Genomic DNA, 111,216 nt, shown 5'->3' with positions numbered 1-111,216 from the left:
CTGTCGCTTTGCTAGCTCCCGTTCCAGAGGAGCATCTTCTGAGCGGACTGAAGGTGTGTGCGTCGGTGGGCAAGGTCGCCTATGGCTCACGAGCTTGGCAAGTTTTTCGCGATCTTGATATCGCCAGGGAGAGCCAGTCCGTTGACGCCTTTATTTATGCCTCGGACAGCACAAAGCTTGGCCCGCCCAAGGTGAGATGGCAGGCACGATACATTGGCCATGTCGAGGCAAAAGGGGCGCTCATCCCCAAGGCATGAAATATCGTCCGAGTTCAACGGAGAAATACCACGCTGACAATACAGGTCATTGGGCCGTGTTTTGGGAAATCTCCGACTTGACACAGCTGGGCAAGGACGATGCCATCTCAATGAATCATTTCCGCGGCTGGAGGTCGCAGAAATATTACGTGTCGTCCTTTTCGCCGGAAGGACCAATGTTGGTCGATGCGTTGTGACGAGCCTGATCGCTACTAGCTTCTCTCTCAGCGCGCGTTCCTGGCCATGAGTATGGCGAGCACATCTCATAAGTCCGACGATAAGCAAACCGGGCGGCCCTCGCGCAGCCGATCGCCGGGCAAGCGAGTGGTTGCAGGCGCAGAAGGTAAATTCCAAAAGGAATCAGCCTCAGTAAGCCGTTCTGTCCCGGATCAGCGAATCTGCTGCGCGAGCAGCTATGCAGCGAAAGCTCTGTCCGGTTCGAAGACCGTAGGCGTCCAGCTTGCGGTCGTCATGTCGTCTGCGCTGCGGCCGAGTTCGACAGTAATGAGCCGATCGCCGTTGAATGTCGGGCTCAGCTCCAACGCTAGGTAGTCGAAGAGCTGGCGGTCGTGGACGGCTAGTATGATTTGCCGTCCTTCGCGCTTGAGCGTCCTCAAAAGCGCAGCGAACTGGGCGATGTGGACGTCGTCCATGCTTTGCACGGGATCATCGATGATAATCCAGGGTAAGAGCGGCTTAGCTGAGAGGTTGAGTGCCAGGAAAAGCGTTAAAGCCGCGGTGTTCAGGTTACCCGCGCTGAGCATGGCACGCGGGTTCCCTCCCTTGCCGCCGGATCGATAGATGGTCTCGAGAACTGCCTCAACCGACCCACTGGAGGTCGTGGGCAGCGCGAACGCCGGCACGAAAGCCTCTTCTGGCGCAAGTCGGATGAATAGCTCTCGCCAAACGCTGTTCAGCTCATCATTGAAAACCTGTTTGACCTTGGTCGTGCGGAGGGCTTGCGCCCGCGTCGCCAACTCCTTGCCCCCGGCGATGCGACGTTCGGCCTCTTCACGGCGAATCCCATTCAACGTGAGTTCATCCGTCGCCGCCCTTAGCGCTGCGGTTGCATCGGTCTCGTTGCCGCGGGCAAGCGTTAGCTGGCCAAGAGTGGTTTCGATGTCGGCAAGACGCATTTTGATTTGCTGAGCCGTGGCTTCTTCACTTTCTACAAAGGCGGTCAAATCGGCGAGAGCAGCCTCGAGGGGGACATCTTCTAGAGCGGTGGGTCGGCCCAAGGCCTCGGCATGCTGTGAGAGCTCGGCTCTAAGCCCGCTCACACCGGCTTGTCTCGTATTGATAACAGAGAGTTGGCGGGCCGCCGCCGACGATTGTCTTTGCAAGACGGCGCCCTGCACGGCCGCGTCGCGCTGAGCCGCAAGGCTATTCTTCCATTCGCTGAGCTGGGCAACATCAAGTTTATTGGTGTCACGCTGGTCAGCTGAAAGAAGCTGCGCAGTCAACTCGCTCTCGCGGCGTTGAGCGAGGGTCACCGCCGCAATTGTTGCTGATCGATCTCTCACCAAGCTTTGAACTCGACCGGCGGCGAATATCAGTCGTTGCACCTCTTGGGACACATGGGCAGCCAACGGGGTGTCGGACACTTCACTAAAGTCCCGACCGCAGACCGGACAGGTTTCGTCCTCAATATGGGACGAGATGGCGGTAAGCGCCTGCGCAAGCTCCTGGTTTGCGCCTTTGTCGCGCTCTAGTTCCTCATCGATGTTTGCCAATCGCGCTCGTCCTTGCCGTAGTGACTCCTGCACATCGGCAAGCGCCTCCCCAGCGGCTTCGTCATCCTCCAACAGCTCTCTCAAGCGCTCCAACTCGGTCGTGACGAGGGTCGTGGCCAAGTCGCTCGTCGCCTCTGAGTCACCGGTGGACACTGGCAACTGAGCAAATCGCCAGCGTATCACATCGAACAGATCACGCAGTTGCTTCCCAGGTCCGCTGGTCCATGATTCCAACGCTTTGCGAGCATTCGACGCCGCTGCCTCGACAATCTGGCGCTGGTTTGTCCCGTCGCCGACAGCATCTGCCAACTGGCTCGCAGCGGCGTTCAAGTCGCGACGCCGACGCGCCAATTCGGTAAGCCGCTCCTCCACCTGTTCTTGCAATTTTTCAAGGTGAGGAGCCAAAGACGTCGCATCCAAAGACGTCCCAGGTGGGGCAAGACCATCAAGCAAGGCTCTCAACTTCTGTTCGGCTGCTGCTAGCACCTCGATGGCAGTCTTGCTGGCGCTTTCAGCGTTTGCTTTCCGCAAGGCGGGAGAGGTGCCCGACCGTGCCAACCAGTAGCGCGGCGCGGGTTCTCGAAATCTCCGCACATCGCCACTCGCGTGAAGGCCGTCAATCAGCGCATCTAGCGCTTCAAGTCCGAGTAACTCCTTCACGAACCGGGTGAGCGGGGAGTCGGTTCGCCGGCTGTCCTGATGCTCATAGATTTCGAGCAAACGTCCGAGCGCAGCTTGCGGAAGGTAGCAACGCTCAGTGAAAAATCGGCTTAGATCGTCGTTTAGCAGCGCCTTGCCCCAAATGCGCGAACCATCGCCATCCACTTCAGCGGACGTTGTGACGAGGCCAGTCGCCTCTATCCGGATGCGGCATTTTCCTGTCGCACTTTTCTTGTGCGGCAGGTATTGAGTATAGCTTGGGTCGAACCGCCCAAGGGAGGCGACAGCGCCAGTTGCTGCGAACTCTATAGCCGATAGCAGGCTCGTTTTGCCAGTTCCGTTTGGCCCATGTATTAACACGGCCGGGGCATCCAATGAGATCCTTTGCAAACCACGGATGCTCCGGAAATCTTCGACTACCAATGAGGTGAGTCGGGCATTCATCCTTCGCCCCCTTTAGCCGTCGGTTTTTCGTCGAACGGCTGCTCGACCATCCCAATAAATCGGTCGGCGACTGACCCCGCTCCGCTGGTGGCGAGGTTAATCAACTCTCGCTGCTCTGCGTTCGAAGAGGCGCGCAGTTCCTCGAGACAGTCCATGCCCCTTGCTTCAACAGGTTTGGGAAGCTTGAGTGGTAGGAGAACCGCGAGCCAATTTTTGAGGCTCGCGTCGTCCGCAGTCTCGCCAACGGGGAGGACCCGGGCATAGCGGGATAGCTGTGCTAGCGCGCCCGACTCCAGCCGGGGACCTACAAGCACCAGAGTCAGCGGTCTACGCGACCGGACGACGTCAAGCGCGCGGCCAACCCCTTCGACAATATTCTGTAGGTCTCTCGCCGTCTGAGTGGCGGAATCTCCCACAACTACCAGGTCAGGGGATGGTGATTGGCCCACGAATGCAGCTGGAGTATCGAACTTCAAGCCACCGATCTGCAGTGGAGCTGGTATACGTTGAAAACTCGCGCTCTCTAGCATGCGCGCTACGCGCTCGACGGGTGTGGTTTCGGTCATAGCGCTGCCTCTGCCTTAAATCGCTGCAGAAGAGCGTCGAGACTCACTGCGCCGTTCTTGATCGAGGATACACTCAATTCACGGAGTTGAACCTTACCCGTTCGCCCTGGCGCTCGCGTTGGATGTCGTGCAGCCCGCTCCGGTGGCTCGAAGCTGTGCACCACGACAGCGTCGTCGTCGTCGTTCAAGTGGCCGTTGACGAACATCTGCGCCGCAGCATGAGCGCTGCTCGCAAAGAAAATTTGGGAGCTAGCGGCGACGCCATTTAGGGTGATAGCGCCAGATTTAGTATCGGCTGGATTAGAGACCGCACAGGTCCAATGGCCTTGGCGTTCGCCGTGCCCGATGATCGCAAGCCCCAACGCGAGCTCAACCAGTCCCGACGAGTCGAGGTGCGGCATAGTGAGAGTCCGGGTTACGCCGACATCTGTCCATGGAACGTAGATCCCTTCATCTGCCGCTCGATCGCGACCGCGATTGAACAAGCGAATACCTCGGCCGAGCAGCGAGAGCGCAGCCTGCATAAACACCTCGTGATTGTCCACAGTCGCCGCGCCGGCGGCCAAGTCCCGCAACCGCTGCAGCCCCCGCCGCAAGTCGCCACGGTCGCCTGAGGGCAGGTGAGCAGCCCCGACGTCAATCATTGCCAGCAGTTTCGCACATATCACGTGCAGCCAAAGGGCTGGCAGTAGGGTGCTAGCGTAGGCCCTAACCAAGGACGAGATGTGGATCGCTGCCGACTGCCTCGGATAGTCGTCTCGGTAAAAGTTCTGCAGCAAAGTTCGCTGACGAACACCTATCTGATCTTCCGATACCATCACCGCGGGTGGGTGAGTTGGGAAGCTCGCAGGAAGCTGCGCCGCTGCGCGGACAAACACATCTTGGATGTTGGTGTCCTGCGCTGAAAGTCCGAGCATCAGCGTGCCTTTTGATATAGCCAGGTCCAACAGTTTTGCAGCCATGACGAAATTTTCTGCCTTGGCAGCCCACCCGTCGATTTGAGACTGTCGACCGACAATCCGCGAGCGATAGACGAGCTCGTTTTGACCCGCTAGCGCGGCGCAGCCGTGGAATTTGTAGAGTCGCGCTCTCCGAAGATTTTGTTGGACGTCAGTTGGGACCACCCTGACCTGTAGCACTACTGAGTTCAGGCCATCGACGACGCGCATCGCCTTCTCGATCAGATCGTCCCAATTGGCACTTGCACAATCCGACGCCACGCCTTCCATGATCAAAGCCGCGAGTCCGAGATGTTCAGGGCCAGGCGTCGTCGCGGGGTCGGAATACCGCTCGACGACCTTAACTCCGTTCCATACCAGGTAATCAACTTTCTGTGTGGCCGGGAACTGATCTAGCATCACAGCATAACGATCGACGAGCTGCTGCTTTATTTGTTCGATAGGCACCCAGGTCGCAACAGGGGTCGAAAAGTCGATCGCCGCTCGCTGCGCAGCGTCTAATGTCACTAGCGCGAGGATATCATTCAAACTAGCGCGAAAAGCGCAGACCGCGTTGCCCACTTCCACCTTGGAGCGGACATGCTCCAAGACAGCCTCCGCGATCCCTTTCAAGCCAAGCAATTTGCCGAGCGACACTCCAGCGCCGAGCCAGACAGCATAGCGATCGTCCGCAACGCCGTCCGAGAACTCGCGAAGGGGGCCGTCGAGCAATTGGATGGTTTCCGAGATTGAGATTTCCCAAGCCGTAGGCATGCAATTCCAGTTTTGCTAAGCCGTGCGGCACATTTGGGCATCACAGACTTTACTTTAAGTGATAGAGTTCAAGGCAACACTTTGCTATACAAGGTCGTAATATTCAAGCTCAGAGATCGCCAATCGACTTGGCGCTATCCGCGCCTACCAATGCCAGGGCATCTGGTTGCCGGTCGCGTTTAGCAACCTTATGGGGTTTGACGCCGCGTGGCCCTTGTAGCCTTGGCGAACGACTTGGCGGGAGCGGCGGCATCGCAACATTGCTCCAGCAAGGGCAGCATGCGCCGGCTAAGTGCGGTCAGGTGCGAATGCTGGCGCTCGCACCGGAGGAGCTCGCCCCCCAACTAAGCGTCTTGATGCTCGCGTCAGCGCAGGCTGAGTTGCACTCTTCGGTCGCCCTGGTGAAGTTCAGCGTGCTGGACAGAGTCAGAAAATAGCGGACCTGCTGCATTTCCATGAACTTTCGCCCCTCCGCGAAATCCGATTCGTCAGGCATAGCTAATTTGCGGCTATGCTAACGCAGGCAGAGGCCAAGGCATAGGAGGGGCTCGCGCCGGCGAAACGGTGCAGTGCGTCCGATATCGCGGCGCGCATAGCGACCAGGACGGATGTCATTTTGTTGAGCGTCACAATGTTACAAAATGACTACTAAGTCATTGATGTTATTAGAGATAACCAGAGTTCAATCCTCTCTGGAACTTGCCTGAGAGAGCGAGGGCGCCGCCACACGAAGCCTTACGGGCCGGGTTACAATTCGTGAAGCGGGACGGTTGCCCGACCGCTATATCGAAAACGTGTCGACATTACTCACACCCGCTCAGGCCGCTGCCATCCTCGCCGTCACCCCCAAGCATCTGCTTGAGCTGACGAACGAGGGCGCCTTGCGTTGGGTGAACATAGGCCTCGAAGGCAAGAGGCCGACGCGGCGTTATCGGCACTGCGATCTCACCGACTTCATTGAAAAACGGAGCCAAAAGGCATGCCGCTATACCGAAAACACGGCAAACCAGAATATACCTATGACTTCAAGCTTCGCGGTCGTCGATTTTTCGGTCCCACGGGCACGAGCAACAAACGCCAGGCGGAGCGGATCCTAGAGCAGAAGCGACAGGAGGCCTCAAGCAATCTCAAGAAGGCTGCCAGCTTCACCGCGGAAGGGCCGATGACGCTCGAGATCGCCGCTTCCCGCTATTGGCTGGAGGTGGGCCAGCACCTGGCCAACTCGGCCAATTGCTACCGCTTTATCGGCTGGATCCTCGACCATTTTGGGAAGCACGTCACGCTCGACAAGATCACGGATTCAATGATCGCCGCAATGGTGTCTCGGCGTCGTGGCGATGGCGTCAGCAACGCCACCGTGAACCGCACGGCGGCGGTGCCCCTGCGGGGGATCATGACGCGCGCGAAGAAGACTTGGAAGGTGCCCGTCAGCGATATCGACTGGGGCAGGCATATGCTCAAAGAACCGAAGGAACGGATCCGCGAAGCGAGCCAGGATGAAGAGCGACGTCTGCTCGATGCAATGCGAGGTGACTACGCGCCGGCCGTTCGCTTTGCACTGCTGACGGGGTGTCGCCGTATGGAGATCGTCGATCTGATGTGGTCGAGCGTCGACTTCATCGGCAGGACAATCACCGTCAGGGGGAAGGGGGACAAGACCAGAATCCTCCCAATGACCGACTCCGTGCACACGCTCCTTTGGTCGCTGAAGGGCAACCATGCGGTTTCAGTGTTCACGTATGTTGCTCGAAGGACCAACAAGCGCCTTAAGCTCGAGAGAGGCCTGCGATATCCGATCACGATGGAAGGTTTCAAGACGGCCTGGCGACGCTATCGAGACAAATCGGGCGTTGAGAACTTCCGGTTTCATGATACGCGCCACACCGCGGCGACAAGGACCTTGCGCACCGGCAACATGAAGATCGTCCAGCGGATGCTCGGCCATGAAGACATTGCCACCACGGCCAAATATGCGCATGTGATGATCGAAGATATGCGTGTGGCCATGGAAGCAGCCAATCACACCGGAAATCACACCGGACGAGAAGAGAAGGCTGCTAAAACCTTGAAAATTCGGAAGAAATCGGCCTGAGCAACCTTGACCCCCAGTCAAGTGCGCTACCGGGCTGCGCTACACTCCGGACCGGGTCGCGATGTATCGTGATAACCCTGTGCGGGTCAACCGAATTCGGCGACTATCCCGCCGCTGAAATTGCCGGCGCGGCCATGGGCCTTGCCAGCCGCAATTCCCGCTGATGCCGGTACTCCAGCGCGATCGCGCCCCAGATCAGTCCGAGCAGCAGATAGAGGTGGCGCCAGTGGTCGATGTCGATGAAGGTGCCCAGCCCGATATTGCCGAGATAGGCGACATAGGCGCAGAGCAGATAGGGCTGCCAAGGCCGGTCGCGCAGGAGGATGCGGAAGCCGGCAACGATCGTCCATAGCGTCAGCGTCAGGAACGAGACGAAGCCCAGCCAGCCATAATCCATCAGCGCCTTCAACCAGATGTCGTGCGTGTCCTCGCCATAGATGGTGCCGAAGACCAGCGGGCCGATGCCGAACGGATGCTCCATCGCCAGTTGGAAGCCGATCGAGTAGCGGGCGAAGCGGCCGAGCCGCGCGGTGTCGTAGCTCTGTTCGAGATGCGCGCGCTGGGTGAACATATCCGACACGCCGGGCAGTTGCAGGATGACGAGGATGGCGATGATCAGCAGTGCGGCTGCGGCGATCGTCATCACCACGACCCGCAAGCGGAACATGCCGCTGGCGCTCTGCAGGAAGAGGCAAGCGGTGAGCAGCACCGCTGACACCGCGAACATGCCCCAGGCGCCGCGCGAGAAGGAAAAGAAGATGCCGGCGGTGATGATGAGCAGCGGCACCGCCAGCAACGGCATGCGCAACACCGGACCGGTGAGCAGCAGATAGAGCAGATAGGTGCCGGGCAGCACCAGGAACGGCCCGAACACGTTCGGGTCCTGGAAGGCGCCGGCGGCGCGGTCGTATTTGGTGAACATTTCCGCGCCCGGGAAGGCATGGAAATAACCGGCGATACCGAGCAGCGACGTCGCCACCGCCGACACCACATAGGCGACGAAGATCAAGCGGTAGAGATTGGGCTGGACCGAGGTCACCGAGGCGAAGAACACCGCGCTGAAGGCAAGGAACAGCGAGACCGAGAGATAGAGCGGCGTGTTGGCGAGATCGGCCATCTGCGTCATCGCGATCATGCCGCCGATGTTCATCGCCACCAGAAGCAGAAGCATCGGCACGATCGCGCGGGAGATACGCAAGCCAAACAGCGCCCAGACGGCGATCAGCCCGGCCATGTAGATTTCGTATGGCGCCGGCTCACTGATGACGAAGCCCGAAAGCAGGATGCCGATGCCGATCGCCGCCGACGCAATCAGCGCGATCGCTTTGGCGTTTATCGCCGAAGCCGGCAGCTCATGGGCGACGGCGCTCAATAGGCGTTTTCCGTATTGAGCAGGCGGATCGGCGTCAGGAACAGGATGCGCAGGTCGAACAGCATCGACCAGTTCTCGATGTAATAGAGGTCGTACTCCGTGCGCATGCGGATCTTTTCGTTGGTGTCCATCTCGCCGCGCCAACCGTTGATCTGCGCCCAGCCGGTGACGCCGGGCTTGACCTTGTGGCGGGCGAAATAGCCGTCGACCACTTCGTTGTAGAGAAGGTTATGCGACTGCGCGGCGATCGCATGCGGGCGCGGCCCGACCAGCGACAGCGAGCCGAGCAGCGAGTTGAAGAACTGCGGCAGTTCGTCGATCGAGGTCTTGCGGATGAAGCGGCCGACGCGGGTCACGCGCGGGTCGTTCTTGGTCACCGTCTGCTTGGCGGTCGGGTCCGACCGGTCGGTATACATCGAGCGGAATTTGTAGACCTCGACGATCTCGTTGTTGAAGCCGTGCCGCTTCTGCTTGAACAGCACCGGACCCTTGCTGTCCAATTTGATGGCGATCGCGGTCGCCAGCATCACCGGTGAAAACAGGATGATGCCGATCAGGGAGAAGACGATGTCGAAGGCGCGTTTGGCGACGGAATCCCAGTCGTTGATCGGCTTGTCGAAGATGTCGAGCATCGGCACCGAGCCGATGTAGGAATAAGCACGCGGGCGAAACTGCAGCGCGTTCGAATGCGCCGACAGCCGGATATCGACGGGCAACACCCAGAGTTTCTTGAGAAGCTGCAGGACGCGCGATTCGGCGGTCAGCGGCAGCGACACGATCAGCATGTCGATGCGCGCGATACGGGCGAATTCGATCAGCTCGGAGATCGTGCCGAGCTTCGGATAGCCGGCGACGATCGGCGGCGAGCGCTTGTCGTTGCGATCATCGAAGATGCCGCAGATGCGGATGTCGTTGTAAGGCTGCTTCTCGACCGTGCGGATCAGCTGCTCGGCGGCCTTGCCGCCGCCGACGATGACGGCGCGGCGCTCCATGCGGCCGTCGCGCGCCCAGCGCCGGATCAGCCTGGACATCACCAGCCTGAGGGCGAAGATCATGACGAAGCCGACGACGAACCAAGTGCCGAACAGAAGGCGCGAATAATCTTCCGATGCTTTCATGGCGAAGGCGGTCAGCGCCATCAGCGCAAAGGCGCCGGCCCAGACGGCCAGTATGCGGCCGAAATTGGCGAACGGTCGCATCAGCCTCGAGATCTGATAGCAGTCGGAGACGTCGAGCAGCACAACCGCCAGGAACGAAGCCGCAGCCATCGTCAGCGGATATTGCCAGGCCAGATAGTTGAAGAAGCCGACAAAGTAGAAGTAGACGCAAAGCCCGGACAGCAACAGCAGCGCGAACTCGACCATGCGCAGCACACCGCTGACCATGATCGGCGACATCGTATCGCGCCGGTATTGCGAGGCGACCTGGCGCGCAACGTCGTTCATGCCGCCGGGTTTTTCACCTTCGGCAGGGGCATCGAAATTGCGCACCGCATCCAAGGAAAAGCGGCGTGCGGGGTCGATCTCATTCATGCGATTGTCCGCGAGCTACACGGACCTGCATAGCAAAAGAGAGCTAATAAAGGCTTGAAACAACCTGTGGTTTTGGAAAGGTCTGTGCGGTTGCGAAGCGAGTTGCCTGGCGCCTTGTTTCTCCACGAAAGGTTTGACGACGATGCGAACAGGTTTTGATCGGAGATGAAATGACGGCAACGCGTCCTGTTTCGATCGCTGTGGCGCCGAACGGCGGCAGGAAAACCCATGCGGATCATCCGGCTTTGCCGATGACGGCGGCCGAGCTCGCCCACGTCGCCGGTCTTTGTCTCGAGGCCGGCGCCAGCATGATCCATGTCCATGTGCGTGATGGTGAGGGCAGGCATCTGCTCGACGCGGATGCCTATCGCGCCGCCATCGATGCGATACGCAAAACGGTCGGCGACGGGCTCGTCATCCAGATCACCAGCGAGATCGCTCGGCGTCTACACGCCGGCGCAGCAGATGCAGGTGGTGCGCGAGGTCCGGCCCGGATCGGTCTCGCTCGCCTTGCGCGAGCTGCTGCCGGACGCGCGCGGCGAGGCCGGGTTCAGCACCTTCCTGCATTGGCTGCGCCAGGAAAACGTCGCGCCGCAGTTCATTCTCTATTCGCCGGACGAAGCCGTGCGACTCGCTCAACTGCAGGCGCGCGGCGTGGTTCCGTTCGAGCGGCTTTCGGTCCTCTATGTGCTGGGGCGGTATACCGCCGGCCAGACATCCGCCCCCGCGGATCTTTTGCCTTTTCTCGGTGAATCTGTGCCGCGCTTCGCGCACTGGTCGACATGCGCCTTCGGCGGCAGCGAGGCGGCCTGCGTTCTCGCCGGTGCGCTGCTTGGCGGCAACATCCGTGTCGGCTTCGAGAACAATCTGCTCATGCCCGACGGGCGGATCGCGCGCGGTAATCAGGAATTGGTTGGCGTGGCCAGGGAAAGCATTGAGCGCCTTGGCTTCAATGTAGCCACAGCGGCTCAACTGCGCGCGGACTGGCAATTGAAGTAGGCAATTCACCGCCAGGGCGAATGCCCTATTTTTTTAACGCCTCGAAATAGGCCCTTTCGATCTCGGCCGCCATGACATCGGCGCCGAATCGAGCCTTGAGCTCATCGACTTGCGGCATCACCTGCCGATAGGCGTCGAGGTCCTTGAGCGCCATGACGATCTTGTCGGCAAGCTGGCTCGGATCCGGCTTGATCAGGGCAGGGGAGCTTTCGCCGAAAATCTCCGGAATGCCGCCGACCGCGGTCGCGATCATCGGCATGCCGGCGGCCAGCGCCTCCAGCACGATATAAGGCATCGCCTCGGCGCGAGAGGGCACGACGACCAGTTCCGCCAGCGCAAAAGCCTCTCTCGCCGGCATTGGCGGCAGGAAGCGGATGCTGTTCTTCAATCCCAATCGCTCGACCCGCGCGTGATAGCGGGGCAGGTCGTCACCATCGCCGACCATGACGGCGCTCAACGGGCGGCCCATCGCGACGCTGGCCAGCGCCAGCGCATCGATGAAGATGTCAGGGCCTTTGAGATCACGCATCATGCCGATGTATAAGAGATCGGCGGCATCCGCCGCCGTCGTTACCGGTTCGAACTCGGTGGCGCGCAGGCCGTTATAGACCAAGCTGTTTGGGATTGGCGGCTCGCCGACCTTCCGGCGATAGGTCCGCCGTTCGTATTCGGAAACGAACAGCAGGCAGTCCGTGAAGCGCGCCATGGAGTACTCCAGGCCGAAGAACAGCTTTCCCGTTGCTGTCGTCTCGTCATAGTGGAGCGAGCCGCCATGCGGCGAATAAAGGCGGGCAACGCGAGACCTAGATACCCGCAACAATGAGCCGAACAGACGAGCATAAGCGCCACCCTTGGCGCCGTGCCCGTGCAGCACGTCCGGCCGCAATTCCTTGATGATTCGATAGGTGCGCCAGGCCGAGGCGAGATCGCCGGGGCCGACATGGCGCTGCATCGGCGTGCGATGGATGCCGAGCGCCAGGCTGCCCCTCATCGCCTCGAACAGCCATTCCTCGTAACCGCCGCCGGTCGTCGAATCGCAGACGATACCCACCGAATGGCCGGCGGCGACTTGCGCCTCGGTCAGGTCGCGCACATGCCGGAAGATGCCTCCGACAGGTGAGCGAAAACAGTGGACGATCCTGAGATTCGCCGCCACTTGGATGATTTTCAGAACAGGCGTTCGCGGACGTAGATCGTGTCGCCGGGCAGCAGCGGATCGGATGTCAGCACGCGTCCGGTTATCACCTTGCCGTTGATGTCGCGGGTGATGTCGACGCTTCCCTGATTGGCGCGTGGCGAGAAACCGCCGGCGATCGCCACCGCTTTCTGCACGGTGAGGCCCGGCACATAGGAGTACTGGCCCGCGGCGCCAACTTCGCCCATGACGAAGATCGGCCGGTAGCGGTCGATCTCGACCGAAACATCGGGATCGCGCAGATAGCCCTGGCGCAGTTTGTCGGCAAGCTCCTTTTCCAGCTGCTGGGCGGTATGGCCGCGCGCCGGGATTGCGCCGACAAGCGGGAAGGAGATGTAGCCGGACTGGTCGACGCTGTAAGTGTTGGTCAATCCGTCCTGTTCGAACACGGTGACGCGGATGCGGTCGCCGGCGCCTAACCTGTAAGGCTGGTCGAGCACTTCGTGAAAGGCAGCCGGCGTCGGCCGGTAACTCGAGCAGCCGGTGAGCAGCGACAAGGCGATGAAAGCGCGAAAGAGGGAAGCTGTGCTTTTCATGACCGGTCAGGAACCTTCATCGCTCTTGCCGCGAATTGCTGCGGCCAACCCAAGGACGTAGGATCGTTATCATCCTGTTAGGGTTAATGGGCGGTAAAGGACGGCGACATGAAGAGGCGGCCACGGGCAAAAAACTGAGTCTTTATATTGCCTTCGCTCAACATCGTGAAGACATCGCGCAGCAACCGTCCGCCCAAATCTTAACGGCTGGGTTACCATAGTTGTTTACGGTCCATCCTCGACTCATAGTTCGGAGCAGGATGCATGTCCGTTCAATCCGCGGCCGCAGATGTCGATGTCGACCTGAGACAGCTCTTCGCCAGTCTCGGGCGCAACTGGTTGCGCATTGTTGTCGTCACGCTGTTGGTCACCGGCCTTGCCTTTGCCTTCGCCTGGCTCGCCACACCTTATTATAAAGCAACGGCCAAGCTGGAGATCGGGCCGCGCGAATCGGTCTACACCCGGCCGACCACCACCACCAATGACGACAAGTCGGCGACCGACGAGGGCGCCGTGGCCACCGAGGTGCAGATCATCGGCTCGCCCGACATCCTCAAGAAGGTCGCCACGGATCTCGATCTGGAAAAACGGCCCGAATTCGACGAGACGCTGAAAATGTCGGCGCTGAGCCGCATGCTCGTCCTTGTCGGCCTGAAGAGCGACCCCTTCGACATCCCGGCGGAAGAGCGCGTGCTGAATGCCATGCACGAGAAGCTCAACGTCTATGCCGTCGAGAAGACGCGTATCATCGCGGTCGAGTTCTCCTCCAAGGATCCGCAGCTTGCCAAGCAGGTTTCCGATGCGATTGCCCAGGCCTATCTCGAGGCCAAGCAGGATACAAAGAAGGATACCAATACCGCCGCCACCGGCTTTCTTGGCCCGGAAATCACCGATCTGCAGAATCGGGTGAAGGACGCGGAAGCCAAGGTTGCCGCGTTTCGCTCGCAATCCGACCTCCTGATGGGCGGCAACAATGCGGTGCTCGCAACCCAGCAACTTTCCGAACAGTCGAGCGAGCTGTCACGGGTGCGCGCCAGTCGCGCCGCCGCCGAGGCGACCGCCGACAGCGTGCGCAGGGCGCTCCAGAACGGCGGCACGCTCGACAGCGTGCCGGAAGTTCTGTCGTCCGATCTGATCCAGCGCCTGCTAGAGCGGCAGGTAGAACTGCGGGCCAACATTGCCGACCTGTCGACCACGCTTCTCGACAACCATCCGCGCATCCGGTCGCTGAGGTCGCAGCTTGCAGACCTCAATGGCCAGATCCGCAACGAGGGACAGAAGATCCTGAAGGGATTGGCGACGCAGGCGCAGACGGCCAGGGCCCGCGAGGACCAATTGGTCAAGGAGGTCGACCAATTGAAGGAGGCCTCGGCCCGCGCCGGTCAACAGCAGGTGCAACTCGACGCGCTGCAGCGCGACGCCAATGCCCAGCGCCAGCAGCTTGAGTCCTACATGGCGAACTACCGCGAGGCATCTTCGCGCGTTGACCGCAAATATCTGCCGGTGGATGCCAGCCTGCTGTCGAAAGCGCAGGTGCCGACCGAACCTTATTTTCCGAAGGTCGGACCGATCACCGGCGCGGCGGCGGCCGCCTCGCTGCTGCTGATGGCGATTGCCACGCTGCTTGGGGAACTGTTCTCCGGCCGCGCCATGCGCCCGGCGCCGGGCGCGCGGATAGACCATATCGAGCAGGTGCCGATGCCCGCCGCCAGGATCGAGCCGACAGTCGCCGAAACACCTGGTGAATATCGCGTCTTTGCGCCCTATGAGGAACCTGCCGCGGGCCAATCGATTGCGGAAGCGGAGCTTCCGAAGCCCGCCGAGAGCGACCCGGCCGAGGTTCATGCCGTCGCCGAGGTGCCGGCCGAACCGATCGAGCAGGCACCGGAGCTGGAGCCAGCGCCAGCGCCGGAACCCAGGCAATCCCTGCTGGGCGAGATCGATGTCGACAAGGCTGCGGAAAAGCTGATTTCTTCCGGCACGGCACGGGCGATCTTCGTCTCGCCTGAGGGTGACGAAGCGGCCGCGTCGGCTGTGCTGGTTGCGCGCGAAGTCTCCGATGCCGGCCTGCGCGTGTTGCTGCTCGATCTCACCGCGTCCGGCGCTGCTTCGCGGCCGATGCTCGACTCAAGCCTGTTCCCCGGCATCACCAATCTGCTCGCCTCCGAGGCGCAGTTCAGCGACGTCATCCATCCCGACCTTTATTCCGACGCGCATGTCATTCCGGTCGGCACCGCCGATCCGGTCCGCGCCATGCGCGCTGCCGATCGGCTGCCGATCATCATGCAGTCGCTGACGACGGCTTACGATCTTGTCGTGGTCGAATGCGGCCCGGCCGACGCGCAAGGCATCGGCCGCCTGGTCGGCGACGGCACCGAGGTCTTGCTGTCGATGCTCGAAGCCGACGACCAGGTGACGCAGGCCGCGGTCAAGCTGATCGAAAATGGCTATCCGAATCTGACTTTGGTCACGCCGATCGGCCATGAACCGCCTGGCAGCCCAGGTCGCCGCTCGGCCGCTTGAAATGGCGGCTGCGTGTAGCGGCGCGTGATTTTATGCGGCCGCCCAGTCGATCAGAACACTCAGTTCCTGCAGCGACAGTGTGCGGAGGGTCGGTTTCATGGCTCTCACTCCGCAGCGATCATCCCTGGCGAGAAGGATTTCAGCATGCCGCGATAAGGCTTGGCGAGAGGGCTGGCATAGGCGCCACGCTTGGAGGTTGACAATCCGAGCGCAATGAGCGCTTCGGCCTGTTTCACGGCCGCGCTTACGCCGTCGATTACCGGCAAGCTGAATTCCTCTTGCAGACGGTGGGCAAGATCGGCCATTCCGGCGCAGCCAAGCACGATGGCCTCGGCTCGATCCTCCTCCACGGCCCGGGCGATCTCGTCGCACAGCTTGCCAACCGCTCCTGATGCCGGATCGCCGAGTGCCAGCACCGGAATGTCGGCGGCCCGCACGCGCACCCGGCCCGACATACCGTAGCGTTGCACCAACCCCTCCACCGGCACGCGAGAGCGTTGGGTGGTGGTTACGACCGTGAAGCGCTGGGCGATGAAGGAGGCCATGCTGAGTGCGGCCTCGCAGATACCGATGACGGGAATGGCGGCCATGGCGCGGGCAGCGTCCAGCCCTGTGTCGTCGAAACAGGCGATGATCGCGGCTTGAGCGCCCTGTCGTTCGCCGGCAGCGATTTCCATCAAGAGGCCCGGCACAGCCAGTGCCTCGTCATAATAGCCCTCGATCGAGGCCGGTCCCATGGATGAGGTGACGGCGACGATCTCGGTCCAGGCGCCGGCGACGCCGCGCGCGGCCGCCGCGATCGTCTCGGTCATGCTCGCCGTCGTGTTGGGATTCACCACCAGTATCTGCACGGTCACGCTCTCGCCCTGCGGCGGCCGACATAGAGGATGGCGCCTAGCGTCGTCAGGATCACCAGGAAGGAGAACACGGTTGTCACCGTGCCCAACGCGTAGAGCACGGGCGTGGTGACGTTGGTGGTCATGCCGTAGATCTCGAGTGGCAGCGTGTTGAAGGTGCCGGACGTCATCAGCGTACGGGCGAACTCGTCGTAGGACAGCGTGAAGCCAAACAGGCCGACGCCGATCAGGCTCGGCGCGATCATCGGCAGCACGACATGGGCGAAGGTTTGCCAGGAACTGGCGCCGAGGTCACGCGCGGCCTCCTCATAGGCCGGCGAGAACCGGTTGAAGACGGCGAACATAATGAGCACGCCGAACGGCAAGGTCCAGGTCAGATGCGCGCCGAAGGCCGATGTGTACCAGGCCGGACGGAAACCGATCTGCTGGAAGACGACGCCGATCCCCAGCGAGATGATGATCGACGGCACCACGAGGCTGGCGACCGCCAGGTAGAACAGCGCGGTCGCGCCGCGGAATTTCTGGCGGAAGGCAAGGCCTGCGAGCAGCGACACCACGACGGTGACGACCATCACCATCAGGCCGAGCACCAGCGAGCGCTTGAAGCTGCCGCCGAAATCGCCGACGGCCTGGCGCTCGAACAGATTGGCGAACCAGTGCAGCGACACGCCGTTGAGCGGAAAGGTGAGGCCGCCGGTCTCACCTTGGAAGGACAGGATCAGGATCGCCGACAGCGGCCCGTAGAGGAACAGCACGAACAAGGCGAAGAATGCCGCGAGCACATAGAATTCGAGGGTGCGTTTTTCGTGGCTCACGTCACAGCTCCCTGCGGATGTCGACGATGCGCAGGATGCCGGCGACCATCAGCAGGACCAGCACCAGAAGCACCACGGCGTTGGCGGCGGCTGCCGGATATTGCAGCAGCGACATCTGGTTCTTCATCATCAGCGCCACCGAAGCGCTCTGGCCGCCCGACATCACCTGCACGGTGGAGAAATCGGCCATGACCAGCGTGACGACGAAGATGGTGCCGATCGCCATGCCGGGCTTGGCCAGCGGGATGATGACGTTCCACAGCACCTGCCAGCCGGACGCCCCGGCATCGCGCGCGGCCTCGACCAGCGAGCGGTCGATGCGCATCAGCGTGTTGAAGATCGGCGTCACCATGAACAGCGTGTAGAGATGCACCATGGCGAGCACGGCGGCGAATTCGGAATAGAGCAGCCATTCGATGGGTTTGGGCACCAGGCCCATATGCACCAGCGTCGAGTTGATCAGCCCGTTGCGGCCGAGCACCGGGATCCACGAGATCATGCGGATGATGTTGGAGGTCAGGAACGGCACGGTGCAGACCAGGAACAGCACCATCTGCATGGCCGTGGTGCGGATGTGGAAGGCGAGGAAATAGGCGACCCAGAAGCCGATGAACAAGGTCAGCGCCCAGACGATGGCGGCGAATTTGATGGTGTTGAGATAGGTCTTCCAGGTGACCCAGGAGCCGAGAACATCGGAATAGTTGGTGGTCAGGAAGTCCGGATACATGGCGGCGAAGTCGTAGTCCCAGAAGGACACGACGACGATCATGATGATGGGCAGAAGCAGGAACGCGCCAAGGATCAACGCCAGCGGTGCCGACTGCAGATAGGGCGTGACGACACTTAGCGAGAAGCGGCGTCGTCGGACTGGTTTTGCGGCGGCGATGGCGGGGCGTTCGAGCGCGACTGTCATCAATGCTCTCGGGTTTGGCGATACGGCTTGAGCCGCGTTCCCTTCTCCCACAAGGGGAGAAGGGGCAGAGGAGAGGCGCTTGTTATTCGCTTACGCCGCGATGAACTCGTTCCAGCGCTTCACCATGTAGCGGTCCTCGTCCATCACCGAGTTCCAGCAGGCGACCTTGCCCATGCGCTCCTCGAACGAGCCGCCATCGCGCAGGGCGCCGGCCTTTTCCATGACGGTGCCGTCGGGCGCCTTGATCTCGCCCTTGGCGGGCTTGCCCTCGATCCAGTAGCCCCACTCGTCCTCGGACATGAACTTCTTGGCCGAGACCATGTTGGCCGAATAGTAGCCCTGGCGGTTGAGGTAGCCGCCGACCCAGCCGGATGTGTACCAGTTGATGTATTCGTAGGCCGCGTCGAGTTCGGCGCCCTTGAGATGGGCGGCAAGGCCGAGACCGCCGCCCCATGAGCGGTAGCCTTCCTTGAGCGGCTGGAAGCGGCAAGCGATGCCCTTGGAACGCACGGCGGCGACGGCTGGCGACCACATGGACTGGATGACCACTTCGCCCGACGCCATCAGATTGACGCTCTCGTCGAACGACTTCCAGAAAGCGCGGAACTGGCCGCCCTGCTTGGCCTTGATCAGGAAGTCGATCGTCTTGTCGATCTCGTCCTTGGTCATGTTGCCCTTGTCGACATATTTGATGTTGCCCATCGCTTCCATGATCATCGCCGCGTCCATAATGCCGATGGAGGGGATGTTGAGGATGGCGGTCTTGCCCTTGAAGGCCGGGTCCATGATGTCGGCCCAGGTCGTGATGTCGCGGCCGACGAGGTCGGGGCGGATACCCAGCGTGTCGGCGTTGTAGATGGTCGGCACCATGGTGAACCAGTTGGTCGGCGCCTTGGCGAAGGTCTTTGAATCCTGCGCCTCGACATACCCGACCGTATGCGGGGCGGTACCCTGGGCAATGACGCTGTCGGGTGTCAGCTTGCCGGTTTTGAACAGTGGCACCAGCTCGTCGTAATATTTCAGCTTGCTGACATCCATCGGCTGCAGCACGCCGGTGGGGAACACCTTCTTGCAAATCCAGTATTCTATGTCGGCGATGTCGTAGCTGTCGGGCTGGGTCACGGCGCGCTGGGCGGCGGCGTCGGAATCGGTCGCCGTCATCTCCAGCGTGATGCCGAGATCAGCCTTGCACTTGTCGGCGATGGCGTTGAGGTTCGACACGCCGGTGCCGAACTGGCGCAGCGTGATGTTGGATTGCGCCCAGATGGTCGGGAAGCCGGTGATGACACCGGAGCCGGCGGCAAAGCCGACGGCGGCGGCACCCGTCTTGAGGAGCGAGCGGCGCGAAATGCCAGTCTTCGTTTCGGTGGTTTTTGTCATGCCTATTCCCCTGTCTTGTTTTGCTTCGTTGAATTCATGAATGAAGGCGCCCGAGGACGATCGCGTCCTCGGAATCCCAGGCGAGCGGTACGGCGTCGCCAATGGCGACGGGTTTGGCGAAGAAGTCGGAATCGTCGATGATGACGGTGAAGTCGTCGATGCCGGCGCCGGTGACCGACAGCTTCACCGTGGCGCCGCGATATTCGATGTTGGAAACGATGCCGGTGAAGCCGAGACCGGGCGAGGAGCCTCGCCGACGCGCACATGGTCGGTGCGGATGGCAATGTCGATCGGCGCGCCCGGCTCCTGGCCCTGGCCGCAGGCGGCAAGCGAGCCGCCGCCATTGACATCGAAGACGACCATGCCGTCACGCTCGCCGGTGACCCGGCCGGAGATGACATTGTGGTCGCCCATGAAGCGCGCGACGAAGGCGGTGGCCGGCCGTTCGAACACGTGGCGCGGCGGCGCCGCCTGTTCGATGCGGCCGTCATTCATCACCACGATCAGGTCCGCCAAGGCCATGGCCTCCTCCTGGCTGTGGGTGACGTGGACGAAGGTGATGCCGAGCGAGGTCTGCAGCTTCTTCAACTCGGCGCGCATGCGTATCTTCAGGAACGGGTCGAGCGCCGACAGCGGCTCGTCGAGCAGCAGCGCTTCCGGATCGGTGATCAGCGCGCGAGCAAGCGCCACGCGCTGCTGCTGGCCGCCGGAAAGCTGTGCGGGGCGTCGCGTCGCATAGGCCTCCATCTGCATCAGCTTGAGCATGTCGAGCGCCTTGGCGCGGCGCTGCTCCTTGTCGACGCCCTTCATCTTCAGGCTGAAGGCGACATTGTCGATAAGGTCGAGATGCGGGAACAGCGCATAGGACTGGAACATCATGGCCGTGCCGCGCTTGGCCGGCGGCAGGTCGGTGACGACGATGTTGCCGAGGCGAACATCGCCCGACGAGATGCTTTCGTGGCCGGCGATCATACGCAGCGTCGAGGTCTTGCCGCAGCCCGAGGGGCCGAGCAGACAGCAATAGGTGCCCGCCGGTATCTTCAGGCTGATGTCCTCGACGGCGGTCGTCGTTCCATAGACTTTCGAAACGGACACGATGTCGATCTCGGCGGCTTTGGACATTCAGGCTTCCCCGTTGGTCGCATTAACCAATGCATCATGCGTGCCAATCCGGGGATGATTGGCCAAGCGGTTGAATTGTCTGAAAAATCAGGATTCCGGACGCTTGCCCATCTGATGGGCTGCCTTGTGCATTGCACAAATTATGGGCGATTGTGCGCTATCTGCACAAAAATCGTATGCAATCTTTTTTGACTTCGTGTTCACTTTGCCTCTCGTGCGCGGATGACGAGTCGCGTTAGAAGAGAGCGGGAACATCATCGCCATGAACATTGCCGATCAGATCTATTCCGCCGACAGCGCCAACCAGGATCGCGCTCAAGCGATCCGCGACAATCTGCGCGACGCCATCGTCGATCGGCGGCTCGCGCCGGGCACCAAGCTGTCGGAAGGCGAGGTCGGCACGCTGTTCGACGTGTCGCGCACCGTGGCGCGCGCGGCGCTGCAGATGTTGTCCTTCGAGGGGCTGGTGCGCACCGAACGCAACCGTGGCGCCTTCGTCGCCAATCCATCACCCGAGGAAGCGCGCCAGGTGTTCGCCTCGCGCCGGCTGATCGAGCCGGGCATCGCCATTGCCGCCTGCGGGCGGGTCACATCAGCCGATCTCGTGGCATTCCGCGCGCAGCTCGACGAGGAAGGCCGCTTCATCACCGAGCGCGGTCCGACTGCGCGGCGTTCCGAAATCAAGGCATCCGGCGATTTCCACCTGTTGCTCGCTGCGGTCGCCGGCAACGCCATCCTGCAGCGCTTCATGGAGGAGCTGGTGGCGCGCTCGTCGCTGGTCATCGCGCTCTATGGGCGATCCGGCGTGTCAGCCTGCGGACACAGCGAGCACATGGAAATTGTCGGCGCGCTGGAGAGCAGCGATTGCGAGCGGGCGAGCCGGCTGATGCTGCACCACATCGACCATATCGAGGCCGATCTCGATCTGCGCGTCAGGGCCGGCCCGGCGCTCAGGGAAGCCCTCAATTTCTGAAGGTCAGCTGTCGTCCTCGCCAGCCGCGGGCACTGTCTGTCCAGCCGTCTTGCGGCGCAGCATCTTGGTCAGATTCCAGGCTGTCGGGTTGTTCTTGATGAATGCCTTGGCGCGCGTGCTTTGCCGCAATCCCGCTGCCAGCGCGCGGCCCTTCAGCGTCAGCGGCGCCAGCACGTCGAAATGCTGGATTTCGATGTCGCACCAGAGCCGTTTGTAGGGTTCATCGCCAACGGAAAAATCATAGACGGCAAATCCGAGTTCGCAGGCTTCCTGGATGTTGTCGAAGAACAGGAAATCGCCTGGGCTGGTGAAGGCGAGGTCGTCTTCGGCAATGGCGCCGAACTCGCAGATCAGGCGCTTGCCCGAGCGGCTGGAACCGGTAACGGCGCGTAATTTGCCAGCTACGTCCAACCCGTGCAGCAAGAAGGACGGCCTTTCCTCGGTAAGGGCATCCGCGAACACGGCCCGGAAGAAGGCGCGCACTGGCTTGTCGCTGAACACATCGGCGATGCCCATCTTGGCAAAGCGCGCTTCCTTCATCGCGAAGAAGGCGTCGAGCAACCTGTCGACGTCGTCACGCGTGCGCGCCTCGATGCGGCGGAAAGGTCCGACGGCTTCGAATTTGCGGGTCTGCGAACGGTGCTTCTTGCGCTTGCGCTTGCCGCTGGCGCGCGACAGCAACGCATCGAACCCGCCATCGAGATCAACCGCGAGCGCGAGATTCGGGCTGGTGAAATTGTGCATGGCGGCGAGCGGATTGGCGGCGCCGTCGAGATCGGGCATCAGCCTTTCCAGCGAAATGAGGTCGATGTCTGGCCGCGCTTTGTGGATCGCGGCAAACAGCGAGCCGATCGCCGCGCTGTCGAGTGCGGGCAGAAACCGAGGATCGGCGGCGGCGAAATTGCCGTTGGCGTGACGACCGCTGGCGAAGCGCGCAACCTTGAATGGTCCGCGGCGCACGATTTCCAAGGCCAGCGAAAGCGCTGGGCGACCTCCGATGCCGAGCGTTCCGACGACGAGATCCGCGTCAGTTGCAGCGACCCAGTTGCTAACCCAGGATGCGCTTTGCGCCGGGGCAAACAGCGCCGAAGCGCAGAATTGCGCATAGTCCGCAAGACCTGCACTGGCCGTCACTGTAACGGTCAGGTCGTCATGACGCGCCAGAACCGGCCGGGCAGGGGCTTCATTGGCGGCGACCCGATTGCCGTCAAATGACGCGGCGGCGTCAACCATACCTCAATCCTTAAGACGTAATGGTTCCGATCTGGGGGTTCGCATAGGCGCACTTCGTGCTTGGATAAGCCTAGGCGCAAAAGGTGAAGGAATGATCCACGGGGGCGAGGCAATCCGAAAGCTGGCATTGAACCTTGCCCGCTACACCGGCCTTGCCCCGTTGGCAAAGCCGTTTGTCGGCGGCATCGGCGCCATTTTGATGCTGCATCGTGTCACCGCGACGCCGGAGAAGCCGAACAGCGTCAATCGCCACTTGAACATCGCCCCGGCCTTCCTCGACGCGCTGATCGCCGACATGAAGGCTAGGGGCTATGCCTTTGTTTCCCTTGATGAAGCGATCGAGCGCATCGGGCTTGGCGGGAAGGGCGGCCAGTTCGCCACCATCACCGCCGACGACGCTTATCGTGACAACATGACCGAAGCGCTGCCGGTGCTGGAAAAACACGGCGCGCCGATCACTATCTATGCCGCGCCAGGCCTGATCGATGGCGCCGCCGACCTGTGGTGGGACGTGGTCGAAGATATCGTCGATACCAGCGCACGCCTGACGCTGAAGACTCCGAGCGGAATGACGATGATCGATTGCGCGACGCCTGGCCGAAAGATCCAGGCCGTTGCTCGGCTGAACGCCTGGCTGACCCTCGAAGTGCCGGAGGCAGAGCAGGGGGCGGCGCTGCGCGAGCTGGCGCGCGCCAATGGCTACAATTTCGGCTCTGGCCGCTCATGCACCTTGATGAATTGGGACGAGCTCCGCACGATGGCCGCGCACCCGCTGGTGACGATCGGCGCGCATACCGTCAACCATCGCAATTTGAAGCGGCTGGCGGAAGCCGACGCGCGCCACGAAATCGGCGACGTCCGCCGCATCCTCCAGGAAAAGCTCAGCCAGGAGCCGCGCCATTTCGCCTACCCTTACGGCTATGCCAGCGCCGTCGGCTGCCGCGAGGTGGGCTTTGCCCGCGACGCCGGCTATGCCTCGGCGGTGACCACACGGCACGGCGTGCTCAGGGCCGAGCATGCCGGCTTCCTGCATGCGCTGCCGCGCATCTCCGTCAACGGCCGCTACCAGAGCGTGGCGCATATCCGCACGATGCTGTCGGGCGTGACGACGCCGCTCGCCAATGCCGGCAAGATGGTTGTGACGATCTGACCGGATCGGCCGCCGCGGCGTCCGTGTCTTTGCCGAGGCTTGTGCTATTCACCCTTTCGGGCGCGGCTCCACCATCAGCCATTTGATGATCCCCATGGCCGGCAGCACCCAGAGCAGGCCGCTGAACAGGAAAAACAGGAAATGCACCATCGGGCCATATTCGACCAGCCTGGTGACCGCGATGGCCGAGGCGATCAGCGCATAGATGATGACGAGCGCCACCAGCAGAATGGTTCCGATCAGCTTTTTCAGGCGAAGGGGCATGTCGCGGTCCCGTTGACGCGCATCGCTTAGGCCGAATGGCGCACGCGCGCAACCGTCGCGGGCCGGCGCGACGGCGTGCCGCGCTGTCCGGCCTTGCCAGGCGGGCGGCCATGGTCCACCAATCCGGCGTTTTCAACCGCCGGGACACGCCCATGGCTGCCATCACCGCCACGGCTCCTTACGCCGCCCGCGACCGCGACCTCACCAACCGCGCTTTGGTGCGTGGCTGGCTCTATGTCGTGCTGCTCGTGCTGTTCGCGCTCGTGCTGGTCGGCGGCGCCACCCGGTTGACCGAGTCCGGCCTGTCGATCACCGAGTGGCAGCCGATCCATGGCGTGATCCCGCCGCTCAATGCCGCCGAGTGGCAGGAAGAGTTCCAGCGCTACCAGCAGATCCCGCAATATACCGAGCTCAACAAGGGCATGACCATCGAGGCGTTCAAGTCGATCTTCTGGTGGGAATGGGCGCACCGCATCCTTGCCCGCAGCGTCGGCGTCGTCTTTGCCTTGCCGCTGTTGTTCTTCTGGGCGACGCGTCGCGTCGAACGCGGCCTCGGGCCAAAGCTCGTCGGCATCCTCCTGCTTGAGGCCTGCAAGGCGCCATCGGCTGGTGGATGGTGGCTTCGGGCTTGGTCGACCGTGTCTCGGTCAGCCAATACCGGCTGGCCACGCATCTGACGATGGCCGCGCTGATCTTCACGGCCACAATGGTGGTCGCGCGCGGCCTGGCCCCGCATTCCGAACCCGCCGCCGATCGCTCGACGCAACGGCTTGCCGGTTTCATCGTGCTCCTGGCGCTGATCCAGATCTATCTTGGTGGCTTGGTCGCCGGGCTCGACGCCGGGCTTTCCTACAACACCTGGCCGCTGATGGACGGCAAGATCATCCCGTCCGACCTGCTGTTGCTGGAACCGGCCTGGCGCAACTTCTTCGAGAGCCCGAAGACGGTGCAGTTCGTGCACCGCATCGGCGCTTACACGATCTTTCTCGTGGCGCTCTGGCAGATGATCGCAACCTGGCGACGTCTGCCCGGCACCACGCATGCCCGCCGCGCCACGCTTTTATTCCTGCTGGTCGTCGTGCAGGCCTCGATCGGCATCGGCACGCTGCTGATGCAGGTGCCGCTGCACATGGCGCTTACCCACCAGGGTTTCGCGCTGATCCTTCTCGGTTTCGCCGCCGCGCATTGGCGCGGCACCAAGGGCGCTTATCTGCTGCCGACAGAAGTCTCGGTCAGAGGCTAAGGTTTACATTGAAAACAGGTGTGACTGCGTCGTCGGTTCGTTGTCGAACTCCGCCTGGCGCGCAACGGCAGTTGGCGATGTCGACTGGTTCTGCTCGACCTGCTTCGCATTGTCGGCAGCCGTGAGCGCGTCGAGCTTGGCTTGCAGCGCCGCGGCCTGCTGCCGCAGCCTGGCCGCGTCGGCCTCATCCTGAGCCGCCTTTGCCTGATCTTCCAGGGCCTGGATCTGCTTTTCGAGGTCAGCCTCCTGGGCCGCGCTGTCGGCCGAGGTGGATGAGGAATTTTGCACCGACTGGACGGAGCTTGAAATCGCGCTGACCATGGAGAATCCTTTATAAAGGGCCGCCTTCATCAGTAGCCGATCATGGTGAATCCGCGGTTACCGCCGGTGCTTTGGCGATCAGAATTGCGCCCGCACCTTGCGTATCGCTTCAGCGACGGCCAGTTCACGGTTCTCGTCGACCGCGTTTCTGTCCTCGCGGTGCCAGGCGGCGGACAGGCAGCCATAGGCGATCGCATGATCGAGGATGGCGCGCGGCGACTGTCCAAGCGTCGTGCCGAAGACCTCAGCCATGTGCGCGATCCGACGCGGATCGAGGCAGAGGTCGTCGCGGTCGAGTGGATTGTAGAACATGTTGGCTGCATCGAAGCCGGGATCACCGATGACGCCCTTGGGGTCGATCGCCAGCCAGCCGCGCGGCCCGAGCAGGATGTTGTCGTGGTGGAGGTCGCCGTGCAGCGGGTGGACGACATGCGGATCGGCAAGCAGGCGTTCCGCAATCGCCGCAGCTTCAACATAGAGCGTGTCGCGGCCGCCATCACGGTCTTTCCGTGCCGCCCGGAACAGGCTGACGAACCGTTCGCGCAACGGCTGCAGGTCAGGTGGAGGCGTATGACTAGAAGGCGAGAACAGCCTCGTCATCACCTCGGCCGCGATCGCTGTCGCGGCATCGTCGCCGTGCTCGGCAAGATGCTGCGAGAGCAGCCTGTCGCCGGCATATTCGAGGAGCATGCGGTGGCCGTCACGGCCGAGCAGCCGCACCGCGCCTTCGCCGCGCCGCCAGGCCAGGAAATGCTCGCCGCGTAATTCGTCAGCCACATCGTCGAACGGCTTCAGGTCCTTGACGATCGCAACCGAGCCGTCGTCGCGCACGACCTTCCAGATGCGGCTGGAGAAGGTTTCGGCAATAAGCTCGAGCGCGCTGACCTTCCAGCGCTCGGGAAAGGCCTGCATGGACCGCTCAGGGCTTGATGCCGAGCATCAGGTCGAGGTTCTGCACCGCGGCGCCCGACGCGCCCTTGCCGAGATTGTCGTAGACGGCAAGCAGCAGCGCCTGCGCCCGGTCGTCATTGGCAAACACATAGACCTTCATCCGATTGGTGCCGTTGAACACCTCGGGGTCGATCTCGGTCATGCGCTCCATATGCGTATAGGGCGCGACCTCGACGACACCGCCGTCGATCGCGGCGAAATGGTCGGCGATCGCCGCATGGAGCTCGGCGCCGGTCGGCACACGATCGAGGCCGCCGAGCTGCAGCGGCACCACCGTGATCATGCCTTGCGCGAAATTGCCGACCGCCGGCTGCATGATCGGATCATGCGACAGCTTCGCATAGGTCCTGAGCTCCGGCACATGCTTGTGCTGCAGCGTCAGGCCGTAGGGCAGGAACTCGGGCGCATCTTCGCCCTTGCCGACATAGTCCTCGATCATCGGCCGGCCGCCGCCGGAATAGCCGGAGATGCCGTTGACGGTGACCGGGAAATCCGCCGGCAAAAGCCCGGCAGCAACCAGCGGCCGCAGCGTCGCGATCGGACCTTGCGGCCAGCAGCCCGGATTGGCGACGCGCATCGCGTTGGCGATCTTCTTCGCCTGGTCCTTGTCCAGCTCGGCAAAGCCGTATTCCCAGCCCTCGGCAACGCGATGCGCGGTCGAGGCGTCGATGACCTTGGTCGTATCGTTCTCGATCAGCGATACGCTTTCCTTGGCGGCGGCATCCGGCAGGCACAGAATCGCGACATCGGCGGCATTGAGGAACTCCGCGCGCGCGGCGGCTTCCTTGCGGCGCTCCGTCGGGATCGAGATGATCTCCAGGTCGCCGCGATCGGCCAGCAGCGCCCTGATCTGCAATCCAGTCGTGCCGTGCTCGCCGTCAATGAAGATCTTCGGTTTCATCTCTTATTAAATTCCCTGCAATTCCAAGCCTATATGCCCTGCGCGTGATTTATCGCGGCATGATTTCCGTTGTTCAAGTCCTCGGCCCGTGCTTTTCGCTCCGCCAGCAGGCCGAGATAGTGCATGGCGATGATCGATCCGGCGATCGCCGTAATATCGGCATGATCGTAGGCCGGCGCAACCTCGACGATGTCGGCGCCGACGATGTCGACCTGGCCGAGCTGTCGAAGCGTCGACAGCATCTTTGCCGACGACGGGCCGCCGGCGACCGGCGTGCCGGTGCCGGGCGCGAAGGCCGGGTCGAGGCAATCGATGTCGAAGGTGAGATAGGTCTTCTTGCCGCCGGTGCGGTCGACGATGGCGTAGGCGATGTCGGAGGCGCGCATCTCCTCGACCTCATGGCCGTAGAGGATCTTGATGCCGAAACTGTCCGGAGCATGCGTGCGGATGCCGATCTGGATCGAACGGTCAGGGTCGATGATGCCCTCGTTGACCGCCCGCGCGACGAAGGAGCCGTGGTCGATGCGCTTGCCGTCATCCGGCCAGGTGTCCTGATGCGCGTCGAACTGCACCAGCGCCAAGGGCCCGTGGATGGCAGCATGCGCCTTCAGGATCGGCCAGGTGATGAAATGGTCGCCGCCCAGCGTCAGCAGGAAAGCGCCTGATTTCAGGATCTTGGCCGCCTCGCGTTCGATCGTGCCGGGCGTCTTCTGGTGGTTGCCGCTGTCGAGCAGGCAATCGCCATAGTCGACCACCGAGAGATGTTCGAACAGGTCGCGCGAGAACGGGTATTGCGGGTCGTTGTCCAGGATCGCCGAGGCGCGGCGGATCGCCTGCGGCCCGAAGCGCGCGCCGGGACGGTTGGTGACGGCGGCATCGAAAGGAACGCCCCACACGACCGCGTCCGCGCCCTTCACGTCCTTGGAATATTTGCGCCGCATGAACGACAGCGCGCCAGCATAGGTCGGCTCGAACGACGCGCCTGTTTTGGAGCGGGCTGTGAAGGCGTGGTCGATCTCGTTATTCGCCATTACGGGTCCTCGTTTTCATCGGGCAGCCACAACTACAGAACCGGCATGCAACATGCCAGTCACAGCTTGTGGAGAGGGAATGGCGCGCGGCGAGTGCCATGGCAACACAGGATTCGTACCATCATGACGCAGGCTGCTTTGCTGAACCTTGCACCAACCCCGGCAGCGACCCGTGTCGGCACGCGGGCCGGCGAGCGCTTCCTGGTGCTCGATTCCTGGCGCGGCATCTGCGCGTTGCTGGTGGCGCTGTACCATTTCCCGACCAGTTCCATGATTTCGCAAAGCACCTTTGTCGGCGGCTCCTATCTGTTCGTCGATTTCTTCTTCGTCCTGTCCGGTTTCGTCATCGCCAGCTCTTATGGCGGCCGGCTCAATGAGCCGGATGAGCTCGGTCGCTTCGCGCTGGTGCGTTTTGGCCGCATCTATCCGTTGCATGTGCTGATGCTTGCCGCCTTCGCCGGCTTCGAGGTGCTCCGGCTGGCGCTGCCGGCCGTGCACGGGACAGGGCCGGCGCCCTTCACCGGCGGCTTCGACTTGAAAAGCCTGGTCGCCAACCTGCTTTTGCTGCAGGGCATGGGCGTTCAGGACCATCTGACCTGGAATGCGCCCAGCTGGAGCATTTCGGCGGAGTTCTTTGCCTATCTTCTGTTTGCCGGTGTCGTCTTTGCTACCGGCAGGCGCGCCTGGATCTGGTTCGTCGCCGCGGCGGTCACAGCGCCCTTGTTCCTGCTTGCTGTCTCGACCCACCATATGGACGTGTCTTTCGATTTCGGCTTCATCCGCTGCCTGTACGGCTTTTCGCTTGGCGCGCTTCTGGCCTGGTTTCAGCACGATTCCATTGCAGCGGCACGACAGTCGCTGGCCGGCGGGGCAGGGCGTATCGTCTGGACGCTGGCCGAGCTCGCGATGATCGCGGTGATCGGCATGTTCGTATCGGTTGCCGGAACCAACGATGCCGGCATCGCGGCGCCCTTCGTCTTCGCGCTCGCGCTCTATCTATTTGCCCATGAAGGCGGCTGGGTCAGCGCCTTGCTGCGCAGCCGGCCGATGCTGATGCTGGGCGCGCTCTCCTATTCGATCTATATGGTCCACCTCTTCATCCAGGCCCGCATGGTCAACGTCGGCGGCATCCTCGAGCGCAAGCTCGAGCTCGGCATCGTTGGCGATCTTGTGCTGCGCGGCGATCCGGCAACCGGCTTCGGCGTCGGTTCGCCATGGCTCGGTTTCATCGCCCTCGTGACCATGCTGGTCACCGTGGTCGTTGCGTCGTGGTTCACCTGGCGCTTCGTCGAAATGCCGGCGCTGGCCTGGTTCCGGCGCGTTGCCAAGCGGATCTGAGGCCACTTCCGGCTGAACATCTAGCCGGCTTCGTTCACCGGCCTGTCATGGGCATCGCCTAACCGGGTTGCGACCCGGAACGGAGCGATTCCCGATGCGAACACTCTGGCTGAGCCTGCTGTTTTCCGCTGCCCTTGCCACCGCCGCCGGCCAAAGCTTAGCCGGCGGGACCCGCGCCAGCCAGATCCTCGACCGCTTCGAGCACGCCAACCAGTGGCGCGACCATGTCATGATCGCCGCGCACCGCGCCGGCAGCATGCAGGCCGGTAAGACGCTTTATGCCGAGAATTCGCTGGCCGCGGTCGAGGGTGCGATCGCCATCGGCGCCGAGATCGTCGAGGTCGACATCCGGCGCTCGAAGGACGGCGTGTTCGTCGTCATGCATGACAGCTGGCTCGACCGCACGACCACCTGCAAGGGCGAGGTGGTGGACTACACGCTGGCCGAGCTGAAGACGTGCCGGCTGGTAGTCGAAGGCACGGGCGCCGTCACCAACGAACCGGTCTCGACGTTGCGCGAGATGCTGCTGGCGACGAGGGACCGGATACTCATCAACCTCGACAACAAGCTCGAGGTGACGGACCTGCCCGGCATGATCGCGGTGGCGCGTGATCTCGGCATGGCCGATCAGGTGATCGTCAAGGAGAACCTGTGGAACGGCCAGCGCATCGACGCCGCCAGGGCAGCGCTTGCCAAGGCCGGCGGCGGCTTCCAGTTTATGCCGATCCTTGCCGACGATGCCGTACACGACGCCGCTTTCGCCGGTGATGTCGACAAGGCCTTCGCGCCGCGCGCCATTGAGCTCATCAATTGGCGCAACGGCGCCGAGACGTTGACCGCGACCGGCGGGCCATTGTTCAGCAGCCGCATGCGGGCAGAGGCCGCTCGCGGCGACTGGCATCTCTGGGCCGACACCTACGCCATCGTCAACAAGCCGGGCGGCTTCCTCGCCGGCGGCCGCGGCGACGAACTGGCCGTCGCCGCCAGCCTGCCGCGCGAAGCATGGGGCTTCTGGGTCGACCGCGGCGCCACCATCATCCAGACCGACGAGCCGAAGGCTGCGATCGACTGGCTGACGGCGAATGGGCTTCGCGTGCCTTATGCGGTCGATGGGCATGAGCCGGCACATACGGCGAGCATTAATTAGTAGGCGTCGGCGCTTCACCCCGCCCGGCGCTTCGCGCCGACCTCCCCATCGAGGGGAGGTAGGAGGTTGCGGCAGTTTCGCCACTGGCTCCTGCCTGGGGTAGGCCATCGTGTAAAAAGCGCGGCGCCCTACCTCCCCTTGATGGGGAGGTCGCGCCGCAGGCGCGGGCGGGGTGATGGCGCCGGCCTATGCCGCCTTCGCCACGCCATCCAGCTCCTGCAACACTTCAGCCGGCAGCTTCAACTCCGCAACCGCCAGGTTCTCCCGCAGATGCCCCACGGACGATGTGCCCGGGATCAGCAGCACATTGGGCGAACGCTGCAGCAGCCAGGCCAGCGCCACCTGCATCGGCGTTGCGCCAAGACGTTCGGCCACGTCCGACAGAGTCGAGGATTGCAGCGGACTGAAGCCGCCGAGCGGGAAGAACGGCGTGTAGGCGATGCCGGCGCGCGCCAGTTCGTCGATCAATCCGTCATCATTCCGGTGTGCCAGATTATACTGGTTCTGCACGCAGACGATCTCGGCGATTCCGCGGCCTTCCTCGATCTGCGCATGCGTGACGTTGCTCAGGCCGATATGGCGCACCAGGCCCTTGCGCTGCAGTTCGGCAAGCGCCGTCAGTTGCGCTTCGATCGATCCCTCGGTCGGGCCCATGCCGAACATGATACGCAGATTGACGACGTCGAGCACCTCAAGTCCAAGATTTCGCAGATTGTCGTGCACCGCCTGCTCCAGTTCCTTGGGCGAGTTGGCGGGAAGCCAGGAGGCATCGCTGCCGCGGCGAGCCCCGATCTTGGTGACGATGACGAGATCGTTGGGATAGGGCGACAGCGCTTCGCGGATCAGTTGGTTGGTGACATAAGGACCGTAGTAGTCGCTGGTGTCGATGTGGTTGACCCCATTCGCAACCGCTTCGCGTAACACCGCAATGGCCGCGTCATGATCCTTAGGCGGACCGAAAACGTGAGGGCCTGCAAGCTGCATGGCGCCATAGCCAAGGCGATGGACCGAGCGGTCGCCGAGTTTGTAGGTGCCGGACTTATCGATACTGGACATGCTGCTTCTCCTGATCTCTTGGCGAAGGAGATAGGGCATAGTCGCTGTCTCGATAACCGGGTATAATCCAAACGGCTTGTGCGGGTTTGCGAACAATGGCTTCAACCGACCTCAACGATCTCCAGGCATTCCTGGCGGTGGCGCGTGCCGGCGGTTTTCGCGAGGGCGCCCGCGCGACGGCAGGTAGCGCTTCCGCACTCAGCGAGGCCATCCGGCGTCTCGAGACCCAACTGGGCGTCAGGCTGTTCAACCGCACCACACGCAGCGTTGCCCTGACCGAGGCCGGCGCGAGCCTGCTGGCGCGGCTCGGTCCGGCGCTGGGCGAGGTCGAAGCAGCGCTCGACGTAGTCAACGGTTTTCGCGATCGGCCGGCTGGCACGCTGCGGCTCAACGTGCCGATCAGCGCCTCCCGATTGGTGCTGCCCAAAATCGTTCCGGGATTTCTCGCCGCCTACCCTGCGATCCGGCTGGAGGTGATTGCCGAGGAGAACTTTATCGATCTGCTGGTGGCCGGCTGCGATGCCGGCATCCGCTATGACGAGCGGCTGGAGCAGGACATGATCGCGGTGCCGATCGGACCGCGCGTCCAGCGCTTCACCACTTCCGCCGCCCCGGCCTACCTTGACCGGCACGGTCGGCCGCAGCATCCCCGTGATCTGCTTGGTCATGCCTGCGTGCGCGGCCGCTTCCCAAGCGGGGTCATGACGCCTTGGGAGTTCGAGCGGGATGGCGAGGTGGTGCGGGTCGATCCCACGGGGCCATTGGTCGTCAGCATCGGTGGAGGCGTCGACCTCGCCGTCGACGCGGCAATTGCAGGCGTCGGCATCCTTTGGCTTTTCGAGGACTGGGTGCGCCCGCACTTTAAAAGCGGCGCGCTCGAGCCCGTCCTCGAGCCGTGGTGGCAGGAGTTTTCCGGGCCGTTCCTCTACTATCCCGGGAGGCGCCTGGTGCCGGCGCCGCTGCGCGCCTTCATCGACTACATCAAGACGCCGGCCGGGCGTGGTTACTAGCTGCGCGAAAACAAAGGCCGCCCGGAGGCGGCCTTTCGAGAAATCTGTAAGCCGTAAGCTTAGCGCTTCGAGAACTGGAAGCTGCGGCGGGCCTTGGCCTTGCCGTACTTCTTGCGCTCGACGACGCGGCTGTCGCGGGTCAGGAAGCCACCCTTCTTGAGCACGGAGCGCAGCGCCGGCTCATAGTAGGTCAGCGCCTTGGAGATGCCGTGACGCACAGCACCGGCCTGACCGGAGAGACCGCCGCCGACGACGGTGGCGATGATGTCGTATTGACCGGCGCGGTTGGCCGCCACGATCGGCTGGTTGAGGATCATCTGCAGCACCGGACGCGCGAAATAGCTCGCGAATTCCTTCTCGTTGACGACGATCTTGCCGGAACCCGGCTTCACCCAGACGCGCGCGATGGCGTTCTTGCGCTTGCCGGTGGCATAGGCGCGGCCCGACTTGTCGAGCTTCTGGACATGGACGGGCGCGGCAGCCTGGGTGTTGGTGTTGCCGGTGGCGGCGCCCAGTTCTGCGAGCGAGGAAAGCTCAGCCATCTTATGCGACCTTCTTGTTCTTGGAATTCAGCTTGGCCACGTCGAGGACTTCTGGCTGCTGGGCGACATGCGGATGCTCGGCGCCTGCATAGACGCGCAAATTCTTCATCTGGCGACGACCGAGCGGGCCACGCGGGACCATGCGCTCAACGGCCTTCTCGACGACACGCTCGGGGAAACGACCCTCGAGCAGCTGGCGCGCGGTGCGCTCCTTGATGCCGCCGGGGTGGCCGGTGTGCCAGTAATAGACCTTGTCGGTGAACTTCTTGCCGGTGAACACCACCTTGTCGGCATTGATGACGATGACATTGTCGCCGTCGTCGACATGCGGGGTGAAGGTCGGCTTGTGCTTGCCGCGAAGATGGTTGGCGATGACAGTGGCCAGACGACCGACGACGAGACCTTCGGCGTCGATCAGGATCCACTTCTTCACCACATCCGCAGGCTTCTGCGAAAAGGTTGTCATGTTTTCTGCTTTCGGTTCGGACCTTCACAAGGGAAGGCGTTTCTTGTTGCTTGGATTGACGAAAAGCGCTTGCCCGCCGCCAATAACAAAACGGCGGCCTTTGCGGGCCGCTGCTTCGCGACGACTTATAGGCGAGGGGGTTATGTGCGTCAAGCCGCGGGAAAAGTGCTATAGCTGGAAAAAGTAAATAAAAACAATGGTTTGACAAGAAGGTATTATTTTACCACATAAAATTGCATGATTGCTTCAGTCTTATTGCAGCACAGATACCAGATAGCTCCCTTCGGCGAGGGACTTGCGTATGTCAGGGAGTACGACAAGGGTTTCGTAGCCGGACGGTTCGGGAACCGGCATGCTCTCCGCCCAAAACTGTAGTGCTTCGGTAGCGTTCCGCACGACGTCTTTCACGTCGTCCGCAGCTGAAAAGCAGCCAGGTACATCGGGAAAGCGAATACCGAACGCGCTGCCGGAGTCTTTGTCGACCAAGGCAAAATAGGTCTTCATTTCGAGTTCCAGCACGCTTCTGGTTGCCGTTATCACTATAACACCCGTTTCGGCGGGATCGAATAGGTGCCGGTGGCATGCGCCACGGTGTGCTTGTCGGGCCCGGCAACGATGTCGATGTCGAACACCATCAGACTCCGGCCGAGCTTGAGGATCCGGCAATGGCCGTCGATCGGACCGGCCTCGGCCTTGCGCATGAAGTTGATGTTGAGGTTGGTGGTCACCGAAAGCGCGTCCGGCCCCGCGTGCGAAAGCACGCAGACATAGCCGCCAATGTCGGCCAGCGTGAACAGCGACGGGCCCGAAACCGTGCCGCCCGGCCGCAAATGCCGCTCGCCGGCATTGAGCCGCACCGTGCAACCGCCTGGAAACACATCCAGCGCCTCGTAGAAGGTGAACTGGTCGTTGAGCTGCGGATAGACGCTTGCCATCAGCGTGTTGGCCTCGGCGGCGGTCAGCACCGGCTTCAGATTGCTTTGGGCTGGCATGCTCGATTTCCTATATGGACAAGAGGCTCCAGGCATCATGTGCCTGGACCAAACGGTGTGACGGAGAAAACACGTCTCGCGGCTGTTCTTCAACCGGCAGCGTGCTAGTTCTGTTGCTCCATGCGAACGCTGAACCCCGGAGGTTTGAAAATGGCTGAAGTCGTTGCCATGAAACCGGCCGTCGCCGAAGGTCCCGTTTTTGCCAGTCAGGACAAAGGCGTCCTGCGCCTCACGCTCGCCAGCCCGCCGGCCAATGCGCTCTCGCTGGCAACGATGGCGGCACTTCAGGCCGAGTTCGATCGCGCGAAAGACGACAAATCCGTGCGCGTCATTATCCTCGCCGCGTCCGGAAAAGTGTTTTGCGCCGGCCACGATCTCAAGGAGATGACCGCGCATCGCGCCGAGCCCGACCGGGGCAAGGCCTTCTTCGAGAAGACCTTCGCGGCCTGCACGACCTTGATGCAGACGATCGTGCGCCATCTCAAGCCAGTGATCGCTGAGGTCGATGGCCTCGCCACCGCCGCCGGCCTGCAGCTGGTTGCGAGCTGCGATCTTGCCATTGCCTCGCATGAGGCGAGTTTCTGCACGCCGGGCGTCAACATCGGCCTGTTCTGTTCGACGCCGATGGTTGCGCTGTCGCGCAACGTCTCGCGCAAGCAGGCGATGGAAATGCTGCTGACCGGTGAGACGATAGACGCCGCGACCGCCAAGGATTTCGGCCTGATCAACCGCATCGTGCCGCGTGAATATCTGAATCAGGTTGTCAACAAATACGCGCAAACCATTGCTTCGAAATCCTCTTTGGTCGTCAGGACCGGTAAGGAAGCCTTTTATGCTCAGGCCGAAATGGGGCTCGCCGACGCCTACGCCTATACCGGCCGCGTGATGGTGGAAAACATGCTGGCGCGCGACGCTGAGGAAGGCATCGGCGCCTTCATCGGCAAGCGCAAGCCGGAATGGGCCGACGAGTAGCCGACCCGTAATGGAGCCATGCTTTTCCATCGCTGAGAGCTCGACGTGGCTGCCCGCAAGCAACTGACGCGGCTGAAAGCGCCTTATCTCAAGCGCATCCTGCTCGAGCCGTCGCGGGTCGTCGACTGGGACCAGTATCCCTGGAACCTGCCGATCTTTCGGGAACGTGAGTTCGAGCTCGAATTCACGACCGCGATCACCATCATCGTCGGCGAGAACGGCACCGGCAAATCGACGCTGCTCGAAGCCGTCGGCGCGCTGGCCGGTTATGACGAGGCTGGCGGCGGCAAGGGCTACCGTCCAGTCGACCATTCCATTGCCATCGACAAGAGCGGCGCGTCACTCGCCGGCACATTCCGGGCCCATTGGCTGCCGAAGGTCACCGCCGGCTGGTTCTTCCGGGCCGAATCTTTTTATTCGGTCGCCCGCTATCTCGATAAGGCGGCGCTTGAAGATCCGTTCAAACCACCGCCGCCCGATTTCCTCTCCTGGTCGCACGGCGAGGGTTTCATCCGCTTCTTCGAGGAACGCTGCCGCCGGCAAGGCATCTATATCCTCGACGAACCCGAAAGCGCGCTGTCGCCGACGCGCCAGATCGAACTCTTGAAACTGCTCCGGCGGATGGACCAGTCCGGCACCGCTCAGGTGATCATGGCCACGCACTCGCCGCTGCTGATGGCCTGCCCGAACGCGCGGCTCTTCCGCATCAGCCGCTTCGGCCTCGACCCAACCGATTTTCGCGACACCGATCATTTTCGCATGATGCGCGACTTCTGCAGCGATCCTGACATGTTTATGGAGGAAGCGCTGCGGGAGGACAACGAATGACTGCCGGCGACGATGATCTCAATTGGCGGATCGAGCAGGCTTGCCGCGAAGGCTGGCCAGCCGCAACCGAGACGATCGTCGACGGGTGGCTCTTCAGGCAATCGGGCGGGCGGATCCGTCGTACCAACTCGGCCAATCCTTTGCGCGGAGACCGCGGAGCACCTGACGGGGTGATCGACGCCGCCGAGACCTTCTATGCGAGCCACGGCCAGACGCCGCTGTTTCGCGTGCCCGACATCGCCAACGAGCTCGAAACCGCGCTCGAGCAGCGCGGCTACCAACGGGAAGGGGAACGATCCACCTCCTTGCCGGGATTGACGACCTTGCGGAGGTCCTGGACGACCAGGTCACGGTTTCGCCCGCGCCGGGCGTGGACTGGTTCGCGGCGCGGTTTCGCATGGGCGCCTATGACGACACCGATCGCCGTGTCTTTCGCGAGATGACCGGGCTGATCTTCGGCGACCGGGCATTCGTGTCCTGCCGGCGCGACAGCGAAATTGCCGCTCTGGCCTATGGTGTCATCCGCAACGGGTTGCTTGTGGTGGAATCGGTTGAAACCGATGGCCGTTTCAGGCAGCAAGGCTTGGGCCAAAAGACGGTAGGCGGCCTCATCGACTGGGCGCGACGGGCCGGTGCATCGGCGGCGTGCCTGCAGGTGGTGGCCGACAATGTGGCTGGCCGTGCACTCTATGCCTCGCTCGGGTTCAATCGTGAACTCTATCGCTATCACTACCGCAGGAAGCCGCATGAACCACGATAGCTACGACAATTCATACATCGGCGGCATCCTCAATTCGGTGAAGACGATTGCCATGGTCGGCGCCTCGCCCAATGACGTGCGGCCGAGCTTTTTCGTGCTGAAATATCTGCAGGCCAAGGGCTTTTCGGTGTTCCCGATCAATCCCGGCCATGCCGGCAAGGAGATCCTGGGCCGCACGGTTTACGCCAGCCTGGCCGATCTGCCGCAGCCGGTCGACATGGTCGATATTTTCCGCGCCTCCTCGGCGGTGCCGGGCATTGTCGACCAGGTGCTGAAGCTCGATCCGCTGCCGAAAGTTCTCTGGATGCAGCTCGGCGTGCGCGATGACGAGGCCGCCGCCCGCGCCGAGGCGGCCGGCATCAAGGTGGTGATGAACCGCTGCCCGAAGATCGAATACGGCAAGCTGTCCGGCGAGATCGGCTGGACCGGCGTGAATTCCGGCGTGTTGTCGTCGAAGAAGCCGCTGATGCGCCAGGGCTTTCAAAGCTTCGGTGTGCGGCAGAAATAGGCTGCCCGCCAGGCGCGCAAAATTATTCCGGGAAGAACTGGATTTCCCCCGGCGTTCGTTCCAGATCGTCTGCCGAAAGGTATTTTCTTCTTTGCATTCACAGCCGCGCTTCGCCAAGAATGCCCGGCGATTTTCGAGAAAGTTTAGAGAGGAGGTTTCGATGACCCGTACGCCCGGTTTCAACACACTTGCTGTTCATGCAGGCGCAAAGCCCGATCCGGCGACCGGCGCGCGCGCCACGCCGATCTACCAGACGACCTCCTATGTCTTCGATGACGCCGACCACGCCGCTTCGTTGTTCGGCCTAAAGGCCTTCGGCAACATCTATACGCGCATCATGAACCCGACGCAGGCCGTGCTCGAAGAGCGGCTTGCGGCACTTGAAGGCGGCACGGCGGCGCTCGCCGTTGCCTCAGGCCATGGCGCGCAGGTGCTGGTGTTCCACAATCTGATGCAGCCGGGCGACAATTTCGTCGCCGCCAACAAGCTCTATGGCGGTTCGATCAACCAGTTCGGCCACGCCTTCAAGAACTATGGCTGGGAGGTGCGCTGGGCCGACACCAACGACGTCTCGACCTTCGAGAGCCAGATCGACGACAGGACCAAGGCGATCTTCATCGAAAGCCTCGCCAATCCGGGCGGCACCTTCGTCGACATCGAGAAGATCGGCGACATCGCCCGCAAGCACGGCCTGCCGCTGATCGTCGACAACACGCTGGCCTCGCCCTACCTAGTGCGGCCGATCGAGCACGGCGCCGACATCGTCGTGCACTCGCTGACCAAGTTCATCGGCGGCCACGGCAATTCTATCGGCGGCGCCCTCATCGACGGCGGCACCTTCGACTGGTCGAAGTCGGGCAAATATCCGATGTTGTCGCAGCCACGCCCGGAATATGGCGGCATCGTCTTGCACGAGACTTTCGGCAATTTCGCCTTCGCGATCGCCGCGCGCGTGCTCGGCCTGCGCGACCTCGGCCCGGCGATCTCGCCCTTCAACGCCTTCCTGATCCTGACTGGCCTCGAAACGCTGCCGCTGCGCATGCAGCGCCATTGCGACAACGCCATCACCGTTGCCGCCTGGCTCTCCAATCATCCGAAGGTCGCCTGGGTGAACTATCCCGGCCTGCCAAGCGACAAGAACAACGCGCTGCAGAAGAAATACTCGCAGCAGGGCGCGGGTGCTGTCTTCACCTTCGGCCTCAAGGGCGGCTACGAAGCCGGCGTCAAGTTCGTCGAGGCGCTGGAGCTGTTCTCGCACCTCGCCAATGTCGGCGACACCAAGTCACTGGTCATCCATCCGGCCTCGACCACGCACCGCCAGCTCTCCGACGAGCAGAAGGTCGCGGCCGGCGCCGGCCCGGATACGGTGCGGCTGTCGATCGGCATCGAGGACGTCAACGACATCGTCGCCGACCTCGAACAGGCGCTTGGCAAGGTCTGAGATGTCGGCCTTTCTTGCGGTTGATGTTGAAGCTGTGGAACCGGAGGCCGGCGCGCCGGCCCCGGACCGGGTGATTTCCGGCGATCCGAAATTCCGCACCTGGAATGTCGAGGAGCGCGACGGCGGCCTCTATGCCGGCATCTGGGAAGCAACGCCCGGCAAATGGCGCATCGTCTACGACGAATGGGAGTTCTGCCACATCCTGTCCGGCGTCTCGGTCGTCGCCGAGGACGGCAGCGAGGCGCGCACCGTGCGCGCCGGCGACAGCTTCGTGTTGAGGCCGGGCTTCAAGGGCACGTGGGAAGTGTTTGAGACGACGCGCAAGGAGTATGTGATCAAGCTCTGAATGTCGCCTGGCTGGATCAGAGCAGCCGATCGATATCGCTATCGGAAAAGCCGTATTGCTCCATCATTTCCCGGTGCCAAGCGCTTCCAAGCAGATCGCCTAGGCATCGGTCAACGCGTTGGCGCAGCGTGTTGTTGCCTTTGGCCAGAGCGAACGCACCGGCCGCTGGCGGGTTTTCGGAGGCCGGGACGTCGATGAGACTAAGGGGCGCGCCAGGCCGGCCGGCGATATAGCCGCGATGCGCCATGGCGACACTCGCATAGGCCTGCGCGTGGCCTGTAGCGACGCCTTCGGCTGCTTCGGCCTGTGTGGCGAATGTCTTGATCCGTTGAGGTGGTACGCCATTGTGTAGCGCAGTCTGATGTTGAATCTGGCCGGATATCACGGCGAGCACTGCCGAACGGTGCCGGGCGAGGGACCTATAACCGTTCAGCTCAAGGGGGTTGCCCTTGGCGACCATCAACCCGTCCGGCAGTGACCAGATCGGTCGTGTAAAATCCACGAGCTTCCTTCGTTCCTCGGAAATGAACAGGCCCGTTGTCATATCCCAGCGACCTTCCCTCAGCCCAGGGAGCAGTTCGACGAACTCGGTCTCGATTGATGAAAAGTCCTTGAAATCAAGCGTCTGGCAAATCTTCTCGGCGAGCTGCGCATCGCAACCGCCGAGCCTGCCGGCAGCGTCGGTGAAGCAAAAAGGCGGCTCCTGCAGGAAGGCGAATTTCATGTCTTCGGTCCAGAACGAAATAGGCCGGCTCGCCCGTCAAAAAGTGACGGCGAGCCTTTCCAACCCGTGAAAGTGGTAAGTATCGCGGAAGCGCGGCGTCTCAGTCAGCCGCAGCTTCGGCAGCCGTTCGAACAATGCCTTCAGCGACACTTGCAGCTCAAGCCTGGCCAGCGGCGCGCCGATGCAGAAATGGATGCCGGCGCCGAAGGAGACATTCTTCTGGTCGGTGCGTGCCGGATTGAACGTGTCGGGTCCGGCAAAGACCAAGGGGTCGTGATTGGCCATGCCGAGCAGAAGCGCGACCATCTCGCCCGGTTTGACCGCAATGCCCGGCGACACCTCCATCTCCTCATAGGCGTAGCGCAGGAACATATGCAGCGGCGCGTCGAAACGCAGGCATTCCTCGACCGTGGCGGCATTCGCCTCTGGCGTCGCGAAGAAACGGCGCGGATCGCCGCCTTGCGCCAGGATTGACCGCACCGCATTGCCGGTCTGGTGGACGGTCGCCTCGTGACCGGCATTGAGCAGAAGGATAGCTGACGAGACAAGCTCGTCCTCGGACAGCTTCTGGCCGTTGTCCTGGGCATCGATCAGCAGCGAAAGCAGGTCGTCACCTGGTTTCGTGCGCCGCTCGGCGAGATGGCCGCGCAGGAAATCGGAAAAGTCGCGCGCGGCGCGATTGGCCGTGTCCTCGATCTCGCGCGTGCGACCGTGCATGTACATGGCGACCATCCGATGCGACCAGTCGAGCAGTTGCGGACCCATCTCGACCGGAACGCCGAGCATTTCGGCAATGATGGTGATCGGCAGCGGCGAGGCATAGGCCGGCAGGAGATCGACGCCGCCCGGCTCGAAACGGTTGATCAGCTCGCTGGCAAGAATCTCGACGCGTGGCCGCAGCCGCTCGACCTGGCGCGAGACGAAGGCGCGGTTGACCAGCGTGCGCAGCCTGGTGTGCACCGGCGGCTCAAGCTCCAGCATCGAATTGGCCTCGATACCGTCGAAGGCCACCAGATGCGAGCGATCGTCGCCAACGCCGCGGCTGTCGGGAATGCCGGCCGGGTTTTGACGGCCAAAGCGACGGTCGCGCAGCAGGCGGTTGACGTCGTCGAAACCGCCAAAGCACCAGAAACTGTAGTCTTCCCAGAAGAAGGCGTTCGCCGCGCCATGCAGAAAGGCATAGGCCTCATACGGGTTCTGCACGAAAGCCGGTTGGTGCGGGTCGAGCCGCAGGCGGCGACTGGCTGGATCGAAGGCAAGATAGGCTGGCATCATGCTAGACCATTAGCGCGCCTTGTCAGCCCGATGCCAGACCGTATCTTGGCGTCGACCGTCGCGATGTTGAGCCAGGCGAAGCGTGCGAAGGATGTCGCGATTGAGGCCCTCGTTCGGCCTCGCGCTAACGTCCCACCTTCAAAAGGCCTGCCACCTTGGTCGCGATCGCCGCATCGAGCGCTGCCCAATTGCCCAGCAGTTCCTGGGGGAAGCGGTAAGTCAGGCTGAGGTCGTCGCCGACCTGGATGTCGCGTTCGCAGGGCGCCAGCGACTCCTCCGCGCTCGGTCCGCTGAGGCAGCGGGCGACAAACGGATCCTTGCCGGGGCGTTCGGCGACAGCGAGCACCTCGTTGAGGTAGCCTGATTTTTCGGTGAAGGCATAAATCGTCGTGCCGCCCGGGCCTGGCGTTCCAGGCTTTTCGATAAGGGCGCTGTAGATCGGCGCGAAGCGGCCGCTCATGTCGCGCGACATCATTTTAGGCTCGAACGACAGGAAGACGATCTTCTTGGTCGTCGCGTGGTTGAAGTCGTCGCGCGCGGCCGTGCTGTAGCCGTCCATTTCCGGATAGCGCAGATAGAGGTCGAGCCGCGAGGCAATGCCGTCGCGTCGGGCCTGGTCGAAGCGGATGAAGTTGGCCGGCACGGCGATCACATTGTTGCCCATGACGATCTGGCGCACCACGGTCTGATCCGTATAGCCGGCCAGGGCGATCGAGCGTCCCAGCCATTTGCCACCGACGCTGATCGCCACCGACAGCAGCGCGAGCGCCGCGAACGCAAAAAAACCCGCTTCATGAAGGTCGAATCGACGACCTGGAAGTCAGGGCTGTCAGCGACGGTTGCCTCTCTCATTCACATTCCCCGATCCGCTCACCTGTCCTTCGGCGGCACAGAAGGCGCGGCATGGCTCTTGCAGCGCGTGCCTGGGACTGTGCGATCTCATGGTAAACGGTTGGTAAAGATGGAACCCTTGCTGCTTGCTCTTTACGCTTTCGCGGTCGGCCTGACCGCTTGCGGACTGACGGGATCGGCCATGGAACTGGCCTCCGGCCGGCGACTGGCCTTCGCCGAGCCCTATGTTACGCCCACCCATATCCTGCGCTCGCTGGCCGCAACCGCCTGCGCGGGGCCTTTCATGCTTGCCAACGAGGCTTTGGCCGCCAGGCACGAAGATCGCATCGGCACGATGGCACTTCTGTCGTGCGGTTGCACTGCCGTCGCCTGGGCTTTGGCGCTCGGCGTGGTGCTCCTCACCATTGCGTGCTTGGCCGTTGGTCTCCTAGATTCGACTTACTTCCCGGCCTGAGACGAATCGGAGACGAGAGAAATGCCGCTCTATGCGATCGACGGAAAAGCGCCGCGCCTCGAGGACGCCGACACCAACTGGATCGCGCCGGATGCCACGCTGATCGGCGATATCAGGATCGGCCGCAACGCCGGTTTCTGGTTTGGCGTCGTCATCCGCGGCGACAACGAGCCGATCACCATCGGCGCCGACACCAATGTGCAGGAACATACGGTCATGCACACCGACCCTGGATTTCCGCTGACCATCGGGCAAGGCTGCACGATCGGTCACCGCGCGCTGCTGCATGGCTGCAGCATCGGCGACAACAGCCTGATCGGCATGGGCGCCATCGTGCTCAACGGTGCCAGGATCGGCAGGAATTCCCTGGTCGGCGCCGGCGCGCTGGTGACCGAGAACAAGGTTTTTCCGGACAATTCGCTGATCGTCGGCTCGCCCGCCAAGGTGATCCGCGTGCTGGACGAGGCGGCGATCGAGCGGCTGCGCGGCTCGGCCGCGCACTATGTCGCCAATGGCAAGCGCTTCAAGGCCAAACTGAAGCCGGTATGACGGCGCCGGGATGCGCGCGTTATCATGCGCCGCGGTTGCTCATCGCCTCGCGCAGCAAGGAAGCACCGGCTTCGAAGCCTGCCCGCTCCGCGCCTTCCAGTGCCGTTTCATAGTCGTCGATGCGGGTTCTGAGTGACGGGTCCGCACCGGAATGGAGCAACAGGCGGATCGCTTCGGCGTCACGCCGCGACACCGCATAGTGCAGGGGCGTCCAGTCATTGACGCCGCGCATGTCCGGGTCGGCGCCATGCTCGAGCAGGACATGGATGAGCTCCAGTCGGTCCGGCCGCTCCGTCGACAGCGCGGCAATGATCGAAGGAAACCCGGCATTGTCGTCGTAATTCGGGTCCGACCCGGCGTCGAGCAAGGCACAGACGAACGGGACCGGGCTCCAATAGATCGCATATTCCAACGGATGGCCGAGGCCGAGCTCGAACGGCATCCGCTCGTCGAACCAACGAGCCGAGCCGCCGAGGACTCTATCAAGACCATCGAAATCGCCTGCCTTGAAGGCGTCGTCTATGGCTCTGGACAGCAGATGCCGCCCGCCGCGCTCCTCGGGGACTTCCAGCATCGCCTTCATCCGCAAAAGACGAACATACTGCTCCTATCCGCTCCGATCTGGAAGCCTCCCCGGCCAATGGCGGCCTTGCACAGGCGCCGCCAGAAACAGCGGAGCCGGCCCCGGGGACAGGGGCCGGCTCCTAAACCCGGTCGTTGGGGACGGGGAGGGTGGGGACTCGACCGGGCTTTTTTAAAAGCGCGTCGCATCGGGGCGACGCACTTGATTTCGTCGTGTCCTAGCGGACGCTGGCGACGGCGGCGTCGCGGCCGTCGTTGATCGTAACCCAAACGCCCGAATTCTCGGTCGATTGACGCTTGAGATAGGTGTAGACCGTCTCGTTCCAGGCGAGCACTTTCGTCTCGAGGTTGTCGAGGATGAATTCGCCGAGGCTGGTGCGCACCGTCAGCACCGCATGGCCGTCGCCATTCGGCTGGCGCACCACGGTCATCAGCAGATCGCCGGCCGGCACGCCCGCGGCCATCAACTGGCGACGCTTCTCCAGCGCATAGTCCTCGCAGTCGCCATAGCCATTGTCGGGATAGGCCCAGTATTCTTCGACGCCATAGTTTTCCTGATCGGTACGTGGCTTGACGCGCGTGTTGACCGAATTGTTGACGTTGATGATCGTCCCCCACAGCTTGCGCGACAGCTCGACCGGCGCGCCCTTCGGCGTCCGTTCGTTGCACTCGACCGGAATGCGCTGGCAGAAATCATAATGGCCGACTGGCTGGGTGGTGCGACCGCCGGTGTGCATGAAGGCCGGTCCCGCGCTTGCCGTTCCCCAGGCGGAAAGCTGCATCGCCATTGCCAAGAGCAACAGCTTGCCCCTCGTCATTCTCATTGTTGTAGTCTCCCCGTTTGAGAAGACTGTGCCACGATGGGATTTATTTGACGCAAAAACGCGAAGTAGTTATTGAGTAAAACGCCGCTATAATAAGCATAAAATTTGAACTATCTGGATTTGGGATCGTTTAGATTCGGGTTGCGCTTTTTGCCGCAACCGCTCGAATTGCGGCCTGCGCCGCCGGCGCAAACCCCTGCATCGGACAAACGAAAAGACCGGCCGCAAGCGGCCGGTCGGGTTCTGCCGGGTAGGATCAGTTCAGGATCGCGGTGCGTTGAATTCGGAGTCCAGCGTTTCGGGCCGCTGGATGACGGCGAACTCGATGGCGACGCCGTCTTCGAAATGGCGTACCACCTGGCCGCGCATCGTGCCGAGCGTGACCTGGACGCCGATCGCCGGCTTGACGTCGATTTCGACCGCCGCGCCAGAAAGCGACAGATCGATGATACGGCACTGATACTGGCGCCCGTCGATGAGCTGCAGCACGCTCATTGGATTGCGCGGCGCCACGCGTTCGTGCCGGCGGTCTTCGGGCAGATCGAGCTCGTGCTTGTTGGCAAGCCAGGTGAGCTGCGCGGCAAGCTTGTCTTTCTTACGCTCCGAGGCAATGACGGTCATGGCGAAACCGTCTGACGAGGTGCGTGTCACCACGCCTTCGACGCGGCCGATATGGTCGATATAGGCAATGACTTTTTCGCCAGGCATGCCGACGCGTTCGGTGCGCAAGGCAACGTTGCCCGGCGACATGTCGATCACCTGGCATGGATGCTCGGTGCGATCTTCCAGCATGAAGCGTCCATAGATTTTCACCCGGACACGCTGAAAGTTGCGCCGCTCAGCTCTGGACGGTGCGTAGTCTACCGCCGCTGACCTCATGACTGCCTACACCCCGTTGGCATTCCACGCGACGATGCGGGAATTTCAGACGAAAACTACAGCCAAGCAGGTTAACAAAGGGGAAAAGACGACCGTGAACGGCTTAATATCGCAGACCGGGGCAGGCTGCGAAAGCCATCCAGAATCCGCCGCAACAAGACTTATTCCTGACGCCCGCCATCGAAGACGACGAGGTGGCGGATACGGCGTACTCGGCCGAGCGCCGAGATGGTTTCGGGACGATCGAATTCAGTCGGCACAAGCGAGGGCACGTCGATTGCCGGCCTGTTCTTCAGGAACATCGGCTCCTTGCCCGGATCGATGACCCGGATCGAATCGATAAGGGCGTCGGCCAGCGGGTCGGCGCCAAGCCAGAACGGCTTTTCGACCGCGCTGATGATGCCAAGGCAGCGCGGATTCTCAGTGCCGCCGTCGAGCGGCAGCGCCAGCATTTCGAATTTGTTGGCGCGGCCGTTCTGGCTGAATCCCTCATAAGTCAGCAAAAGCACGGATTTCTGCTCGAAAACCCCATGCAGGAGCTTCGACACCAGCCGCTGGTCCTTTTCGCGCCAGAGCGAAGGGAAGGAGAAGCCCTTGAGCTCACGGCCGTAGCAGGCGCAGAGCCTTGTGCCGGCGAGCCGGAACACGGCCTCGCCGCGTGTGTCGCGTTCCAGGATGAAGGTGTCGGCCAGAAGCGATTTGATGTCGGCCGGCTCCACTTCGGATCGCTTCGGCGCCGGGCGGCCGTCACGCAGCTGGTTCCAATATTGGAACAGCGTGATCGATCCGTTCTCGTTCATGTCCATACCGCTCCGCGCAATCTGCCTCTTGATGTCCCATCGGTGGACAGACAGGGCGCCCTCCGATGACCTTCATGCGGTGCGGAGCAGGATGCGTGCCAGTATCGTTAACGTTTGTTCACGCTTCGGGGTCGTTAAGGTTAACAAGTGGTTTACGTTGCGTGGCAGGTAGGCCTATGGCACACCAAAAACACTCCAAGACGATCGTTCAAGCAGCGATCGGCAGCACTTTCAGTCACGAATTTATGGGGAGCAGGGGGCTCGACCGGCCGTTCAGGGAAACCTGAACGGCCTTCTTTGATTCGTGCCCCTTTGATTCGGGTCGCTCCCCTTTTACCTGGTGTTGCGGCGATTCGCTGTTTGTCAGCCGGTGCGGTCGTGATCTACATCCTCGCAGAAACCGAACTCCAGCCGATTGCAGGGTGCATGAACGAACCGGTAACCCCTCCTGAAGCCGAGCCCCAACCGGCCGAACCCCAATCGGTCGAACCCCAGTCGGCTGAACCCGGGCCGCAAGAGACGCGGGAACAGCGCCGCGAGCCAGTGTTCAACCTGCCGCCGGTGGTGCTGGCGGTGATCGGCATTTGCGTGACCGTCTATCTGCTGCAGCAATATGTGCTGAACGATACGCAGAATATGACGCTGCTTTACGACGGGGCTTTCATTCCAGTGCTCTATACCGGCCGGTACGGCTTCGACTGGTTCCTGCTGACGCGCCCCTTCACCTATGCCTTCATGCATGGCAACCTTACCCATATCGCCATCAACATGGTCTGGCTTGCCGCCTTCGGCTCACCGCTAGCCTACCGCATCGGCGCGCTTCGCTTTGCGCTGTTCTACGCCGTGGCCGGATTGGCCTCGGTCGCGCTGTTCTGGGCGTTGCATCCGCATGGCGAGGCGCCGCTCGTCGGCGCGTCCGGCGCGATTTCCGGCATGATGGGAGCGGCGGCCCGTTATGGCTTCCATGTCGACCGGTCGTCAGGCAGCGCAGCTTTCGTGGGCGATCCCTTGCCGGTCACCGTCGCGTTGCGTTCGCGACGCGTCATGGTCTTTCTTGGCATCCTGACGCTGGCCAATCTCGCCATCGGCCTGTTCGGCTTTGCGCCGGGCGTCGATGGTCAGGTCGCCTGGGAGGCCCATATCGGCGGCCTGATCGCCGGCTTTTTCTGCCTGCGATTTTTCGATCGTCCGATGCCGGCGGCATAGCGTTGCCGCGCACTTGAAATGCAACCATTGACGGCGCACGATGTTCTCCAGGCACCTGGCGTCCAAGGCGCTGGGCTGAAAAGCCGGTCAGCGCAGGAGCCGGCGGACAAGGCTGAGGAGGACGCCATGACGGTTAAGGCAATTCTCGAAAGTAAGGGCCATGACGTGTTCACGCTCGGGCCCAACGAAAAGCTGAGCGAAGCCATTCGAATACTGGCCGACCACAGGATCGGCGCGTTGGTCATCACCAATGGTGACCGCAAGATCGTTGGAATACTGTCTGAGCGCGACATCGTGCGCGTGGTTGCCAAGGAGGGCGCCGCCGCGCTCGACATCGCGGTGCGCTCGGCAATGACGCCGAAGGTCAAGATCTGCAACGAAAACCACACGGTCAACGAGGTCATGGAAATCATGACCAGAGGTCGCTTCCGCCACTTGCCTGTCGAGAAGGATGGTCTGCTCGACGGCATCGTGTCGATCGGCGACGTGGTCAAGCGCCGCATCGAGGATGTCGAGCGCGAGGCCGAGGAGATCAAGCAATATATCGCCACCGCTTGATGCGGGTGGAAACCGCCGGCCGATATCGGCCGGCGGCTGTCCCTATCTGTTGTCGATCTCGGCGCGGACGAGCTGGAGACCGCGCCGGGTGATGCGGTAAGGGCCGCCATCGATCGATGAAACCGCCTTTTTGCGCCTCAGTTTTCGAAACAGATCCAGATCGAAGCCCGGATAGCGCCAACCGTCGCGGGTAAGGCACTGGGCCGCCGCGATCCGCTTCTTTTCGTTCTTTTCGATTTCGATACGTCCGCCCTGCGCCAGCAGGTGCAGGATGCGCTGTTCTCCACAGCGCCACGCGTCCTCTTGGACGCGTAAAGGACGCTGTGGCACTTCGGTTTGGCGCACGATCCTTTCCGAAAATCGATGTCGATTTTCGGGGTCGTGCGCTGCGCGAAATGTCCATTGGAGAAGTCCTGGGAAAAACAACAAAAGCCGCCGCCGCGAGACTTCGCGGCACGGGGGTTCAGGTTTTTCTGCCCTTGCCTCCTAAGAGGTCAGGGCCTTACCGGGACTGAGCGTAAGTGGACATCCACTCTCCATTGGGATGGGCGTCCTATAGGCGAAAGCCGCCGAAAAGGCCAGAGAGCGGCTTTGCGCTTGTCTCGCCGAGCGGTTTGCACTAGCGAAGTTGCGCATCAAACTATGCGTTCACGCATATTCGCGAATTCACAGTACGCAGGCTTCCATGAGCATCATCGACACCCGCACACCCGACGCAAAACGCCTGATCCCCGGCGCCACCGGCGACTGGGAGATCATCATCGGGCTCGAAGTGCATGCGCAAGTGATCTCCGAGGCCAAGCTGTTTTCCGGTGCCTCGACCGCCTTTGGTGCGGCGCCGAACGCCAATGTCAGCCTTGTCGACGCGGCGATGCCCGGCATGCTGCCGGTCATCAACGAGGAATGCGTCAAGCAGGCGATCCGCACCGGGCTGGGCTTGAAAGCCGCGATCAACAACAAGTCGGTCTTCGACCGGAAGAATTATTTTTATCCCGACCTGCCGCAGGGCTATCAGATATCGCAGTTCAAGCAGCCGATCGTCGGCGAGGGCAAGGTGATCGTATCGGTCGGCCCCGACCGCCAGGGCGAGTTCGAGGATATCGAGGTCGGCATCGAGCGCCTGCATCTGGAACAGGATGCCGGCAAGTCGATGCATGACCAGCATGCGACCATGTCCTATGTCGATCTAAACCGCTCTGGCGTGGCGCTGATGGAAATCGTCTCCAAGCCCGACCTGCGGTCCGGCGACGAAGCCAAGGCCTATGTCACCAAGCTGCGCTCGATCATGCGTTATCTCGGTACCTGCGATGGCAACATGGACGAAGGCTCGCTGCGCGCCGACGTCAACGTATCCGTCCGCCGCCCGGGCGGTGAATTCGGCACGCGCTGCGAGATCAAGAACATGAACTCGATCCGCTTCATCGGCCAGGCCATCGACTTCGAGGCGCGCCGGCAGATCGCCATCCTCGAGGATGGCGGCAAGATCGATCAGGAGACGCGTCTGTTCGACGCCGTTAAGGGTGAAACCCGTTCGATGCGCTCAAGGAAGAGGCGCATGACTACCGTTATTTCCCCGATCCCGACCTTCTGCCGCTGGAATTCGACCAGGCCTATGTCGACGCGCTCGCAAAGCACCTGCCGGAGCTACCGGACGACAAGAAGGCGCGGCTGATCGATACGCTCGGCCTTTCGGCCTACGACGCTTCGGTCCTGGTGTCGGAAAAGCCGATTGCCGATTATTTCGAGAAGGTGGCGGCCGGCCGCGACGGCAAGCTTGCCGCCAACTGGGTCATCAACGATCTGCTGGGTCAGCTGAACAAAGCCGGCAAGGATATTGAAAATGCTCCGGTTTCGCCTGAGCAGCTTGGCGCTGTCATCGACTTGATCAAGGAAGGCACCATTTCGGGCAAAATCGCCAAGGACCTGTTCGAGATCGTCTGGAACGAGGGCGGCGATCCGCGCCAGCTCGTCGAGATCCGCGGCATGAAGCAGGTCACCGACACCGGCGCCATCGAGAAGGCGGTCGACGACGTCATCGCCGCAAACCCCGACAAGGTCGAGCAGGCGCGCGCCAAGCCGACCATGGCCGGCTGGTTCGTCGGTCAGGTTATGAAAGCGACCGGCGGCAAGGCCAATCCGCAGGCGGTCAACGATCTGGTCAAGGCCAAGCTCGGCATCGAGTAGCGGGATGTTCGTCCGCACCGCAGGCGAACGTGACCTTGATGCAATTCGGGCGTTGCTGGTCGAAACCTGGCATGCGACTTATGACGCCATATGGCGCCGCCAAGGTCACCGAGATCACCGACGAATGGCATTCGATCGCCTCGCTGAAGGCGCGGCTGATCAAGCCGAACAGCGACTTCCTCGTTGCCGACGACGGCAAGCGCATTGGCGGCGTGGTTTTTGCCGAAAGCGTCGAAGGCGGCAAGCTGGTTGTCCTGAGACAGCTCTACGTGCTTCCAAGCCTGCAGGGGCGGGGCATCGGCGGCATGCTTCTCGATGAGATCATCGAAAGTTTTCCCGAGGCCGACACCATCCGTCTGGAAGTGGAGGCGCAGAACACGCGCGGCACCGCCTTCTACGAAGCCAACGGCTTCGTGCGATCCGGTGATGCCGGGCAGCACACCGGTGCTTCCGGCGAGCCGACCGTGGTCTATCGCCGGCCTCTTGCCGGCTGATCCTTGCGGCGCGCACATGTCTGGATCACCTTCGCGCGAGCGGTGCGGTGGAGGGCCGTTTTCGTTTGACGATCCGAGGGTCCGGCACCAAGCTGGTGCGGCTAACCGTGCGGAAGCCGGAATGGGCTGGCGCGCAAGGCGGCGAGGGGGAACCATGCCAAGCTTGCCGGAACTGATGCCGACACAGGTGTCGGACGAAACCTTTGGTGGCGTCACCTATCACATAGCGGGTGAACTAGTGCCTGTGCTTTCGGTCGATGTGACACGAATGCCTGTCTATTTCGAGCACCACATCCTTTTGTGGAAGAACTCCACCATCACCATCGGCCTGAAATCGCTGAAGGGTGCGCTGAAGCGCATGATGGCGGGCATGCAGATCTTCGTCACTGAAGCGTCGGGAGCGGGCATCATCGCATTCAGCCGCGACGGCCCTGGACACATCGTGCCGATCCATCTCAGGCGCGGCGAGGAGATCCAGGTGCGCGAACACCAGTTTCTCGCCGCCACCGGCAATGTCGACTACACTTTCGAGCGCGTGCGCGGGCTCGGGACGATGCTGTTCGGCCAGAGCGGCTTCTTCATCGATCGCTTTCGCGGTGAGACCGGTGACGGCATCGTCTGGCTGCACGGCTACGGCAACGTCTTCGAGAAAGTGCTGGCGCCTGGCGAGACCATCGACATCGAGCCCGGCGGCTGGTTGTTCAAGGACGCGTCGGTGAAGATGGAGACCAGGATCGACCGCCTCTCCAGCGGCTTCTTCGGCGCCAACATGAACTTCGTCGTCAACCGCTTCACCGGTCCCGGCCGGGTCGGCATCCAGTCGATGTATCTACACATGCCGTCGGAGGAATAGGGCTTAAACGGAGGGAATCTCCACATTGTCGATCAGCCTGGTCGCGCCGAGCCAGGCCGCCGCGAGCAGACGTCCGTCGCGGTCCCGTCGCCAGGGCGCGAGCGTGAGGCTCTCGCGGGCGGCGACATAATCGATCTTCTGGAAACCTGCCCCGACCAGTAGCTGTCGCGTATGATCGATGATCTCGGTCTCAGCCGAGCCGGCCGCGAGCATTGCTGCCGACCGCCGCAGGATGACATTGAGCTTGCGCGCAATGTCGAGTTCGGCCTCGCTCAGATAGGCGTTGCGCGACGACATGGCGAGGCCGTGCGCGTCGCGCACCGTCGGCGCGCCGATGATGTCGACCGGCAGGTCGAGATCGCGGCAGAGTTGCCGCACGACGCAAAGCTGTTGATAATCCTTCTCGCCGAAGACCGCGCAGTCGGGCGCGGCCTGCAAGAAGAGCTTGGCCACGACAGTGGCGACGCCATCGAAGAAGGTTGGCCTGAAATCCGTTTCCAAACCGGAAGAGGGACCGCCCACGGATATCTTTGTGGCGAAGCCGGCCGGATACATGGCGGCGACGCCAGGCGTGAAGGCGAGATGCGCCCCTGCTTCCCGCAGCCGGTCGAGATCGCGGGCGAGCTGGCGCGGATATTTGTCGAGATCCTCGGTCGGCGCGAACTGCGTCGGGTTGACGAAGATCGAGACGACGCAGCGCTCGGCCTGTTCAAGGGCAATCCTGACCAGCGAGACATGGCCGTCATGCAACGCGCCCATGGTCGGCACCATGGCGACCTTGAGGCCAGCCTGGCGCCAGTCGCCGACCTGCGCGCGAAGCGCGGCGACGGTGTCGACGACGATCGGCGCGCTCATGCTTCGTCCTTGCCGGAGGCTGCGGTGAAAACATGGCCGGGGCCGGGAAAGGCGCGGCTGCGCACCTCCGTCGCATAGCGTGCCGCGGCTTCCGAGATGACACCGCGCAGATCGGCATATTGCTTGACGAATTTCGGCACGCGGTCGACCGTCATGCCGATCATGTCGTCGATGACCAGGATCTGGCCGTCGCAATCGCCGCTGGCGCCGATGCCGATGGTCGGGATGGAGATGCGGCGGGTGAGCTCCGACGCCACGGTCTCCATCGTGCCCTCGATGACGACGGAGAAAGCACCGGCGTTCTCGACCGCCTCGGCGTCGCGGAAGAGGGCCTGGATATTGTCCTGAGTGCGGCCCTTGATCTTGTAACCGCCGTCTTTTTCCACCGATTGCGGCTGCAGGCCGATATGGCCCATGACGGGAATGCCCTCGGCGATGATCGCGGCGATCTGTCTTGCGACATCGACGCCGCCTTCGAGTTTCACCGCCTGGCAGCCGGTTTCATCAAAGATAAGCCGGGCCGAGGCAACGGCTTGCGCCGGCGACGCCTCATAGCTGCCCGCCGGCATATCGACCACCACGCAGGCCCTGGCCGAGCCGCGCATCACCGCTTGACCGTGGGCGATCATCATCTCAAGCGAGGCGCCGAGCGTCGTGGCATGGCCGTGCAGCACCATGGCGACGCTGTCGCCGACCAGCAACAGGTCGACATGCGGATCGAGCATGCGGGCGATCGGATAGGTATAGGCGGTGAGGCAGACGATAGGCACGCCACCTTTGCGGCGACGGATATCGTCGGCGCCGATCCGGCTATCGGTAGACCGTTCTGGGGCCAAGCGTCACCTCCCTCAGCCGGCACCGGCCAGGCGCGCCCGTTGTCGGGCAATCGAGCTTTAGAAACAGAGGTTGCGCTTGGCAAGCCGGCCTGCCGACGGATGAGGGTGTGCATCGATTTAGCGCACGAAGCATTTACATCCGCGCCGCGGCAAAACCCTTGCCTTCGGGGTGACGTGACGCCATAAGCAGGAACAGCGTAGCCGCTGCCGCCCGCGAGGATCTGGATGAAAACTTTCCTGCTGCAGTTTTTCACCTGGTGGAACAGCCAGACGCTCGGCACGCGTCTCCACACCTGGCGATTCGGCAAGAAGGTCGGCGAGGACGAGGCCGGCAACGTCTACTACGAGGGCGGCGTCGATTCGGAAGGCCGCACCCGCCGCTGGGTCATCTATCGCGATTATTCGGAAGCCTCGAAGATCCCGCCGGGCTGGCATGGCTGGATGCATCACCGCGTCGACACGGCCCCCGCCGGCGAGAGCTACAAGCCGCTCGAATGGCAGAAGGACCATCTGCCGAACATGACCGGAACGCCCGGCGCCTATCGCCCGAAAGGTTCGGTGCTCGGCAACCAGCATCGCCCGCAGGTGACCGGCGACTACGATGCCTGGACGCCCGGCTCGTAATCGGTCGTCGGCCTACCTTTCGGTCCGTTGTCGCCACAATTGACGTTTAGCTGCTTGCTGTATCGCAGCCCTGATTAGCCTTGGGCGATCGAAAGAATCACCTGGACGCAACCGCCGGTATCCTTGCATGAGCTTTTTCGCCGAACCTCGACGGCACTGATCGCGGCAATTCTGATCCTGTTTGCATCGACGGCGGTCTTTGCCGCCGCGCAGACGCCGGCCGCACCCTCGGTCGCCGACCGCATCACCAATCCGGTGGCCGAGTTCGCCGGCATCGACAAGATCACCGGCCGCATCATCACCTTCGATGTCTATATCGACGAGACGGTGCAGTTCGGCGCCCTGCAGGTGACGCCGCGCGTCTGCTATTCGCGGCCCGACACCGAGCAACCGAAGACCGATTCCTTCGTCGAGGTCGACGAGATCACGCTCGACCGCAAGATCCGCCGCATCTTCACCGGCTGGATGTTTGCCGAAAGCCCCGGCCTCAACGCCGTCGAACACGCCGTCTATGACGTGTGGCTGAAGGGCTGCAAGCAGAAGTCGGACGTGCCGCCGCCGACCGCCGCCAAGACCGACACGGCAAAGCCGAAGACGCCAGCCGCCAAGCCCAAGCCAACCGCGGCTGAGCCTGCCGACACCGCGCCGGAGCCGGATGGAACAGCGCCGGACGCGACCGGCGACGAGCCCGCCACCACCAATTGATTCCGGAACCCTCTTTCTAACCGCCCGTTGGTAGACAGCGAGCGCCAAGGAGGAGTCCGTCATGGCCAGCAAGCCGATTACCGCCAACAAGCAGGAACTTCTCGACCTTGAGAAAGGCTTCTGGACCGGGGATTCCGCTTTCTATGCGGCCAATGCCGATGCAGAGTGCCTTGTCGCCTTTCCGCAGATGGCGCAGGCCATGACCAACGCCGACCTAGCCAAGACCGCGACCAAGCCAAACAAATGGCGCGATCTCGATATCAAGATGAAGGGCATGGTCGAGCCGGGCAGCGACGTCGTCATGCTGACCTATGAGGCCCATGCGACCCGCGAAGACGGCGAGCCCTATGCGGCGTTGGTCAGCACCGGCTATGTCCATCGCGCCGACGGCTGGAAGATGATGTTCCATTCCCAGACGCCGATCAGATCTGCCCCGAGCTAAAGCAATTCCAGGAAAAGTGTGAGCTGTTAAGTTCGGCGACTTCGCCGTAACCCTCCGTCCGGAATTGTGAAACGCTTTAAGGGTAGAAGATAGCCTCGCCCTTCAGGGCTTCTGCCAGCATCTTCTCATACTGGCGGCGCGGCACGTCGACAGCGCCGAAGCGCTTCAGATGCTCGGTGGTGAACTGCGTGTCGAGTAGCGCGAAGCCGCGCGCCTTCAACCGCTCGACGAGGTAGTAAAGGCAGGTCTTCGAGGCATCGGTTTCCCTGGCGAACATGCTCTCGCCGAAGAAGACACGCCCGAGCGAGACGCCATAGAGGCCGCCGACAAGCCGTCCCTCGCGCCAGGCCTCGACCGAATGGCAATGGCCCAGCCGGTGCAGCTCGATATAGGCTTCGCGGATCGGGGCGTTGATCCAGGTCGAGCGACGCTCCTCGCGCTTTTCCGCGCAGCCGTCGATCGTTGCCTCGAAATCGAAATCATAGCGGATCTCGAACGGATGTTTGCGGATCGTTTTCCTGAGGCTGCGCGGGGTATGAAACCCTTCCAACGGGATGATGCCGCGGGTTTCCGGCCGCACCCAGAAGACTTCCGGGTCGGTGGCGCTCTCCGCCATCGGAAACACGCCCGAGGCGTAAGCTTTCAGGAGCAGGTCGGTCGGGATGCGATATCCGGGCGCGTAGGGTCGGGTCATCGCATCCCCGGATTAATCTTCCTTGGCCAGATATTTTTCCAGCCAGTGGATGTCGTAGTCGCCATTGGCGATATCGGCATTGCCGACCAGGTCGCGAAACAGCGGCAGCGTCGTCTTGATGCCGTCGACGACGAACTCATCCAGCGCGCGGCGCAGCCGCATCATGCATTCGACGCGGTTGCGGCCATGCACGATCAGCTTGCCGATCAGGCTGTCGTAATAGGGCGGGATCTTGTAGCCGGAATAAACGCCGGAATCGACGCGGATGCCGAGGCCGCCGGGCGTGTGGAAATGCGTGATCGTGCCGGGCGACGGCGTGAAGGTGCGCGGATCCTCGGCATTGATGCGGCATTCGATGGCATGGCCGTTGAACTTGATGTCTTCCTGCCTGACCGAAAGCCCGCCGCCGGAAGCGACGCGGATCTGCTCGTGCACGAGGTCGATGCCCGTGATCGCTTCCGTCACCGGATGCTCGACCTGCAGGCGCGTGTTCATCTCGATGAAATAGAACTCGCCATTCTCGTAGAGGAACTCGATCGTGCCGGCGCCGGAATAGCCGAGATCGGCAATGGCCTTGGCGCAGATGCCGCCGATGCGAGACCGCTCCTCGGCGTTGAGCGCCGGCGAATTGGCCTCTTCCCAGACTTTCTGGTGGCGCCGTTGCAGCGAACAGTCGCGTTCGCCGAAATGCACGCCGCGGCCAAAACCGTCGCCGAACACCTGCACTTCGATGTGGCGCGGCTTCTGCAGATATTTCTCGATGTAGACGGCGTCGTCGCCGAACGCGGCGCCCGCTTCCGACCTGGCGGTCTGCAACGCGATCTCGAGCTCGTCCTCCGTGAGCGCCACCTTCATGCCGCGGCCGCCGCCGCCGGCGGAAGCCTTGATGATGACCGGATAGCCGATCTCGGCGGCGACGCGCTTGGCTTCCTTCTCGTCGGTCACCGCGCCGTCGGAACCGGGCACCACCGGAATGCCGAGGCGCTTTGCGGTGCGCTTGGCCTCGATCTTGTCGCCCATGATGCGGATGTGGTCGCCGGACGGGCCGATGAAGGTGATGTTGTGCGCCGCCAGGATGTCGGCGAACTTGGCGTTTTCGGACAGGAAGCCGTAGCCGGGATGCACGGCATCCGCCCCGGTGATCTCGCAGGCGGCGACGATCTGATGGATGTTGAGATAACTGTCGCGCGATGGCGGCGGGCCGATGCACACGCTTTCGTCGGCAAGCCGGACATGCATGGCATCGGAATCGGCCGTCGAATGGACCACCACCGTCTGGATGCCGAGCTCCTTGCAGGCGCGCAGCACCCTAAGGGCGATTTCGCCGCGATTGGCGATGAGGATTTTCTGGAACATCCGGCCTACTCGATGACCACGAGCGGCATGCCGTATTCGACCGGCTGGGCATCCTCGATGAGGATCGCCGTCACCGTGCCGGCGCGCGGTGAGGGGATCTGGTTCATCGTCTTCATCGCTTCGATGATAAGCAGCGTCTGGCCTTCCTTGACCTTCTGACCGACCTCGACGAAAGCCTTGGCGTCGGGCGATGGCGACAGATAGGCGGTGCCGACCATCGGCGAGGGCACGGCGTTCTTGGACGGGTCTGCCACTGCCGCGGTCGCCAGCGGTGTTGCGGCCTGTGCAGGGGCGGATGCCGGAGCCGCATAGGGAGCGGCGACCGCGTGAACTGTCTGCGACTGGCGTGACACGCGCACCTTGAGATCGCCGAGTTCGACCTCGATCTCGGTCAGGTTGGTGTCGTTCAGAATGCCCGCCAGATCGCGGATCAACTGCTGGTCAACACCGGTCTTCTTTATCGACATTTTCGAGCCTTCTGGTTGGGGGCCGGTCACAGGCGTGCCGCCAATGCCTGCAGCGCGAGCGTATAGCCGAGCGGCCCGAACCCGCAGATCATGCCGACAGCGACCGGCGCGACCATGGAGACGTGGCGGAAAGGTTCCCGCGCGTGGATGTTGGAAAGATGAACTTCAGCGACGGGTAGGGGTGCCGCGGCGCGGATGGCGTCGTGGATGGCGATCGAGGTGTGGCTGTAGGCGCCAGGATTGATGACGATGCCTGCCGCCTTGTCGCTGGCTTCCTGGATCCAGTCGACCAGGTCGCCCTCGTGGTTGGACTGGCGGAAATCGATCTCGAGCCCGAGCGCAGCGCCTGCCGCCTTGCAGTCCTCTTCTATGGCGGCCAGCGTCTTGCCGCCATAGATCCCCGGCTCACGCTTGCCGAGTGCATTGAGATTGGGCCCGTTAAGGACGAAAATCGTTTTCAATATGCCGACCTTGTTCAGCGCTGGCCCAAAGCCGGCGCACTGGGCCTCTATAATGGGCATAGCCGTCCGCGAAAAGAGCGCAAGTGCGTTCTTTTGCTGTCCACAGCAGGTGGAAAACCGCCCGTCGTCGCAGCCGGTTGCTGCTCAAAGCGCTGTTTTCGCTTCCTCGATCTTTTGCGCGAGAACCTGCTGTCCGAGCGCGCCGAAGATAACCTCGTTGCCGACCACGTAGGACGGCGTGCCGGTGATCGACAATTTGGTGGCGAGGTCATAGGTCCGCGACAGCGCCTCTGGGATGCGCGGATCCTTCATCTTCTCGCGCAACGTCGCTTCGTCGGCGCCGAGCGACAGCGCCACCTTGATGGCGGTGGCTTCCGTGGCGCGGCCCTGGCCGCCGAGCAGCGCGGTGTGGAACGCGCCGTATTTCTCCGGCATCATCAGGTGGAAGGCCATCGAGACGACACTGGCTTTCTGCGAATCCGGGCTGAGGATCGGGAATTCCTTCAGCACGAAGCGCAGGTCCGGATCGGACTTGGTTAGCGCCTTCATGTCGTCGATGGCGCGTTTGCAGAAGCCGCAATTGTAGTCGTAGAATTCGACGATGGTCATCTTGCCCTTCGGATTGCCGACGACGCCGTCGAAGGTGGAGTTGAAGATCTCGTCCTTGGCGTTCTTGATGACGCCGAGACTGGCAAGCCGCTGCTCTTCCTTCTGCTTGGCCTCGAGCGCATCCTGCACCTCAAGCAGCACTTCGGGGTTTTTCAGCAGGTAATCGCGGATAATGCCCTCGACTTCCTTGCGATCGACCTTGGTATCGCCAGAGACTTTCGTATCACTAGAGACCTTGGTATCGGCGGAGGCCACCTGAACCGCTTGCACCGTATCCGCCTTCGCGCTCTGCGGGTTTCCCGCGACAAAGCCGACGGCCAGCATACCGAGCGCCACCACCACGCCAACGCTGCCAAGCAGGATTGCCTTGTTCATGATCGTCGATCCTTTTTGTCCCGGTCCACTCTAGTCGCCGCTAGCGTCCAGGAGGTTCATTTGAGTTTGTTCGATGGCGTGTAGTTTATGATATCCTGAGCCCGGACCCAGCGTGGCTCGCCACGCTTCAACTTTTGTTGAGCGCGCATGGCGAAGATTTTCGCGTTCTTGTAGTCGCCCGCATAGTAGTGGCCCTCGGCGGTGGCAAGGTCGGCGGCAGGAATATCGCCAAGTTCGCCATAGGCCTGCGCAAGGAAGCGATAGGCTTCGGCATTATCCTTGTCGCGCCCGACCCCGCTGTTGAGCACGGCCGCGGCTTTCTTCACCGAATCGGGCGTGCCGACCGCCATCAGCGCCTGGCCGAGCGCGACCATCAGCAGTCCTGATCGCGTAGGATCCAGGCTGACCGCCCTGGCATAGGCGTCGGCCGCATCCTTCGGCTTGTTGATCTTCATCAGGATGTCGCCGCGCAACTCCTGGAAATAAGGGTTTTTCGGCTGCTCCTTGATCAGGGCCGCCGTCTTTACAAGCGCGGCGCCCGGATTGCCGTAGAGATAGTTTGACTGCGCGTCGCCATAGCGTGCGGCGAGCCCCGTCGGGTTCTTGCGCATCAGCCGCGCCACGGCCGCCTGGCCCTGCATATAGGCGGCGATCTTGATGCGCGTCATGTCATGCCGTTGCTGCAGCGGCGCCGGGTCAACATTGCCGGCATAGGGGCTCGCCTTGACCAGCACTTCGAGATTGGCGATGCGCTCCTGCGGCATCGGATGGCTGATCCGGTAGGGATCGATCTGGGTGCCGGCCAGCGAAAGCGCGCTTTGGAAGCGGCCGAAGGTCTTCAGCATGCCCGTGCCGGATTGGCCGGTGGCGTTGAGATAGGTGATCGCCGAACGGTCGGCGGTGATCTCTTCGGTGCGTTGATAGGCAAGGATTGAGCGCTGCGCCATCTCGCCGCCGCCCGCGGCGACGCCCATGCCGGCGCCCGCCAGGCCCTTGCTGTTGGTGGTTGCGCCGGCGACGATGGCGCCTGCGCCGAGCAGCGTGGCGATGATGGCCATGGTCTTGGCACGGTCGAGCTGATCGCGCAGCTTCTGCTGATGCCCGCCGGCGATGTGGCCTGCCTCATGCGCGATGACGCCGATGATCTCGTTCGGCGTTTCGGCGGTCACCAGCGCGCCGGTGTTGATGAACATACGCCGTCCGGTGACGAAGGCATTAAAACTCTGATCGTTGACCAGGACGATGTCTATGCCGTCATTGGCGAGGCCGGCAGCCTTGAAGATCGGCCGCGCATAGTCGCGAACCAGCGCCTCGATCTCGGCATCGCGCACCACCGGCACGCCCTGTGCGAAGGCGCTGACCGAACTCGATACAGCGACAGCGGCGGCAAGCAGAAGTGTCGCAAATCCACGCGTGGTTCGGTTCGGATAGGTCGATTTACCAATCATTGGTCGGGGTCGGCTCAACATAAGTCCACTGGTAGACGAGCGGGCGAAAGATGAAAAGTCGGCGCCGGTAACTTCCTGCGCGCTTGTGATCCCCACATCAATCGGGCATTTGTGCGGCGCTGTCGCCGAACTCCAACCTGTTCAAGAACAACGGGCGGCGGTTTTCTGTCGGAATTGCGCCGGAATTGGCAGGCTGGACAAGAGGTCAAATGGTGGTTTCGCTTTCACGTCGCGGCGATGTCGAGCCGTTCCACGCCATGGATATCCTGGCCGAAGCCAACCGGCTGAAGGCCACGGGCGTTTCCGTCGTGTCGATGGCGGTCGGCCAGCCTTCGGATCCAGCGCCGGCAGGCGTGCGCGAAGCGGCGGCCGCGGCACTCAAACACGGTCGAATCGGCTACACGGATGCTCTCGGCCTGGCCGATCTGCGCAAGGCGATCGCCGCGCATTACGGCGAGCATTACGGGCTCGATATCGCGCCAGGCCGCATCGCCGTCACCACCGGCTCGTCGGCCGCCTTCAACCTGGCCTTCCTGGCGATGTTCGATCCCGGCGACCGCGTCGCCATCGCGGCGCCCGGCTATCCGGCCTATCGCAACATCATGGCCGCGCTCGGCATCGAGATCGTCGAGATCGAGCTCGGCTCGGATGCCTATCTGCATGCCGGTCGCCTGAAGGCGGCGCACCGTGAAAAACCGCTGAAGGGCGTGCTGTTCGCCAGCCCCGCCAATCCGACCGGCGCGGTCATCCCGGCCACCGAATTGTCGGCGCTGGTCAAGGCCGCCGACGAACTCGGCATCGCGGTGATCTCCGACGAGATCTATCATCGCCTGGCCTATGCGGCGCCGGATACGACCGCGCTTTCCCATGGCGCCGGCGTGACGGTCATCAATTCGTTTTCGAAATACTATTGCATGACCGGCTGGCGCATAGGCTGGATGGTGCTGCCGGAGGAGCTTGTGCGGCCGGTGGAGCGGATTGCCCAGAGCCTCTACATCTCGCCGCCCGAACTCTCCCAGATCGCCGCGATCGAGGCCTTCAAGGCAACCGCAGAGCTGGAAGCGGTGAAGGCGCGCTATGCCTGGAATCGCGAGCTGCTGATGACCTGTTTGCCGAAACTCGGCTTTCCGCTTGCAGCACCGATGGACGGCGCCTTTTACGCCTTCTGCGATGTAACCCGGCACACCAATGACAGCATGGCCTTCGCGCGCAAAATGCTGGCCGAGGCGCATGTCGCGGCAACACCCGGCCGCGACTTCGATCCACTTCAAGGGCACCGCACCATGCGCTTTTCCTATGCCGGCAGCCATGACGACATGGTCGAGGCACTGGCGCGCATCGAGCGCTGGCTGAAATAGCCATGCCGGAACTCGAGCAAGCACTGGCCGAAGTCGCCGCCGAAATGGCGGTACGCACAGATCGCGGCAATGTCGCCACTTATATTCCGCAGCTAGGCAAGGTCGATCCGCGGAAGTTCGGCATCGCCGCGGTGACCAATGACGGCCGCGTCATCCTTGCCGGCGATGCCGATCAGCCTTTTTCGATCCAGAGCGTCTCGAAAGTCTTCACGCTGACACTGGCGTTGGGCAAGATCGGCGATGCGCTCTGGCATCGGGTCGGCCGCGAGCCCTCCGGCAATCCGTTCAACTCGATCGTCCAGCTCGAGCACGAGAACGGCATTCCGCGCAATCCGTTCATCAATGCCGGCGCCATTGTCATCTCGGATGTCCTGCTTGCAGGCCACCAGCCGCGCGAGGCCATCGGCGAGATCCTGCGTTTCATCCAGTTCCTCGCCGATGACGACACCATCATCATCGACCGCGACGTCGCCGCGTCGGAGCGGGCCACTGGCTACCGCAATTTCGCTCTGGCCAACTACATGAAGTCCTTCGGCAATCTTCATCACGAGCCGGAGCTGGCGCTGGGCGTCTACTTCCATCATTGCGCCGTTTCCATGAGTTGCAGGCAGCTCGCCATGGCCGGTCGTTTCCTTGCCAATGGCGGCAGAAATCCGGCGACCGGTCATTCAGTGGTGTCAGCCGAACGCGCGCGCCGTATCGGCGCGCTGATGCTGACCTGCGGCCACTATGACGGCTCCGGCGACTTCGCCTTCCGCGTCGGCATTCCAGGAAAAAGCGGTGTCGGGGGAGGCATATTGGGCATCGTGCCCGGCGTCGCCTCGCTGGCGGTCTGGTCGCCTGGCCTCAACGAGAACGGCAATTCCAAGCTGGGTTCGATCGCGCTGGAGAAGCTGGCCCGGATGATGGACTGGTCGATCTTCGCACCGTAAGGCCGATACGAAAAATCCCGCGCCACAAGGCGCGGGATTTTTGGAAGATATCACTCTAATGGTCTGAAAAGCTTAGAAAAAGCCTTTTCGCTGCCACCAGCCGGCGCGCTTCGGCTTTTCCTCGGTCTTGGCATCGTCGCTGACAGTCGACGACACGACAGGGACAACCGGCGCGTCATTCGGCTGCGGCTTGCGCCGTGTCGGGTGCGCGCTGGCGACAGGCTCCGCCTCCGGCGCGGCTGCTGCTGGCTTAGGCTCGGCAACCGCAGGCGCGACCGCGGCTTCCGCGACGGGCTCGGAGACCGTCTCGGCGACTGTTTCCTCAGCAACCTTTTTCGCCCTCGATCGACGCGGCTTCTTCGGCTTCTCGGCCACCGCGGCATCGTCATTGGCTGCCGTGGGAACGACAGGTTCGTCGGGCGCGGCTGCCGTCACCGGCTCGCTGGCGGCGACGCTGTCTGGCGCGGTTTCAACCTCGCGGTCGCCAACAATTTCGTCGGCACCGGCCTCTGAAGCCTCATCCTCGCGGCGACTACGCTTGCCGCCGCGCTTACCGCGCCGCCGCTTCTTGCCGGCGCCGTCGTCGTCGACGGCCGCCACGGCCTCGCCGCCGGCGGTCACGTCCTGAGCGGCCTCGTCCGTCGCTTCGTCGTCGGCAGCGCCGGCTTCCGCCGCCGTCGAAGCGGGTGCGCCATCACCGTGCTCGCGGTCGCGATCCCTGCCGCCGCGGCGCCGCCGGCGCTTGCGGCGCTTGCGGCTGTCGCCGTCCTCTGACCGCTGCTGATGCTGGCCCTGCGGCTGCGGCTGACGCGGCTGCTCGGCCTGAACCGCAACCTCGTCTTCGTCTTCCTCGATAACGATTTCGTCCTCGGGCTCTTCCGGCTCGACATAGGCCGGCAGGCTGCGCACCTCGACGAAACCTTCCGGCTTCTCGGCGATGGCGCCGCGGAAGATCGCGTAATGCTGGGTGCCCAGCGTCTCGTCGGCTTCGATGGTGATCGTCAGGCCGAAGCGGGCCTCGAGCTCGAGCAGCGTGGAGCGCTTGTGGTTGAGCACATAGAGCGCCGTCACGGACGGTGTGCGCACGGTGATGTGGCTGCGCAGATCCTTGAGCAGGAATTCCTCGATCGCCCGCACCACCATCAGCGCCACCGACGAATCGGACCGCACATGGCCGGTGCCGCCGCAATGCGGGCAGGGCTTCATGGTCGATTCCAGCACGCTGGCGCGGATGCGCTGGCGTGACATCTCCATCAGGCCGAAATGCGAGATGCGGCCGACCTGGATGCGCGCGCGGTCGTTCTTGAGGTGATCCTTCAGCCGCTTCTCGACAGAGCGGTTGTTGCGGTTCTCCTCCATGTCGATGAAGTCGATGACGATGAGGCCGGCAAGGTCGCGCAGCCTCAGCTGGCGCGCCACTTCCTCGGCCGCTTCCAGATTGGTGTGGAGCGCCGTCTCCTCGATCGAATGCTCCTTGGTGGAGCGGCCGGAGTTGACGTCGATGGCGACCAGCGCCTCGGTCTGGTTGATGATGATGTAGCCGCCGCTCTTCAGCGTCACCTGCGGCTGCAGCATGCGGTCGAGCTGCGCCTCGATGCCGTTGCGCACGAAGATCGGCGTCGTGTCGCGGAACGGCTGAACCACCTTGGCGTGGCTCGGCATCAGCATGCGCATGAAGTCCTTGGCCTCTCGGTAGCCGTCTTCGCCGGAAACCAGGATCTCGTCGATATCCTTGTTGTAGAGGTCGCGCACCGAACGCTTGATCAGGCTGCCTTCCTCATAGACCAGGGCAGGGGCGGTAGACTGGAGCGTCAGATTGCGCACGTTCTCCCACAACCGCATCAGATATTCATAGTCGCGCTTGATTTCGGCCTTGGTGCGGCTTTCGCCGGCGGTGCGCAGGATGACGCCCATGCCCTGCGGCACTTCGAGATCGGCAACCACCTCCTTGAGGCGCTTGCGGTCGACTGCATTGGTGATCTTGCGCGAGATGCCGCCACCGCGCGCGGTGTTGGGCATCAACACCGAATAGCGGCCGGCAAGCGACAGATAAGTCGTGAGCGCGGCGCCCTTGTTGCCGCGCTCTTCCTTGACCACCTGCACCAGCAGGATCTGCCGGCGCTTGATGACTTCCTGGATCTTGTACTGGCGGCGGACCGGCTTGCGGCGGTTGCGGATCTCTTCCAGCGCGTCCTCGGCGCCGACGGATTCGACCTCGTGCTCGTCCTGATGCGCGGACGAGACCTCTTCCAGCATGCCGCGATCGTTCTCGCCGGTAGCGGCTTCGTCGCTGGTCGGCGCATCTCCGGACGCTTCGGCCTGCTGCACCGTCTCGGAAATCACATCGGCTTCGACGCTTGCGGCAATCGAGGTGGGGCCGCCTTCGGAGGCCTTGTCATCGTCGTCATGAGCAGCCTCGTTGCCGGTCTCGCCATCGGACTGAGCCGTGGCGTCACCAGCAGGCTCCGAAGCGGCGTCGACGTCAAAGGCTTCTATTTCGGCATCTTCAGACGCAGCGTCCGCCGCTTCGCTGGCCGCAGCCGTCTCAGCCGGGCCATCGTTGGCCGCGGCAGCGGATACTTCATCATGCTTATGGTCCCCGCGGTCGCGGCTCTTGCTGCCGCGCCGCCGGTTGCGCCGGCCGCCGCGATCGCGCGCCTGGTGCTCCTCGCCGTTCTCGGCGTCCTCGTCGTCTTCGTCCTCGGCCTCCTGCGCTTCGGCGCGCAGCAGGGCCTGACGGTCGGCGACCGGGATCTGGTAGTAGTCGGGATGAATTTCGCTGAAGGCGAGAAAACCGTGACGGTTGCCGCCATATTCGACAAAGGCTGCCTGGAGGGAAGGTTCGACGCGCGTTACGCGGGCGAGGTAGATGTTTCCTTTGAGCTGCTTCTTGTCCTGGGATTCAAAGTCGAATTCTTCGATGCGGTTACCGCGAACGACAACGACCCGTGTTTCCTCCTGGTGGGAGGCGTCTATCAGCATTTTGTTGGGCATTATTTTGTTTCCTGCCGGCAGCAGACGGCGGCAGCTGGCGTGGCAAGGCCCGCCGCTGTGCGCCTGAAAATGTGTGCATGCCGGATAATTGAATGTCCGCCGGCCGCTGACTCAGCGCAATGGCGGTTCCGCCCGCAGCCATTATGGCGCGGTTTGATGCGGACCTTTCCATGATTGCGCTTGAAGCCATCGGCACCCAGCAGAACCTTTTGAACCAAAGCCCGGACTTAGCCGGACCAGCTTGTTTGCTCACACAGAGCCGGCACGGGACTCCCGGCCGTTTCCCTCACGCAAGCGATTCCCCCGCCACGAGGGCACGCCTGCGAAAATCGTCGCGATCACTTGGGCCTGGAAGCGGAAGAAGCCGCCTTGCTTTGACCTTTGGCAGGAACTGCTGCGGCAAGCGGTCCAGGATTGCAGTGATCCAACGTCGCTTTTATGATTTGACGGGTTGGAAGGCAACCCTGATTTCGGATGCCGGCAAAAAGCGCTTCCGCAACGGAAGGCCGCATTCCAATTCTCGGCACGAAAGGCTTGGTTAACCTTCTATGAATACCAATCGTTAAGCGAGTTGGCGGCCCGAGAGGCGCTTTATAAAAGACCCGGCGCATGAGGCGCCAAACCGGAGCAACTGGAAGAGAGATGGGACCGGCAGGCAGCGCAGACAAGGGGCAGACCGCCGCCGCCTATTTGCGGCATCTGGTTCGGGCCCTTGTTTTGCTGGCGGCGCTGCTTGGTTCCGCGGCTCTATCCCGGGCTGACGCGCCGCTTGGCGCGACCGGCTACAAGATGGCGGGCGACGCCACCAAGATGCGCATCGTCCTGAATTTCGACCGCGAACCGGACATCAAATGGTTCCTGCTGCGCGGCCCCAATCGTCTTGTCGTCGACTTGCCGCGCACGCGATTCGCCCTCGACGCGAACGAAGTGAAGCCACGCGGACTGGTGCGAGCCGTCCGCTACGGCGATCAAGGCGAGGGTTCGCGGCTGATCCTCACCGGCAAGGGACCATTCGCCGTCGACAAGCTGGATGTGCTCAAGAATGAGGACGGCAACGGCTACCGCATCGCCATCGACATGTCGGCGGCTTCCGAGCGCGAGTTCGACGAAGCCCTGGCCAACCAGTCGCTGACCACCGGTTCGACCGTTTCCACCGACAAGGGGGAGCGGGTCGGCACCGGACCGGTCTCCGCGCCCGGCCACCGCTTCACCGTCGTCATCGATCCAGGCCATGGCGGCGTCGACGGCGGCGCCGAAAGCTCTGGGGGCACGGTCGAGAAAAATGTGACGCTGGCCTTCGCCACCGAACTCCGCGACAAGCTGGCCGCTGTCGGTAAGTACGATGTGTTCATGACGCGCGACACGGACGAGTATCTGACCCTCGACGACCGCGTCCGCATCGCCCGCCAGCACGAGGCCGATCTGCTGATTTCGATCCATGCCGATACGATCGCCGTCAAAGGCCTTCGCGGTGCGACCGTCTACACGCTATCGGACAAGGCCTCCGATCCGGAAGCGCAGGCGCTCGCCGATCGCGAAAACCTGTCCGACCAGTTCGCCGGCATGAAGATCAAGAACGACGACAAGGAAGTCACCGACATCCTGATCGACCTGATCCGGCGCGAAACCCACAATTTCTCGATGAGCTTCGCCCATACGCTCGTCGGCCAATTGTCGACCAATGTCGGCCTCATCAACAATCCGCAGCGTTCGGCCGGCTTCAGGGTGCTCAAGGCGCCCGACGTACCGTCGGTCCTGGTCGAGCTCGGCTATCTTTCAAACGCCAAGGACGAGGCGCAGCTGCTCAACGCCGACTGGCGTGGCAAGGCTGCCCAGAGCATCACCAATGCCGTCGCCCTGTTCGCCTCAGCGAAGGTGGGCACGGCAACTGGTGGCTGACGCAAGCGTCGCAACCGCAAGCACAACCACAAGCGGCGTTGCACGACGACAACACCCGGCGTTATTATTCGACGGACAGAGTCACGAAACTGAGCGCTGCCGTATTTTGTCCACATGCCCGCGACAATGGTCTTCCATTGCGGATTGGGACCGCTCCGGGAAGCTTGCGCGACGGTCGGCTTCGTTTAGGAAAATCCCGAACCTCGGACTGGAGCGGGCATGATTCGTCTTATCGGCTATTTCTTCGGCATCGGCACGACGCTGGCGCTGCTGGTAGCTGCCGGCGTGGCCATTTATATCAGCCATGTGGCGAAGGACCTGCCGGACTATGAGGTTCTGGCCAAATATGAGCCGCCGGTGACGACCCGTATCCACGCCTCGGACGGTTCGCTGATGGCCGAATATGCGCGCGAACGGCGCCTCTATTTGCCGATCCAGGCGATCCCCGACCGCGTCAAGGCCGCATTTCTTTCCGCCGAGGATAAGAACTTCTATAGCCACCCTGGCGTTGACATAACGGGCTTGGGCAGAGCCATGCTGACCTATGTTTCGGGCGGACCGATGCAGGGCGGCTCGACGATCACCCAACAGGTCGCAAAGAACTTTCTTCTCACCAACGAGCGCTCCCTCGAACGCAAAGCCAAGGAAGCGATCCTTTCGTTCCGCATAGAACAGGCCTATTCCAAGGATCGTATCCTTGAACTCTACCTCAACGAAATCTTCTTCGGCTTCAATGCCTACGGTGTCGCGGGTGCGGCGCTCACTTATTTCGACAAATCGGTGAATGAACTCACCGTGGCCCAGGCCGCCTATCTTGCGTCGCTGCCTAAAGGTCCGGCCAATTACAACCCCTTCAAGCACGCTGATCGCGCGATCGAGCGGCGCAACTGGGTCATCGGCCAGATGGTCGAGAACGGCTATGTGACCGCTGAAGAAGGCGCCAAGGCGAAGGCCGAACCGCTCGGCGTCGTCCCACGCCGTACAGGCTCCTACCTTTTCGCGGGTGAGTATTTCACCGAGGAGGTTCGCCGCCAGATCATCGCCCGCTATGGTGAGAATGCGCTCCTGGAGGGCGGGCTTTCCATTCGCACCACGCTTGACCCGAAGATCCAGCTGATCGCGCGCAAGTCGCTGCAGAACGGCCTGCTCAAATACGACATGCTGCGCGGCTATCGCGGGCCGATCACCCACATCGACGTTTCCGGCGACTGGGGCGTGCCGCTGGGTGCTGTTAAAGGCCTCGAGGACGTACCGGAGTGGACGGTTGCCGTCGTGCTCGACAGCTCGGCATCGGGCCTGACCATCGGCCTCCAGCCAACGCGCCAGATTTCCGGAGATATCGTCAAGGAGCGCGTCGAGGGCACCGTCAGCAAGGACGATATGGGCTTCGCCATGCGCCATTTCGTCAACGGCAAGTCCGTCAGGGCGAAGTCGCCGGCGGAGGTGCTGGAGCCCGGCGACGTCGTCTTCGTGCAAAAGAATGAAGGCTCCGACAACACCTACGCGCTGCGCCAGGTGCCGGAGGTCGAAGGCGGTCTCGTCGCCATGGATCCGCATACCGGCCGCGTGCTGGCCATGGTCGGCGGCTTCTCCTACGCGCAGTCGGAGTTCAACCGCGCCACCCAGGCGATGCGCCAGCCGGGCTCTTCGTTCAAGCCGATCGTCTATTCGGCGGCGCTCGACAACGGCTATACGCCGGCCTCGGTGATCATGGATGGCCCGATCACCATCCAGAGCGGCAACACGACCTGGACGCCGAAGAACTATGACGGCACGGTGGCCGGCCCGGCCACGCTGCGCTCCGGCATCGAAAAGTCGCGCAACCTGATGACAGTGCGGCTCGCCAACGACATGGGCATGAAGCTTGTCGTGGAGTATGCCGAGCGCTTCGGCGTCTACGATCACCTGGCGCCTTATCTGCCGATGGCGCTGGGCTCGGGCGAGACGACGGTCATGCGCATGGTTTCGGCCTATTCGATCATGGCCAATGGCGGCAAGTCGATCAAACCCTCGCTGATCGACCGCATCCAGGACCGCTACGGCAAGACCGTATTCAAGCAGGATGAGCGCGGCTGCGACGGTTGCAATGCCGCCGAATGGAAGAACCAGCCGGAACCGGAGCTGGTCGACAATTCCGAGCAGGTGCTCGACCCGATGACGGCCTACCAGATTACCTCGATGATGGAAGGCGTGGTGCAGCGCGGCACCGGCGCCACCATCGGCGAGCTTGGCCGCCACATCGCCGGCAAGACCGGCACGACCAACGACGAAAAGGACGCCTGGTTCATCGGCTTCACGCCAAACCTCGTCGTCGGCCTCTATATGGGCTACGACACGCCGCGCGGCCTTGGCCATGGTGCCACGGGTGGTGGTCTCGCGGCGCCGATCTTCAAGGATTTCATGCGCGTCGCGCTCGACGGCAAGCCGAACACCGACTTCCAGGTTCCGGACGGCATGAAGTTGATCGCCATCAACCGCAAAACCGGCATGCGCGCCGCCGAAGGCGATCCCAACACCATCATCGAAGCCTTCAAGCCCGGCACCGGCCCGGCGGACAGCTACTGGGTCATCGGCATGGGCGCCGACGGTTCCAACGGTTCGGGCGGCGCGCTGTCGCCGCAAGCCAACCAGGCAATCCAGGACGGCGGCGGTGGCCTCTACTGACGCATAGCTATTTCGCGAAATGGGCCGGCAGGAAGTGCTGGCCCATTTCGCTTTACAGGTGGCGATGCCGTGCCTATGTATCGCGCCAACTCCGAAAAGAATGAAAAGAACAGGACAGAACGAACAGCCATGCGCGCGGAAACGCTGAACATTGTCGATGAGATCAGGCAGGCGATAACCCTGCTGAGGAGGCATCTTTGACTGGGATCAGGCCATCAAGCGGCTTGAATACCTGAACGTACGCGCGGAGGATGCCAGCCTCTGGAACGATCCGATCGAAGCGCAGAAGCTGATGCGCGAGCGCCAGGAACTCGAGGACGGCATCGCCGCCGTCAAGGGAATGACCCAGGCGCTGGAAGACAATATCGGCCTGATCGAACTTGGCGAGGAAGAGGGCGACAACGGCGTTATCGCGGAGGCGGAAGCAGCGCTGCGCTCGATGCAGGGCGAGGCCAAGGCGCGCCAGGTCGAGACGCTGCTGTCGGGCGAGGCGGACGCCAACGACACCTATCTCGAAGTTCATGCCGGCGCTGGCGGCACCGAGAGCCAGGACTGGGCCTCGATGCTCTTGCGCATGTATACGCGCTGGGCCGAACGCCGCCGCTTCAAGGTCGAGGTGCTGGAAGTCCATGATGGGGAAGAAGCCGGCATCAAATCCGCCACGCTGCTCATCAAGGGCCACAATGCCTATGGCTGGCTGAAGACGGAATCGGGCGTCCACCGCCTGGTGCGCATTTCGCCCTATGACAGCAATGCGCGTCGCCATACGTCCTTCTCCAGCATCTGGGTCTATCCAGTCGTCGATGACAGGATCGAGATCGATGTTTCGGAATCGGATGTGCGCATCGACACCTATCGCTCGTCCGGTTCAGGCGGCCAGCACGTCAACACCACCGATTCGGCTGTGCGCATCACCCATATCGCAACGGGCATCGCGGTCGCCTGCCAGGCCGAGCGCTCGCAGCACAAGAACAAGGCCAAGGCCTGGGAAATGCTGCGTTCGCGTCTCTACGAGGAAGAGCTGAAGAAACGCGAAGCGGTCGCCAACGCCACCGAGGCGTCCAAGAGCGATATCGGCTGGGGCCACCAGATCCGCTCCTACGTGTTGCAACCCTATCAGTTGGTGAAGGACCTGCGCACCGGCGTCGAAAGCACCAACCCGTCCAGCGTGCTTGATGGCGACCTCGACGAGTTCATGGAAGCTTCGCTGTCGCATCGCATCGAAGGCGGCGCGGGCGAGGCCGTGGCGGACCTCGACTAACGTAACCTTCATATCCGGTGTTGAGGAGCAGAGCCGATGACGAGCAAACTGACAGGCAAATGCTTCTGCGGCGCCGTCAGCTACGAAGTGGCCGACGCGTTCGTCTATGCCGCGAACTGCCATTGCTCGAACTGCCGGCGCACCACAGGCTCCGCCTTCAAGCCGTTCGCCGGCATAGAGCGCGACAAGTTCCGGCTGACTGCCGGCGACGACCGGTTGCTGCTCTATGGTGACGAGAGTGGCCACGACGCGCATTGCGGGCGGTGCGGTTCGCTCGTCTATTCATTGGTGCGTGAGGGTGCCTACGTCCATATCGCCATGGGGACGTTGACGGACGATCCAAGCATTCGCCCGACTGCACATATCTTCGTCGGTTCCAAGGCGCCATGGTTCACGATTACAGACGATCTGCCGCAATATCGTGAACATGTCGACGGCTGACGGCCGGAACCTCGGTCAACGGAACTTCGTTCTTAGGCACCCTGGTCGCAGGCCTATCGTTGATTCGCAACGAGCAAGTCTGCGCATCTTTTTCGTGGCCGAAGCTTAAGCCCCGGCGCGCCGCGATGGCGCGCCCACTTCTTGCGCCGGCCAAGGAATCAGCTCAGCATTCGGGCTGTGGGATAAAAGCATTTACGGCCGGACGCGGCATCACTGCGACTGACGAGCCGGCCACTGGGAAGATGCGTTCCGGGAACGGGCAAGCGAAAACGCTTGATGCTCGAAAGGAACGTTTCGATGTCTGCTGCCAAATCAAGATCGGCCCAAGCCGTTCGACCGGCTGGCCGACTTTTGTTTTCCCTGTTTGCAGTCGAGATGATCGCCGCGCTGACGGCGACGGCTACTGCGCATGAGGCGCAACCCACGGCGGCCATGCCGCAAGGCTGGAAATATCCCTTTGCCTGCTGCGCCAACTACGATTGCAAGGAGGTGCCGCAGTCGTCGATCAGCGAGCGGCCGGAAGGCTATGTCATAAAAGGCACGGGCGAAGTTGTGGCCTATGCCGACAAGCGGATCAAGAACTCGCCCGACGGCGAGTACCATTGGTGCGCGCATCAGGCAGGGCTTGACGCGGGCAAGACCATCTGCCTGTTCGTGCCGCCGCCTTCCTACTAGGCTTCGCGTCCCGAACACGAAGCGCGAGAGAACATCGAGCACGGCAGGATATCTGCCGAAGCTGCTGGTAGACAGTTGTCAGGTTCGCTTTCTTATGTTGCCCTGCCACCGGCGGGAATTCCGGCTTGGCGGCGCGCAACGGAGAGGTGATTCTGATGACGATCAAGGCAAGCTGCCACTGCAAGGCGACGACGTTCGAGGTTTTGGAAGCGCCACAGACAGTGACGCAATGCACATGCTCGTTCTGCTCGAAACGCGGAGCGCTCTGGGCCTATTACGTGCCGTCGCAATTCAAGCTCACCAGCCCGCCTGAAAGCGTCTCCTTCTATCGCTGGGGCTCGAAAACCATCAAGCATGGCTTCTGCGGCGTTTGCGGCTGCGGCACCTTCACCGAAACGCCTGACTGGTCGAGCGGCGAGCCCGATTTCGACAACCCGAAGATCAGCGTCAACTCCCGTCTGTTCGACGATTTCGATCTCGACAAGGTCGAGGTGGTGGTTATCGACGGCAAGAATCTCTGGTAGACGAAAGGTTCGCGACAGAACGATTGCCGGTGAAGCGTTTTCGGCCGCTTTGCTGTTCCGTTTTTTGCCGCATTTTATGCTACAAGGCGTCCGGAAGGGCTGATTTGGCGCGGCCGCAACGGTCGCGAATTGAGAGGGATCATTTCATGAAGAAGACTGTGCTCGTCGCCGTGGCGACGGCTTTGCTGGTGAGCGCTTGCACCACCACCGATCCATATACCGGCGACCAGAAGATTTCCAACACGGCGGCCGGCGCCGGCCTCGGCGCCCTTGCTGGCGCCAGTCTTGGTCTGCTTGCCGGCGGCAATGACCGCCGCAATGCCCTGATCGGCGCTGGCATCGGCGCACTTGCCGGTGGCGCGATCGGCGCGACGATGGATCAGAACGAGGCGGAACTGCGCCGCCAGTTGCAGGGCACTGGCGTCAGCGTCACCCGCAGCGGCGATCAGATCATCCTCAACATGCCGTCGGACATCACCTTCAATGTCGACCAGGACGCGGTGAAGCCAGGCTTCTATCCGGTGCTGAATTCGGTTGCGTTGGTCTTGAAGAAGTTCCGCCAGACCACAGTCGACGTTTTCGGCCACACCGATCTCGACCGGCGGCGACCAGCACAATTTCGATCTGTCGCAGCGCCGCGCGCTGGCGGTTGCCAATTATCTGTCCGGTCAGGGCGTCGATCAGCGCCGCTTCGCCGTCACCGGCTTCGGCAAGACGCGACCGATCGCCTCCACGCCACGGCCGCCGGCCGCGAGCAGAACCGGCGCGTCGAAATCCAGCTGTCGCCGCTCACCTGATCCGTTCGGCAATAGAACGCAAAACGGTCCCGTAAGGGGCCGTTTTTGTTTGAGCGGATGGCGCAGCTTCGATCTTCAGGCGAAAATTAGCTAATTCTAAATTGCCGCTTCCCCGTGCGTATCGAAAGGACTAGCATTGACGCTGTTCCAGAGGGGATGAGGCGGTACAACTGGCCGCGCAATCAGCATCTACCCGCCTCGGTCTTGCACGGCCAGACGAAAATATCTGGGAGGAATGCATGACAAGAACAGCTCGCCTTGGGCGTTGCGGCGTCCTCGTTTTGGCCGGCGTTTTCGCCACGTTGTCCGGCGTTGCGACCGCGCAGGCCGAAGAAGCCAACAAGGCCGATATTGAAGCCTTGAAGAAATCGTTGGCTAAATATGAAGACTACACGGCCGCCGTCCGCGACCTCTATCTGTCGACCGTCGGCTGCGTCCACTATAGCGGGGAGAAGTTAGACGGCGCGATGTACTATCCGAAGGGCGCCATGGGCATCCATTTCGTCAACGTCCCGAGTATCGGAAAGCCGCTCGACCCAATGAAACCAAACGTCCTGATCTACGAGCCGACCAAGAAAGGCTTGAAGCTGGTCGGCGTGGAGTGGCTGATGCCGTTGACGCCGGACACTAAGGCGGCTCCAACCCTGTTCGGCCAGAAATTCATGGGGCCGATGGAGGGACACTACCCGCTCATCCCGAGGGAGTTCGTCCACTACGATCTTCACGCCTGGCTTTTCAGGGACAACCCCAACGGCATGTTCAGCCCGACCAATCCGAACGTGAAATGCAGCAAGGCCGAATTTCCGATGCTGGAAAAACCGACCAAGATGATGCCTGGCCCGATGTAAGGCAAAACCGCTGGATCCTGCGACGAAGCAGCAACGAAAAAACGGCCCGTAGGGGGCCGTTTCATATCAGCACTGCGTCGAAGCTTAGACCTTGGCGACGATGCGCATGAAGGCCGGCACGTCGTCGCCGAAGCCGACGGTGCCGTCGTCCTCTTCACGGCGATGGCGGACAGGGCGGTTGTGATCGCGCGGCGCGCGGGCTTCGCCGCGCTGCTCGTTGCGATTGCCCGAATCGTTGCGATTGCTCGAATCGTTTCGATTGCCTGAGCCCTTGCGGTCGTTCTCGGAGCGGATTGCATCCTTGCGGGCGCGGCGCTCGGCAATGTCGGCCACTTCGGCCTCAGCCACCACAGGCTCCTGCACCGGCTCCGGCGCGGCATCCTCGCTCTTCCTGGACCGGCGCTCGCCGCCCTTCTTGCGCTCGCCGCGTTCCGGGCGATCCTCATCCTTGCGGCCGGCGCGGCGCGGCGCACCACGGCCACGGCGCGGAGCATCCTCGCCTTCGCTTTCGGTGACGGTCGACAGGTCGCCGTCATGCCACTCGATCTTGGTGCCGATCAGCCTTTCGATGGCATCGACATATTTCGTGTCCGAACGGGTGGCGATGGTGAACGACTTGCCGGAGCGGCCGGCACGGCCGGTGCGGCCGATGCGGTGGACATAGTCCTCGGCATGGATCGGAACGTCGTAGTTGAAGACGTGGCTGACGTCGGGAATGTCGAGACCGCGCGCGGCGACATCCGAGGCGACGAGATAGCGCAGCTTGCCGTCGCGGAAATTGGCCAGCATCTGCATGCGCGCGCGCTGATCCATGTCGCCATGCAGCGCACCGGCGTCGAAATCATACTTCAAGAGCGAGCGGAACAGTTCCGAGACTTCGATCTTGCGGTTGCAGAAGATGATGGCGTTCTTCAATTCCGCGTCTTCGGCCTTGATCAGGTTGCGCAGCGTCTCGCGCTTGTCCCACGGCTTTGAGCCCGACTTGACCAGCCGCTGGATGATGTTGGTCGCCGCGGAAGCGGCCTTCGAGACCTCGACGCGCACCGGCGCGTGCAGGAATTTCTCGGTCAGCTTGGTGATCTCCGGCGGCATAGTCGCCGAGAAGAACAGCGTCTGGCGCGTGAACGGGATCATCTCGCAGATGCGCTCGATGTCGGGGATGAAGCCCATGTCGAGCATACGGTCGGCCTCGTCGATGACGAGGATCTCAACGCCGTTGAGGAGCAGCTTGCCGCGTTCACGATGGTCGAGCAGGCGGCCAGGCGTTGCGATCAGCACATCGGCGCCGCGCTCCAGCTTCTTGTCCTGCTCGTCAAAGGAGACGCCGCCGATGAGCAACGCGATATTGAGCTTGTGGTTCTTGCCGTATTTGATGAAGTTTTCCTCGACCTGCGCGGCGAGTTCGCGCGTCGGCTCGAGGATCAAAGTGCGCGGCATGCGGGCGCGGGCACGTCCCTTTTCCAGTCGCGTCAGCATCGGCAACACGAAGGAAGCGGTTTTGCCGGTGCCGGTCTGGGCGATGCCCAGCACGTCCTTGCCGAGCAGCGCATGCGGGATGGCGCCGGCCTGGATCGGGGTGGGTTGCGTGTAACCGGCGTCGGTGACTGCGGAAAGGACCTTCGGCGATAGGCCGAGGTCTGAAAAGGTCAACGCTTCTTGAGCGGTCGTGGTGTCTGAGGACAAGTGTTTGATGTCTTTGGCTGGTTCGGGAAATCGCAACGCGTGTTGCGGCAGGCGCCGCGCGCCTGCAAAGTCGAGGTTGCAGTTAGGCGCAAGCCCGCGATTTGTCAACACAAACGGGCGGGATTCCGCCGATTGTGAAGACGTAACCTTAATCGCGATGCTTAACCGCAACGATAACTTTGCGCCGGCTCAATAGCGGAACTGCTCGGCAAGAATGCGCTCGTTCCAGGAATGATTGGGATCAAACAGCAATGTCGCCGTCGTCGTCGGCGACTCCCGCACCGTGACCGAGGCAATCGCCTTGACCTCGGTATGGTCGGCGGCCGCGTTCACCGGGCGCTTTTCCGCTTCCAATATGTCGAAGCGCACGATCGCCTTGTTGGAGAGCAGTGCGCCGCGCCAGCGGCGGGGCCGGAACGGGCTGACCGGTGTGAGCGCCAGAAGCGGCGCGTCGAGCGGCAGGATCGGACCATGTGCTGACAGATTGTAGGCGGTGGAGCCTGCCGGCGTGGCGATCATGACGCCGTCGCAATTGAGCTCCTCCAGCCGCACCTGGCCGTCTACCGTGATGCGGATCTTCGCCGTTTGGTAGGATTGGCGCCAGAGCGCAACCTCGTTGATCGCCGGCGCTGAAATGGTCTCGCCGTCATGCGTTACCGCGGTCATTTCAAGCGGACGGATGGTCTCGGCGACGGCAGTGGCGATGCGCTCCTCCAGGCCGCCGGCGCGATATTCGTTCATCAGGAAGCCGATGGTGCCACGGTTCATGCCGTAGACCTTTTTGCCCGAGCCCATCGTTTCGCGAAGCGTCTGCAAAAGGAAACCGTCGCCGCCGAGCGCGATGATGATCTCGGCCTCCTCGACGGGCGCCTGCCCGTAGCGCGCCGACAGCGTTTCCAGCGCCGCGCGGGCGTCATCAGTGTCGGAAGAGACGAAGGCGAAACGGCTGGCGGCTTTGCTCATGGCTCCCGGAGGGCGACCGCTTGCAAGGCCGCGCCGGCGACGGCGTAGCATGCGTCGGCTCTATCTGTGAAGGGCAGGGCGCTCGGCCCGTCGCTGGGGCTCCGGGTGATCGCGCTTCGTGACAGCAGCATCACGAATGTGATGGCCACAATGGTTAAGGTGATCCTTAAACACTCGTAAAGACGCAAGGATCATGTTAGCCCGCAATGGATGGGTTGGCGGGGGCTGACCAGTCGAGAGACCTGATCTGTTGCCGGTAACGCGTTTGATCATAGTCTTCCTGATGATGGGAAGCTTCGCCATTATGTTCGCGGAACTCGTCCGCCATGCCGAAGAAATGAGCCAACGGCCTCATTCAACGGCTTCCCAATGCGGCGATGCCACTGGCGCGCCTTGCCCTCAGAGAGCGCTTTAGCCTTTTTAGGATGACATTCACCGGATAAGCGGTGTGAACGGCGTGCGATTTTGGCCATCGGGTCCTTCAGGAAAACCGGCTTCGCATCGACACCGTTTCCAAGCACCCTTTGAAATACGGCACAAAGACCGTCTCGAATGCCTTGAATGCCGCGCCGATTGCCTGATGCATGTCGAGATAGCGGTATGTCCCAAGCCGGCCGCCGAAATGGGTGTTGTCCGCGTCATGTTGGGCACGCGCCTGGTAGCGGGCGTAGACCTTTTGGTCGCCGCGCGTGTCGATGGGATAGTAAGGCTCGTCGACGCGCCGGGCAAAACGCGAGAACTCGCGACCGATCACAGTCCTGTCGCGGCTCAGCTCGCGCTCCGGGTTGATATGCCTGAACTCGACAATGCGCGTGTAGGGCACGGCTTCATCGGCGTAATTCATCACAGCGGTGCCTTGGTAGTCCGGCACATTCAAGTGTTCGAGCTCGACGTCGATGGTTCGCCCCGTTACTTCTTCAAATGGCAGCCCGGCTTCCGCTTCTGCGCGAGATATTCGTCGATGAGCTGGCGGTAGCGCACCTTGCCGAAGCTCGGGAAATGACCGCCATGCACGACCGCGACGTCGAGATCGCGCATCTTGAGCAATGTCTCGGCATAATCGTCGAGGTTTGAGTGATAGACATCGTCGATCAGCGGCCCGTCATAGATGATGTCGCCTGACAGCAGAATGCCGGTCTTCTTCTCGTAAAGCGCGATGCCGCCGGGCGAGTGCCCCGGCGTGTGGATGACTTCGAAGGCACGGTCGCCGAGATCGATGACGTCCGCGTGTTCAAGCAGCCGGTCGGCCGGCGCGGGCAGGATGCGGTAGCGCGCCGTGTCCCAGCCTTGCGGCTGGCGATCGAACATCTCTTCATTGGCGTAGCGATCGGCGACGGTCCATTCGTTGCGCGGGTCGGCGAGGATTGTCGCTTCGGCGGCATGCACGCAGCGGTGCGGGAATTCATGGTGGCAGCCGATATGGTCGAAATGCGTGTGGCTGGCGACGCAGGTGAGATTGCGCTCGCTCACCAGCGGCACGTGGCTTTTCAGGCTGAAATGGCCAAGGCCGGTGTCGAACAACAGATCACGGTCGCGGCCGCGCACGTGCCACATGTTGCAGCGGAAGAACGGCTTTATCCACGGTTCGTGGATGAGCGTGATGTCGTCGCTCATGCGGATGGTTTCGTACCAGTCCGCAGCGTCGATAACCGCAAGTGTGCTCATCGATCAGTCCGCCAGCAGGATGATGTCGTCAGCGTTGCACGAAACAGCTGTTATGTCGCCCGGCTGCAGAGAGGCCGAAGCCGGCGCCTTGGCGATGAACTGCAAGGCTGGATCGGATGTCGAGCATGCCAGAATGCGCTTGAAGCTTCCCTGGAAGACGACATCGCCGACCGTGGCATTGCCCAGCGCAACGTCGCCTTGCGCCTCGCCGAGCACAAGATGTTCGGGCCGGACTGCAAGCGAGATTTTTGCGCCGACCGGCGAGGCGCCGGACAACGAGACCGATCCGAGTGCGGTTGAAATCGTCAGACGCCCGCCTTGCGAGGCTTCGACCCTGCCGGCGACGATCGTGCTTTCGCCCATGAAGGTGGCGGAAAAACGCGTCGCCGGCCGGGCGTAGACGCGTTCGGGCGAGCCTTGATCCTCGATGCGGCCGTCATTCATCACCACGCAATCGTCGGCCAGCGCCATCGCTTCCTCCTGGTCGTGGGTGACATGGATGAAGGCGGTGCCGACGCGCTTCTGGATCGCCTTCAACTCATCCTGCATCTGCCGGCGCAGCTTGAGATCGAGCGCGCCAAGCGGCTCGTCGAGCAGAAGCACCGCCGGCTCGATGACCAGGGCGCGGGCCAGCGCCACGCGCTGCCGCTGGCCGCCGGAAAGCTGATGCGGCTTCTTGTCGAAGGCGGCGGCCAGCCCGACCAGCGCCAGCGCCTCGCGCGCCTTGGCCGCGCGCGTCGCGCCATCGACGCCCTGCATGCGCAGCCCGAAGCCGACATTGCCGCCGACGCTCATATGCGGAAACAACGCATAGTCCTGGAACACCGTCGTCGTCGGCCGCTTGGCCGGCGGCACAGTTGTGCAGTCCTCGCCGCGGATGAACACCGCGCCTTCGCTGGGCATCACGAAGCCGCCGAGGATGGAAAGCAGCGTCGTCTTGCCCGAGCCGGAGGGCCCGAGCAGGATCGTGTAGCTGCCGGGCTCGATCGTCAGCGAGACGTTCTTCAGCACCGGATGCTGGCCGAAGCGATGCGAGATATTGCGGATGTCGACCAGGGGCGCGCTCATGCCGTCTTTCTCCGCAGCAGCGTCAGTTCGAAAAACACCACCAGCACGATGGAGACGGCAAAGACCAGTGAACCGACGGCGTTGGTCTTGGGATTGAGGCCGGAGCGCAGCAGGTTCCAGATCTCCACGGGAAGCGTCGTCTCGAAGCGGGTGAGCAGGAACGAAATGACGAACTCGTCCCAGGAAAAGGTCATCGACAGGAAAAAGCCGGCGAAGATCGCCGGCGCCATGGCCGGCACGGTGATCATCGACAGCACTTTCCATTCCGGCGCGCCGAGGTCGCGCGCGGCGCGCTCGATGTTGATCTGGTGGTCGCCCATCTGGCTGTAGATGATGGCGAAGCAGAGCGGCAAATTGATCACGACATGGCCGATGCCGGCGGCGAGCAGCGATTTCGGCACGCCGGCCCAGTTGAACAGCACCAGGAGCCCCATGCCAATGATCAGGTAGCTGACGGTGAGCGGCAGCGTGATCAGTCCGCGTAAGATGGCCGAGCCCGGCAGCGCGAAGCGCGCGAAACCCCATGCCGACAGGAATCCCAGCGTGACGGAAGCGAGCGAGGACAGCACCGCCACCAGCAGCGAGTTGACCAGCGCCGAGGTCAGCCGCGCGTCGGACAGCACCGCCTGGTACCAACGCAGCGACGGGCCGGTGAAGGGCGGGATCGGAAAGGATGTCGCCTGCAGTGAAAACAGCACCAGCACGATGACAGGCAGGAAGATGAAACCGTAGACGGCGATCGCGTAAAGCCAGGCGGCGGTGCGGACAACGGTGCGCATCGTCAGGCCCGCTCGATCTTCAGCCAGCGCGCGCAGGCGAGATAGGCGATGGTGACGACGGCCATCAGGATGATCGACAGCGCCGAGGCGAGCGGAAAATCGCCGCGCCGGCCGATCTGCATCATGACCAGCTGCGGCATCACCAGTTCGTTGTTGCCGCCGAGGATCTGCGGCGTGATGTAGTCGCCGATGCACAGCACGAAGGTGAGGAAGGCGCCGACCATGATGCCGGGCAAGGTCAGCGGCAGCACGACATGCAGGAAGGTGCGCACCGGTCCGGCGCCGAGGTCGGCGGCCGCCTTGCGGTAGCTCGGGCTTAGCTGCTTGAGGTTGGCAAAGATCGTCAGCGTCAAGAGCATGACGAAGAAATGCACGAAGCCGATGACGGTGGCGAAACGCGTGTTGGCGAGCTGCAGCGGTTCGCCGATCAGGCCGATGCCGGTCAGCGCGCGGTTGATGACGCCGTTCTGCGCCAGCACCAGCAGCCAGGAATAGGAGCGCACGACATAGGACGTCCAGAACGGCAGCACGGCCAGCATCAGCGCCAGCCGCTGCCAGCGTTCCGGCACCATTTCGGCGAGGATCCAGGCGAAGGGATAAGCGAGCAGGATCGAGATGACGGTGACGGTTCCCGTCACCTCGAGCGAGTTCACCATCGCCCGCCAGTAGGACGGGTCGGTGAAGAACTGGCTGTAATTGGCAAGCGTGAAGGCGCCGCCTTCATGCGCCGTGAGGCTCGAAAACCCCATGGCGATGAAAGGCAGCACGAAGAACGCAAACGTCCACGCCAGCGCCGGCGTGACCAGCGCCCAGGGCAGGGCACGCGTGTTGTCTCCCGCAACGCTCATGGGTCGATCTACTGCGCCTGCAGCATTTCGGTCCACATATCCTGCATCTTCTTGTCGAGATCGGCGCTCGGCGCCGGATAGGCCTGGGCGCGGGCGAGGAAGCCCGGCTGTTCGTCGAAGCGCAGGACCTTCTTCTGCTCGTCGCTCAAGGTCGCTTTCTTGTTCGACGGCATGCCCCAGTAACAGGAGGACGTTGCAAGCCGCGCCTGACCCTCTGGGCTCATAATGTACTGGATGAATTTCAGTGCCATGTCCTTGTTCTTGGAATCCTTGAACATGGCGAGCGACTGCGACCACAGCACCGCGCCCTCTTTCGGGATCGAGAAGTCGAGCGCCGGGTTTTCCTTGGCGAGGCCAGCCGTCACCCATTCGCCGCCGCCGACCAGGATGTCGACCTCGCCGGTGGCCAAGGCGGTCTGGCTGGCGGTGACTTCGCCGACCAGCTTGGCGTTGGCCTTCATCTTGAGAAGCTCGGCCTTGAGCGCGGGCAGATCGGCCTCGGTGAGGTCCGCGGTCTTTTTGCCGATGGCCAGAGCTGCCATGCCGATGACCGGCAGATAGTAATCGTAGATCGCGACCTTGCCCTTGTATTTGTCGCTGGTCAGCGAAGCCAGCGACTGCATGTCGGCCGGATCGACCTTGGTCTTGTTGAAGCCGATGGTGTTGTAGCCGAATTTTTCGGTGATGCCGTAGCGCTTGCCGTCGACGATGGTCGACTTGTCCATCTTCACTTCCGCGAAAAGGTCGGCGAAAGGCAATTTGTCCTCGGGCAGCGGTTCGAACAGGCCTTTCTCGACACCGCGCGGCACATCGATGGAATCGATCACCATCACGTCCCAGTCGCCCGGCTGCGACTGTTCGACGATGGCAAGACCGGCGCCGGTGCCCTCGAATTCCTTGACGTTGACCTTGACCTTGTTGGCGTCCTCGAAGGGCTGCAGCAGCGCCGGATCGGCATGATCGCACCAGATCAGCGCGTTGAGATCGGCGGCCTGGGCGCCGCCGGCCGCAAGCAGCAATGCTGCAGCCGCGCATGCGGTTTTCAGATGAGACTTCAGCGTGAAAAGCGGATTGCGAGTGTTGATGGCCATCGAGTGTTCTCCCTGCCTTGCTGGCTTGTTGGAAGAAAAGTTGAACCAATTCTAAAATTGAGTCAATTATGATTTTGTGGCAAAGAGGCCGATATGAGTGGATTGCGCGAACGGCAGAAGGCGGACCGTCACCGCCGTATCATCGATGCGGCGACGGAGCTTTTCCGGGGGGCCGGCTATGAGGGCGCCAAGATCGAGGCGATAGCCGCCAAAGCCGAAGTGTCGATCGGCACCATCTACAATTACTACCAGAACAAGGGCGACATCCTCGGCGCCATCGTCTCGCTGGAGGTCAACGAGGTGTTGAACGCCGGGCGAGGGGTCGTCGCCAACCCGCCGGCCAATGTCGGCGACGCGCTGGACACGCTGATCGGCATCTATATCGAGCATTCGCTGAACTATCTGAGCAAAGAGATGTGGCGCCAGGCGATGGCGATCTCGACGCAACTGCCCGACAGCCCGTTCGGCCAGGCCTATGCAGCACTCGACCGCGACCTGACCGAGCAAATAAGCGCGCTGATCGCCCGCCTGCAGGAGATCGGCCTGGTGCGGCCGGACATAGACGGACCGGCGGTGGGCGAACTGATCTTCAACAACATGAACATGATGTTCATCGAGTTCGTGAAGCGAGATGCAGCGAGGATGCCGGAGCTAAGGGCGGCGATACGACGGCAGAATAGGATTCTGGTGACGGCGATTGGGGTTTGAGAATCCCAAGGGCAGGGATCGAAACGGCCGCCGACATGAGGTCGTCTACCGCAAAACCCTGCCTGCCTCGGCAATGATCTTGGGATTCGAACCGATTGCGATCGTGTAACTGAATTGCGCTGCGCCTTTCGCTTGCTTGTGTCTCGGCAAGCTGCGGACAATCCAATCATAGGTGCCAGACACCATGCAGCGGTCATTGGCGCAGGTAACGACAATCGTGTTATCGCGAACGCTGTAGCCTCGTTCAGGCCAGCGCTGAAAATAGTTTCTCTTATCCGCAATGATCGAATTCAGATCTGTGAGCTTGCCGTAATAATCGACGACACCAGCGTAAGATGATTGAACCTGGGCAATCGCCAGATTGGCATTATCGCCATGGTGTTCAATCAGCCCTTTCACGAAATCCACAGCAGCGCTTTCCAATTGCTGCCGATTTCCACTGCCCTCGGTTACGGTCTCGGGGTTCGCTGCCGCAGGTGCGTAGGATGCATTTTCCGGCAGCTGGCTCTGGGCGACATTGGTCACGCGTAAGTCGGCCATTTCGCTGGAAGAAAGATATCTCATGTCGGAGCGGTCATAGCTCAAGGCGACAGCCATCAGCTTTGGATCCACGCCCATCTCAATCATGTAGGACATGATCTCTGCAGTGGCGGCCTGAACATTTGCCACGGCATCGTCAGCAGACATCCCATTCTCGGGACCAAAAGACGAACGATGCACGCCAACAGATCCCGGGTCCGCGTATCGGCGAACGCCGCCCATGAATGCCAATGAACAGGCCGAAACACACTGTAGCTGTCGAACTTGAAGCGTATCCAACCCGGCTGCCCGGATCATGCGGCCGAGCTGCATGGCGCTTCCGACACTCCCACCTGGGGAATCGAAGACGATTACCCTTGCACCACTGCTCAAAACTGCATTGCTAAAGTCAACGAGTGGCTCGTTGACTCCGAATTCGCCTGACACGACGAGAAATGGCTGTTCTCCGGGTGACGAAACTGGCCTGTATTCCAAAGCTTTGGCTGGAAATGATGCGGCGACAATAACCGACAAAACGGCCAAGAACTTGGAAGATTCACGCACTGCGTTACACCCCGAAAACACCCGCCCCAAGTAAGAACCTGTTAACCGGTTATTTCAAGGGCTAAGAGCTACTCTGTTCGAAAAATGCCGATGATCGACAAGAGCGCTTCGGGTGGCCCGCCATCCGAAGCTCGAAGAGCGAAGGGTGGTGCCCCCGGCAGGAATCGAACCCGCGACCTTCGGTTTACAAAACCGCTGCTCTACCAGCTGAGCTACAAGGGCATGGCGCTCCGGTTAGCATATTTGTTGCGCCAGTAAAGACAAAACTCCGTTTTGGGTTGGCAACGGATACCACGACCCATTCCGTGGCCGGATGCTGAAAACAGCATCAGGGCTTCCTACATTCCGTTCAGGTGCAATCGCATCGAACGGGGTGTCGCATGATCAGATTCTGTCATCATCCTGCCGCTCATCGTCGTGATCTGGCTGCTGCTTATCCGGATCATCCGCGACGTGAAGAAGGCCAATATCGACTGGACCGGCGTCGCTACTATCATCGGCTTCATCGCGCTCGCCTTCTGGCTGCGCCATGTCACGGGCATGGGGTGAAGAAGAGGGAGTAGCGAGTAGCGAGTAGCGAATAGGGAAGCTCGATTTCCGAACTGCGCACATCCGCTATTCGCTATTCCCTACTCGCTATTCGCTCAATAACCTTCGAACCTTTTGCCGCTTCGCCACGACTGATCTCAAGAGGCGAATGGTCGCCTCGGTCAAGGATCCAGGAGATCATTGTGTTCAAGCGCACGCTCACTTTCGCTCTCGTAGCTATTTTCGTCGCCACAGGCGCGCTGGCCGCCACGGTTCAGACGTCGTCAGCTTACGATATGCATCATCACCATCATTACTACGACGACGACTATGGCGACTACTGGTGGTACCATCATCGCCACCATCATCATCATGGCAGAGTGGTTATCATCCTTTGATACCAAGCCTTGTCGCGTTCGAAGGGCGGCCTCGGCCGCCCTTTTTTGCATGTTCCGTGATCCACAGGCGGGAACCGACCGCACCTCCGCGAAAAAATCTCAAGAAAACCTCGAACCTTTTTCCTGGCCGCCGCGACCCATGTTCAAGAGGCGGATGGTTCGCCTCTCCAGCGAAACCCAAGGAGATCGTCATGTTCAAGCGCACCATCGTTTCCGGCCTCATCGCCTCCACCATCGCCGCCGGCTCGCTCGTCGGCACCGTCCAGCCCTCGGCCGCTCACGACCATCATCATCGCCGCGAGCTCGGAATCGGCATCGCCGCCGGCGTCGGTGGCTTCGTGCTCGGCAGCCTGCTTGCTCAGCAGCAGCCCCGCACCGTCTATGTCGAGGACGACTACGAAGCGATCCACATCCGCCGCTGCTATGCCCGCTACGCCAGCTACGACGAAGGCTCCGACACCTATATGACCTATGACGGCCCGCGCACCTGCAGGCTGTGAAAGGGGAGCCGAACCAGCGACGGGAAACAGGGGCTGCACGCAGTCCCTTTTTCCTGTGTTTGAGCAGGTATCAGGGATGCGTCTTCGCGGCGGCGTCCAGCATCGGCAACCCGGCGTCGCGGCAGGTGTTGGCAACCCGAAGCCTTGCATTCGGCGAACTGTCGTCAATCGCCACCAGCTCGAAGCTATTTCCGGTGTCCGGGTGGATTTTCGCAACGAATGGCAAATCGCGGTCAGCGGCGCCGGACGACTTCTTGTCGTTGACAGTGCCGCATGCCACGATCTCCTGGCGTCCGTTCAGCGTCCGCTCGCCGGCAAGTATAGTCCCGAACCTGGCGGAGAGCGGATTGCTCAGATGCGGGCGCACGCCGGCGGTAATGATTTCCTCCAGCGCGAGCGAAACTGGCATGGGATCGACGTGCTGGGTGCCGCTGGGTTCGGGCGGCGGCGGCGCTGCGGCCACGCATCCGCAAAGTGAAGCGGCAGACAGGAGCTGAACTGTTTTCCACATCCGTGCCCTTTCGCACGCATTCAAAGGCTCCGGCAAGGCGATCAGGATCATGCATGCAAAGGTGTACAGCGATTTTGCGAGCGTCTAGTCTGGACCGCTAACAGGAGGGACGGTGGCTTGGACGAGCAGGACCCGAAGGAAGAAGTGGTGGAGACGGTATTCCGCAACGGCACCGTCACCACGGTCGGCATCCTGCTGGCCTTTTCGCTGGGTTTCATCACCCATTGGGCCGCCAACCCGATCCCCTGGCAGACCTACCACCTAGTCGCGGTCCTGCCGATCCTGATCGGCATCGCGCTGCAGATGCGGGCGCTCGCCATGCTGCTCGACATAAAGTCGCTGCAACGTCGCATTTTCGAACGCGCCAACCGCATCTTCATCACCGGCCTTGTCTTCACGGCCTGCGGCGTGGGCGCCGCGATCCTGCTCGATTTCTTCGACATCGCGGCAAAGAGCGCATTGCCGGGCGCTGCGTGATCAGCCGGCGCTGACGCCGCCGATCATCTTCGTCACTTCCGCTGCCGCCTCGTGGACCAGCGGGCCGATCTCGGCCAGCCGCTCCGGTGTCACGCGAACCGTAGGGCCGGATACCGAAACGCCGCCGATCGGCTCGCCATATTCGTTGAAGATGGCCGCGGCCACGCAGCGCATGCCAGGGTGGCGCTCTTCGTCATCGACCGACCAGCCGCGATGCTTGATGGTGGCGAGATCATGCGCCAGCCCCGAAATGTCGGACAGCGTCTTGTCGGTGTAGCGCTGCAGGCCTGCCTTGCGCAGGATTGCCGCGACCCGTTCCGGCTCGAGATGCGCCAGCACCGCCTTGCCGATGCCCGAGGCATGGAAGGGGCTGCGCGTGCCCGGCCTGAAAAAGGCGCGGATCGCCTGGTGCGTCTCGACCTGGCTGACGAAGACGACGCAATCGTCCTCGGCGACGCCCAGATTGGCGGTCTCGCCGGTCTTCTCCATCAATTCCTGCATGACGATGCGGGCGCGGTCGACCAGCTTCCTGCGGCGCAGGAAGGCGGCGCCCATTCGGTAGGTCTCCACGCCGACGGACCACAACTGGTCGGTCGTGTCGAACTCGACCATGCCGTGGTTCTCCAGTGTCGTCAGCATGCGATATGCGGTGGAAGCGGCAATGCCGCTTTGCGCCGCGATCTCGCTGAGCGACAGGCCGCTGGCTTCCGCCACGATCGCCAGGATGCGCAGCGCCCGGTCGAGCGACTGCACCGAAGTCGCTTCCGCAGGGCCGTTGAAGGCGCGGGGCCGGCCGCGCTGGCGCTTTTCAGTGGTTTCCATGCCCTGCATTCTCGCTGGATTTCATGTCGAGCACAATGAAAAAGTTTTTCATGTTTTGCGATGATGGTTTTCTGGAAAACGAAAAGTGTCATGAAATCAACGATAACTGGCTGTTTTCTAGAAATGAAAAAATATTCTAAAAAAATTGAAAAATCAAAGGCGCGCTGACATTATCAAGCCAACCAACGAAATGGAGGCTTGCTATGGCCAGGATGCGCGCTGTCGATGCGGCGGTTCTTGTTCTCGAAAAGGAAGGCATCACCAATGCCTTCGGCGTGCCGGGCGCGGCGATCAACCCGCTCTATTCGGCGCTGAAGGCGCGCGGCACCATCCGCCACGTGCTGGCCCGCCATGTCGAGGGCGCCTCGCATATGGCCGAAGGTTATACGCGGACCAAGGCCGGCAATATCGGGCTCTGCATCGGCACGTCGGGCCCGGCCGGCACCGACATGATCACCGGCCTCTACTCGGCCTCGGCCGATTCCATTCCGATCCTGTGCATCACCGGCCAGGCGCCGCGCGCTCGGCTGAACAAGGAGGATTTCCAGGCCGTCGATATCGCTGCGATCGCGGCACCCGTCGCCAAATGGGCGGTCACCGTCATGGAACCTTATCTGGTGCCAATGGCGCTGCAGAAGGCATTTCATCTCATGCGCTCGTCGCGGCCCGGTCCGGTGCTGGTCGACCTGCCGGTCGATGTCCAATTGGCCGAGATCGAGTTCGATATCGATGCCTATGAACCGCTTGCGCCATTCAAGCCGGCCATGACACGCGCCCAGGCCGAAAAGGCACTGGCGATGCTCAACCAGGCGGAAAAGCCGCTGATCGTCGCCGGCGGCGGCATCATCAACGCCGATGCCTCCGATCTGTTGATCGAGTTTGCCGAAATCACCGGCGTGCCGGTCATCCCGACCTTGATGGGCTGGGGCGCCATTCCCGATGACCATCGGCTGATGGCCGGCATGTGCGGCTTGCAGACCTCGCACCGCTACGGCAACGCCACGATGCTGGCGGCCGACTTCGTCTTCGGCATCGGCAACCGCTGGGCCAACCGCCACACCGGCTCGGTCGACGTCTACACCAAGGGCAAGAAATTCATCCATGTCGATATCGAGCCGACCCAGATCGGTCGCGTCTTCGCGCCGGACCTCGGCGTCGTCTCGGATGCGGGCGCGGCGCTGAAGATCCTGCTCGACGTCGCCACCGAATGGCGCACGGCCGGCAAGCTGCGCGACTGGTCGGGCTGGGCGAAGGAATGCCAGGGCCGCAAGAAGACGATGAAGCGCAAGACGCATTTCGACCAGGTGCCGCTGAAGCCGCAGCGCGTCTATGAGGAGATGAACAAGGCTTTTGGCCGCGACACCACCTATGTCACCACGATCGGCCTGTCGCAGATCGCCGGAGCGCAGTTCCTGCATGTCTACAAGCCGCGCAACTGGATCAATTGCGGCCAGGCTGGCCCGCTCGGCTGGACGCTGCCGGCAGCGCTCGGCGTGCGGGCCGCGGATCCGGACCGCGCCATCGTCGCGCTGTCGGGCGACTATGATTTCCAGTTCATGATCGAGGAATTGGCGGTCGGCGCGCAGCACAAGCTGCCCTACATCCACGTCGTCGTGAACAACGCCTATCTCGGCCTGATCCGCCAGGCGCAACGCGGTTTTTCGATGGACTACGAGGTGAGCCTTGCCTTCGAGAACGTCAATCGCAAGGACGATCCCGAGGCCGGCTATGGCGTCGACCATGTCGCGGTCGCCGAAGCGATGGGCTGCAAGGCGGTCCGCGTGCGCAAGCCGGAAGAATTCGCCGGCGCTTTCAAGGAAGCGCAGCGGCTGATGAAGGAGCATCAGGTGCCGGTCGTTCTCGAATTCATCCTCGATCGCGTTACCAACATTTCCATGGGCACGGAAATCGACAAGATCACCGAATTCGAGGATCTTGCCGAAAGCCATGAAGATGCGCCGACGGCAATCGTGATGCTGGATTGATGCATGCCGCCCAAAACTGCGCAGCGGTTTTGGGACAACGGCACGCATAAACAAAAATGCCTGGCGGAAAGAAGGAGAAAAAGAATGCCGCGTTTTTCAGCCAATCTGTCGATGCTCTTTGGCGAGCATGACTTCCTCGACCGCTTCGATGCGGCGGCTCGCGCCGGCTTCAAGGGCGTCGAATATATCGGCCCTTATGACCATGCGCCCGATGTCGTCGCCGCGCGCCTGAAGAAGAACGGGCTCAGTCAGGTTCTCTTCAACCTGCCGGCGGGCGACTGGGCCAAGGGCGAGCGCGGCATTGCGGTGCTGCCGGATCGCGTGCCGGAATTCCGCCAGGGCATCGCCAAGGCGATCAGCTACGCCCATGCGCTGGGCTGCGAGCAGGTCAACTGCCTGGCCGGCATCGCACCACAAGGCGCCGACCGCGCTGTCCTGGAAAACGTCTTTGTCGAAAACCTCGGCTTCGCGGCCGAGAAGCTGGAGCAGGCCGGCATCCGGCTGCTGATCGAGCCGATCAACACCCGCGACATCCCCGGCTTCTTCTTGAACTACTCGGACCAGGCGTTGGCGCTGATCGACCGTGTCGGCTCGAAGAACCTCTATTTGCAATACGACATTTACCACATGCAGATCATGGAGGGGGATCTCGCCCGTACCATCGAGGCTAACCTTCCCCGCATCGCGCATATCCAGCTTGCGGACAATCCCGGCCGTCACGAGCCGGGGACGGGCGAGATCAATTTTCCTTTCCTGTATGACCATATCGATCGCCTCGGCTATTCGGGCTGGGTTGGCGCAGAGTACAAGCCGAAGGCTGGGACCGAGGCCGGGCTGGGCTGGTTCAGGCAATTCGCCGGGCAGGGTAGCGCGGCAGCCTAAGCGCCAACGCCGAAGCTGCTGATCTCCCCCTTGTGGGCAGGGCAATCGCATATGAGTTTTTACGAAGAGGACCCCCACCCTTAATCCCTCCCCACAAGGGGGAGGGAGACTTGGTAGGCGCTGATCCCTGCAAATCGCCCAGGTTCGACGCCAAAAGGGAGGCATGCGGCAGCATTCCCTCCCCCTTGTGGGGAGGGTTAGGGTGGGGGTCCTCTTCGTAAAAACTCATATGCGATTGCCCTGCCCTTGTGAGGGAGATGGCCGGCAGGCCAGAGAGGGGCGCGAAGGAACGCGGCCTCGATAAAGGAGAACCACAATGGAAACCATCGGTTTCATCGGCCTCGGCATCATGGGCGCGCCGATGGCGGGGCATCTGCTCGACGCTGGCTACAAAATCATTGCCAGCGACCACCGCTCGAAGCCGCCGGCAGATCTCATCGCCAAGGGCCTGAAGACCGTCACCGGCCACAATGCGGTGGCCAAAGCCGCCGACATCATCATCACCATGGTGCCGGACACCCCGCAGGTTGCCGACGTTCTGTTCGGCGAGAATGGCGTCGCCTCGGGCCTGTCGAAGGGCAAGCTGGTCATCGACATGAGCTCGATCTCCCCGATCGAGACCAAGGAATTCGCCAGGAAGATCAACGATCTCGGCTGCGACTATCTCGATGCGCCGGTGTCGGGCGGCGAAGTCGGCGCCAAGGCTGCCTCGCTGACCATCATGGTCGGCGGCGACGACAAGGCGTTCGAACGCGCCAGGCCGGTGTTCGAGAAGATGGGCAAGAACATCACGCTGGTCGGCCCGAACGGCGTCGGTCAGACCACCAAGGTCGCCAACCAGATCGTCGTCGCGCTGACCATTGAAGCCGTCGCCGAAGCGCTTGTTTTTGCTTCGAAAGCCGGCGCCGATCCGGCCAAGGTCAGGCAGGCGCTGATGGGTGGGCTCGCCGCCTCGCGCATCCTCGAAGTGCATGGCGAGCGCATAATCAAACGCAGCTTCGCGCCGGGCTTCCGCATCGAACTGCACCAGAAGGACCTCAATCTGGCGCTGGAAGGCGCCAAGGCGCTCGGCGTCTCGCTGCCCAACACCTCGACCACGCAGCAACTGTTCAATTCCTGCGCCGCCAATGGTGGAGCCAAGGAGGATCATTCGGCGCTGGTCAGAGCGCTGGAGCGGATGGCGAACTTCGAGGTCGGTGTGGAAGCAACTGGAGCCAAGGGCAAAGCAGCTTAGGTCAGGAGAGGGCGGCTCAACGTTCCCACGCCGCCTTTCTCTTTTCCTGTCAGAGAACGGGTTCCTGCCTTGCCGGCGGAACCCGTTCGTCTTTGATCGGCCTCGAAAAATCCGGCTCAGCCGCGCTTCAGAAACGCCCGTGCGGCATAAAGGCTGACAGCCGCCGCGTTGGAAACGTTGAGCGAGCGGATCGCGCCGGGCATATCGAGACGGGCGAGCGTCGTCACCGTCTCGCGCGTCTTCTGGCGCAGGCCTTTGCCTTCCGCGCCCAGCACCAGCGCTATCTTGTCGCCGGTAAAACTGGTTTCCAATTCCGCCGGTCCATCTGAATCGAGCCCGATGGTCTGGAAGCCGGCCTCGTGCAACTGTCCCAGGGCATCGGCGAGGTTCTTCACCTCGATCTGGTCGATATGCTCCAGCGCGCCGGAGGCGGCCTTGGCCAGCACGCCGGATTCCTGCGGGCTGTGGCGGGCCGTGGTGATCAGCGCACCGGCGCCGAAAGCGACCGCCGAGCGCAGGATGGCGCCGACATTGTGCGGATCGGTGACCTGGTCGAGCACCAGGACGAGCGTTGTATCGCCGAGCGCATCGAGGCGCTTGGGCTTCAACGGTTCGGCCTCGATCAGCACGCCTTGGTGCACCGCGTCTGTGCCGGTGATCTTGTCGATATCCTTCGGCTCGACCAGTTCGGCCTTGAAGGGCAGGGCGGCGAGGGCGGCGATCTCCAGCCGCTCGGCGGCGTTGCGCGTCACCAGCATTTTGCGGATCTTGCGCCGCGGATTGTCGAGCGCGGCCCGCACCGTGTGCAGGCCATAAAGCCGCACCAGGCCATCGGTTGGACTTTCGCCCGGCGCCACCGGCTGGCGCGGCCGAAATGCCGGTGCGCCGCCTGCTTTCTGGTCGCGATGCGCGCGCCGCAGCTTGGCGTAATGCGTGTCTTTCGGGGTACCTGGCTTGTCGTTCATGCGGCCTCTATAGCCGTCTCGTCCGGCTAAGGATACGGGCGGCGATAATGAATGCCGAACATCGTCCGAAAAACCACCGCCGCGCCGGTTGACACCCATCGGCCTTGCCGCCATAAGGCGCTTCGCTGATTTCGGAGAAGATCTTACTCGGGCTCCGGATTGGCGAAAATGCCTCGTTGCATGGCTCCGGCGGCAGACTGGAGAGGTGCCCGAGTGGTTAAAGGGGACGGACTGTAAATCCGTTGGCTTAGCCTACGTTGGTTCGAATCCAACCCTCTCCACCACTGCCGGCCCGGAAGCCCTGAACGAACAAGTCTCGGACGAAAAGCGCATGGCGCTTTTCGGGTGAATCCGGTACTTCAGTGTAAGGCGCGGGTATAGCTCAGTGGTAGAGCAGCAGCCTTCCAAGCTGAATATGCGGGTTCGATCCCGCTACCCGCTCCAGATATCTCTTTGCCTTCCAGCATTTGGCCTTCCAGCATCGCACGCGAAAAACGCCGCGCGCCGGAGCGCGCAGCGTATCGCTTCTGACGATGCTGCTTAGCTGTTGAAAGCAGAGGCAACCTGATGCGGCTGCGGCACCTGCCCATTCGGCGTCAGCTTGTCGACGATGCCCGGCAGGGCGGTCGACAGTTGCTTGAGCAACTCCTGCTCGTCCATGCCGGTGCGTTGCGCGATCTCGCGGATCACCGCCGGACCGAGCGCCGAACCGAGATCGCTCGGATTGATCGACTGGTTCTGGCCGGTGCCGACCCAGGAGTCGGCGACATTGCCATGGCCGGCGCCCTTGAGCTTGTCGAGCAACCCGCCGAGACCGCCGAGCAGTCCGCCATCGGCTGAAGCGCCGGTGTCCGCCGGCGTCGGCGTCGGCGCTTCGGCTGGCTGGTCGCCGCCTCTGCCGCTCAGCATCTTGCCTACCAAGAGCGCGCCGAGCGCGATCATCAGGGGTTTGGTGATGTTGCCGCCTGGAACGGCATTGTCAAAAAGGCCCATCGCGGATCTCCCGTTTACACCAAGTCCGTCCCTTGCACGCAACAATGGCGCAATCGGGCGGAATTGCAAGTTCGCTTGTGGTTTTGACAATCATATGAACATGATGGGGCCGCGGGGGAATAGGAGGGAACCATGGGCTTCATCTACTGGATTATTCTCGGTCTCGTCGCGGGCTTCATCGGCAGCAAGATTGTCAACAAGACCGGCCAAGGCATGATCATGGACATCGTGCTCGGCGTTGTCGGCGCCATCGTCGGCGGCGTGATCTTCAGCCAAATCTTTGGTTCGGGCATCACAGGTCTGAACATCTGGAGCCTGATAGTCGCCGTGGTCGGCTCTGTCATTGTGCTCTGGGCGTATCACCAGATTTCAGGCAAGCGTACGCTTTAGGAGAGCCGCGTTAGGTCAGCGGCTGAGGATCGACCCGTTCGGGTCGGCCTGCGTTGAAACGGCGTCGTCACGCGACGATCGTCAGCCGTCGCCTTCTTTCATCGAGCGAGACGATTGCCAGGCCGCTGCCCATCACCAGCAGGATGCCGCAGACGGCGAGCGCGTTGGGGAATTGCCCAAAGACCAGCAGGCCGGAAATCACCGCCCACACGGTGAAGCAATAATAGAACGGCGCCACGGCGCTCGTCGGCCCGACGCGGTAGGCCATGAAGATGAAGAAATGGCCGAAGATCAGGAACAGCCCGGCTGCCGCGATCAGCAGCAGATGATGCCCCCGCGGCATCACCCATTGCTCCGAAACCAGATGCGCCGCGCCCGCGCCGACCAGCACCACCAGGACGGCGGAGATCGCCACGATCATGCCGGGCACCTCGGCGCCGACCTTGCGCCCGGCCAGGTCTCGCGCCGCGGCCAGGGCGGCATTGCCGAGCGCCAGCAGCGCATAGACGGAAATCCCTTGCATCGTCGGCTGCGCCACCATCAACGCGCCGACGAAACCTAGCCCGATCAGCGCCATGCGCGCGGCGCCGATCTTCTCACCGAACAGCAGCGAGGAGCCGGCCAGCACGATCAGCGGCGTGATCTGTCCGAGCGCCGTTGAATCGGCAATCTGCATGTTGGCCAAGGCCACGATGTAGCAGAGGATCGCCGCCAGCTCGCAAAGATTGCGGCTGAGCACCTTGCGCTCGAACAGCAGTGGGATCTGCCTGCCATAGCCGAGCATCAGCAGCAGCGGCATGCCCCAGAGCGTCGCGGCAGCGCCACGCAGCAGGAGCACCTCATAGGGCGGCAGCCCTTCGGTCGCGAGCTTCATCATCGTGTCGTTGACGAGGTAGGACCCCGTCGAGACGATCATGAACAGCGGACCGCGGATGTTTGCCGGAATGAAGTGCATGGGATGAGGAAATCAGAGCGGTGGTTCGGCGGCAATGGGCCAGCCTGGCAGCATTTGATTTTATGTGCGCCGTCCCTATATCCGGGCCACATTCCCCCTGAAATCGATCTCTGTTCAGGTCGCGCCAAAAGACGCTTGGCGACAAGGCACTTGTGTTTTTCAGCCGTTGTCGCTAATCGCCCCGCATTCGACTGAACTGAAGGTCAAAGGCCGCCTAAGGAAAGAGACTATGGCAAAAGGTAAATTCGAGCGCACCAAGCCGCATGTGAACATTGGCACGATCGGCCACGTCGATCATGGCAAGACGTCGCTGACGGCGGCGATCACGAAGTATTTTGGCGAATACAAGCGCTATGACCAGATCGACGCGGCGCCCGAAGAGAAGGCGCGCGGCATCACCATTTCGACGGCGCATGTCGAGTATGAGACGGCCGCCCGCCACTATGCCCATGTCGACTGCCCCGGCCACGCCGACTATGTGAAGAACATGATCACCGGTGCCGCCCAGATGGACGGCGCGATCCTGGTCGTCTCGGCCGCCGACGGCCCGATGCCGCAGACCCGCGAGCACATCCTGCTTGCCCGTCAGGTCGGCGTGCCGTCGATCGTGGTGTTCCTCAACAAGGTCGACCAGGTCGACGACGCCGAGCTGCTCGAGCTGGTCGAGCTCGAGGTTCGCGAGCTTCTGTCGAAGAACGAGTTCCCCGGCGACGACATTCCGATCGTCAAGGGTTCGGCGCTTGCCGCTCTTGAGGATTCCAACAAGACCATCGGCGAGGACGCGATCCGCGAGCTGATGGCTCAGGTCGACGCCTACATCCCGACGCCGGTTCGTCCGCTCGACAAGCCGTTCCTGATGCCGATCGAAGACGTGTTCTCGATCTCGGGCCGCGGCACGGTCGTGACCGGCCGCGTCGAGCGCGGCATCGTCAAGGTTGGCGAGGAACTGGAAATCGTCGGCATCCGCCCGACCACCAAGACGACCTGCACGGGCGTCGAGATGTTCCGCAAGCTGCTCGACCAGGGCCAGGCCGGCGACAACATCGGCGCGCTGCTGCGCGGCGTTGACCGTGAAGGCGTTGAGCGCGGCCAGGTTCTGGCCAAGCCCGGCACCGTCAAGCCGCACAAGAAGTTCGTGGCCGAAGCCTACATCCTGACCAAGGACGAAGGTGGCCGTCACACGCCGTTCTTCACCAACTACCGTCCGCAGTTCTACTTCCGCACCACGGACGTGACCGGCATCGTGACGTTGCCGGAAGGCACCGAGATGGTCATGCCTGGCGACAACATCACCGTCGATGTCGAGCTGATCGTGCCGATCGCCATGGAAGAGAAGCTGCGCTTCGCCATCCGTGAAGGCGGCCGCACCGTCGGTGCCGGCATCGTCGTCACCATCAAAGAGTAATCGATCCGGCACTTGCCGGTGAAGAAAGGGCGGTCTTCGGACCGCCCTTTTTCGTTGCTTGCGCTGTGCAGGACAAGTCTTGCGCGGTTGTTTCGAAGCTATTGCAAGTGCCAATGCTGCAACTATGATCGGTTGTGTCGAGGGGGGCTTCGTCAAATGGTTCCAGGACGTCTTCTTGTACGGACATTTTGGTCGCTGAGGCTGATTTGCCTGCTTGCGCTTCTCGGCATGGGTCATGCCGCATTTGCGCAGGATACGCCAACCGATCTCGGCCCTCCGATGAAGTTCGGCATTGTTCGCAGCAATGCTCCGGGTTGTGAGCCGATCTGCCCCGAATGGATATCGGCCGAAGGCTCGATCGAGGCCGGAACGCCGGCTCTATTCAAACGCTTCCTCAAAACGCTCGGCGAGCGAAGGCTGCCCATCATCGTCAATTCCCCTGGCGGTAGCGTCGACGCGGCGATCCAGCTTGGCCGGATGATCCGCAAGAACAGGTTCGATATCGCGGTCGCCACGACCAAGTTCACCGGTTGTCCACCGGGGATGGATTTCTGCCGGCCGGGAGAGGGCGCTACCTATTTTGGCGTCGCGTCCGACGGTGGCGCCATATGCAATTCCGCTTGTCCGCTGATGTTCGCCGGTGGCACCAGACGGCTGGCGGGCGGGCGGGCCTATGTCGGCGTGCACCAGATCACCACGACCTACTTCCCCACCAGGCGGCAATATCGAACTACCTATCGGACCGTACGAGGTAAGAAATACCGGGTCACCATGGAATACATCATCCAGGCCGCCAGTTATAAAACCTACACGATGAGCAAGTCGCTCGAGAGAAGGCTTGCTGCCTATTTCAACGAGATGGGTGTCGAAAAGGGCGTGCTTCTGACCATGAAGAACACGCCGGCCAGCGCCATCCATCAGCTAGAGCTGCAAAACATGCTTCGTATGAAGCTGGTGACCAGCGGTGATTATTTCGGGTTGCTGACCCTGGCGAGCATATGCCGAGCCAATCCGATGCCGGAGAACTGTCGGGAAATGAAGTCGCCAGGGGAAAAGGCTAAGCAAGTGGCCAACGTGGCGGAAGCCAAACCTTCATTGGGTGGCCCTGGAACCCGCTTGGTATCCTGTAGCAACACGGCAGGTACATCGACCGCCGTTCCGTACCCCGGCATCGGCGAGGCTTGTGGTGACCCTGGTGTTGCGTGGCCGGCCTGGAGCGGGGTAAGGCAGATCGCCCGTACACATCATCGGACCAGAACCCATGACGGTTGCGGTTGAGCCGTCGTTTTGTCCGGGGTCGGCCTAGCCGTCCCCGTTTCAAAGCTGTTGCAAGCACCGCCGCCGCAACTAGTATGGGTTTGTACCTAAGGGCTCGCCAGGCGTGATTTCCGCATTCCGTTCAAAGAGCATTCCGTGGTGGCGCGGGCTGGTCCGGCTAGGCTTGGCCATTGCCATAGGCTTGGCCGCGTTCGCCGCCGCGGCGAAGGAAAAAACGGCGGATTACGGCCCGACGATGCGCTTTGTCGTCGTGCGCAGCAGCGCCCCCGGTTGCGAGCCGAATTGTCCGGAATGGATATCGGCCGAAGGCACGATCGAGGCGGGCACGCCGGCGCTGTTCAAGCGCACGCTGAAGACGCTCGGCCGACGCCAATTGCCGATCGTGGTCAATTCGCCGGGCGGCAACGTCGATGCCGCGCTCCAGCTGGGCCGCATGATCCGCAAGGCCAGGCTCGATATCGGCGTCGGCGCGACAATGTTTTACGGCTGCGAGCCGCAGATGAAGAATTGCCGGGTCAATGACGGCAAGGGCGCCGATTATTTCGGCTTTACCTACGCCATGGGCGCCATGTGCAATTCAGCCTGCCCGCTGATGTTTGCCGGCGGCATCCGCCGCGTCGTCGGCGACTGGGCCTATCTCGGCGTGCACCAGATAACCACCACCTACCAGCGCGAAAAACTGCTCTACCGCACGACCTATCGCATCGTGAACGGCAGGAAGAAGGTCGTCAGCACCAAAGTCATCAGCCGCAAGAATGCCGGTAGCTACAAGACCTATGAGATGAGCAAGCCGGTCGAGAAGCGGCTGTCGGCCTATCTGAAGGAGATGGGCATCGAACAAGGTGTGCTGGAAGCCATGAAGTCGACGCCGGCCAGCGACATAAGCCGGATCAAGGAGCCGGCCCTGCTGGCGACGAAGCTCGTCACCAGCCTCGACTCCGTCGACCTTTTCACGCAAGGGGCCTGTGCCGGCGCAGTCCGGCGCCGGCGAACTGCAGGAAATCCCGACGAATGCCAAACCGGGCCCGGCGACAACGATCGAGGTGAAGGCCGCACCTTCGCAACCGGCCGAGGCCCCGGTTTCTCAACCGGCCAAAACCCCACCGTCCATGCCGGCAGAGGTCGCTCCGGCCAACGAAGCGCCGGAAATGCGCTTCGTGGTCGTTCGCGGCAGCAACCCGCTGTGCAATCCGGACTGTCCTGAATGGATCTCGGCGCAAGGCGCGATCACGGCTCAGACCCCGCAGAAGCTGAGCCAGTTGCTTGCGACGCTTGGCGGCCGGCATCTGCCACTGGTGATCAGCTCGCGCGGAGGCGATCTGTTCGGCGCCCTGGCGACGGGGCGGCTTGCCCATGAAAAGAAGCTCGACGTCGCGGTTGCGCGCACCGATTTCGTTGGCTGCGATCCGGCGGCCTGGAACTGCCTGGCCAACGACGGCGCCTATGCAGGGCTGACCGTCGATACGGGCGGCGAATGCGATTCAGCCTGCGCCCTGCTGCTCGCCGGCGGCGCCAGGCGGCTTGTCGGCGCCAAGGCCCGGCTCAGCATGTACCTGATGGGACAAAAACAGGTGGTCAAGGCCTACCTGGACGAGATGGCGATCAACCCCGCGCTGTTCGCCGCACTTCAGCGCACGTCTGTCGAGCAGCGGCTTGAACCCGACATGATGTTGAAGGCCGGGCTGACCACAGGGGCGCAATCGGTGGACGCGCTGACGGGCGCCACGATCTGCAAGTCATCCCCCAAGCCAGACAACTGCCGGGTTTTGCCGACCACCGATGTCGCGGCAAAGTCTCAACCGAAACTTTAGCGCCCATGCACTGGCCATGGAGGCAGGTTGAGCTTGTCTCGGCAAACCCGATATCGTCCCGAGCCTGGATGAATGGAGCAGCAGCGATGAGCGAGGGCGTTCCGACACTCTATGATTGGGCCGGCGGCAGCGACGCCCTGAACCGGTTGACACAGACCTTCTATGACAAGGTGGCAAAGGATCCGATCGTCGGGCCGGTGTTCAAGACCATGTCGCCGGACCATCCCGCCCATGTCGCCGCTTTCATCGGTGAGGTCTTTGGGGGACCGAAGACCTATAGCGAAAAATTTGGCGGCCATCGCGAGATGGTCATGCATCATCTGGGCAAGCATTTGACGGAAGAGCAGCGCCGCCGCTGGATCAACCTCCTGGCCGATGCCGCCGATGCTGTCGGTCTGCCCGACGATCCTGAATTCCGTTCGGCCTTCATGGGTTACGTCGAATGGGGATCGCGACTGGCCAAGATGAACTCCAATCTCGGCGAAACCTGCGATCCGGAAACCGAGCCGATGCCGGCCTGGGACTGGGGCGTGCCTGGCGGTCCGTACACGCCACCGGAAACAAATTAGCTTCCAGCCGCCCCGGAGTGCAGGACTGATGTCGGAAGATATGAAGCTCGTGCGTTGGCGCGAGTGGGAGGGCTCCGGCCTCGAACATCTCGTGTTGCGGGAGTGGGCAGGGGAGATCGTGGCCGACTCTGTCGTTATTTTGCTCCGGCCAAATCCCTTTTGCCGTCCGCTATCGCATAGCTTGCGACGCGAATTGGCGCGCCAGGCGTGTCACGGTCGACATGATCGGCAGCCGCCGGACGCTGGCTCATGCCTCCGGCAGCGATGGCCGTTGGACCCAAGACGGCCTGCCCGTGCCCGGGCTCGATGGCGTGCTCGATCCCGATCTCACCATCACGCCCTTCACCAACACGCTGCCGATCCGGCGACTGCGGTTAAAGCCGGGCGAAAGCGCCGAGATCGCCGCCGCTTTCATCGAATTTCCGCAGCTTACCGTCGTGAAAAGCCCGCTGCGTTACACCTGCCTGGAGGAAGACAGGCGCTATCGCTACGAGTCGCTGGCGAGCGGCTTTACGCGTGAAATCGAGGTCGACGGGCAAGGACTGGTCGTCACCTATCCGGATTTCTGGCAAAGGATTTAAAACCGCTCGCAAGCGCTCTTTACAGAGCGCCCGGAAGCTTTCAGGAAGCGCCTGCGCGCAAGAAGCGCATGCACGGGCATAGCTCAGTTGGTAGAGCGGCGGTCTCCAAAACCGCAGGTCGTAGGTTCGAGCCCTGCTGCCCGTGCCATTTTCCAAGACAGAAAGCCAGAATCAAGCCTCAGCCGTTGAAAACCGGCGGGCGGCTTGCCATATAGGGAAAACTCGGGCATAAGGCCCGCATAGCCGGGACGGAACGACTGGATGGTTCCGAGGCGGCGTTAAGACATAAAGCGGGCGCTTGCCACTTGCGTGGATCAAGAATCGGTTTTATGTAGACAAGACAGACACGCGACGCGTGGAGCTGGGAAGCCAGCTTTACGCGTCTGATTTGCATGGGTGAAATGGCGGCGCTGATTCGGCGTCGCATGCAGCCCAGGCGGCACGTCCCGGCCAGCGGGATCATCCAGGAGATCCGGCCAACGGATCTTGAAGACAGAGCGGCAGATGGCTTCGAAAACCACCAATCCTTTCACCTTTCTCCAGCAGGTCCGCGCGGAGACGGCCAAGGTAACGTGGCCTTCGCGTCGCGAAACCATGATCTCGACGGTGATGGTCCTGGTGTTCGCGGTGATAGCGATGATCTTCTTCTTCGCTGCCGATATTCTGATGGGCTATGCGATCGAGTGGATCCTGGGCCTCGGGCACTGAATTCGGCGATTACGGAGAGGTCGTGAAATGACTGCGCGCTGGTATATCGTCCACGCCTATTCGAACTTCGAAAAGAAGGTCGCCGAGGATATCGAGAACAAGGCCAAACAGAAGGGCCTGTCCGCCGATATCGAGCAGATTGTGGTGCCGACCGAAAAGGTCGTCGAGATCCGTCGCGGCCGCAAGGTCGATGCCGAGCGCAAGTTCTTCCCGGGCTACGTGCTCTTGAAAGCCAATCTGACCGATGCCGTGTTCTCGCTGGTCAAGAACACGCCGAAGGTCACCGGCTTCCTGGGTGACTCCAAGCCGGTGCCGATCACCGAGGCCGAGGCGCAGCGCATCCTGAACCAGGTCCAGGAAGGCGTCGAGCGGCCGAAGCCCTCGGTCACTTTCGAGATCGGCGAGGCGATCCGTGTTTCCGACGGTCCGTTCGCGTCTTTCAACGGCGTCGTCCAGGAAGTGGACGAGGAGCGGGCACGCCTCAAGGTGGAAGTTTCGATCTTCGGGCGCGCCGTGCCCGTCGATCTGGAGTTCGGACAGGTCGAAAAGGGCTGATCCGTATACCCGCGCCGAGAGGCGTCGGGATGCCGGCGCCGACAGGCGACGGGAGGCGGCGCGAAACGCGTTGCCATGAACGGGTGGGAGGCGAAGGCGGCTAAGCCGGCCGCTGGAACCGCACCACCAGACTGCAACCGCCGGTAGTCCCGAAAATGGAGCCGGCATGAGAAAAGGCAGGAATAGAGATGGCTAAGAAAGTTGCAGGCCAGCTCAAGCTCCAGGTTGCCGCGGGCTCGGCTACGCCGTCGCCCCCGATCGGCCCGGCGCTTGGTCAGCGCGGCATCAACATCATGGAGTTCTGCAAGGCGTTCAACGCGCAGACCCAGGAGCTCGAGAAAGGATCGCCGATACCGGTGGTCATCACCTACTACCAGGACAAGTCGTTCACCTTCGTCATGAAGACGCCGCCGGTGAGCTACTTCCTCAAGAAGGCCGCCAACCTGAAGTCGGGCTCCAAGGAGCCGGGCAAGGTCAAGGCGGGCACCGTTTCGCGTGACAAGGTTCGCGAAATTGCGACTGCCAAGATGAAGGACTTGAACGCAAACGACGTCGAAGCGGCCATGCGCATGGTCGAGGGCTCCGCCCGCTCGATGGGCCTGGAAGTGGTGGGCTGAGATCATGGCAAAGATTGCAAAGCGTATTGCTAATAGCCGTGAAGGCATCGATCCGAACAAGGCTTATGCCCTCTCCGAGGCGCTGCAGCTGCTCAAGGACCGGTCGAAGGTGAAGTTCGACGAGACCATTGAGGTCGCGATGAACCTCGGCGTCGATCCGCGCCATGCCGACCAGATGGTCCGCGGCGTGGTCAACCTGCCGAACGGCACTGGCCGCTCGGTGCGTGTCGCCGTGTTCGCCCGTGGCGACAAGGCCGAGGAAGCCAAGGCCGCCGGCGCCGATATCGTTGGCGCCGAGGATCTGGTCGAAATCGTCCAGAAGGGCACGATCGATTTCGATCGCTGCATCGCCACCCCGGACATGATGCCGCTGGTCGGCCGTCTGGGTAAGGTGCTCGGCCCGCGCGGCATGATGCCGAACCCGAAGGTCGGCACCGTGACCACCGATGTGGCAGCGGCCGTCAAGGCTTCGAAGGGCGGCGCCGTCGAGTTCCGCGTCGAGAAGGCCGGTATCGTCCAGGCCGGCGTCGGCAAGGTCTCGTTCGACGTCAAGGCGCTGGAAGAAAACGTCCGCGCCTTCGCCGATGCGGTGACCAAGGCAAAGCCGGCTGGTGCCAAGGGCAACTACGTCAAGAAGGTGTCGGTCACCTCGACGATGGGCCCTGGCCTCAAGCTCGACATCGCGACGCTCGCCGCGTCGTAAGTTTCGTCTGATCGGCTACAGGCCGATCGCTAGAGCATGATCCCGAAAAGTGGGAACCGGTTTTCGGGAAAGATCATGCTCCAACAAACGAATTCCGGACCGCCGATCCGTCGGCGGCCCGGTAACCCGGAGACCGCAAGGTTTCCGGATATCCTGTCCGAGATTGCAGGCGGCCCAACAGCCTTAATTCATGTGGGCCTGCATGAGACGGGTGAAGACCCGACAAAGGAGCGACAAAGCTCCAATGAAAGGTTCGAACCGTGTTTGCCTTTTGTCTGCGCATCGCCGGCCTTGCCGTCGGTGTGGCGAAAGGGGGCAGGATCCTCGAGCGTCGTTCGGGAGATCCGTTTTTGGATGGCCCGACCGGCAAAAGGCAACCCGACGCCTGTCCTTTAAATGGGAATGTTCCCATTGGTGGGCAGGGGTCAACTGGAGATAGGCAGTGGACAGAGCGGAAAAACGCGAACTCGTCACGGGCCTGAACGAAGCGTTCGGAAACGCGGGTTCAGTCGTCGTGGCCCACTACGCCGGTATCACCGTCGCGCAAATGAACGACCTTCGGTCGAAAATGCGCGCCGCCGGTGGCACCGTCAAAGTCGCGAAGAACCGTCTCGCCAAAATCGCTCTTCAGGGCACGGACTCCGCATCGATCATCGATCTGTTCAAGGGACAGACGCTGGTCGCTTATTCGGAGGATCCGATTGCGGCGCCGAAGGTCGCGTCCGAATTCGCCAAAGGGAATGACAAGCTGATCATTCTCGGTGGCGCGATGGGCTCGACCTCGCTCAACGCCGACGGTGTGAAGGCACTCGCCACACTTCCGTCGCTCGACGAGCTGCGCGCCAGGCTGGTTGGCATGATCGCCACGCCGGCAACCCGGATCGCCCAGATCGTCAATGCACCCGCGGCTTCGGTCGCGCGCGTCATCGGCGCTTACGCCCGGAAGGACGAGGCGGCATGAGGCCGTTCCTCGCTATCACAAACACACGTTCGAACCTTATGAAGGAACATAACAATGGCTGATCTGGCAAAGATCGTAGACGACCTTTCGAAGCTGACCGTCCTCGAGGCGGCCGAGCTGTCGAAGCTCCTGGAAGAGAAGTGGGGCGTTTCGGCTGCTGCTCCGGTGGCGGTTGCCGCTGCTGGCGGCGGTGCCGCTGCTGCTGCTCCGGTTGAAGAGAAGACGGAATTCGACGTCGTTCTCGCCGACGCCGGCGCCCAGAAGATCAACGTCATCAAGGAAGTCCGCGCCATCACCGGCCTGGGCCTCAAGGAAGCCAAGGACCTGGTCGAAGCGGCTCCGAAGGCGGTCAAGGAAGCCGTTTCCAAGGCCGACGCCGAGAAGTTCAAGGCTCAGCTGGAAGCAGCTGGCGCCAAGGTCGAGTTGAAGTAACGTTAGGCGAGGGCGGACGGTCTCGCGCCGTCCGCCCCCTCCCTTGACGAGGGAGGTTTTCGTTGCGCGAGGCGTTCGAAAACCTTTTTCCTGAGGGCCGCAAGCGGCCTTCAGGAAACGGGTTTTCTCCCGTTTTAGCCGGCAGCCGCCAAGCGATTGGCCCAAGAAATTGGCAAAGGCTGGCCGGACAACAGACAAGGGCAGCCGCCAAGGCCGCCCATTGGTGCAAGGCGAACCGCGGCGAGGTTCGCCCCGAGTTCAGAGCTAAGGAGCGACGATGGCCCAGACCCAGACTTTCAATGGCCGCAGACGCGTACGCAAATTCTTCGGAAAGATCCCGGAAGTTGCGGAGATGCCGAACCTCATCGAGGTTCAGAAGGCATCCTATGACCAGTTCCTGATGGTGGACGAGCCCAAGGGCGGTCGTCCCGACGAAGGACTGCAGGCTGTTTTCAAGTCGGTCTTCCCGATCTCCGACTTTTCCGGCTCCTCCATGCTGGAGTTCGTGAAGTACGAGTTCGAGGCACCGAAATTCGACGTTGACGAATGCCGTCAGCGCGACCTAACCTATGCCGCGCCGCTCAAGGTGACGCTGCGCCTCATCGTGTTCGATATCGATGAGGATACCGGCGCGAAGTCGATCAAGGACATCAAGGAGCAGGACGTCTACATGGGCGACATGCCGCTCATGACGTCGAACGGCACCTTCATCGTCAACGGCACCGAGCGCGTCATCGTTTCGCAGATGCACCGTTCGCCGGGCGTCTTCTTCGATCACGACAAGGGCAAGTCGCACTCGTCGGGCAAGCTTCTGTTTGCCGCGCGCGTCATCCCCTATCGCGGTTCGTGGCTCGACATCGAGTTCGATTCCAAGGACGTCGTGCACGCCCGCATCGACCGTCGTCGTAAGATCCCGGTGACGTCGCTGTTGATGGCGCTCGGCATGGATGGCGAAGAGATCCTGTCGACCTTCTACAACAAGGTCACCTACAAGCGCGCCGGCGACCACTGGCGCATCCCGTTCAACGTCGAGCGTTTCCGCGGCCTCAAGGCTGTCGGCGACCTGGTCGATGCCGACACCGGTGAGGTCGTCGTCGAGCAAGGCAAGAAGATCACCGCCCGTCAGGCACGCCAGCTCGGCGAAAAGGGCCTGAAGGCGATCAAGGCAACCGACGAGGATCTGCTGGGCAATTACTTGGCCGAGGATATCGTCAACTACGCCACCGGCGAGATCTTCCTCGAGGCCGGCGACGAGATCGACGACAAGACCCTGAAGGTGCTGCTCGGCACCGGCGAGGACGAGATCCAGGTCCTGGACATCGACCACGTCAATGTCGGCGCCTACATCCGCAACACGCTCAACGTCGACAAGAACGAGAGCCGCCAGGACGCACTGTTCGACATCTACCGTGTCATGCGCCCGGGCGAGCCGCCGACGCTCGAGACCGCCGAAGCCATGTTCAACTCGCTGTTCTTCGACAGCGAGCGCTATGACCTGTCGGCCGTTGGCCGCGTCAAGATGAACATGCGCCTCGAGCTCAAGGCCGAGGACACCGTGCGCGTGCTGCGTAAGGAAGACATCCTGGCCGTGGTCAAGACGCTGGTCGAACTGCGCGACGGCAAGGGCGAGATCGACGACATCGACAATCTCGGCAACCGCCGCGTGCGTTCCGTCGGCGAGCTGATGGAGAACCAGTACCGTGTCGGCCTGCTGCGCATGGAGCGCGCGATCAAGGAACGTATGTCCTCGATCGAGATCGACACCGTCATGCCGCAGGATCTGATCAACGCCAAGCCGGCGGCCGCCGCCGTGCGCGAGTTCTTCGGCTCCTCGCAGCTGTCGCAGTTCATGGACCAGACCAATCCGCTGTCGGAGATCACCCACAAGCGCCGTCTCTCGGCGCTTGGACCGGGCGGTCTGACCCGCGAGCGCGCCGGCTTCGAGGTGCGCGACGTGCATCCGACCCATTACGGCCGCATCTGCCCGATCGAGACGCCGGAAGGCCCGAATATCGGCCTGATCAACTCGCTGGCCACTTTCGCGCGCGTCAACAAGTACGGCTTCATCGAGAGCCCGTACCGCAAGATCGTGGGCGGCAAGCTGACCAACGAGGTTGTCTACCTGTCGGCGATGGAAGAGGCCAAGCACTATGTCGCGCAGGCCAACGCCGAGCTCGACAAGCATGGCAGCTTCGTCGACGAGTTCGTCATTTGCCGTAACGCCGGCGAAGTGATGATGGCGCCGCGCGAAAACGTCGACCTGATGGACGTGTCGCCGAAGCAGATGGTGTCTGTCGCGGCCGCACTCATCCCGTTCCTCGAGAACGACGACGCCAACCGCGCGCTGATGGGTTCGAACATGCAGCGTCAGGCCGTGCCGCTGGTGCGTGCCGAGGCTCCGTTCGTCGGCACCGGCATGGAACCGGTCGTCGCCCGTGACTCGGGCGCCGCCATCGGCGCCCGCCGCGGCGGCATCGTCGACCAGGTGGACGCCACCCGTATCGTTATCCGCGCTACGGAAGATCTCGATCCGGGCAAGTCCGGCGTCGACATCTACCGGTTGATGAAGTTCCAGCGTTCGAACCAGAACACCTGCATCAACCAGCGTCCGCTGGTGCGTGTCGGCGACCGGTTGAACAAGGGTGACATCATCGCCGACGGTCCGTCGACCGAGCTCGGCGATCTGGCGCTCGGCCGCAACGTGCTCGTCGCGTTCATGCCGTGGAACGGCTACAATTACGAGGACTCGATCCTGCTCTCCGAGCGCATCGTGGCCGATGACGTCTTCACCTCGATCCACATCGAGGAATTCGAGGTCATGGCCCGCGACACCAAGCTCGGACCGGAGGAAATCACGCGCGACATTCCGAACGTTTCGGAAGAAGCACTGAAGAACCTCGACGAGGCCGGCATCGTCTATATCGGCGCGGAAGTTCAGCCGGGCGACATCCTGGTCGGCAAGATCACGCCGAAGGGCGAAAGCCCGATGACGCCGGAAGAAAAGCTTCTGCGCGCCATCTTCGGCGAAAAGGCCTCGGACGTTCGCGACACCTCCATGCGCATGCCTCCGGGCACTTTCGGCACCGTCGTCGAAGTGCGCGTCTTCAATCGCCACGGCGTCGAGAAGGACGAGCGCGCCATGGCGATCGAGCGCGAGGAGATCGAACGTCTGGCCAAGGACCGCGACGACGAGCAGGCGATCCTCGACCGCAACGTCTATGCGCGCCTTTCCGACGTGCTTGTCGGCAAGGAAGCAATCGCTGGACCGAAGGGCTTCAAGAAGGGTTCGAAGCTGTCGAAAGACACGCTGGACGAGTATCCGCGTTCGCAGTGGTGGCAGTTCGCCGTGGAGAACGAAAAGCTCCAGAGCGAGCTCGAGGCTCTGCGCGGCCAGTACGACGAGTCCAAGAAGGCGCTCGAGCAGCGCTTCATGGACAAGGTCGAGAAGGTGCAGCGCGGCGACGAAATGCCTCCGGGCGTCATGAAGATGGTCAAGGTCTTCGTGGCCGTGAAGCGCAAGATGCAGCCGGGCGACAAGATGGCCGGCCGTCACGGCAACAAGGGTGTCGTGTCGCGCATCGTTCCGGTCGAGGATATGCCTTTCCTCGAGGACGGCACGCATGCCGATATCGTGCTCAACCCGCTGGGTGTGCCGAGCCGCATGAATGTCGGCCAGATCCTTGAGACGCATCTGGGCTGGGCCTGCGCCGGCATGGGCAGGAAGATCGGCGAGCTGATCGACGCGTACAAGACAGCTGGAGACATCAAGCCGCTGCGCAAGACGCTCGAGAGCTTCATCCCGGCCAACGACCGCAACGAGCCGGTGCGCGAGTATGACGACGAAAGCGTCGTGCGTCTCAGCGAGCAGATGCGCCGCGGCGTGTCGATCGCGACTCCGGTGTTCGACGGCGCGCATGAAGCCGACATCAACACCATGCTGGAGCAGGCTGGCCTGCACACCAGCGGTCAGTCGCAGCTCTATGACGGCCGCACCGGCGAGCCGTTCGATCGCAAGGTGACGATGGGCTATATCTACATGCTCAAGCTGCACCACCTGGTGGACGACAAGATCCACGCGCGTTCGATCGGTCCGTACTCGCTCGTCACCCAGCAGCCGCTGGGCGGCAAGGCGCAGTTCGGTGGCCAGCGCTTCGGCGAAATGGAGGTCTGGGCGCTCGAAGCCTACGGCGCCGCCTACACGCTGCAGGAAATGCTGACGGTGAAGTCGGACGACGTCGCCGGCCGTACAAAGGTCTACGAGGCGATCGTGCGCGGCGACGACACGTTCGAGGCGGGCATCCCGGAGAGCTTCAACGTTCTCGTCAAGGAAATGCGCTCGCTCGGTCTCAATGTGGAGCTGGAAAACACGCAGGTCGAGGAGACCCAGACGCGTCTGCCAGACGCTGCCGAGTAAAGCCTATGGCGCGCCGCGCTTCTGTTGCGCGGCGCGCCCTGAGCATGACCCCGAAAAGTGGCCACCGGTTTTCGGACAAGGTCATGCTCAACCAAGAAATCTTTCGGCCGGCTGACCGGCCATTCTGCGGACATTTCGTCCGCGATCGATGCAAGGGGTTATCGAGGACCCCGAAAAGGAGAACGGCATGAACCAAGAGGTCATGAATCTCTTCAACCCGCAGGCGCCTGCGCAGGTGTTCGATTCCATCCGGATCTCGCTTGCCAGCCCAGAGAAGATTCTGTCCTGGTCGTTCGGCGAGATCAAGAAGCCGGAGACCATCAACTACCGCACCTTCAAGCCGGAGCGTGACGGCCTGTTCTGCGCGCGCATTTTTGGCCCGATCAAGGACTATGAGTGCCTGTGCGGCAAGTACAAGCGCATGAAGTACAAGGGCGTCATCTGCGAAAAGTGCGGCGTCGAAGTCACGCTGTCGCGCGTTCGCCGCGAGCGCATGGGCCATATCGAGCTCGCCGCGCCCGTCGCCCATATCTGGTTCCTGAAGTCGCTGCCTTCGCGCATCGGCACGCTGCTCGACATGACCTTGAAGGACATCGAGCGTGTGCTTTACTTCGAGAACTACATCGTCACCGAGCCGGGCCTCACCGCGCTGAAGGAGCACCAGCTGCTCAGCGAGGAAGAGTACATGCTGGCCGTCGACGAGTATGGCGAGGACAGCTTCACCGCCATGATCGGCGCCGAGGCCATCCATGACCTGCTTGCCGGCATGGATCTGGAGAAGATCGCCGGCGACCTGCGTTCGGAGCTGGCTTCGACCACGTCCGAGCTCAAGCAGAAGAAGTATCTGAAGCGGCTCAAGGTCGTCGAGAACTTCATGGAATCCGGCAATCGTCCGGAATGGATGATCATGAAGGTGGTTCCGGTGATCCCGCCGGACCTGCGTCCGCTCGTCCCGCTGGACGGTGGCCGTTTCG

Annotated in this window: 107 protein-coding genes, 4 tRNA genes and 7 pseudogenes (2 of these 118 running past the window's edge); 63 read left to right on the top strand and 55 right to left on the bottom strand. The window is 62.2% G+C overall.

The genetic code is table 11. The features are described 5' to 3' along the window. Positions 1-257: the 3' portion of a hypothetical protein gene (locus ACVDG8_RS01725; RefSeq protein WP_455707501.1), read on the top strand. It extends 13 nt beyond the left edge of the window; only the last 257 of its 270 coding nucleotides appear in the window; its start codon lies off the left edge, out of view; the stop codon is at positions 255-257. Positions 258-670: 413 nt separating this feature from the next. On the opposite strand, the gene ACVDG8_RS01720 is transcribed toward ACVDG8_RS01725, so the two are convergent. From ACVDG8_RS01720 to ACVDG8_RS01710, 3 genes are all read right to left on the bottom strand, one after another. Next, positions 671-3,094 (bottom strand): AAA family ATPase, encoded by a 2,424-nt coding sequence (locus ACVDG8_RS01720; RefSeq protein ID WP_447253131.1) that lies wholly within the window; start codon positions 3,092-3,094, stop codon positions 671-673. Beyond that, the gene (locus ACVDG8_RS01715) at positions 3,091-3,249 is read right to left on the bottom strand and encodes a hypothetical protein (protein ID WP_455707500.1); all 159 of its coding nucleotides are present in this window, start codon (positions 3,247-3,249) and stop codon (positions 3,091-3,093) included. Before ACVDG8_RS01715 ends, ACVDG8_RS01720 begins: the two co-directional genes overlap by 4 nt. A gap of 407 nt (positions 3,250-3,656) precedes the next feature. After that, on the bottom strand, positions 3,657-5,372 hold the full coding sequence (locus tag ACVDG8_RS01710) for an SIR2 family protein (protein WP_447253130.1): 1,716 nt from the start codon (positions 5,370-5,372) through the stop codon (positions 3,657-3,659). Positions 5,373-6,351: 979 nt separating this feature from the next. Here ACVDG8_RS01710 and ACVDG8_RS01705 point away from each other — a divergent pair. After that, entirely contained in the window at positions 6,352-7,464 is a 1,113-nt protein-coding gene (locus ACVDG8_RS01705) for a tyrosine-type recombinase/integrase (RefSeq protein ID WP_447253129.1), read from the top strand. A 103-nt stretch (positions 7,465-7,567) separates the two neighbouring features. Here ACVDG8_RS01705 and ACVDG8_RS01700 read toward each other — a convergent pair whose 3' ends face one another. Together ACVDG8_RS01700 and ACVDG8_RS01695 are read right to left on the bottom strand one after the other, a co-directional pair. Then, positions 7,568-8,836 carry an O-antigen ligase family protein gene (locus ACVDG8_RS01700; protein WP_447253128.1) on the bottom strand — a complete coding sequence of 423 codons (1,269 nt, stop codon included), beginning with the start codon at positions 8,834-8,836 and terminating at the stop codon, positions 7,568-7,570. Beyond that, on the bottom strand, positions 8,833-10,368 hold the full coding sequence (locus tag ACVDG8_RS01695) for an undecaprenyl-phosphate glucose phosphotransferase (protein WP_447253127.1): 1,536 nt from the start codon (positions 10,366-10,368) through the stop codon (positions 8,833-8,835). Before ACVDG8_RS01695 ends, ACVDG8_RS01700 begins: the two co-directional genes overlap by 4 nt. A gap of 170 nt (positions 10,369-10,538) precedes the next feature. On the opposite strand from ACVDG8_RS01695, the pseudogene ACVDG8_RS01690 reads away from it, so the two are divergent. Next, positions 10,539-11,367, top strand: a pseudogene (locus ACVDG8_RS01690) (3-keto-5-aminohexanoate cleavage protein). A 25-nt stretch (positions 11,368-11,392) separates the two neighbouring features. Here ACVDG8_RS01690 and ACVDG8_RS01685 read toward each other — a convergent pair. Beyond that, positions 11,393-12,523, bottom strand: coding sequence for a glycosyltransferase family 4 protein (locus ACVDG8_RS01685; RefSeq protein WP_447253125.1), 1,131 nt, complete (start codon positions 12,521-12,523; stop codon positions 11,393-11,395). 11 nt (positions 12,524-12,534) lie between these two features. Then, positions 12,535-13,098, bottom strand: a complete 564-nt coding sequence (locus tag ACVDG8_RS01680; RefSeq protein WP_447253124.1) for a polysaccharide biosynthesis/export family protein — start codon at positions 13,096-13,098, stop codon at positions 12,535-12,537. Positions 13,099-13,362: 264 nt separating this feature from the next. Here ACVDG8_RS01680 and ACVDG8_RS01675 point away from each other — a divergent pair, with 264 nt between their 5' ends. Then, positions 13,363-15,621: a GumC family protein gene (locus ACVDG8_RS01675; protein ID WP_447253123.1), complete on the top strand. Its 2,259-nt coding sequence runs from the start codon at positions 13,363-13,365 to the stop codon at positions 15,619-15,621. Between the two features lie 104 nt (positions 15,622-15,725). Here the strand turns inward: ACVDG8_RS01675 and ACVDG8_RS01670 are convergent, their stop codons facing one another. The 5 genes and pseudogenes from ACVDG8_RS01670 to ACVDG8_RS01650 all read right to left on the bottom strand — a co-directional run bounded on the left by ACVDG8_RS01670 (position 15,726) and on the right by ACVDG8_RS01650 (position 20,708). Then, positions 15,726-16,472 carry an aspartate/glutamate racemase family protein gene (locus tag ACVDG8_RS01670; RefSeq protein ID WP_447257202.1) on the bottom strand — a complete coding sequence of 249 codons (747 nt, stop codon included), beginning with the start codon at positions 16,470-16,472 and terminating at the stop codon, positions 15,726-15,728. 2 nt (positions 16,473-16,474) lie between these two features. Continuing rightward, positions 16,475-17,293 (bottom strand): ABC transporter permease, encoded by an 819-nt coding sequence (locus ACVDG8_RS01665; RefSeq protein ID WP_447253122.1) that lies wholly within the window; start codon positions 17,291-17,293, stop codon positions 16,475-16,477. A gap of 1 nt (position 17,294) precedes the next feature. After that, positions 17,295-18,206 carry an ABC transporter permease gene (locus ACVDG8_RS01660; RefSeq protein ID WP_447253121.1) on the bottom strand — a complete coding sequence of 304 codons (912 nt, stop codon included), beginning with the start codon at positions 18,204-18,206 and terminating at the stop codon, positions 17,295-17,297. 90 nt (positions 18,207-18,296) lie between these two features. Beyond that, entirely contained in the window at positions 18,297-19,586 is a 1,290-nt protein-coding gene (locus tag ACVDG8_RS01655; RefSeq protein WP_447253120.1) for an ABC transporter substrate-binding protein, read from the bottom strand. 34 nt (positions 19,587-19,620) lie between these two features. Continuing rightward, positions 19,621-20,708, bottom strand: a pseudogene (locus ACVDG8_RS01650) (ABC transporter ATP-binding protein). Positions 20,709-20,970: 262 nt separating this feature from the next. On the opposite strand from ACVDG8_RS01650, the gene ACVDG8_RS01645 reads away from it, so the two are divergent. Beyond that, complete coding sequence (locus ACVDG8_RS01645) at positions 20,971-21,681, top strand: GntR family transcriptional regulator (protein WP_447253119.1); 711 nt, start codon at positions 20,971-20,973, stop codon at positions 21,679-21,681. Positions 21,682-21,684: 3 nt separating this feature from the next. Here the strand turns inward: ACVDG8_RS01645 and ACVDG8_RS01640 are convergent, their stop codons facing one another. Continuing rightward, positions 21,685-22,914, bottom strand: coding sequence for a GNAT family N-acetyltransferase (locus ACVDG8_RS01640; RefSeq protein WP_447253118.1), 1,230 nt, complete (start codon positions 22,912-22,914; stop codon positions 21,685-21,687). 91 nt (positions 22,915-23,005) lie between these two features. On the opposite strand from ACVDG8_RS01640, the gene ACVDG8_RS01635 reads away from it, so the two are divergent. After that, complete coding sequence (locus ACVDG8_RS01635; protein WP_447253117.1) at positions 23,006-24,064, top strand: polysaccharide deacetylase family protein; 1,059 nt, start codon at positions 23,006-23,008, stop codon at positions 24,062-24,064. A 48-nt stretch (positions 24,065-24,112) separates the two neighbouring features. Here ACVDG8_RS01635 and ACVDG8_RS01630 read toward each other — a convergent pair whose 3' ends face one another. Beyond that, positions 24,113-24,328: a DUF2842 domain-containing protein gene (locus tag ACVDG8_RS01630; RefSeq protein WP_447253116.1), complete on the bottom strand. Its 216-nt coding sequence runs from the start codon at positions 24,326-24,328 to the stop codon at positions 24,113-24,115. A gap of 35 nt (positions 24,329-24,363) precedes the next feature. Here ACVDG8_RS01630 and ACVDG8_RS01625 point away from each other — a divergent pair. Further along, positions 24,364-25,571 (top strand): annotated as a pseudogene (locus tag ACVDG8_RS01625) (COX15/CtaA family protein). 3 nt (positions 25,572-25,574) lie between these two features. On the opposite strand, the gene ACVDG8_RS01620 reads toward ACVDG8_RS01625, so the two are convergent. The 4 genes from ACVDG8_RS01620 to speB form a co-directional block, all read right to left on the bottom strand. Further along, positions 25,575-25,892: a hypothetical protein gene (locus ACVDG8_RS01620; protein ID WP_447253114.1), complete on the bottom strand. Its 318-nt coding sequence runs from the start codon at positions 25,890-25,892 to the stop codon at positions 25,575-25,577. A 78-nt stretch (positions 25,893-25,970) separates the two neighbouring features. Next, entirely contained in the window at positions 25,971-26,804 is an 834-nt protein-coding gene (locus ACVDG8_RS01615; RefSeq protein ID WP_447253113.1) for an aminoglycoside phosphotransferase family protein, read from the bottom strand. Between the two features lie 7 nt (positions 26,805-26,811). Further along, positions 26,812-27,744, bottom strand: coding sequence for an N-acetyl-gamma-glutamyl-phosphate reductase (gene argC / locus ACVDG8_RS01610; RefSeq protein ID WP_447253112.1), 933 nt, complete (start codon positions 27,742-27,744; stop codon positions 26,812-26,814). 29 nt (positions 27,745-27,773) lie between these two features. Continuing rightward, positions 27,774-28,775: an agmatinase gene (speB, locus tag ACVDG8_RS01605; protein WP_447253111.1), complete on the bottom strand. Its 1,002-nt coding sequence runs from the start codon at positions 28,773-28,775 to the stop codon at positions 27,774-27,776. 123 nt (positions 28,776-28,898) lie between these two features. On the opposite strand from speB, the gene ACVDG8_RS01600 reads away from it, so the two are divergent. Together ACVDG8_RS01600 and ACVDG8_RS01595 are read left to right on the top strand one after the other, a co-directional pair. Next, positions 28,899-30,113 (top strand): acyltransferase family protein, encoded by a 1,215-nt coding sequence (locus tag ACVDG8_RS01600; protein WP_447253110.1) that lies wholly within the window; start codon positions 28,899-28,901, stop codon positions 30,111-30,113. A gap of 94 nt (positions 30,114-30,207) precedes the next feature. After that, positions 30,208-31,260 carry a glycerophosphodiester phosphodiesterase family protein gene (locus ACVDG8_RS01595; RefSeq protein ID WP_447253109.1) on the top strand — a complete coding sequence of 351 codons (1,053 nt, stop codon included), beginning with the start codon at positions 30,208-30,210 and terminating at the stop codon, positions 31,258-31,260. A gap of 186 nt (positions 31,261-31,446) precedes the next feature. Here ACVDG8_RS01595 and ACVDG8_RS01590 read toward each other — a convergent pair whose 3' ends face one another. Further along, on the bottom strand, positions 31,447-32,316 hold the full coding sequence (locus ACVDG8_RS01590; RefSeq protein ID WP_447253108.1) for an aldo/keto reductase family oxidoreductase: 870 nt from the start codon (positions 32,314-32,316) through the stop codon (positions 31,447-31,449). 95 nt (positions 32,317-32,411) lie between these two features. On the opposite strand from ACVDG8_RS01590, the gene ACVDG8_RS01585 reads away from it, so the two are divergent. Further along, positions 32,412-33,326, top strand: a complete 915-nt coding sequence (locus tag ACVDG8_RS01585; RefSeq protein WP_447253107.1) for a LysR family transcriptional regulator — start codon at positions 32,412-32,414, stop codon at positions 33,324-33,326. Between the two features lie 59 nt (positions 33,327-33,385). Here ACVDG8_RS01585 and rpsI read toward each other — a convergent pair whose 3' ends face one another. From rpsI to ACVDG8_RS01565, 4 genes are all read right to left on the bottom strand, one after another. After that, positions 33,386-33,868, bottom strand: a complete 483-nt coding sequence (gene rpsI, locus ACVDG8_RS01580) for a 30S ribosomal protein S9 (RefSeq protein WP_447253106.1) — start codon at positions 33,866-33,868, stop codon at positions 33,386-33,388. Position 33,869: 1 nt separating this feature from the next. Then, a complete protein-coding gene (rplM, locus tag ACVDG8_RS01575) occupies positions 33,870-34,334 on the bottom strand; it encodes a 50S ribosomal protein L13 (protein ID WP_010915638.1) in 465 nt (154 codons plus the stop codon). Positions 34,335-34,586: 252 nt separating this feature from the next. Then, on the bottom strand, positions 34,587-34,838 hold the full coding sequence (locus ACVDG8_RS01570; RefSeq protein ID WP_447253105.1) for a type II toxin-antitoxin system HicB family antitoxin: 252 nt from the start codon (positions 34,836-34,838) through the stop codon (positions 34,587-34,589). Between the two features lie 35 nt (positions 34,839-34,873). Next, complete coding sequence (locus ACVDG8_RS01565; protein WP_447253104.1) at positions 34,874-35,326, bottom strand: PaaI family thioesterase; 453 nt, start codon at positions 35,324-35,326, stop codon at positions 34,874-34,876. Between the two features lie 150 nt (positions 35,327-35,476). On the opposite strand from ACVDG8_RS01565, the gene ACVDG8_RS01560 reads away from it, so the two are divergent. The 7 genes from ACVDG8_RS01560 to ACVDG8_RS01530 all read left to right on the top strand — a co-directional run bounded on the left by ACVDG8_RS01560 (position 35,477) and on the right by ACVDG8_RS01530 (position 40,181). Then, a complete protein-coding gene (locus ACVDG8_RS01560) occupies positions 35,477-36,298 on the top strand; it encodes an enoyl-CoA hydratase (RefSeq protein WP_447253103.1) in 822 nt (273 codons plus the stop codon). A gap of 45 nt (positions 36,299-36,343) precedes the next feature. Next, positions 36,344-37,126 carry an AAA family ATPase gene (locus ACVDG8_RS01555; RefSeq protein WP_455707499.1) on the top strand — a complete coding sequence of 261 codons (783 nt, stop codon included), beginning with the start codon at positions 36,344-36,346 and terminating at the stop codon, positions 37,124-37,126. Then, on the top strand, positions 37,123-37,569 hold the full coding sequence (locus ACVDG8_RS01550; RefSeq protein WP_455707498.1) for a GNAT family N-acetyltransferase, cg3035/Rv0428c family: 447 nt from the start codon (positions 37,123-37,125) through the stop codon (positions 37,567-37,569). The genes ACVDG8_RS01555 and ACVDG8_RS01550 overlap by 4 nt, the downstream gene beginning before the upstream one ends. Beyond that, on the top strand, positions 37,497-37,886 hold the full coding sequence (locus ACVDG8_RS01545) for a GNAT family N-acetyltransferase (RefSeq protein ID WP_455707497.1): 390 nt from the start codon (positions 37,497-37,499) through the stop codon (positions 37,884-37,886). Before ACVDG8_RS01550 ends, ACVDG8_RS01545 begins: the two co-directional genes overlap by 73 nt. Next, the gene (locus ACVDG8_RS01540; protein WP_447253101.1) at positions 37,873-38,394 is read left to right on the top strand and encodes a CoA-binding protein; all 522 of its coding nucleotides are present in this window, start codon (positions 37,873-37,875) and stop codon (positions 38,392-38,394) included. The genes ACVDG8_RS01545 and ACVDG8_RS01540 overlap by 14 nt, the downstream gene beginning before the upstream one ends. A 160-nt stretch (positions 38,395-38,554) precedes the next feature. Then, positions 38,555-39,835 (top strand): O-acetylhomoserine aminocarboxypropyltransferase, encoded by a 1,281-nt coding sequence (locus ACVDG8_RS01535; RefSeq protein ID WP_447253100.1) that lies wholly within the window; start codon positions 38,555-38,557, stop codon positions 39,833-39,835. A gap of 1 nt (position 39,836) precedes the next feature. Then, positions 39,837-40,181, top strand: coding sequence for a cupin domain-containing protein (locus ACVDG8_RS01530; protein ID WP_447253099.1), 345 nt, complete (start codon positions 39,837-39,839; stop codon positions 40,179-40,181). A gap of 16 nt (positions 40,182-40,197) precedes the next feature. Here the strand turns inward: ACVDG8_RS01530 and ACVDG8_RS01525 are convergent, their stop codons facing one another. The 3 genes and pseudogenes from ACVDG8_RS01525 to ACVDG8_RS01515 form a co-directional block, all read right to left on the bottom strand. Further along, on the bottom strand, positions 40,198-40,905 hold the full coding sequence (locus tag ACVDG8_RS01525; RefSeq protein WP_447253098.1) for a transporter substrate-binding domain-containing protein: 708 nt from the start codon (positions 40,903-40,905) through the stop codon (positions 40,198-40,200). Between the two features lie 36 nt (positions 40,906-40,941). After that, on the bottom strand, positions 40,942-42,180 hold the full coding sequence (locus tag ACVDG8_RS01520; RefSeq protein WP_447253097.1) for a cytochrome P450: 1,239 nt from the start codon (positions 42,178-42,180) through the stop codon (positions 40,942-40,944). Between the two features lie 124 nt (positions 42,181-42,304). Then, positions 42,305-43,032: pseudogene (locus tag ACVDG8_RS01515) on the bottom strand (hypothetical protein). Between ACVDG8_RS01515 and ACVDG8_RS01510 the strand changes: the two are divergent. Beyond that, the gene (locus tag ACVDG8_RS01510; RefSeq protein WP_447253096.1) at positions 42,974-43,486 is read left to right on the top strand and encodes a DUF6949 family protein; all 513 of its coding nucleotides are present in this window, start codon (positions 42,974-42,976) and stop codon (positions 43,484-43,486) included. The pseudogene ACVDG8_RS01515 and the gene ACVDG8_RS01510 sit on opposite strands and share 59 nt — an antisense overlap. A gap of 21 nt (positions 43,487-43,507) precedes the next feature. Further along, positions 43,508-44,035: a gamma carbonic anhydrase family protein gene (locus tag ACVDG8_RS01505; protein WP_447253095.1), complete on the top strand. Its 528-nt coding sequence runs from the start codon at positions 43,508-43,510 to the stop codon at positions 44,033-44,035. Between the two features lie 22 nt (positions 44,036-44,057). Here ACVDG8_RS01505 and ACVDG8_RS01500 read toward each other — a convergent pair whose 3' ends face one another. The 4 genes from ACVDG8_RS01500 to ACVDG8_RS01485 form a co-directional block, all read right to left on the bottom strand. Next, positions 44,058-44,609 carry an ankyrin repeat domain-containing protein gene (locus tag ACVDG8_RS01500; RefSeq protein ID WP_455707496.1) on the bottom strand — a complete coding sequence of 184 codons (552 nt, stop codon included), beginning with the start codon at positions 44,607-44,609 and terminating at the stop codon, positions 44,058-44,060. Positions 44,610-44,835: 226 nt separating this feature from the next. Next, complete coding sequence (locus ACVDG8_RS01495; RefSeq protein ID WP_447253093.1) at positions 44,836-45,441, bottom strand: transglutaminase-like cysteine peptidase; 606 nt, start codon at positions 45,439-45,441, stop codon at positions 44,836-44,838. A 261-nt stretch (positions 45,442-45,702) separates the two neighbouring features. After that, a complete protein-coding gene (locus tag ACVDG8_RS01490) occupies positions 45,703-46,320 on the bottom strand; it encodes a PilZ domain-containing protein (RefSeq protein ID WP_447253092.1) in 618 nt (205 codons plus the stop codon). A 161-nt stretch (positions 46,321-46,481) separates the two neighbouring features. After that, positions 46,482-47,120, bottom strand: a complete 639-nt coding sequence (locus ACVDG8_RS01485; RefSeq protein ID WP_447253091.1) for a PAS domain-containing protein — start codon at positions 47,118-47,120, stop codon at positions 46,482-46,484. Between the two features lie 426 nt (positions 47,121-47,546). Between ACVDG8_RS01485 and ACVDG8_RS01480 the strand changes: the two genes are divergently transcribed. Both ACVDG8_RS01480 and ACVDG8_RS01475 read left to right on the top strand, forming a co-directional pair. Then, positions 47,547-48,326 carry a rhomboid family intramembrane serine protease gene (locus tag ACVDG8_RS01480; protein ID WP_447253090.1) on the top strand — a complete coding sequence of 260 codons (780 nt, stop codon included), beginning with the start codon at positions 47,547-47,549 and terminating at the stop codon, positions 48,324-48,326. A 126-nt stretch (positions 48,327-48,452) separates the two neighbouring features. After that, positions 48,453-48,884, top strand: a complete 432-nt coding sequence (locus ACVDG8_RS01475; protein WP_371012161.1) for a CBS domain-containing protein — start codon at positions 48,453-48,455, stop codon at positions 48,882-48,884. Between the two features lie 42 nt (positions 48,885-48,926). On the opposite strand, the gene ACVDG8_RS01470 is transcribed toward ACVDG8_RS01475, so the two are convergent. Further along, entirely contained in the window at positions 48,927-49,214 is a 288-nt protein-coding gene (locus ACVDG8_RS01470; RefSeq protein WP_447257201.1) for a YjhX family toxin, read from the bottom strand. Positions 49,215-49,569: 355 nt separating this feature from the next. Between ACVDG8_RS01470 and gatB the strand changes: the two are divergent. From gatB to ACVDG8_RS01455, 3 genes and pseudogenes are all read left to right on the top strand, one after another. Beyond that, positions 49,570-51,068: pseudogene (gene gatB / locus ACVDG8_RS01465) on the top strand (Asp-tRNA(Asn)/Glu-tRNA(Gln) amidotransferase subunit GatB). A gap of 4 nt (positions 51,069-51,072) precedes the next feature. After that, positions 51,073-51,562 (top strand): annotated as a pseudogene (locus ACVDG8_RS01460) (N-acetyltransferase family protein). Positions 51,563-51,716: 154 nt separating this feature from the next. Beyond that, entirely contained in the window at positions 51,717-52,415 is a 699-nt protein-coding gene (locus ACVDG8_RS01455) for an AIM24 family protein (RefSeq protein WP_447253088.1), read from the top strand. Positions 52,416-52,418: 3 nt separating this feature from the next. Here ACVDG8_RS01455 and panC read toward each other — a convergent pair whose 3' ends face one another. Both panC and panB read right to left on the bottom strand, forming a co-directional pair. Then, a complete protein-coding gene (panC, locus tag ACVDG8_RS01450; RefSeq protein WP_447253087.1) occupies positions 52,419-53,270 on the bottom strand; it encodes a pantoate--beta-alanine ligase in 852 nt (283 codons plus the stop codon). After that, complete coding sequence (panB, locus tag ACVDG8_RS01445) at positions 53,267-54,106, bottom strand: 3-methyl-2-oxobutanoate hydroxymethyltransferase (protein ID WP_447253086.1); 840 nt, start codon at positions 54,104-54,106, stop codon at positions 53,267-53,269. Before panB ends, panC begins: the two co-directional genes overlap by 4 nt. A gap of 225 nt (positions 54,107-54,331) precedes the next feature. Between panB and ACVDG8_RS01440 the strand changes: the two genes are divergently transcribed. The 3 genes from ACVDG8_RS01440 to ACVDG8_RS01430 all read left to right on the top strand — a co-directional run bounded on the left by ACVDG8_RS01440 (position 54,332) and on the right by ACVDG8_RS01430 (position 55,877). After that, positions 54,332-54,730: an NADH:ubiquinone oxidoreductase subunit NDUFA12 gene (locus ACVDG8_RS01440; protein WP_447253085.1), complete on the top strand. Its 399-nt coding sequence runs from the start codon at positions 54,332-54,334 to the stop codon at positions 54,728-54,730. 123 nt (positions 54,731-54,853) lie between these two features. Continuing rightward, on the top strand, positions 54,854-55,435 hold the full coding sequence (locus tag ACVDG8_RS01435; RefSeq protein WP_455707495.1) for a DUF2155 domain-containing protein: 582 nt from the start codon (positions 54,854-54,856) through the stop codon (positions 55,433-55,435). Between the two features lie 61 nt (positions 55,436-55,496). Further along, the gene (locus ACVDG8_RS01430) at positions 55,497-55,877 is read left to right on the top strand and encodes a hypothetical protein (RefSeq protein ID WP_455707494.1); all 381 of its coding nucleotides are present in this window, start codon (positions 55,497-55,499) and stop codon (positions 55,875-55,877) included. 76 nt (positions 55,878-55,953) lie between these two features. Here ACVDG8_RS01430 and aat read toward each other — a convergent pair whose 3' ends face one another. The 6 genes from aat to ACVDG8_RS01400 form a co-directional block, all read right to left on the bottom strand. After that, positions 55,954-56,571, bottom strand: a complete 618-nt coding sequence (aat, locus tag ACVDG8_RS01425; protein WP_447253082.1) for a leucyl/phenylalanyl-tRNA--protein transferase — start codon at positions 56,569-56,571, stop codon at positions 55,954-55,956. A 12-nt stretch (positions 56,572-56,583) separates the two neighbouring features. Then, the gene (gene accC, locus ACVDG8_RS01420) at positions 56,584-57,927 is read right to left on the bottom strand and encodes an acetyl-CoA carboxylase biotin carboxylase subunit (protein ID WP_447253081.1); all 1,344 of its coding nucleotides are present in this window, start codon (positions 57,925-57,927) and stop codon (positions 56,584-56,586) included. Positions 57,928-57,932: 5 nt separating this feature from the next. Then, positions 57,933-58,394 (bottom strand): acetyl-CoA carboxylase biotin carboxyl carrier protein, encoded by a 462-nt coding sequence (accB, locus tag ACVDG8_RS01415; RefSeq protein ID WP_447253080.1) that lies wholly within the window; start codon positions 58,392-58,394, stop codon positions 57,933-57,935. Positions 58,395-58,420: 26 nt separating this feature from the next. Next, positions 58,421-58,855 (bottom strand): type II 3-dehydroquinate dehydratase, encoded by a 435-nt coding sequence (gene aroQ / locus ACVDG8_RS01410; RefSeq protein WP_447257200.1) that lies wholly within the window; start codon positions 58,853-58,855, stop codon positions 58,421-58,423. Positions 58,856-58,999: 144 nt separating this feature from the next. Then, on the bottom strand, positions 59,000-59,839 hold the full coding sequence (locus ACVDG8_RS01405; RefSeq protein ID WP_447253079.1) for a DsbA family protein: 840 nt from the start codon (positions 59,837-59,839) through the stop codon (positions 59,000-59,002). A 56-nt stretch (positions 59,840-59,895) separates the two neighbouring features. Continuing rightward, complete coding sequence (locus tag ACVDG8_RS01400; RefSeq protein ID WP_447253078.1) at positions 59,896-61,308, bottom strand: M48 family metalloprotease; 1,413 nt, start codon at positions 61,306-61,308, stop codon at positions 59,896-59,898. Positions 61,309-61,496: 188 nt separating this feature from the next. Here ACVDG8_RS01400 and ACVDG8_RS01395 point away from each other — a divergent pair, with 188 nt between their 5' ends. Both ACVDG8_RS01395 and ACVDG8_RS01390 read left to right on the top strand, forming a co-directional pair. Beyond that, on the top strand, positions 61,497-62,645 hold the full coding sequence (locus ACVDG8_RS01395; protein ID WP_447253077.1) for a pyridoxal phosphate-dependent aminotransferase: 1,149 nt from the start codon (positions 61,497-61,499) through the stop codon (positions 62,643-62,645). 2 nt (positions 62,646-62,647) lie between these two features. After that, a complete protein-coding gene (locus ACVDG8_RS01390; protein ID WP_447253076.1) occupies positions 62,648-63,577 on the top strand; it encodes a glutaminase in 930 nt (309 codons plus the stop codon). A gap of 72 nt (positions 63,578-63,649) precedes the next feature. Here the strand turns inward: ACVDG8_RS01390 and ACVDG8_RS01385 are convergent, their stop codons facing one another. Beyond that, entirely contained in the window at positions 63,650-66,571 is a 2,922-nt protein-coding gene (locus tag ACVDG8_RS01385; protein WP_455707493.1) for an Rne/Rng family ribonuclease, read from the bottom strand. A 642-nt stretch (positions 66,572-67,213) separates the two neighbouring features. Here ACVDG8_RS01385 and ACVDG8_RS01380 point away from each other — a divergent pair. From ACVDG8_RS01380 to ACVDG8_RS01345, 8 genes and pseudogenes are all read left to right on the top strand, one after another. Beyond that, positions 67,214-68,470, top strand: a complete 1,257-nt coding sequence (locus ACVDG8_RS01380; protein WP_455707492.1) for an N-acetylmuramoyl-L-alanine amidase — start codon at positions 67,214-67,216, stop codon at positions 68,468-68,470. Between the two features lie 219 nt (positions 68,471-68,689). After that, positions 68,690-71,134 (top strand): penicillin-binding protein 1A, encoded by a 2,445-nt coding sequence (locus ACVDG8_RS01375; RefSeq protein ID WP_447253074.1) that lies wholly within the window; start codon positions 68,690-68,692, stop codon positions 71,132-71,134. Between the two features lie 129 nt (positions 71,135-71,263). Next, positions 71,264-72,395 (top strand): peptide chain release factor 2 gene (gene prfB, locus ACVDG8_RS01370; protein ID WP_371012141.1). Its coding sequence is split into 2 segments (ribosomal slippage): positions 71,264-71,329 and positions 71,331-72,395, totalling 1,131 coding nucleotides; the frame shifts between segments, so codons are not numbered across the junction. A gap of 36 nt (positions 72,396-72,431) precedes the next feature. Next, on the top strand, positions 72,432-72,836 hold the full coding sequence (locus ACVDG8_RS01365) for a GFA family protein (RefSeq protein WP_447253073.1): 405 nt from the start codon (positions 72,432-72,434) through the stop codon (positions 72,834-72,836). A 297-nt stretch (positions 72,837-73,133) separates the two neighbouring features. Next, positions 73,134-73,511, top strand: a complete 378-nt coding sequence (locus ACVDG8_RS01360; protein WP_447253072.1) for a hypothetical protein — start codon at positions 73,134-73,136, stop codon at positions 73,509-73,511. 155 nt (positions 73,512-73,666) lie between these two features. Then, positions 73,667-74,035, top strand: a complete 369-nt coding sequence (locus ACVDG8_RS01355) for a GFA family protein (RefSeq protein ID WP_447253071.1) — start codon at positions 73,667-73,669, stop codon at positions 74,033-74,035. A 146-nt stretch (positions 74,036-74,181) separates the two neighbouring features. Beyond that, positions 74,182-74,832 (top strand): annotated as a pseudogene (locus tag ACVDG8_RS01350) (OmpA family protein). A gap of 239 nt (positions 74,833-75,071) precedes the next feature. Beyond that, positions 75,072-75,680 (top strand): hypothetical protein, encoded by a 609-nt coding sequence (locus tag ACVDG8_RS01345; RefSeq protein WP_447253070.1) that lies wholly within the window; start codon positions 75,072-75,074, stop codon positions 75,678-75,680. Positions 75,681-75,764: 84 nt separating this feature from the next. On the opposite strand, the gene ACVDG8_RS01340 is transcribed toward ACVDG8_RS01345, so the two are convergent. The 8 genes from ACVDG8_RS01340 to ACVDG8_RS01305 form a co-directional block, all read right to left on the bottom strand. Continuing rightward, a complete protein-coding gene (locus ACVDG8_RS01340; protein ID WP_447253069.1) occupies positions 75,765-77,363 on the bottom strand; it encodes a DEAD/DEAH box helicase in 1,599 nt (532 codons plus the stop codon). Between the two features lie 189 nt (positions 77,364-77,552). Next, a complete protein-coding gene (locus ACVDG8_RS01335) occupies positions 77,553-78,326 on the bottom strand; it encodes an NAD kinase (RefSeq protein ID WP_447253068.1) in 774 nt (257 codons plus the stop codon). 481 nt (positions 78,327-78,807) lie between these two features. After that, positions 78,808-79,197 carry a UDP-galactopyranose mutase gene (locus tag ACVDG8_RS01330; protein WP_447253067.1) on the bottom strand — a complete coding sequence of 130 codons (390 nt, stop codon included), beginning with the start codon at positions 79,195-79,197 and terminating at the stop codon, positions 78,808-78,810. 38 nt (positions 79,198-79,235) lie between these two features. After that, on the bottom strand, positions 79,236-79,991 hold the full coding sequence (locus tag ACVDG8_RS01325) for an MBL fold metallo-hydrolase (RefSeq protein ID WP_447253066.1): 756 nt from the start codon (positions 79,989-79,991) through the stop codon (positions 79,236-79,238). Between the two features lie 3 nt (positions 79,992-79,994). After that, positions 79,995-81,059, bottom strand: coding sequence for an ABC transporter ATP-binding protein (locus tag ACVDG8_RS01320; RefSeq protein ID WP_447253065.1), 1,065 nt, complete (start codon positions 81,057-81,059; stop codon positions 79,995-79,997). Then, a complete protein-coding gene (locus tag ACVDG8_RS01315) occupies positions 81,056-81,838 on the bottom strand; it encodes an ABC transporter permease (protein WP_447253064.1) in 783 nt (260 codons plus the stop codon). The genes ACVDG8_RS01320 and ACVDG8_RS01315 overlap by 4 nt, the downstream gene beginning before the upstream one ends. A gap of 2 nt (positions 81,839-81,840) precedes the next feature. Continuing rightward, positions 81,841-82,686, bottom strand: coding sequence for an ABC transporter permease (locus tag ACVDG8_RS01310; protein WP_447253063.1), 846 nt, complete (start codon positions 82,684-82,686; stop codon positions 81,841-81,843). Between the two features lie 8 nt (positions 82,687-82,694). Further along, positions 82,695-83,777, bottom strand: a complete 1,083-nt coding sequence (locus ACVDG8_RS01305) for a polyamine ABC transporter substrate-binding protein (RefSeq protein ID WP_447253062.1) — start codon at positions 83,775-83,777, stop codon at positions 82,695-82,697. 93 nt (positions 83,778-83,870) lie between these two features. On the opposite strand from ACVDG8_RS01305, the gene ACVDG8_RS01300 reads away from it, so the two are divergent. Next, positions 83,871-84,485 (top strand): TetR/AcrR family transcriptional regulator, encoded by a 615-nt coding sequence (locus tag ACVDG8_RS01300; protein WP_447253061.1) that lies wholly within the window; start codon positions 83,871-83,873, stop codon positions 84,483-84,485. Positions 84,486-84,530: 45 nt separating this feature from the next. Here the strand turns inward: ACVDG8_RS01300 and ACVDG8_RS01295 are convergent, their stop codons facing one another. Both ACVDG8_RS01295 and ACVDG8_RS01290 read right to left on the bottom strand, forming a co-directional pair. Next, the gene (locus ACVDG8_RS01295) at positions 84,531-85,568 is read right to left on the bottom strand and encodes a hypothetical protein (RefSeq protein WP_447253060.1); all 1,038 of its coding nucleotides are present in this window, start codon (positions 85,566-85,568) and stop codon (positions 84,531-84,533) included. 146 nt (positions 85,569-85,714) lie between these two features. Further along, positions 85,715-85,790, bottom strand: a tRNA-Thr gene (locus ACVDG8_RS01290). Between the two features lie 195 nt (positions 85,791-85,985). On the opposite strand from ACVDG8_RS01290, the gene ACVDG8_RS01285 reads away from it, so the two are divergent. The 3 genes from ACVDG8_RS01285 to ACVDG8_RS01275 all read left to right on the top strand — a co-directional run bounded on the left by ACVDG8_RS01285 (position 85,986) and on the right by ACVDG8_RS01275 (position 86,994). Next, a complete protein-coding gene (locus ACVDG8_RS01285) occupies positions 85,986-86,117 on the top strand; it encodes a hypothetical protein (protein WP_447253059.1) in 132 nt (43 codons plus the stop codon). A 182-nt stretch (positions 86,118-86,299) separates the two neighbouring features. Further along, positions 86,300-86,494: a hypothetical protein gene (locus ACVDG8_RS01280; RefSeq protein ID WP_447253058.1), complete on the top strand. Its 195-nt coding sequence runs from the start codon at positions 86,300-86,302 to the stop codon at positions 86,492-86,494. 191 nt (positions 86,495-86,685) lie between these two features. Next, positions 86,686-86,994 carry a BA14K family protein gene (locus tag ACVDG8_RS01275; RefSeq protein ID WP_447253057.1) on the top strand — a complete coding sequence of 103 codons (309 nt, stop codon included), beginning with the start codon at positions 86,686-86,688 and terminating at the stop codon, positions 86,992-86,994. A gap of 70 nt (positions 86,995-87,064) precedes the next feature. Here the strand turns inward: ACVDG8_RS01275 and ACVDG8_RS01270 are convergent, their stop codons facing one another. After that, positions 87,065-87,556, bottom strand: a complete 492-nt coding sequence (locus ACVDG8_RS01270) for a hypothetical protein (RefSeq protein WP_447253056.1) — start codon at positions 87,554-87,556, stop codon at positions 87,065-87,067. Positions 87,557-87,622: 66 nt separating this feature from the next. On the opposite strand from ACVDG8_RS01270, the gene ACVDG8_RS01265 reads away from it, so the two are divergent. Next, positions 87,623-87,982: a hypothetical protein gene (locus tag ACVDG8_RS01265; RefSeq protein WP_447253055.1), complete on the top strand. Its 360-nt coding sequence runs from the start codon at positions 87,623-87,625 to the stop codon at positions 87,980-87,982. Here ACVDG8_RS01265 and bhcR read toward each other — a convergent pair whose 3' ends face one another. Further along, positions 87,983-88,804: an HTH-type transcriptional regulator BhcR gene (gene bhcR / locus ACVDG8_RS01260; RefSeq protein ID WP_447253054.1), complete on the bottom strand. Its 822-nt coding sequence runs from the start codon at positions 88,802-88,804 to the stop codon at positions 87,983-87,985. Positions 88,805-89,007: 203 nt separating this feature from the next. Between bhcR and gcl the strand changes: the two genes are divergently transcribed. The 3 genes from gcl to ACVDG8_RS01245 all read left to right on the top strand — a co-directional run bounded on the left by gcl (position 89,008) and on the right by ACVDG8_RS01245 (position 92,905). Then, positions 89,008-90,789, top strand: a complete 1,782-nt coding sequence (gcl, locus tag ACVDG8_RS01255; protein WP_447253053.1) for a glyoxylate carboligase — start codon at positions 89,008-89,010, stop codon at positions 90,787-90,789. 84 nt (positions 90,790-90,873) lie between these two features. Then, the gene (gene hyi, locus ACVDG8_RS01250) at positions 90,874-91,671 is read left to right on the top strand and encodes a hydroxypyruvate isomerase (RefSeq protein ID WP_447253052.1); all 798 of its coding nucleotides are present in this window, start codon (positions 90,874-90,876) and stop codon (positions 91,669-91,671) included. Positions 91,672-91,987: 316 nt separating this feature from the next. After that, positions 91,988-92,905, top strand: a complete 918-nt coding sequence (locus ACVDG8_RS01245) for a 2-hydroxy-3-oxopropionate reductase (protein ID WP_447253051.1) — start codon at positions 91,988-91,990, stop codon at positions 92,903-92,905. 116 nt (positions 92,906-93,021) lie between these two features. On the opposite strand, the gene ACVDG8_RS01240 is transcribed toward ACVDG8_RS01245, so the two are convergent. After that, positions 93,022-93,870, bottom strand: coding sequence for a TrmH family RNA methyltransferase (locus ACVDG8_RS01240; RefSeq protein WP_447253050.1), 849 nt, complete (start codon positions 93,868-93,870; stop codon positions 93,022-93,024). A 199-nt stretch (positions 93,871-94,069) separates the two neighbouring features. Between ACVDG8_RS01240 and ACVDG8_RS01235 the strand changes: the two genes are divergently transcribed. Both ACVDG8_RS01235 and ACVDG8_RS01230 read left to right on the top strand, forming a co-directional pair. Then, positions 94,070-94,154 (top strand) — tRNA-Tyr (locus ACVDG8_RS01235). An 87-nt stretch (positions 94,155-94,241) separates the two neighbouring features. Then, positions 94,242-94,314, top strand: a tRNA-Gly gene (locus ACVDG8_RS01230). A gap of 96 nt (positions 94,315-94,410) precedes the next feature. On the opposite strand, the gene ACVDG8_RS01225 is transcribed toward ACVDG8_RS01230, so the two are convergent. Further along, a complete protein-coding gene (locus ACVDG8_RS01225; protein ID WP_447253049.1) occupies positions 94,411-94,863 on the bottom strand; it encodes a YidB family protein in 453 nt (150 codons plus the stop codon). A gap of 132 nt (positions 94,864-94,995) precedes the next feature. Between ACVDG8_RS01225 and ACVDG8_RS01220 the strand changes: the two genes are divergently transcribed. Next, positions 94,996-95,253 (top strand): GlsB/YeaQ/YmgE family stress response membrane protein, encoded by a 258-nt coding sequence (locus ACVDG8_RS01220; RefSeq protein ID WP_447253048.1) that lies wholly within the window; start codon positions 94,996-94,998, stop codon positions 95,251-95,253. Positions 95,254-95,320: 67 nt separating this feature from the next. On the opposite strand, the gene ACVDG8_RS01215 is transcribed toward ACVDG8_RS01220, so the two are convergent. Then, a complete protein-coding gene (locus tag ACVDG8_RS01215) occupies positions 95,321-96,208 on the bottom strand; it encodes a DMT family transporter (protein ID WP_447257199.1) in 888 nt (295 codons plus the stop codon). A gap of 229 nt (positions 96,209-96,437) precedes the next feature. On the opposite strand from ACVDG8_RS01215, the gene tuf reads away from it, so the two are divergent. The 15 genes from tuf to rpoC all read left to right on the top strand — a co-directional run. After that, complete coding sequence (tuf, locus tag ACVDG8_RS01210; protein WP_447253036.1) at positions 96,438-97,613, top strand: elongation factor Tu; 1,176 nt, start codon at positions 96,438-96,440, stop codon at positions 97,611-97,613. A 156-nt stretch (positions 97,614-97,769) separates the two neighbouring features. Then, positions 97,770-98,891, top strand: a complete 1,122-nt coding sequence (locus ACVDG8_RS01205) for a hypothetical protein (RefSeq protein ID WP_455707491.1) — start codon at positions 97,770-97,772, stop codon at positions 98,889-98,891. Between the two features lie 163 nt (positions 98,892-99,054). Then, positions 99,055-100,095, top strand: coding sequence for a hypothetical protein (locus tag ACVDG8_RS01200; RefSeq protein WP_455707490.1), 1,041 nt, complete (start codon positions 99,055-99,057; stop codon positions 100,093-100,095). Further along, positions 100,040-100,702, top strand: a complete 663-nt coding sequence (locus tag ACVDG8_RS01195) for a hypothetical protein (protein WP_455707489.1) — start codon at positions 100,040-100,042, stop codon at positions 100,700-100,702. The genes ACVDG8_RS01200 and ACVDG8_RS01195 overlap by 56 nt, the downstream gene beginning before the upstream one ends. An 86-nt stretch (positions 100,703-100,788) precedes the next feature. Beyond that, positions 100,789-101,271 carry a group II truncated hemoglobin gene (locus ACVDG8_RS01190; RefSeq protein ID WP_447253046.1) on the top strand — a complete coding sequence of 161 codons (483 nt, stop codon included), beginning with the start codon at positions 100,789-100,791 and terminating at the stop codon, positions 101,269-101,271. Positions 101,272-101,357: 86 nt separating this feature from the next. Beyond that, a complete protein-coding gene (locus ACVDG8_RS01185; protein ID WP_447257198.1) occupies positions 101,358-101,852 on the top strand; it encodes a putative glycolipid-binding domain-containing protein in 495 nt (164 codons plus the stop codon). A 72-nt stretch (positions 101,853-101,924) separates the two neighbouring features. Next, positions 101,925-102,000, top strand: a tRNA-Trp gene (locus ACVDG8_RS01180). 356 nt (positions 102,001-102,356) lie between these two features. Further along, positions 102,357-102,560 (top strand): preprotein translocase subunit SecE, encoded by a 204-nt coding sequence (gene secE, locus ACVDG8_RS01175; protein WP_371012114.1) that lies wholly within the window; start codon positions 102,357-102,359, stop codon positions 102,558-102,560. 27 nt (positions 102,561-102,587) lie between these two features. Next, positions 102,588-103,115, top strand: a complete 528-nt coding sequence (gene nusG / locus ACVDG8_RS01170) for a transcription termination/antitermination protein NusG (protein WP_371012113.1) — start codon at positions 102,588-102,590, stop codon at positions 103,113-103,115. A gap of 188 nt (positions 103,116-103,303) precedes the next feature. After that, positions 103,304-103,732 (top strand): 50S ribosomal protein L11, encoded by a 429-nt coding sequence (rplK, locus tag ACVDG8_RS01165; RefSeq protein ID WP_140822948.1) that lies wholly within the window; start codon positions 103,304-103,306, stop codon positions 103,730-103,732. 4 nt (positions 103,733-103,736) lie between these two features. Further along, complete coding sequence (gene rplA / locus ACVDG8_RS01160; RefSeq protein ID WP_447253045.1) at positions 103,737-104,435, top strand: 50S ribosomal protein L1; 699 nt, start codon at positions 103,737-103,739, stop codon at positions 104,433-104,435. Between the two features lie 442 nt (positions 104,436-104,877). Beyond that, the gene (gene rplJ, locus ACVDG8_RS01155) at positions 104,878-105,396 is read left to right on the top strand and encodes a 50S ribosomal protein L10 (protein ID WP_447253044.1); all 519 of its coding nucleotides are present in this window, start codon (positions 104,878-104,880) and stop codon (positions 105,394-105,396) included. A 54-nt stretch (positions 105,397-105,450) separates the two neighbouring features. Beyond that, a complete protein-coding gene (gene rplL / locus ACVDG8_RS01150; RefSeq protein ID WP_455707488.1) occupies positions 105,451-105,828 on the top strand; it encodes a 50S ribosomal protein L7/L12 in 378 nt (125 codons plus the stop codon). 277 nt (positions 105,829-106,105) lie between these two features. Next, positions 106,106-110,242 carry a DNA-directed RNA polymerase subunit beta gene (rpoB, locus tag ACVDG8_RS01145; RefSeq protein ID WP_447253043.1) on the top strand — a complete coding sequence of 1,379 codons (4,137 nt, stop codon included), beginning with the start codon at positions 106,106-106,108 and terminating at the stop codon, positions 110,240-110,242. A 187-nt stretch (positions 110,243-110,429) separates the two neighbouring features. Further along, positions 110,430-111,216: the 5' end (the start) of a DNA-directed RNA polymerase subunit beta' gene (gene rpoC, locus ACVDG8_RS01140; protein WP_447253042.1), read on the top strand. It continues 3,410 nt past the right edge of the window; the window shows 787 of its 4,197 coding nt (coding positions 1-787); it begins with the start codon at positions 110,430-110,432; its stop codon lies beyond the right edge, outside the window.

The organism is Mesorhizobium sp. ORM8.1, assembly GCF_053005525.2.
The sequence above is the reverse complement of the archived record's forward strand: the minus strand, read 5'-3'. Positions and strand labels throughout refer to the sequence as shown.

Bases quoted from the DNA above. Each gene is read 5' to 3' on its own strand.
- ACVDG8_RS01720 (WP_447253131.1), bottom strand. From the start codon at position 3,094: ATGAATGCCCGACTCACCTCATTGGTAGTCGAAGATTTCCGGAGCATC.
- ACVDG8_RS01715 (WP_455707500.1), bottom strand. From the start codon at position 3,249: ATGGACTGTCTCGAGGAACTGCGCGCCTCTTCGAACGCAGAGCAGCGA.
- ACVDG8_RS01710 (WP_447253130.1), bottom strand. From the start codon at position 5,372: ATGCCTACGGCTTGGGAAATCTCAATCTCGGAAACCATCCAATTGCTC.
- ACVDG8_RS01705 (WP_447253129.1), top strand. From the start codon at position 6,352: ATGCCGCTATACCGAAAACACGGCAAACCAGAATATACCTATGACTTC.
- ACVDG8_RS01695 (WP_447253127.1), bottom strand. From the start codon at position 10,368: ATGAATGAGATCGACCCCGCACGCCGCTTTTCCTTGGATGCGGTGCGC.
- ACVDG8_RS01680 (WP_447253124.1), bottom strand. From the start codon at position 13,098: ATGAAAAGCACAGCTTCCCTCTTTCGCGCTTTCATCGCCTTGTCGCTG.
- ACVDG8_RS01675 (WP_447253123.1), top strand. From the start codon at position 13,363: ATGTCCGTTCAATCCGCGGCCGCAGATGTCGATGTCGACCTGAGACAG.
- ACVDG8_RS01660 (WP_447253121.1), bottom strand. From the start codon at position 18,206: ATGACAGTCGCGCTCGAACGCCCCGCCATCGCCGCCGCAAAACCAGTC.
- ACVDG8_RS01655 (WP_447253120.1), bottom strand. From the start codon at position 19,586: ATGACAAAAACCACCGAAACGAAGACTGGCATTTCGCGCCGCTCGCTC.
- ACVDG8_RS01645 (WP_447253119.1), top strand. From the start codon at position 20,971: ATGAACATTGCCGATCAGATCTATTCCGCCGACAGCGCCAACCAGGAT.
- ACVDG8_RS01640 (WP_447253118.1), bottom strand. From the start codon at position 22,914: ATGGTTGACGCCGCCGCGTCATTTGACGGCAATCGGGTCGCCGCCAAT.
- ACVDG8_RS01635 (WP_447253117.1), top strand. From the start codon at position 23,006: ATGATCCACGGGGGCGAGGCAATCCGAAAGCTGGCATTGAACCTTGCC.
- ACVDG8_RS01630 (WP_447253116.1), bottom strand. From the start codon at position 24,328: ATGCCCCTTCGCCTGAAAAAGCTGATCGGAACCATTCTGCTGGTGGCG.
- ACVDG8_RS01620 (WP_447253114.1), bottom strand. From the start codon at position 25,892: ATGGTCAGCGCGATTTCAAGCTCCGTCCAGTCGGTGCAAAATTCCTCA.
- ACVDG8_RS01615 (WP_447253113.1), bottom strand. From the start codon at position 26,804: ATGCAGGCCTTTCCCGAGCGCTGGAAGGTCAGCGCGCTCGAGCTTATT.
- argC (WP_447253112.1), bottom strand. From the start codon at position 27,744: ATGAAACCGAAGATCTTCATTGACGGCGAGCACGGCACGACTGGATTG.
- speB (WP_447253111.1), bottom strand. From the start codon at position 28,775: ATGGCGAATAACGAGATCGACCACGCCTTCACAGCCCGCTCCAAAACA.
- ACVDG8_RS01600 (WP_447253110.1), top strand. From the start codon at position 28,899: ATGACGCAGGCTGCTTTGCTGAACCTTGCACCAACCCCGGCAGCGACC.
- ACVDG8_RS01595 (WP_447253109.1), top strand. From the start codon at position 30,208: ATGCGAACACTCTGGCTGAGCCTGCTGTTTTCCGCTGCCCTTGCCACC.
- ACVDG8_RS01590 (WP_447253108.1), bottom strand. From the start codon at position 32,316: ATGTCCAGTATCGATAAGTCCGGCACCTACAAACTCGGCGACCGCTCG.
- ACVDG8_RS01585 (WP_447253107.1), top strand. From the start codon at position 32,412: ATGGCTTCAACCGACCTCAACGATCTCCAGGCATTCCTGGCGGTGGCG.
- rpsI (WP_447253106.1), bottom strand. From the start codon at position 33,868: ATGGCTGAGCTTTCCTCGCTCGCAGAACTGGGCGCCGCCACCGGCAAC.
- rplM (WP_010915638.1), bottom strand. From the start codon at position 34,334: ATGACAACCTTTTCGCAGAAGCCTGCGGATGTGGTGAAGAAGTGGATC.
- ACVDG8_RS01570 (WP_447253105.1), bottom strand. From the start codon at position 34,838: ATGAAGACCTATTTTGCCTTGGTCGACAAAGACTCCGGCAGCGCGTTC.
- ACVDG8_RS01565 (WP_447253104.1), bottom strand. From the start codon at position 35,326: ATGCCAGCCCAAAGCAATCTGAAGCCGGTGCTGACCGCCGCCGAGGCC.
- ACVDG8_RS01560 (WP_447253103.1), top strand. From the start codon at position 35,477: ATGGCTGAAGTCGTTGCCATGAAACCGGCCGTCGCCGAAGGTCCCGTT.
- ACVDG8_RS01550 (WP_455707498.1), top strand. From the start codon at position 37,123: ATGACTGCCGGCGACGATGATCTCAATTGGCGGATCGAGCAGGCTTGC.
- ACVDG8_RS01540 (WP_447253101.1), top strand. From the start codon at position 37,873: ATGAACCACGATAGCTACGACAATTCATACATCGGCGGCATCCTCAAT.
- ACVDG8_RS01535 (WP_447253100.1), top strand. From the start codon at position 38,555: ATGACCCGTACGCCCGGTTTCAACACACTTGCTGTTCATGCAGGCGCA.
- ACVDG8_RS01530 (WP_447253099.1), top strand. From the start codon at position 39,837: ATGTCGGCCTTTCTTGCGGTTGATGTTGAAGCTGTGGAACCGGAGGCC.
- ACVDG8_RS01525 (WP_447253098.1), bottom strand. From the start codon at position 40,905: ATGAAATTCGCCTTCCTGCAGGAGCCGCCTTTTTGCTTCACCGACGCT.
- ACVDG8_RS01520 (WP_447253097.1), bottom strand. From the start codon at position 42,180: ATGATGCCAGCCTATCTTGCCTTCGATCCAGCCAGTCGCCGCCTGCGG.
- ACVDG8_RS01510 (WP_447253096.1), top strand. From the start codon at position 42,974: ATGAAGGTCGAATCGACGACCTGGAAGTCAGGGCTGTCAGCGACGGTT.
- ACVDG8_RS01505 (WP_447253095.1), top strand. From the start codon at position 43,508: ATGCCGCTCTATGCGATCGACGGAAAAGCGCCGCGCCTCGAGGACGCC.
- ACVDG8_RS01500 (WP_455707496.1), bottom strand. From the start codon at position 44,609: ATGCTGGAAGTCCCCGAGGAGCGCGGCGGGCGGCATCTGCTGTCCAGA.
- ACVDG8_RS01495 (WP_447253093.1), bottom strand. From the start codon at position 45,441: ATGAGAATGACGAGGGGCAAGCTGTTGCTCTTGGCAATGGCGATGCAG.
- ACVDG8_RS01490 (WP_447253092.1), bottom strand. From the start codon at position 46,320: ATGAGGTCAGCGGCGGTAGACTACGCACCGTCCAGAGCTGAGCGGCGC.
- ACVDG8_RS01485 (WP_447253091.1), bottom strand. From the start codon at position 47,120: ATGAACGAGAACGGATCGATCACGCTGTTCCAATATTGGAACCAGCTG.
- ACVDG8_RS01480 (WP_447253090.1), top strand. From the start codon at position 47,547: ATGAACGAACCGGTAACCCCTCCTGAAGCCGAGCCCCAACCGGCCGAA.
- ACVDG8_RS01475 (WP_371012161.1), top strand. From the start codon at position 48,453: ATGACGGTTAAGGCAATTCTCGAAAGTAAGGGCCATGACGTGTTCACG.
- ACVDG8_RS01455 (WP_447253088.1), top strand. From the start codon at position 51,717: ATGCCAAGCTTGCCGGAACTGATGCCGACACAGGTGTCGGACGAAACC.
- panC (WP_447253087.1), bottom strand. From the start codon at position 53,270: ATGAGCGCGCCGATCGTCGTCGACACCGTCGCCGCGCTTCGCGCGCAG.
- ACVDG8_RS01440 (WP_447253085.1), top strand. From the start codon at position 54,332: ATGAAAACTTTCCTGCTGCAGTTTTTCACCTGGTGGAACAGCCAGACG.
- ACVDG8_RS01430 (WP_455707494.1), top strand. From the start codon at position 55,497: ATGGCCAGCAAGCCGATTACCGCCAACAAGCAGGAACTTCTCGACCTT.
- aat (WP_447253082.1), bottom strand. From the start codon at position 56,571: ATGACCCGACCCTACGCGCCCGGATATCGCATCCCGACCGACCTGCTC.
- accC (WP_447253081.1), bottom strand. From the start codon at position 57,927: ATGTTCCAGAAAATCCTCATCGCCAATCGCGGCGAAATCGCCCTTAGG.
- accB (WP_447253080.1), bottom strand. From the start codon at position 58,394: ATGTCGATAAAGAAGACCGGTGTTGACCAGCAGTTGATCCGCGATCTG.
- ACVDG8_RS01405 (WP_447253079.1), bottom strand. From the start codon at position 59,839: ATGAACAAGGCAATCCTGCTTGGCAGCGTTGGCGTGGTGGTGGCGCTC.
- ACVDG8_RS01400 (WP_447253078.1), bottom strand. From the start codon at position 61,308: ATGTTGAGCCGACCCCGACCAATGATTGGTAAATCGACCTATCCGAAC.
- ACVDG8_RS01395 (WP_447253077.1), top strand. From the start codon at position 61,497: ATGGTGGTTTCGCTTTCACGTCGCGGCGATGTCGAGCCGTTCCACGCC.
- ACVDG8_RS01390 (WP_447253076.1), top strand. From the start codon at position 62,648: ATGCCGGAACTCGAGCAAGCACTGGCCGAAGTCGCCGCCGAAATGGCG.
- ACVDG8_RS01385 (WP_455707493.1), bottom strand. From the start codon at position 66,571: ATGCCCAACAAAATGCTGATAGACGCCTCCCACCAGGAGGAAACACGG.
- ACVDG8_RS01380 (WP_455707492.1), top strand. From the start codon at position 67,214: ATGGGACCGGCAGGCAGCGCAGACAAGGGGCAGACCGCCGCCGCCTAT.
- ACVDG8_RS01375 (WP_447253074.1), top strand. From the start codon at position 68,690: ATGATTCGTCTTATCGGCTATTTCTTCGGCATCGGCACGACGCTGGCG.
- ACVDG8_RS01365 (WP_447253073.1), top strand. From the start codon at position 72,432: ATGACGAGCAAACTGACAGGCAAATGCTTCTGCGGCGCCGTCAGCTAC.
- ACVDG8_RS01360 (WP_447253072.1), top strand. From the start codon at position 73,134: ATGTCTGCTGCCAAATCAAGATCGGCCCAAGCCGTTCGACCGGCTGGC.
- ACVDG8_RS01355 (WP_447253071.1), top strand. From the start codon at position 73,667: ATGACGATCAAGGCAAGCTGCCACTGCAAGGCGACGACGTTCGAGGTT.
- ACVDG8_RS01345 (WP_447253070.1), top strand. From the start codon at position 75,072: ATGACAAGAACAGCTCGCCTTGGGCGTTGCGGCGTCCTCGTTTTGGCC.
- ACVDG8_RS01335 (WP_447253068.1), bottom strand. From the start codon at position 78,326: ATGAGCAAAGCCGCCAGCCGTTTCGCCTTCGTCTCTTCCGACACTGAT.
- ACVDG8_RS01325 (WP_447253066.1), bottom strand. From the start codon at position 79,991: ATGAGCACACTTGCGGTTATCGACGCTGCGGACTGGTACGAAACCATC.
- ACVDG8_RS01320 (WP_447253065.1), bottom strand. From the start codon at position 81,059: ATGAGCGCGCCCCTGGTCGACATCCGCAATATCTCGCATCGCTTCGGC.
- ACVDG8_RS01315 (WP_447253064.1), bottom strand. From the start codon at position 81,838: ATGCGCACCGTTGTCCGCACCGCCGCCTGGCTTTACGCGATCGCCGTC.
- ACVDG8_RS01310 (WP_447253063.1), bottom strand. From the start codon at position 82,686: ATGAGCGTTGCGGGAGACAACACGCGTGCCCTGCCCTGGGCGCTGGTC.
- ACVDG8_RS01305 (WP_447253062.1), bottom strand. From the start codon at position 83,777: ATGGCCATCAACACTCGCAATCCGCTTTTCACGCTGAAGTCTCATCTG.
- ACVDG8_RS01300 (WP_447253061.1), top strand. From the start codon at position 83,871: ATGAGTGGATTGCGCGAACGGCAGAAGGCGGACCGTCACCGCCGTATC.
- ACVDG8_RS01275 (WP_447253057.1), top strand. From the start codon at position 86,686: ATGTTCAAGCGCACCATCGTTTCCGGCCTCATCGCCTCCACCATCGCC.
- ACVDG8_RS01270 (WP_447253056.1), bottom strand. From the start codon at position 87,556: ATGATCCTGATCGCCTTGCCGGAGCCTTTGAATGCGTGCGAAAGGGCA.
- bhcR (WP_447253054.1), bottom strand. From the start codon at position 88,804: ATGGAAACCACTGAAAAGCGCCAGCGCGGCCGGCCCCGCGCCTTCAAC.
- gcl (WP_447253053.1), top strand. From the start codon at position 89,008: ATGGCCAGGATGCGCGCTGTCGATGCGGCGGTTCTTGTTCTCGAAAAG.
- hyi (WP_447253052.1), top strand. From the start codon at position 90,874: ATGCCGCGTTTTTCAGCCAATCTGTCGATGCTCTTTGGCGAGCATGAC.
- ACVDG8_RS01245 (WP_447253051.1), top strand. From the start codon at position 91,988: ATGGAAACCATCGGTTTCATCGGCCTCGGCATCATGGGCGCGCCGATG.
- ACVDG8_RS01240 (WP_447253050.1), bottom strand. From the start codon at position 93,870: ATGAACGACAAGCCAGGTACCCCGAAAGACACGCATTACGCCAAGCTG.
- ACVDG8_RS01225 (WP_447253049.1), bottom strand. From the start codon at position 94,863: ATGGGCCTTTTTGACAATGCCGTTCCAGGCGGCAACATCACCAAACCC.
- ACVDG8_RS01220 (WP_447253048.1), top strand. From the start codon at position 94,996: ATGGGCTTCATCTACTGGATTATTCTCGGTCTCGTCGCGGGCTTCATC.
- ACVDG8_RS01215 (WP_447257199.1), bottom strand. From the start codon at position 96,208: ATGCACTTCATTCCGGCAAACATCCGCGGTCCGCTGTTCATGATCGTC.
- tuf (WP_447253036.1), top strand. From the start codon at position 96,438: ATGGCAAAAGGTAAATTCGAGCGCACCAAGCCGCATGTGAACATTGGC.
- ACVDG8_RS01205 (WP_455707491.1), top strand. From the start codon at position 97,770: ATGGTTCCAGGACGTCTTCTTGTACGGACATTTTGGTCGCTGAGGCTG.
- ACVDG8_RS01195 (WP_455707489.1), top strand. From the start codon at position 100,040: ATGCGCTTCGTGGTCGTTCGCGGCAGCAACCCGCTGTGCAATCCGGAC.
- ACVDG8_RS01190 (WP_447253046.1), top strand. From the start codon at position 100,789: ATGAGCGAGGGCGTTCCGACACTCTATGATTGGGCCGGCGGCAGCGAC.
- secE (WP_371012114.1), top strand. From the start codon at position 102,357: ATGGCTTCGAAAACCACCAATCCTTTCACCTTTCTCCAGCAGGTCCGC.
- nusG (WP_371012113.1), top strand. From the start codon at position 102,588: ATGACTGCGCGCTGGTATATCGTCCACGCCTATTCGAACTTCGAAAAG.
- rplK (WP_140822948.1), top strand. From the start codon at position 103,304: ATGGCTAAGAAAGTTGCAGGCCAGCTCAAGCTCCAGGTTGCCGCGGGC.
- rplA (WP_447253045.1), top strand. From the start codon at position 103,737: ATGGCAAAGATTGCAAAGCGTATTGCTAATAGCCGTGAAGGCATCGAT.
- rplL (WP_455707488.1), top strand. From the start codon at position 105,451: ATGGCTGATCTGGCAAAGATCGTAGACGACCTTTCGAAGCTGACCGTC.
- rpoB (WP_447253043.1), top strand. From the start codon at position 106,106: ATGGCCCAGACCCAGACTTTCAATGGCCGCAGACGCGTACGCAAATTC.